The 98,580-nt window shown below is 72.1% G+C and carries 94 protein-coding genes, 8 tRNA genes and 1 other RNA gene (1 of these 103 running past the window's edge); 52 read left to right on the forward strand and 51 right to left on the reverse strand.

The annotated features are described in order from the left end of the window. The 5 genes from ACIRVH_RS15525 to ACIRVH_RS15545 all read right to left on the reverse strand — a co-directional run. Nucleotides 1-1,527: the 5' portion of a copper resistance CopC/CopD family protein gene (locus tag ACIRVH_RS15525; protein WP_403952815.1), read on the reverse strand. The gene continues 435 nt to the left of window position 1, outside the view; 1,527 of the gene's 1,962 nt are visible here — the first part of the coding sequence; the start codon lies at nucleotides 1,525-1,527; its stop codon lies beyond the left edge, outside the window. A 13-nt stretch (nucleotides 1,528-1,540) separates the two neighbouring features. Further along, nucleotides 1,541-1,996 (reverse strand): copper chaperone PCu(A)C, encoded by a 456-nt coding sequence (locus ACIRVH_RS15530; protein WP_403952818.1) that lies wholly within the window; start codon nucleotides 1,994-1,996, stop codon nucleotides 1,541-1,543. Then, on the reverse strand, nucleotides 1,993-2,646 hold the full coding sequence (locus ACIRVH_RS15535; RefSeq protein WP_403952820.1) for an SCO family protein: 654 nt from the start codon (nucleotides 2,644-2,646) through the stop codon (nucleotides 1,993-1,995). Before ACIRVH_RS15535 ends, ACIRVH_RS15530 begins: the two co-directional genes overlap by 4 nt. Before the next feature lie 89 nt (nucleotides 2,647-2,735). Further along, nucleotides 2,736-3,479 carry a YcnI family protein gene (locus ACIRVH_RS15540; protein WP_403952822.1) on the reverse strand — a complete coding sequence of 248 codons (744 nt, stop codon included), beginning with the start codon at nucleotides 3,477-3,479 and terminating at the stop codon, nucleotides 2,736-2,738. A gap of 175 nt (nucleotides 3,480-3,654) precedes the next feature. Beyond that, complete coding sequence (locus tag ACIRVH_RS15545) at nucleotides 3,655-4,482, reverse strand: hypothetical protein (RefSeq protein WP_403952824.1); 828 nt, start codon at nucleotides 4,480-4,482, stop codon at nucleotides 3,655-3,657. 243 nt (nucleotides 4,483-4,725) lie between these two features. On the opposite strand from ACIRVH_RS15545, the gene ACIRVH_RS15550 reads away from it, so the two are divergent. The 4 genes from ACIRVH_RS15550 (at nucleotide 4,726) to ACIRVH_RS15565 (ending at nucleotide 7,905) form a co-directional block, all read left to right on the forward strand. After that, nucleotides 4,726-5,169 (forward strand): ATP-binding protein, encoded by a 444-nt coding sequence (locus tag ACIRVH_RS15550; protein WP_403952827.1) that lies wholly within the window; start codon nucleotides 4,726-4,728, stop codon nucleotides 5,167-5,169. A 53-nt stretch (nucleotides 5,170-5,222) separates the two neighbouring features. Further along, entirely contained in the window at nucleotides 5,223-5,786 is a 564-nt protein-coding gene (locus tag ACIRVH_RS15555) for a GNAT family N-acetyltransferase (protein WP_403952829.1), read from the forward strand. Nucleotides 5,787-5,905: 119 nt separating this feature from the next. Then, nucleotides 5,906-6,829, forward strand: a complete 924-nt coding sequence (locus tag ACIRVH_RS15560) for an intradiol ring-cleavage dioxygenase (protein WP_403952831.1) — start codon at nucleotides 5,906-5,908, stop codon at nucleotides 6,827-6,829. Nucleotides 6,830-6,846: 17 nt separating this feature from the next. Further along, entirely contained in the window at nucleotides 6,847-7,905 is a 1,059-nt protein-coding gene (locus tag ACIRVH_RS15565; protein WP_403952833.1) for a triphosphoribosyl-dephospho-CoA synthase, read from the forward strand. Here the strand turns inward: ACIRVH_RS15565 and ACIRVH_RS15570 are convergent. The 4 genes from ACIRVH_RS15570 to ACIRVH_RS15585 form a co-directional block, all read right to left on the reverse strand. Continuing rightward, nucleotides 7,880-8,056 (reverse strand): hypothetical protein, encoded by a 177-nt coding sequence (locus ACIRVH_RS15570; protein WP_403952835.1) that lies wholly within the window; start codon nucleotides 8,054-8,056, stop codon nucleotides 7,880-7,882. The two genes, ACIRVH_RS15565 and ACIRVH_RS15570, sit on opposite strands and share 26 nt — an antisense overlap. 94 nt (nucleotides 8,057-8,150) lie before the next feature. Further along, nucleotides 8,151-9,518, reverse strand: coding sequence for a PLP-dependent aminotransferase family protein (locus tag ACIRVH_RS15575; protein WP_403952837.1), 1,368 nt, complete (start codon nucleotides 9,516-9,518; stop codon nucleotides 8,151-8,153). A gap of 93 nt (nucleotides 9,519-9,611) precedes the next feature. Beyond that, nucleotides 9,612-11,099: an aminopeptidase P family protein gene (locus ACIRVH_RS15580; RefSeq protein WP_403952840.1), complete on the reverse strand. Its 1,488-nt coding sequence runs from the start codon at nucleotides 11,097-11,099 to the stop codon at nucleotides 9,612-9,614. Nucleotides 11,100-11,255: 156 nt separating this feature from the next. After that, entirely contained in the window at nucleotides 11,256-12,674 is a 1,419-nt protein-coding gene (locus ACIRVH_RS15585) for a SpoIIE family protein phosphatase (protein ID WP_403952843.1), read from the reverse strand. 605 nt (nucleotides 12,675-13,279) lie between these two features. On the opposite strand from ACIRVH_RS15585, the gene ACIRVH_RS15590 reads away from it, so the two are divergent. Both ACIRVH_RS15590 and ACIRVH_RS15595 read left to right on the forward strand, forming a co-directional pair. Next, a complete protein-coding gene (locus tag ACIRVH_RS15590; RefSeq protein WP_403952846.1) occupies nucleotides 13,280-13,945 on the forward strand; it encodes a bifunctional DNA primase/polymerase in 666 nt (221 codons plus the stop codon). Between the two features lie 56 nt (nucleotides 13,946-14,001). Then, on the forward strand, nucleotides 14,002-14,643 hold the full coding sequence (locus ACIRVH_RS15595) for a hypothetical protein (protein ID WP_403952848.1): 642 nt from the start codon (nucleotides 14,002-14,004) through the stop codon (nucleotides 14,641-14,643). A 261-nt stretch (nucleotides 14,644-14,904) separates the two neighbouring features. On the opposite strand, the gene ACIRVH_RS15600 is transcribed toward ACIRVH_RS15595, so the two are convergent. The 3 genes from ACIRVH_RS15600 to ACIRVH_RS15610 form a co-directional block, all read right to left on the reverse strand. Further along, entirely contained in the window at nucleotides 14,905-15,867 is a 963-nt protein-coding gene (locus ACIRVH_RS15600; protein ID WP_403952850.1) for a DUF5926 family protein, read from the reverse strand. 176 nt (nucleotides 15,868-16,043) lie between these two features. Further along, nucleotides 16,044-16,682 carry an ATP-binding protein gene (locus tag ACIRVH_RS15605; protein WP_403952853.1) on the reverse strand — a complete coding sequence of 213 codons (639 nt, stop codon included), beginning with the start codon at nucleotides 16,680-16,682 and terminating at the stop codon, nucleotides 16,044-16,046. Nucleotides 16,683-16,855: 173 nt separating this feature from the next. Then, a complete protein-coding gene (locus ACIRVH_RS15610; protein WP_403952855.1) occupies nucleotides 16,856-17,683 on the reverse strand; it encodes a glycerophosphodiester phosphodiesterase in 828 nt (275 codons plus the stop codon). 295 nt (nucleotides 17,684-17,978) lie between these two features. On the opposite strand from ACIRVH_RS15610, the gene ACIRVH_RS15615 reads away from it, so the two are divergent. From ACIRVH_RS15615 to ACIRVH_RS15625, 3 genes are all read left to right on the forward strand, one after another. Next, nucleotides 17,979-19,478 (forward strand): S1C family serine protease, encoded by a 1,500-nt coding sequence (locus ACIRVH_RS15615; RefSeq protein WP_403952856.1) that lies wholly within the window; start codon nucleotides 17,979-17,981, stop codon nucleotides 19,476-19,478. Between the two features lie 154 nt (nucleotides 19,479-19,632). Continuing rightward, nucleotides 19,633-19,719: transfer RNA gene (locus ACIRVH_RS15620), tRNA-Ser, on the forward strand. A 234-nt stretch (nucleotides 19,720-19,953) separates the two neighbouring features. Continuing rightward, a complete protein-coding gene (locus tag ACIRVH_RS15625) occupies nucleotides 19,954-20,643 on the forward strand; it encodes a hypothetical protein (RefSeq protein ID WP_403952859.1) in 690 nt (229 codons plus the stop codon). A 31-nt stretch (nucleotides 20,644-20,674) separates the two neighbouring features. On the opposite strand, the gene ACIRVH_RS15630 is transcribed toward ACIRVH_RS15625, so the two are convergent. After that, nucleotides 20,675-21,547: a bifunctional DNA primase/polymerase gene (locus ACIRVH_RS15630; RefSeq protein WP_403952860.1), complete on the reverse strand. Its 873-nt coding sequence runs from the start codon at nucleotides 21,545-21,547 to the stop codon at nucleotides 20,675-20,677. 369 nt (nucleotides 21,548-21,916) lie between these two features. On the opposite strand from ACIRVH_RS15630, the gene ACIRVH_RS15635 reads away from it, so the two are divergent. From ACIRVH_RS15635 to ACIRVH_RS15670, 8 genes are all read left to right on the forward strand, one after another. After that, the gene (locus ACIRVH_RS15635; RefSeq protein WP_403952863.1) at nucleotides 21,917-22,228 is read left to right on the forward strand and encodes a hypothetical protein; all 312 of its coding nucleotides are present in this window, start codon (nucleotides 21,917-21,919) and stop codon (nucleotides 22,226-22,228) included. Between the two features lie 201 nt (nucleotides 22,229-22,429). Further along, a complete protein-coding gene (locus ACIRVH_RS15640) occupies nucleotides 22,430-23,581 on the forward strand; it encodes an acyl-CoA dehydrogenase family protein (RefSeq protein WP_403952866.1) in 1,152 nt (383 codons plus the stop codon). 8 nt (nucleotides 23,582-23,589) lie between these two features. After that, nucleotides 23,590-24,501, forward strand: a complete 912-nt coding sequence (locus tag ACIRVH_RS15645; protein WP_403953052.1) for a bifunctional MaoC family dehydratase N-terminal/OB-fold nucleic acid binding domain-containing protein — start codon at nucleotides 23,590-23,592, stop codon at nucleotides 24,499-24,501. A gap of 1 nt (nucleotide 24,502) precedes the next feature. Beyond that, entirely contained in the window at nucleotides 24,503-25,534 is a 1,032-nt protein-coding gene (locus ACIRVH_RS15650) for an acyl-CoA dehydrogenase family protein (RefSeq protein ID WP_403952869.1), read from the forward strand. After that, a complete protein-coding gene (locus tag ACIRVH_RS15655; protein ID WP_403952872.1) occupies nucleotides 25,524-25,967 on the forward strand; it encodes a MaoC family dehydratase in 444 nt (147 codons plus the stop codon). Before ACIRVH_RS15650 ends, ACIRVH_RS15655 begins: the two co-directional genes overlap by 11 nt. Continuing rightward, a complete protein-coding gene (locus ACIRVH_RS15660; protein ID WP_403952875.1) occupies nucleotides 25,964-27,130 on the forward strand; it encodes a lipid-transfer protein in 1,167 nt (388 codons plus the stop codon). Before ACIRVH_RS15655 ends, ACIRVH_RS15660 begins: the two co-directional genes overlap by 4 nt. Nucleotides 27,131-27,279: 149 nt before the next feature. Continuing rightward, nucleotides 27,280-27,837: a SigE family RNA polymerase sigma factor gene (locus tag ACIRVH_RS15665; RefSeq protein ID WP_403952877.1), complete on the forward strand. Its 558-nt coding sequence runs from the start codon at nucleotides 27,280-27,282 to the stop codon at nucleotides 27,835-27,837. Nucleotides 27,838-27,936: 99 nt separating this feature from the next. Then, on the forward strand, nucleotides 27,937-29,592 hold the full coding sequence (locus ACIRVH_RS15670) for a long-chain fatty acid--CoA ligase (protein WP_403953055.1): 1,656 nt from the start codon (nucleotides 27,937-27,939) through the stop codon (nucleotides 29,590-29,592). A 62-nt stretch (nucleotides 29,593-29,654) separates the two neighbouring features. Here ACIRVH_RS15670 and ACIRVH_RS15675 read toward each other — a convergent pair whose 3' ends face one another. Then, a complete protein-coding gene (locus tag ACIRVH_RS15675) occupies nucleotides 29,655-30,863 on the reverse strand; it encodes an MFS transporter (RefSeq protein WP_403952879.1) in 1,209 nt (402 codons plus the stop codon). 126 nt (nucleotides 30,864-30,989) lie between these two features. Here ACIRVH_RS15675 and ACIRVH_RS15680 point away from each other — a divergent pair, with 126 nt between their 5' ends. Beyond that, entirely contained in the window at nucleotides 30,990-31,574 is a 585-nt protein-coding gene (locus ACIRVH_RS15680) for a TetR family transcriptional regulator (RefSeq protein ID WP_403952882.1), read from the forward strand. A gap of 22 nt (nucleotides 31,575-31,596) precedes the next feature. Here ACIRVH_RS15680 and ACIRVH_RS15685 read toward each other — a convergent pair whose 3' ends face one another. Further along, complete coding sequence (locus ACIRVH_RS15685; RefSeq protein WP_403952885.1) at nucleotides 31,597-36,066, reverse strand: PAS domain-containing protein; 4,470 nt, start codon at nucleotides 36,064-36,066, stop codon at nucleotides 31,597-31,599. A gap of 265 nt (nucleotides 36,067-36,331) precedes the next feature. Then, nucleotides 36,332-36,862, reverse strand: coding sequence for an SSI family serine proteinase inhibitor (locus ACIRVH_RS15690; protein WP_403952888.1), 531 nt, complete (start codon nucleotides 36,860-36,862; stop codon nucleotides 36,332-36,334). Nucleotides 36,863-37,044: 182 nt separating this feature from the next. Here ACIRVH_RS15690 and ACIRVH_RS15695 point away from each other — a divergent pair. The 3 genes from ACIRVH_RS15695 (at nucleotide 37,045) to ACIRVH_RS15705 (ending at nucleotide 37,888) form a co-directional block, all read left to right on the forward strand. Continuing rightward, nucleotides 37,045-37,135 (forward strand) — tRNA-Ser (locus ACIRVH_RS15695). 227 nt (nucleotides 37,136-37,362) lie between these two features. Then, nucleotides 37,363-37,435, forward strand: a tRNA-Arg gene (locus ACIRVH_RS15700). A gap of 99 nt (nucleotides 37,436-37,534) precedes the next feature. Beyond that, nucleotides 37,535-37,888: a VOC family protein gene (locus ACIRVH_RS15705; RefSeq protein ID WP_403952889.1), complete on the forward strand. Its 354-nt coding sequence runs from the start codon at nucleotides 37,535-37,537 to the stop codon at nucleotides 37,886-37,888. 104 nt (nucleotides 37,889-37,992) lie between these two features. Here the strand turns inward: ACIRVH_RS15705 and ACIRVH_RS15710 are convergent, their stop codons facing one another. Beyond that, the gene (locus ACIRVH_RS15710) at nucleotides 37,993-38,997 is read right to left on the reverse strand and encodes a helix-turn-helix domain-containing protein (RefSeq protein ID WP_403952891.1); all 1,005 of its coding nucleotides are present in this window, start codon (nucleotides 38,995-38,997) and stop codon (nucleotides 37,993-37,995) included. Nucleotides 38,998-39,416: 419 nt separating this feature from the next. Here ACIRVH_RS15710 and ACIRVH_RS15715 point away from each other — a divergent pair, with 419 nt between their 5' ends. After that, on the forward strand, nucleotides 39,417-41,300 hold the full coding sequence (locus ACIRVH_RS15715; RefSeq protein WP_403952893.1) for a PhoX family protein: 1,884 nt from the start codon (nucleotides 39,417-39,419) through the stop codon (nucleotides 41,298-41,300). Between the two features lie 54 nt (nucleotides 41,301-41,354). Continuing rightward, nucleotides 41,355-43,205 carry a peptidoglycan-binding protein gene (locus ACIRVH_RS15720; protein WP_403952895.1) on the forward strand — a complete coding sequence of 617 codons (1,851 nt, stop codon included), beginning with the start codon at nucleotides 41,355-41,357 and terminating at the stop codon, nucleotides 43,203-43,205. 22 nt (nucleotides 43,206-43,227) lie between these two features. Here the strand turns inward: ACIRVH_RS15720 and ACIRVH_RS15725 are convergent, their stop codons facing one another. Then, nucleotides 43,228-43,779 carry a hypothetical protein gene (locus ACIRVH_RS15725; protein ID WP_403952897.1) on the reverse strand — a complete coding sequence of 184 codons (552 nt, stop codon included), beginning with the start codon at nucleotides 43,777-43,779 and terminating at the stop codon, nucleotides 43,228-43,230. 116 nt (nucleotides 43,780-43,895) lie between these two features. Then, complete coding sequence (locus ACIRVH_RS15730; RefSeq protein WP_403952900.1) at nucleotides 43,896-44,387, reverse strand: MarR family transcriptional regulator; 492 nt, start codon at nucleotides 44,385-44,387, stop codon at nucleotides 43,896-43,898. Nucleotides 44,388-44,468: 81 nt separating this feature from the next. Between ACIRVH_RS15730 and ACIRVH_RS15735 the strand changes: the two genes are divergently transcribed. From ACIRVH_RS15735 to ACIRVH_RS15770, 8 genes are all read left to right on the forward strand, one after another. Next, nucleotides 44,469-44,822, forward strand: a complete 354-nt coding sequence (locus ACIRVH_RS15735; protein ID WP_403952903.1) for an HGxxPAAW family protein — start codon at nucleotides 44,469-44,471, stop codon at nucleotides 44,820-44,822. Between the two features lie 57 nt (nucleotides 44,823-44,879). Beyond that, nucleotides 44,880-45,752 carry a DUF2797 domain-containing protein gene (locus ACIRVH_RS15740; protein WP_403952905.1) on the forward strand — a complete coding sequence of 291 codons (873 nt, stop codon included), beginning with the start codon at nucleotides 44,880-44,882 and terminating at the stop codon, nucleotides 45,750-45,752. A 93-nt stretch (nucleotides 45,753-45,845) separates the two neighbouring features. Further along, nucleotides 45,846-46,220 carry an antibiotic biosynthesis monooxygenase family protein gene (locus ACIRVH_RS15745; RefSeq protein ID WP_403952906.1) on the forward strand — a complete coding sequence of 125 codons (375 nt, stop codon included), beginning with the start codon at nucleotides 45,846-45,848 and terminating at the stop codon, nucleotides 46,218-46,220. Nucleotides 46,221-46,320: 100 nt separating this feature from the next. Continuing rightward, entirely contained in the window at nucleotides 46,321-47,061 is a 741-nt protein-coding gene (locus tag ACIRVH_RS15750) for a response regulator transcription factor (protein WP_186581467.1), read from the forward strand. Further along, nucleotides 47,058-48,686 carry an ATP-binding protein gene (locus ACIRVH_RS15755; RefSeq protein WP_403952908.1) on the forward strand — a complete coding sequence of 543 codons (1,629 nt, stop codon included), beginning with the start codon at nucleotides 47,058-47,060 and terminating at the stop codon, nucleotides 48,684-48,686. Before ACIRVH_RS15750 ends, ACIRVH_RS15755 begins: the two co-directional genes overlap by 4 nt. A gap of 14 nt (nucleotides 48,687-48,700) precedes the next feature. After that, nucleotides 48,701-50,167: a glycosyltransferase gene (locus ACIRVH_RS15760; RefSeq protein ID WP_403952911.1), complete on the forward strand. Its 1,467-nt coding sequence runs from the start codon at nucleotides 48,701-48,703 to the stop codon at nucleotides 50,165-50,167. Next, nucleotides 50,164-52,380 (forward strand): ArnT family glycosyltransferase, encoded by a 2,217-nt coding sequence (locus tag ACIRVH_RS15765; RefSeq protein WP_403952913.1) that lies wholly within the window; start codon nucleotides 50,164-50,166, stop codon nucleotides 52,378-52,380. The genes ACIRVH_RS15760 and ACIRVH_RS15765 overlap by 4 nt, the downstream gene beginning before the upstream one ends. Nucleotides 52,381-52,542: 162 nt before the next feature. Next, nucleotides 52,543-53,298: a TetR/AcrR family transcriptional regulator gene (locus tag ACIRVH_RS15770; RefSeq protein ID WP_403952916.1), complete on the forward strand. Its 756-nt coding sequence runs from the start codon at nucleotides 52,543-52,545 to the stop codon at nucleotides 53,296-53,298. Here the strand turns inward: ACIRVH_RS15770 and ACIRVH_RS15775 are convergent, their stop codons facing one another. The 4 genes from ACIRVH_RS15775 to ACIRVH_RS15790 all read right to left on the reverse strand — a co-directional run bounded on the left by ACIRVH_RS15775 (nucleotide 53,299) and on the right by ACIRVH_RS15790 (nucleotide 57,800). Then, nucleotides 53,299-53,766: a PPOX class F420-dependent oxidoreductase gene (locus ACIRVH_RS15775; RefSeq protein ID WP_403952918.1), complete on the reverse strand. Its 468-nt coding sequence runs from the start codon at nucleotides 53,764-53,766 to the stop codon at nucleotides 53,299-53,301. Between the two features lie 68 nt (nucleotides 53,767-53,834). Continuing rightward, a complete protein-coding gene (locus ACIRVH_RS15780) occupies nucleotides 53,835-54,656 on the reverse strand; it encodes a YceI family protein (protein WP_403952921.1) in 822 nt (273 codons plus the stop codon). 104 nt (nucleotides 54,657-54,760) lie between these two features. Beyond that, nucleotides 54,761-57,292: an MFS transporter gene (locus tag ACIRVH_RS15785; protein ID WP_403952924.1), complete on the reverse strand. Its 2,532-nt coding sequence runs from the start codon at nucleotides 57,290-57,292 to the stop codon at nucleotides 54,761-54,763. Between the two features lie 13 nt (nucleotides 57,293-57,305). Next, nucleotides 57,306-57,800: a MarR family winged helix-turn-helix transcriptional regulator gene (locus ACIRVH_RS15790; RefSeq protein WP_403952927.1), complete on the reverse strand. Its 495-nt coding sequence runs from the start codon at nucleotides 57,798-57,800 to the stop codon at nucleotides 57,306-57,308. A gap of 204 nt (nucleotides 57,801-58,004) precedes the next feature. Here ACIRVH_RS15790 and ACIRVH_RS15795 point away from each other — a divergent pair, with 204 nt between their 5' ends. Beyond that, complete coding sequence (locus tag ACIRVH_RS15795; RefSeq protein WP_403952929.1) at nucleotides 58,005-58,202, forward strand: hypothetical protein; 198 nt, start codon at nucleotides 58,005-58,007, stop codon at nucleotides 58,200-58,202. A gap of 21 nt (nucleotides 58,203-58,223) precedes the next feature. Here the strand turns inward: ACIRVH_RS15795 and ACIRVH_RS15800 are convergent, their stop codons facing one another. The 9 genes from ACIRVH_RS15800 to ACIRVH_RS15840 form a co-directional block, all read right to left on the reverse strand. Continuing rightward, complete coding sequence (locus tag ACIRVH_RS15800; RefSeq protein WP_403952931.1) at nucleotides 58,224-58,952, reverse strand: hypothetical protein; 729 nt, start codon at nucleotides 58,950-58,952, stop codon at nucleotides 58,224-58,226. 38 nt (nucleotides 58,953-58,990) lie between these two features. After that, the gene (locus ACIRVH_RS15805) at nucleotides 58,991-59,917 is read right to left on the reverse strand and encodes an RNA polymerase sigma factor SigF (protein ID WP_403952933.1); all 927 of its coding nucleotides are present in this window, start codon (nucleotides 59,915-59,917) and stop codon (nucleotides 58,991-58,993) included. Between the two features lie 312 nt (nucleotides 59,918-60,229). After that, complete coding sequence (locus ACIRVH_RS15810; RefSeq protein ID WP_403953058.1) at nucleotides 60,230-61,120, reverse strand: RNA polymerase sigma factor SigF; 891 nt, start codon at nucleotides 61,118-61,120, stop codon at nucleotides 60,230-60,232. 175 nt (nucleotides 61,121-61,295) lie between these two features. After that, the gene (locus ACIRVH_RS15815) at nucleotides 61,296-61,589 is read right to left on the reverse strand and encodes a Dabb family protein (RefSeq protein ID WP_403952935.1); all 294 of its coding nucleotides are present in this window, start codon (nucleotides 61,587-61,589) and stop codon (nucleotides 61,296-61,298) included. Nucleotides 61,590-61,620: 31 nt separating this feature from the next. Beyond that, a complete protein-coding gene (locus ACIRVH_RS15820; RefSeq protein ID WP_403952938.1) occupies nucleotides 61,621-61,800 on the reverse strand; it encodes a hypothetical protein in 180 nt (59 codons plus the stop codon). A 167-nt stretch (nucleotides 61,801-61,967) separates the two neighbouring features. After that, nucleotides 61,968-62,052, reverse strand: a tRNA-Ser gene (locus ACIRVH_RS15825). Between the two features lie 45 nt (nucleotides 62,053-62,097). Further along, entirely contained in the window at nucleotides 62,098-62,583 is a 486-nt protein-coding gene (locus ACIRVH_RS15830) for a nucleoside deaminase (protein WP_403952939.1), read from the reverse strand. Nucleotides 62,584-62,639: 56 nt separating this feature from the next. Continuing rightward, nucleotides 62,640-63,176 carry a hypothetical protein gene (locus tag ACIRVH_RS15835; RefSeq protein WP_403952942.1) on the reverse strand — a complete coding sequence of 179 codons (537 nt, stop codon included), beginning with the start codon at nucleotides 63,174-63,176 and terminating at the stop codon, nucleotides 62,640-62,642. A 333-nt stretch (nucleotides 63,177-63,509) separates the two neighbouring features. Further along, nucleotides 63,510-63,719, reverse strand: a complete 210-nt coding sequence (locus ACIRVH_RS15840) for a hypothetical protein (protein WP_403952944.1) — start codon at nucleotides 63,717-63,719, stop codon at nucleotides 63,510-63,512. A 96-nt stretch (nucleotides 63,720-63,815) separates the two neighbouring features. Here ACIRVH_RS15840 and upp point away from each other — a divergent pair, with 96 nt between their 5' ends. Then, nucleotides 63,816-64,451 carry a uracil phosphoribosyltransferase gene (gene upp / locus ACIRVH_RS15845; protein WP_403952946.1) on the forward strand — a complete coding sequence of 212 codons (636 nt, stop codon included), beginning with the start codon at nucleotides 63,816-63,818 and terminating at the stop codon, nucleotides 64,449-64,451. A 123-nt stretch (nucleotides 64,452-64,574) separates the two neighbouring features. Here upp and ACIRVH_RS15850 read toward each other — a convergent pair whose 3' ends face one another. The 7 genes from ACIRVH_RS15850 to ACIRVH_RS15880 form a co-directional block, all read right to left on the reverse strand. Further along, nucleotides 64,575-65,213: a LytR C-terminal domain-containing protein gene (locus ACIRVH_RS15850; protein ID WP_403952949.1), complete on the reverse strand. Its 639-nt coding sequence runs from the start codon at nucleotides 65,211-65,213 to the stop codon at nucleotides 64,575-64,577. A gap of 97 nt (nucleotides 65,214-65,310) precedes the next feature. Further along, complete coding sequence (locus ACIRVH_RS15855; protein ID WP_003999914.1) at nucleotides 65,311-65,607, reverse strand: type II toxin-antitoxin system VapB family antitoxin; 297 nt, start codon at nucleotides 65,605-65,607, stop codon at nucleotides 65,311-65,313. Between the two features lie 288 nt (nucleotides 65,608-65,895). Continuing rightward, nucleotides 65,896-66,021, reverse strand: a complete 126-nt coding sequence (locus ACIRVH_RS15860) for a hypothetical protein (RefSeq protein ID WP_403952951.1) — start codon at nucleotides 66,019-66,021, stop codon at nucleotides 65,896-65,898. 47 nt (nucleotides 66,022-66,068) lie between these two features. Further along, nucleotides 66,069-66,392 carry a hypothetical protein gene (locus tag ACIRVH_RS15865; RefSeq protein WP_403952954.1) on the reverse strand — a complete coding sequence of 108 codons (324 nt, stop codon included), beginning with the start codon at nucleotides 66,390-66,392 and terminating at the stop codon, nucleotides 66,069-66,071. A gap of 101 nt (nucleotides 66,393-66,493) precedes the next feature. Further along, nucleotides 66,494-67,162 (reverse strand): HdeD family acid-resistance protein, encoded by a 669-nt coding sequence (locus ACIRVH_RS15870; RefSeq protein WP_403952957.1) that lies wholly within the window; start codon nucleotides 67,160-67,162, stop codon nucleotides 66,494-66,496. Nucleotides 67,163-67,238: 76 nt separating this feature from the next. Next, nucleotides 67,239-67,832: an HhH-GPD-type base excision DNA repair protein gene (locus tag ACIRVH_RS15875; RefSeq protein ID WP_403952959.1), complete on the reverse strand. Its 594-nt coding sequence runs from the start codon at nucleotides 67,830-67,832 to the stop codon at nucleotides 67,239-67,241. A gap of 24 nt (nucleotides 67,833-67,856) precedes the next feature. Further along, complete coding sequence (locus ACIRVH_RS15880; protein WP_403952962.1) at nucleotides 67,857-68,579, reverse strand: siderophore-interacting protein; 723 nt, start codon at nucleotides 68,577-68,579, stop codon at nucleotides 67,857-67,859. 78 nt (nucleotides 68,580-68,657) lie between these two features. On the opposite strand from ACIRVH_RS15880, the gene ACIRVH_RS15885 reads away from it, so the two are divergent. From ACIRVH_RS15885 to ACIRVH_RS15910, 6 genes are read left to right on the forward strand one after another with little or no spacing between them, the layout of a single operon-like run. Next, a complete protein-coding gene (locus tag ACIRVH_RS15885; protein ID WP_403952965.1) occupies nucleotides 68,658-70,787 on the forward strand; it encodes a penicillin acylase family protein in 2,130 nt (709 codons plus the stop codon). Then, a complete protein-coding gene (locus tag ACIRVH_RS15890; protein ID WP_403952967.1) occupies nucleotides 70,780-71,382 on the forward strand; it encodes a GNAT family N-acetyltransferase in 603 nt (200 codons plus the stop codon). Before ACIRVH_RS15885 ends, ACIRVH_RS15890 begins: the two co-directional genes overlap by 8 nt. Further along, the gene (locus tag ACIRVH_RS15895; protein ID WP_403952969.1) at nucleotides 71,369-71,845 is read left to right on the forward strand and encodes a cupin domain-containing protein; all 477 of its coding nucleotides are present in this window, start codon (nucleotides 71,369-71,371) and stop codon (nucleotides 71,843-71,845) included. Before ACIRVH_RS15890 ends, ACIRVH_RS15895 begins: the two co-directional genes overlap by 14 nt. After that, nucleotides 71,842-72,603: an SDR family NAD(P)-dependent oxidoreductase gene (locus ACIRVH_RS15900; RefSeq protein ID WP_403952971.1), complete on the forward strand. Its 762-nt coding sequence runs from the start codon at nucleotides 71,842-71,844 to the stop codon at nucleotides 72,601-72,603. The genes ACIRVH_RS15895 and ACIRVH_RS15900 overlap by 4 nt, the downstream gene beginning before the upstream one ends. Before the next feature lie 57 nt (nucleotides 72,604-72,660). After that, nucleotides 72,661-74,451 carry a copper resistance protein CopC gene (locus ACIRVH_RS15905; RefSeq protein WP_403952974.1) on the forward strand — a complete coding sequence of 597 codons (1,791 nt, stop codon included), beginning with the start codon at nucleotides 72,661-72,663 and terminating at the stop codon, nucleotides 74,449-74,451. A 2-nt stretch (nucleotides 74,452-74,453) separates the two neighbouring features. Then, nucleotides 74,454-75,074, forward strand: coding sequence for a poly-gamma-glutamate hydrolase family protein (locus ACIRVH_RS15910; protein WP_403952977.1), 621 nt, complete (start codon nucleotides 74,454-74,456; stop codon nucleotides 75,072-75,074). On the opposite strand, the gene ACIRVH_RS15915 is transcribed toward ACIRVH_RS15910, so the two are convergent. Beyond that, entirely contained in the window at nucleotides 75,013-76,311 is a 1,299-nt protein-coding gene (locus ACIRVH_RS15915) for an MFS transporter (RefSeq protein WP_403952980.1), read from the reverse strand. The two genes, ACIRVH_RS15910 and ACIRVH_RS15915, sit on opposite strands and share 62 nt — an antisense overlap. After that, entirely contained in the window at nucleotides 76,308-77,678 is a 1,371-nt protein-coding gene (locus ACIRVH_RS15920; protein WP_403952982.1) for a rhodanese-like domain-containing protein, read from the reverse strand. Before ACIRVH_RS15920 ends, ACIRVH_RS15915 begins: the two co-directional genes overlap by 4 nt. Nucleotides 77,679-77,781: 103 nt before the next feature. On the opposite strand from ACIRVH_RS15920, the gene ACIRVH_RS15925 reads away from it, so the two are divergent. The 4 genes from ACIRVH_RS15925 (at nucleotide 77,782) to gcvH (ending at nucleotide 80,811) form a co-directional block, all read left to right on the forward strand. After that, the gene (locus ACIRVH_RS15925; RefSeq protein ID WP_403952983.1) at nucleotides 77,782-78,456 is read left to right on the forward strand and encodes an ArsR/SmtB family transcription factor; all 675 of its coding nucleotides are present in this window, start codon (nucleotides 77,782-77,784) and stop codon (nucleotides 78,454-78,456) included. A 261-nt stretch (nucleotides 78,457-78,717) separates the two neighbouring features. Beyond that, nucleotides 78,718-80,151 carry an MFS transporter gene (locus ACIRVH_RS15930; protein WP_403952986.1) on the forward strand — a complete coding sequence of 478 codons (1,434 nt, stop codon included), beginning with the start codon at nucleotides 78,718-78,720 and terminating at the stop codon, nucleotides 80,149-80,151. Beyond that, complete coding sequence (locus ACIRVH_RS15935) at nucleotides 80,064-80,282, forward strand: sulfurtransferase TusA family protein (protein ID WP_403953060.1); 219 nt, start codon at nucleotides 80,064-80,066, stop codon at nucleotides 80,280-80,282. The genes ACIRVH_RS15930 and ACIRVH_RS15935 overlap by 88 nt, the downstream gene beginning before the upstream one ends. 145 nt (nucleotides 80,283-80,427) lie before the next feature. After that, nucleotides 80,428-80,811: a glycine cleavage system protein GcvH gene (gene gcvH, locus ACIRVH_RS15940; protein ID WP_403952988.1), complete on the forward strand. Its 384-nt coding sequence runs from the start codon at nucleotides 80,428-80,430 to the stop codon at nucleotides 80,809-80,811. Nucleotides 80,812-81,082: 271 nt separating this feature from the next. On the opposite strand, the gene ACIRVH_RS15945 is transcribed toward gcvH, so the two are convergent. Beyond that, entirely contained in the window at nucleotides 81,083-81,304 is a 222-nt protein-coding gene (locus ACIRVH_RS15945; protein ID WP_403952991.1) for a hypothetical protein, read from the reverse strand. A 157-nt stretch (nucleotides 81,305-81,461) separates the two neighbouring features. After that, a tRNA-Ser gene (locus ACIRVH_RS15950) sits at nucleotides 81,462-81,549 on the reverse strand. 97 nt (nucleotides 81,550-81,646) lie between these two features. On the opposite strand from ACIRVH_RS15950, the gene ffs reads away from it, so the two are divergent. From ffs to ACIRVH_RS15980, 6 genes are all read left to right on the forward strand, one after another. Next, nucleotides 81,647-81,745: signal recognition particle sRNA small type (ffs, locus tag ACIRVH_RS15955), an RNA gene on the forward strand. 59 nt (nucleotides 81,746-81,804) lie between these two features. Further along, entirely contained in the window at nucleotides 81,805-84,102 is a 2,298-nt protein-coding gene (locus ACIRVH_RS15960; protein ID WP_403952994.1) for a DNA polymerase III subunit gamma and tau, read from the forward strand. Nucleotides 84,103-84,226: 124 nt separating this feature from the next. Further along, nucleotides 84,227-85,513, forward strand: a complete 1,287-nt coding sequence (purD, locus tag ACIRVH_RS15965) for a phosphoribosylamine--glycine ligase (protein ID WP_403952995.1) — start codon at nucleotides 84,227-84,229, stop codon at nucleotides 85,511-85,513. Nucleotides 85,514-85,789: 276 nt separating this feature from the next. Then, a complete protein-coding gene (locus ACIRVH_RS15970) occupies nucleotides 85,790-87,640 on the forward strand; it encodes a hypothetical protein (protein WP_403952997.1) in 1,851 nt (616 codons plus the stop codon). 232 nt (nucleotides 87,641-87,872) lie between these two features. Next, on the forward strand, nucleotides 87,873-89,369 hold the full coding sequence (locus ACIRVH_RS15975) for a N,N-dimethylformamidase beta subunit family domain-containing protein (RefSeq protein WP_403953000.1): 1,497 nt from the start codon (nucleotides 87,873-87,875) through the stop codon (nucleotides 89,367-89,369). Between the two features lie 91 nt (nucleotides 89,370-89,460). Then, nucleotides 89,461-90,360 carry a phosphoribosylaminoimidazolesuccinocarboxamide synthase gene (locus tag ACIRVH_RS15980; RefSeq protein ID WP_403953002.1) on the forward strand — a complete coding sequence of 300 codons (900 nt, stop codon included), beginning with the start codon at nucleotides 89,461-89,463 and terminating at the stop codon, nucleotides 90,358-90,360. A gap of 45 nt (nucleotides 90,361-90,405) precedes the next feature. Here ACIRVH_RS15980 and ACIRVH_RS15985 read toward each other — a convergent pair. The 8 genes from ACIRVH_RS15985 to ACIRVH_RS16020 all read right to left on the reverse strand — a co-directional run bounded on the left by ACIRVH_RS15985 (nucleotide 90,406) and on the right by ACIRVH_RS16020 (nucleotide 94,925). Further along, nucleotides 90,406-90,481, reverse strand: a tRNA-Gly gene (locus tag ACIRVH_RS15985). Between the two features lie 23 nt (nucleotides 90,482-90,504). Further along, entirely contained in the window at nucleotides 90,505-91,119 is a 615-nt protein-coding gene (locus ACIRVH_RS15990) for a response regulator (RefSeq protein WP_403953004.1), read from the reverse strand. Continuing rightward, nucleotides 91,116-92,360: a sensor histidine kinase gene (locus ACIRVH_RS15995; RefSeq protein ID WP_403953006.1), complete on the reverse strand. Its 1,245-nt coding sequence runs from the start codon at nucleotides 92,358-92,360 to the stop codon at nucleotides 91,116-91,118. The genes ACIRVH_RS15990 and ACIRVH_RS15995 overlap by 4 nt, the downstream gene beginning before the upstream one ends. Nucleotides 92,361-92,374: 14 nt before the next feature. Further along, nucleotides 92,375-93,154, reverse strand: coding sequence for an ABC transporter permease (locus ACIRVH_RS16000; RefSeq protein ID WP_403953007.1), 780 nt, complete (start codon nucleotides 93,152-93,154; stop codon nucleotides 92,375-92,377). Beyond that, nucleotides 93,151-94,098, reverse strand: a complete 948-nt coding sequence (locus tag ACIRVH_RS16005) for an ABC transporter ATP-binding protein (protein ID WP_403953009.1) — start codon at nucleotides 94,096-94,098, stop codon at nucleotides 93,151-93,153. Before ACIRVH_RS16005 ends, ACIRVH_RS16000 begins: the two co-directional genes overlap by 4 nt. Before the next feature lie 126 nt (nucleotides 94,099-94,224). After that, nucleotides 94,225-94,297 (reverse strand) — tRNA-Gly (locus tag ACIRVH_RS16010). Nucleotides 94,298-94,379: 82 nt separating this feature from the next. After that, nucleotides 94,380-94,451, reverse strand: a tRNA-Gly gene (locus ACIRVH_RS16015). Nucleotides 94,452-94,607: 156 nt separating this feature from the next. After that, on the reverse strand, nucleotides 94,608-94,925 hold the full coding sequence (locus ACIRVH_RS16020) for an Lsr2 family protein (RefSeq protein WP_403953011.1): 318 nt from the start codon (nucleotides 94,923-94,925) through the stop codon (nucleotides 94,608-94,610). Nucleotides 94,926-95,236: 311 nt separating this feature from the next. On the opposite strand from ACIRVH_RS16020, the gene purS reads away from it, so the two are divergent. Genes purS through purL form a run of 3 tightly spaced genes read left to right on the forward strand, consistent with a single transcriptional unit; the run spans nucleotide 95,237 to nucleotide 98,450 of the window. Continuing rightward, nucleotides 95,237-95,500 carry a phosphoribosylformylglycinamidine synthase subunit PurS gene (gene purS, locus ACIRVH_RS16025; protein ID WP_015659417.1) on the forward strand — a complete coding sequence of 88 codons (264 nt, stop codon included), beginning with the start codon at nucleotides 95,237-95,239 and terminating at the stop codon, nucleotides 95,498-95,500. Next, nucleotides 95,497-96,177 (forward strand): phosphoribosylformylglycinamidine synthase subunit PurQ, encoded by a 681-nt coding sequence (purQ, locus tag ACIRVH_RS16030; protein ID WP_403953013.1) that lies wholly within the window; start codon nucleotides 95,497-95,499, stop codon nucleotides 96,175-96,177. Before purS ends, purQ begins: the two co-directional genes overlap by 4 nt. Beyond that, on the forward strand, nucleotides 96,174-98,450 hold the full coding sequence (purL, locus tag ACIRVH_RS16035; protein ID WP_403953016.1) for a phosphoribosylformylglycinamidine synthase subunit PurL: 2,277 nt from the start codon (nucleotides 96,174-96,176) through the stop codon (nucleotides 98,448-98,450). The genes purQ and purL overlap by 4 nt, the downstream gene beginning before the upstream one ends. Nucleotides 98,451-98,580: the final 130 nt, after the last annotated feature.

Raw genomic sequence — 98,580 nt, forward strand, 5'->3', positions numbered from 1 at the left:
GACGGCGAGCAGCACGACCGCGACGCCCGTCTCGGCGAGCACCGAGCGGCGCAGACCGAAGCGGTTCGCGTCGGCGTCCCGCAGCCGCTTCTGTCGGGCGGTGTCCACCGCGGCCCGCTGCCGGGCGAGCTGGGCGGCGCGCTTGTCGTCACCGGAGACGGCATCCTTGCCGGTGTTCTTCTCGCTGCCCTTGCCGGTGGCCTTCGACGCGGGGACGTGCTCCTTCTCGCGCTCCTTGCCGTGTTCCTTCTCGGCCTGCCTCGCCTTCTCGGCGGCGGTGACCGTGTTCGTGACGTCCGCCAGTCGTCCCGTCCAGCGCCGCGAGATCCACGCGATGCCCACCAGCAGCACCACGAGTCCGATCTTGACCAGCAGCAGCTGCCCGTACCGGGTCTCGGTGAACGCGGACCAGGAGCCGAGCTGGCGCCAGGACTGGTAGGTGCCGGTGGCGACCAGGGCGAGGACGGAGCCGAACGCGAGGCGGGAGAACCGGTGGACGGCGGCCGCCTCGACCGGTGTGTCCGCGGGTGCCCGGTACAGGGCGACGAGCAGGGCGGTCAGGCCGCCCAGCCAGGCGGCGACGGCCAGCAGGTGGAGGACGTCGACGGGCATGGCGATGCCCGGCTGGAGCCCGGTGGAGGCGTGCTCGGCCATGGCCCAGCTCGCCGCGAGCCCGGCGGCCACGACCACACCGCCGATGGCGAGCCCGAAGGTCAGGTCGCGCTTCTCCTCGCCCTCCTCCCGGCGGTTGTAGGCGCCGAAGAGGACGGCGATGAACAGTGCGGCGGCGGCGGCGAGCAGCAGCAGCCGGGAGACCAGCGCGGCGCCGGTCTTGGTCTGCAGCACCTGGCCGAGCAGGTCGAGATCGAAGACGTCCCCGAACTTCCCGGACGAGGTGTAGGAGCCGCGCAGGACCAGCAGCCACAGGGTGGCCGCGGTGAGCGTGAGCCAGCCGCCGACCACGAGTCGCTGCAGGGCCCGTACGCCCGAGCCGCGCTGCCAGCAGGCCAGCACGAAGGCGGCACCGCCCGCCAGCACGATGAAGCCGGCGTACGAGACGTACCGTCCGAACGCGTAGAGCCAGCCGACGGCCGTGTCGTTCGCCGCGGTCCCGACCCCGGAGACGACGGTCTGCGAGGGCGCCCCGATGGAGAAGGTGAAGGCGCCGGAGACGGGGTGGCTGTCCGCCGAGACGACCTGGTAGGCGACCGTGTAGGTGCCCTTGGCCAGGCCGCTCTTCAGCTGCACGGCGTACGTCGTCCCGCTCACGTTGGCGGGGGATCCCACCTCGACCTTCTTGCCCTTGGGGTCGAGGACCTGCAGCGAGTCGTCGTTCATCGCCACCTTCTCGGAGAAGGTGAGCGACACCTGGGTGGGCGCCTTGTCGACCACCACCCCCTGGGCGGGGTCGCTGCCGGTCAGCGCGGCATGTGCGGAGGCCGGTCCGGCGCCTGCGAGCAGCGCGCCGGCGACGGCGAGAAGCAGCAGCACCAGGGTCCGCAGGCGGGGGGTGATGGTCCGCGTCAAGGTGGTCCCTCCCTCAGTGGCCGGTCGACGGGTTGTACGTGGCGGACTCCACCGGCATCTCGACGGTGAGGGGTCCGGACTTGGCGAAGGTGAGCTTCAGGGTGACCTTCTGCCCCTGCTCCGGCCTGCGCTTCAGCTTCTCGAACATCAGGTGGTTGCCACCGCTTTTGAACACGAGTTGACCATGCGCCGGGACGGCGAAGGAGGTCTTCTCCTCCATGGCCCCGCCGACGGTGCTGTGCATGGTGACCTGGCCGGCGACGTCGCTGGTGACCGAGGTCAGCTCGTCCTTCGCATCGCCCTTGTTGGTGATCGTCAGGAACCCGGCGGCCATGTCGGCGGAGACCGGCTGGGGCATGTAGGACGAACGCACCGACAGCTCGGCCCCGGCGGAGCCGGTGCCGGTGCCGCAGCCGGCGAGTGCGAGGGCGCCCGCGAGCGCGGCCGCGGTCAGGACGGCACGCCTCACGGCTTGGCTCCCTCGACGAGCTTCGGCAGGTCCTTGGTGTAGTCGTCGACCGTGGCGTCCTCGCCGTAGAGGACGTAACCCCCGTCGGTCTTCGGCGAGAACGCGATGACCTGGGTGCCGTGCACCGAGACGACCTTGCCGTTCTTGTCCTTCTTCGTCGGCTCGATGGAGATGCCGAGGGAGCGGGCGCCGGCCTGGATGGTGGCGAAGTCGCCGGTCAGGCCGATGAACTGGGTGTCGATGCCCTTGAGCCACTTGCCCAGTTCGGCGGGGGTGTCGCGGTCGGGGTCGGTGGTGACGAAGACGACCCTGAGGTCGTTCTGCTCGGCCTTGGGCAGCGCCTTCTTGGCGACGGCGATGTTGCTCATCGTCGTCGGGCAGATGTCGGGGCAGTGCGTGTAGCCGAAGTAGACCAGGGTCGGGTGGCCCTTGGTCTCGGCACGCAGGTCGTACTTCTTGCCGTGCGTGTCCGTGAGGACCAGGTCGGGCTTCTCGAACGGCTGGTCGAGGACGGTCGCGGCCTTGCCCGAGTCGGTCTCCTCGGAGACCACGGCGACGGGCGACTTTCCGTCGTCACCGCTGCCGCAGGCGGAGAGGGTCAGGGTGGCGGCGGCGAGCAGCGCGGCCGCGGCGAAGGTCTTCTTGCGCATAGAAAAATGTCCCAGATGTGAGAACTCCGGTGCGCACCGGGGTCGTACGAAAGCCTCGCACGACCCCTGGCGCGCCTGCGAACGGTGGGTCAGGCGGTCCGGCGGCGGCCGGCGAGGACGCCGTAGGCCACGCCCGCGGCACCGATGACGATGCCGACCACGCCGAGCACGCGCGCGGTGGTGTCGCTGCCGCCCTTCGCGTCCTCGTCGGCGGCCGTCGTCTCGTTCTTGGCGTCGGCCTTGCCCTCGGACTTGTCGGAGGCGTCCTCGGCGGTCGAGGTGCCGTGGTGGTCGCCGGTGGCGGCGGACAGCTCCAGCACCGGTGCCGGGTTCTCCGGCTCGGCCCGGCCCTCCTGCGGCACTTCGATCCAGCGCACGACCTCCTTGTCGGAGTACGTCTGGATCGCCTTGAACACGAGCTGGTCGGCGTCCTCGGGCAGGGCGCCGACGGAGAGCGGGAACTTCTGGAAGTAGCCGGGCTCGATGCCCTTGCCGTCGGCGGTCCAGGTGACCTTGGTGACGGCCTCGTCGATCTTCTCGCCGTGCAGGGTCAGCGGCTTGTCGAGCTTGGACTTGGTGACCTCGACGTTCCAGCCGGCCAGGGGCTCGGGCATGACGGAGGCCAGCGGGTGGTCGGTGGGGAAGGACACCTCGAGCTTGGTGGTCGAGGCGTCGTCCCGCTCGTTGGGGACCTTGAAGTCGACGACCGCGTAGCCGCCCTTGGCCGCGGTGCCTTCGGGCTGCACGCTGACGTGCGCGAAGGCGGGGGCGGACAGCGTGAGAACGGCCGTGCCCGCGACGGCAGCGGCGGCGGCGATACGAGAAGCCTTCATGGCGGGGAGCACTCCACTCCGAGTGAGTTCCGGTGGTGATCAGGAGTACGCGTGCGCGTGGCGGTACCACTCGTGGTGCCACATGCCGATGTGCGCACGCGCGCGTGCCGCGCGACGGCGGCCCTCCTGTCCGGTTCTCCGTTTCCGGCTCCGGTGGAGTGATGGTCGCGTCGCGTCAGGCGGCGAGGAGGAACGCGGCGGCGGGCGGGCCGCGCCGGATCACCGTGTGCTGGAGTGCGGTGGTGTGCGGGGCGGGTTCCTCGTCCCGGTCGGTACGACGGCCCCGCGGGCCGGGCTCGGCCGCGGGCAGCAGCCCGGCGCACACGGCGTGTGCCAGCGCAAGCGCCCCGCGCAGGGATCGTATGAGCGCCCCCTCCGCGACTCCGTGCGCCGACAGCTCGATCAGCCGCAGCACGGCCAGGTCGCCGCGGCGCAGCAGCCATCCGGCGACGAGGGCCGCGAGGACGTGGCCGAGCAGCATCGGCAGGGAGGGCAGCAGCGACGCCGAGGAACCGGTGGCGTCGGCCATGTGGTGCATGGCCGGCGTGGCGCCCACGGCCCGGCCCGAGGGGTCGATGAGGTGTGCGTCGAGCAGCAGCCGGTAGGAGTGCCCCGGGGTGAGCGCCGAGGGGCTGGACCCGCACACGAGCCGGGCGGCCCGTTCGACGAGCGCGCCGCTGCTCGGCGATCCGTCCGTCGAGCTCATCGACATCGCACCGGTCGTCCCGTGCTGCCCCAGCCCGAACAGCGTGTGCAGCACGGTCTGGCCGAGCGCGAGGAGCGCGGCGATGCCGGGCAGCGAGCGCTGCCGTCCGGCGAGCGGTGCCACCAGCAGCAGGGAGCCCAGGAATCCCGCGCCGAGCGTCCACAGCGGCACGCGCGCGCAGGAGGCCAGTGTGTGCCCGGCCGCGGCCAGCGCGACACAGACCGCGGCGAACACCGCGGCCCGCAGGAACCGGAGTCCGGCTCCGGGGCGCGCCGTGCGCGGGTGGGGGGCAGTCATGGCGGCCTCATCATCGCACCGGCCTTACCCGGTTCCTACGGCAGGGCACGGGATCCGGCCTCGGCGAAAAAGATCACCACAAAGAATGGAAGATCATCCTCCGCCCGGTGACCTGCCCTCATACACCGATTCCTCCCGGGATGCATCGACCGTATGGGCGGAGTCACGTCAACGGTGTGCTTACAGCCGTGCACGGGCGGCAATAGGTAACGGTATGTCGAGCCGCGGCCAGGAGGCTGGAGCATGAGCATCTGGTGGTCACTCCATTTGCGGCGCGAGGCTGCGAGCGTCCCGCTCGCCCGGCGGCTGCTGATCGGCACGATGGAGACGGCGGGCGTCGACCCGGACGTCTCCTACGACCTGTCCGTCGCCCTCAGCGAGGCCTGCGCCAACGCGGTCGAGCACGGTGGAGGCTCGCGGGAGGGCTCCTCGGAGGCCTACCGGGTGACCGCCTACCTCGACGGCGAGAAGTGCCGGATCGAGGTGGCCGATTCCGGGCCCGGGTTCACCCGCACCCAGGACATCAGACCCGCCCGCGTGGACGCCGAGCACGGCCGCGGGCTCTGTCTGATCCGGGAACTCGCCGATCACGTGCACATCGGCGCCAAGCCGGGCCGGGGCGGGACGGTGGTGAGCTTCGACAAGATGCTCAAGTGGAAGAAAGATCCTTCCCTGCTTACGGCATGACGGTCCCTCTCAAGAGTCGGCGCCGCTATGGTGCGCGCATGCATGGCAGACACATGGAATTGCAGCACGAGAAAATAGCGGGCGGAGTGATCCTGCGCCCGCTCGCCGCGGCCGACGCTTTCGCGCTCGCCTCCGCCTATACGGAGAACCGTAAGCACCTGGAACCGTGGGAGCCGGTCAGACCGGAATCCTTCTTCACCACCGAGGGCCAGGCGGAGCGGATCGACGGGCTGCTGCGGCAGTTCGCCGAGGGCACCTTGGTGCCTTGGCTGTTCGAGGCTCCGGACGGCCGGATCGTCGGGGCGATCACCTTGTCCGGTATTTCGCACGGCCCTTTCTGCAGTTCCTATCTCGGGTACTGGGTGGCCGCCGACCAGCAGAACAAGGGGCTGGCCAGCTCCGCGGTGGAGCAGGTCTGCCGGATCGCCCGGGACACGGTCGGACTGCACCGGATCGAGGCGTCCACGCTGACCGATAACACCGGTTCGCAGCGGGTTCTGACGAAATGCGGATTCGAGGCGATCGGACTTGCACCCGATTACCTGCACATCAACGGGGAATGGCGGGACTGCCGGCTCTTCCAGCGCGTGCTGCACGACCACGCTCCGGTCCCCTGAGGGCGCGTTCTCGCCCAAGCATGCTTTTTCGGCCTTGTTCTCGAACTTCCCTTCCTTCACAGCGCTTTCCCAGGTCATGCCCATCGGACTGACAAGCGGCGTTCCTAACTTCCTCGGCCATGACGGGAAAACACAGAAACACCTCGATCACCCGGCGCCGGGCCCTCGCGGTCACCGGCGGCACGGTGGCGGCCGGCGGCCTCGCGGTCGCCGGCTACCAGTCGGCGTTCGCCGACACGGCCACGGACGCCGAGGCGAGCGCGACGGCCTCGCCGACCTCGACCAGCGGCACCTGCATGCAGCTGATGTCGAGCGTCACGGAGGGGCCGTACTACCTCGATGGTGCCTTGGTGCGCAAGGACATCACCGAGGGCAAGAGCGGTGTCCCGCTGACCCTGCGGCTCACGGTCGTGGACGCCACCGACGGCTGTACGCCGGTCTCCGGCGCGGCCGTCGAGATCTGGCACTGCGACGCCTGGGGTTACTACTCCGGCTACACCACCGCCAACCCGGGCGGCTCGGCCCCGGCCGAGAGCGCGGAGGGCGACAGCGCGAACGACAACACGTATCTGCGCGGCTATCAGATCGCCAACGCCAACGGGGTCGTGAAGTTCGAGACGATCTTCCCCGGCTGGTACACCCCGCGCACCTGCCACATCCACGTCAAGGTGCACACCGGCGGCGAGAAGGCGGACGGCACCTACGAGGGCGGCAAGGTCAACCACACCGGCCAGCTGTTCTTCGACGACGACATCGCCGAGGAGATCTTCGCCCTGGAGCCGTACTCCAAGCACACGGGCAGCTACACCACCCTGGCCGACGACATGGTCTACGACGGCGGAGGCGCCTCCAGCGGCCTGCTCACCCTCAAACCCGTGCACAAGAGCGACCCGTCCAAGGGCTACAAGGGCTTCCTGACGCTGGGCGTCGACCCGGACGCGGAGAACACCGGCGCGGGCAGCGGCGGCGGGGGCACCCCACCGAGCGGCGCCCCCACGGGCGCTCCGCCGACCGACACCCCCTCCCCCTCGGCGTCCTCCTGACGGCTCCGGGGAGGGCGATGAACACCCGTGAGGACGAGGCGCTGGCGCGGGCCGCCGTGGCCGCGCTCACCGGTCAGCTGGCGCTGACCCCCAAGCCGGGGCTGCCCGACCCGCGCGACCTGAACGCCCGGACCGTCCACGCGGACCACCGCACCCTGCGCTGGTCCGCCATGGCACTCACCCCCGGCCTCGCGGCCATGGCCGCCGCCGCCCGCCGCACCGCCGAACCCACACCGGCACTCCGCGCGGAACTCGGCGCGATCGGCCGCTGCACCGAACACACCGTGACCCTGGCGGGCGGCGGCCACCGGGGCGCCCTGTGGGTCCTGGGCCTGCTGGTCGCTGCGGTGGCGGTGGAGTCGGGGAGGGGTGGGGACGGTCGCGGGACCGGCGTCGGGGGTTCGGCGCCGGGTGCGGGCGGTCGCGCATCCGGGGCCGGTGGATCGGTGCCGGGCGGGCCCGGCCGTGGGGCCGGCGGTGCCGCCCGCGCGTCCGGGGTCGCCCGCCGGTCCGGGACCGCCGGTGTCTCCGGGGCCGTCGGCGCGTCGGGGACTGTCCGCGAGCCCGGCAGGGCCGCCCGAGACCCCCGCGCCCACGCCCACCGCATCACCGCGCTCGCCCGGCAGATCGCCGCTCACTCCGACCGCGGGGCGCCGGCCCGGCCCACCAGGGGCTCTGCCGTCTCCGTCACGTTCGGGGCCGCGGGTGCGCGGGGTGAGGCGCGGGCCGGGTTTCCGCATGTGCGGCGGGCGTGGGACGCGTTGGGCGTGGCGCGGGCGGGCGGTGCCGACGAGGCGCGGGCCCGGCTGGACGCCCTGCTCACCGTGATGTCCACCCTGCAGGACACCGAACTGCTGCACACCGCGGGCCCGATCGGCCTGCGGCAGGTGCAGGCGGGTGCCCGCGCCGTCCTGGAGGCGGGCGGTACGGCGACGGCGGCCGGCGCCGAGGCACTGGCCGCGCTCGACGCCGACCTGCACGCGCGCGCGTGGAGCCCCCGGGGCAGCGCGGGTCTGCTCGCGGGGGCGTTGTTCCTGGACGCGTTGCCGGTCAGCCCGCGAGGGCCGGCTCGGTGACCGTCCGCTCGGCACGGCCGGCGGCCCGGCGGGCCGCCGGCCCCATCGCACAGGCCGCCGCCGGCATCAGCGCGCCCAGCAGCAGCCAGCCCGGGGTGCCCCAGCCCAGCAGCAGCGAGGTCACCACCAGCGGCCCCAGGGTGCGGGCCACCGTGACACCCGTGCCGAAGAGGCCCTGCTACGTGCCGTCGCCCACCGCGCTGGTCAACCGGGCCAGCGCGGGCAGGCGTTGCGGACCGCCCTGCTCAGGCCCCGTCCAGGACCTTCGCCAGCACCTCCAGCGCCTCCGGGTACGCCCGCTCCCGGGGGGTGCCGTAGCCGACGACCAGGCCCTGTGGCCGGCCCTCGGCGGGGGTCTGCCAGTGGCTGCCCAGATGGCCGACGGCGAGTCCCTCCGCCTCGGCGCGGGCCAGCGCCTCGGCCTCGTCGGGGACGTCGATCAGCGCGTGCAGCCCGGCCGCGATGCCGCGTACGTTCCGCCGCGCCCCCAACCGGTCCAGCAGCTGGTCCCGGCGGCGCCGGTAGCGCAGCCGGCACGCGCGTACGTGCCGGTCGTAGGCGTGGCTGTCGATCAGCTCGGCGAGCGCCAGCTGCCCGATGGTCTCGGTGTGGTGGTCGCTGTGCAGCTTGGCGTCGGCGACCGCGTCGACCAGCTGTGGCGGCAGCACCATCCAGCCGAGCCGCAGCGCGGGGCCGAGGGTCTTGGACGCGGTGCCCAGGTAGACGACCTGGCCCGGGGCCATGCCCTGCAGCGCGCCCACCGGCTGGCGGTCGTAGCGGAACTCGCCGTCGTAGTCGTCCTCGACGATGAGCCCACCGCGCGCGCGTGCCCAGTCGGTGAGCGCGCGGCGCCGCTCGGGGTGCAGGGTCACACCGGTCGGGTACTGGTGGGCCGGGGTGACCACCACGGCGGCCGCCTCGCCCAGTTCCGCGGGACGGACCCCGCGCTCGTCCACCCGCACCGGCAGCACGGTCCCGCCGTTGCGCCGCACCACCTCCCGGTGGAAGGGCAGCCCCGGGTCCTCCATCGCGATCGAGGCGCCGTCCAGCACGCGCGTGAGGAGCGCGAGTCCCTGGACGTACCCGGAGGTGATCACGATCCGCTCCGGCGGTGCGAGCACCCCGCGCGCCCGCCCCAGATAGCCCGAGAGCGCGGTGCGCAGTTCGATCCGGCCGCGCGGGTCGCCGTAGTCGTACGCCAGTGAGGGCGCCGTCGCTATGGCCCGGCGCAGCGCGCGCAGCCAGGCCGCGGCCGGGAACGCGCCCACGTCGGGACTGCCCGGCCGGAGGTCGAAACGCGGCGCACGCGCGTGTGGCGCCGTTCCCGGCGCCTCCTCCCGCAGGGCCGGCAGCTCGGCGACCCGGGTGCCGGAGCCCTGCCGGGCCGTGAGATAGCCCTCGGCGACCAGCTGGTCGTACGCCGACTTCGCCGTGCCGCGCGAGATGCCGAGGTCCGTCGCGAGTCGCCGGGTGGCCGGCAGCCGGGTGCCGGGTGCGAGCCGCCCGTCGCGTACGGCGTCCCTGAGCGCCCGTTCCAGACCGACCCGGCGGCCGTCGGCCGCGTCGGGTTCCAGATGCAGGTCCACGCCCACACCGGACCAGAAGTCGTCCACGAAAACCCTCCCCCTAGGCACGTGAATCCTGCGCACGCGTACGGACACGCCGATGGCCGGGCACCTTCCGGGTGCCCGGCCATCAGTGTCATATCAGCCCTTGAGGGACGCCATCCAGGCTTCCACCTCGTCGGAGCGGCGCGGCAGGCCGTCCGAGAGGTTCCGGTTGCCGTCCTCGGTGACGAGGATGTCGTCCTCGATGCGGACGCCGATGCCCCGGTACTCCTCGGGGACCGTCAGGTCGTCGGCCTGGAAGTACAGGCCCGGCTCGACGGTGAGCACCATGCCCGGCTCCAGCGTGCCGTCGACGTACGTCTCGGTCCGTGCGGCCGCGCAGTCGTGGACGTCCATGCCGAGCATGTGGCCGGTGCCGTGCAGGGTCCAGCGGCGCTGCAGGCCCAGCTCCAGGACGCGCTCGACCGGGCCCTCGACCAGACCCCACTCGACGAGCTTCTCGGCGAGCACGCGCTGGGCGGCGTCGTGGAAGTCGCGGTACTTGGCGCCCGGCTTCACGGCCGCGATACCGGCCTCCTGGGACTCGTACACCGCGTCGTAGATCTTCTTCTGGATCTCGCTGTACGTGCCGTTGATCGGCAGCGTGCGCGTGACGTCGGCGGTGTACAGCGTGTGCGTCTCCACGCCCGCGTCCAGCAGGAGCAGGTCGCCGGAGCGGACCGGGCCGTCGTTGCGGACCCAGTGCAGCGTGCAGGCGTGCGGGCCGGCCGCGCAGATGGAGCCGTAGCCGACGTCGTTGCCCTCCACGCGCGCGCGGAGGAAGAACGTGCCCTCGATGTAGCGCTCGCTGGTCGCCTCGGCCTTGTCGAGGACCTTCACGACGTCCTCGAAGCCGCGCACGGTGGAGTCGACGGCCTTCTGCAGCTCGCCGATCTCGAACTCGTCCTTGACCAGTCGGGCCTCGGAGAGGAAGACCCGCAGCTCCTCGTCGCGCTCGCCGGTGACCTTGTCGGTCAGGGCGGCCTCGACACCGGCGTCGTGGCCGCGGACGACCCGCACCGGGCCGGTGGCCTCGCGCAGCTTGTCGGCCAGCTCGCGCACGTCGGAGGCCGGGATGCCGTAGAGCGCCTCGGACTCGGTCAGGGAGTGGCGGCGGCCGACCCACAGCTCGCCCTGGCCGGAGAGCCAGAACTCGCCGTTCTCGCGGTCGGAGCGGGGCAGGAGGTAGATCGTCTCCTTGTGGCCCTCGGCGGTGGGCTCCAGGACGAGGACGCCGTCCTCGGTCTGGTTGCCGGTGAGGTACGCGTACTCGACCGAGGCGCGGAAGGCGTACTCGGTGTCGTTCGAGCGGGTCTTCAGGTTGCCCGCGGGGATGACGAGGCGCTCGCCCGGGAAGCGCGCGGAGAGCGCGGCACGGCGACGGGCGGTCTCGGCGGCCTGCGGGATCGGCTGCAGGTCGTGCAGCTCGGTGTCGGCCCACCCGGACTTCATGTTCTCGGCCAGCTCGTCGCAGACGCCCGGGTACAGGCCGTTCTTCCGCTGCTTGATGGGCTCCTCGGACTCAGCTTCCGGGCCCGCTGCGGTAGCAGCTTCATCGGGCACAGCCGGGTTGAGCTCGTCGGACACGTGATCCTCCTCGGTACGCATGTGATCTCCCCCCGGGCCCGCGACGCTCATGCTTGTGGCCGAGCGGGGACCTCCATCATCGTACGGTCGTACACAAAGCGGCCTGGGCCGGAAGACCTGTTATGCCCACCCATGCCAGGCGGTACGGGAGCGCTCTCAGTCGAAGCGGGCCGCCAGCAGGACCACGTCCTCCTCGCTGTCCGCCGTGTCCAGGCCGTCGGGCAGGACGGTGCGCAGCACATGGTCGGCGACCGCTCCCGGGTCCCGGCGCAGGGTGCGCGGGATGCTGGCGGCGGCCGTGTGCAGCCGGGCGAAGGCGCGGTCCATGGGGTCGCCGGTGCGGTGCAGCAGCCCGTCGGTGTAGAGCAGGACGGTTTCTCCTGCTTCGGCCTGGATCTCCACGCTCGGCGCCTCCCAGCAGGCGAGCATGCCGAGCGGCGCGGAGACGGAGGTCTCGGCGAACTCGGTGCGGCGCTCGCCGATCAGCAGGGGCGGGCTGTGCCCGGCGCCGGCCAGGGTGATCTTGCGTAGGGCCGGCTCGCAGTAGGCGAACAGGGCGGTGGCCGAGCGGGCGGGCTCGGTCAGGCGCAGCAGCAGCTCCAGGTCGGACAGGACGGCGACCGGGTCCTCGCCCTCCATCACGGCGTACGCCCGCAGGGAGGCGCGCAGTCGGCCCATGGCGGCCACCGCGCTGGGTCCGGAGCCGGTGACCGAGCCGACGGAGAGGCCGAGGGCGGCGTCGGGCAGGGGCAGCGCGTCGTACCAGTCGCCGCCGCCGCGCGGGCCGGTGCGGTGCCGGGCGGCGAGCTGGACGCCGGCCACCCGCGGCAGCCGGGAGGGGAGCAGTTCCTCGGCGAGGGTCGCCGCGCACGCGCGCGTGCGCTCCACTTCCACCAGCAGGGCGAGGTGTTCGGCGGCGTGGCGGACGTACAGGCCGATCAGGTGGCGGTGGTGCTCGTCCGGCTCGGCGGGCTCGTCGTACAGCCACACGGCGGCGCCGAGGCGGCCGGCGGACTCGGCGGTCAGGGGCAGCGCGTAGCTGGCGGCGTAGCCGAGGCGGGCGGCCACCTCGCGGTGGCGGGGGTCGAGGCCGTCCTCGGCGAACAGGTCTGCGTGCACGATCTCGGCGGTGCCGGTGCCGGTGCCGGGGAGGGGGTCGTAGGGCTGCGAGCCGCGCGGCACGGTCTCCAGGTGGCCGAGGTCGGCGCGCCCGAGGCCGAGGCCGAGGGTGGTGCGGGGGCCGAGTCCGTCGGCGGGTTCCATGACGACCAGGCCGCGGCGGGCGCCGACGAGGGCGGCTCCGGCGCGCAGCAGCTCCTCGAGGGCGGGCTCGAGTGCGTCCGTGCGGGACAGGCGTTCGGTGAGTTCGTGGAGGGTCGTGAGGTCCGAGACCCAGCCGGCCAGCCGGTCCTGGAGCAGGGTGCCGGGGGCGGCGGCGGGGGTGTTCTTGACCGGAAGTGCGGCGTCCGGGGAGGCGCCGGCGCCCGGGGCGGCGGGTGTGGGCGCGACAGTGTGTGGGGGTGGGGGAACCGCTGAATCGATTCCAGCCACTTTCGGAGGATGCGGGGCGCTCATGGCGTCCGGCTTTCAGACCGGTGCGTATTGCTCAGAAGCATCGCAAACCCCCATGTCATTCTGCGCCGCTGGCGGTGTCTCCACATGTACACGCACTCGTGAGGGGATGTCCAGCATTGTCCTGCAGGGATTCCTGGTGTCCATGGGTCTGATGTGGGTTTCTTCCGAAACCCTTGCCTTACTGCCAAGTTGGCTTAAAACTGCCTTAGGTATCGGTCCATTGCGGTCGACTGGCCTTGCTCCACTGAGCGTCACAGCGGTCGTGATGGGTACGTACTCGGTGAAGGCCAGGGGTGGTTGGGGGCCACCCGGAACCTGGCGACGGACCCGGGCGTCATAGCCACCGACGGCCGAGCCCCATCCTCCCTGGCGGAGGCGGAGAGAAATACGCGCGACGGCAAAACGCCAGACTTCGCCACCCCTACGCCGCACTCGTGCTTTTGATAGACGCACTACGGACGCGGCCAACGCTCGACCTCTTGGGGTTCCCCTTGCCATGCGCAGGGGTGTGATGCGCCAACAGGTACGCACAGTGCAGTGATCGACACATGGTGTGATGTGGTCCACGGTGTTGCCAGCGGTGCAACGGAAAGGAACGAGCGCTCATGCGCGAGATCCTCGGAAGGCGACGCAGGCTCCTGTCCAGGCGGAAAGACGGGAGGCCTGAGCTGATCAGCGCGGCCCTGACCTTCGCGACGGAATGGCAGTGGCCCGTGCTCCCGGGCGTGGCCCCGGACCCGCAGGGACGGGCCCGTTGCGCCTGCCCCGACCCGGAGTGCACGGTGCCCGGTGCGCACCCCTTCGACCCCGGCCTGCTCGCCGCCACCACCGACGCGCGCATGGTGCGCTGGTGGTGGACCAACCGGCCGGGCGCGCCGATCATCCTCGCCACCGGCGGCAACGCGCCCTGCGCGGTCAGTCTGCCGGCGCCGGCGGCGGCCCGCGCCCTCGACCTGCTCGACCGGTGGGGCATGCGCCTCGGCCCGGTGATCGCCGCACCGACCCGCTGGTCGGTGCTCGTCAAGCCGTACTCCATGGAGCAGCTCGGCGAGCTGCTCTACGCCAAGGACTTCGTGCCCGGCTCGCTGCGCTTCCACGGCGAGGGCGGCTACCTCGCCCTGCCCCCCTCCGAGACCGGCCACGGCGCCGTCCGCTGGGAGCGTGCGCCGCTGCCGGGCTCGGCCTCGCCCTGGGTGCCCGACGTGGAGGCCGTGGTGGACGCGGTGGTCGACGCCCTCACTCGTACGGGTGTGAGCGCACCCGAGTTGTAGGGGTGTCGGGCGCGGGGGCCGCCCGATGTCCGCCCGTGGTCGTTATCTTCCGCTACATGCTGCGCATTTCTGGGGGCCCGGGCACTCGTTCGCCGCACCGCGGCGGGCCGGACCCCCGAAGGCTTCGTCTGCTCGCCCTCGCGGGCGTCGTGGTGGCCGCCGTCGTGCTGCCACTGGCCGTGGCGTCCGCGGGGCAGGTGGGCGACGCCGCGGGGCCTCCGGCGCCGGGTGGCCGGTCCGGCGTACACGCGCCGTCGTCCAAGGCGTCGAAGTCGTCGAAGTCGTCCAAGTCCGCGTCCTCGGACGAGGACGCGAAGATGCCCTCCATCGATCCCACGCGCTCCCCGCTGCTGCTCGGCCTGGGCCTGGCCACCGCCGCCCGCTGCGGACCGGAGCTCTCCTCCCCCGAGGGCGTCGAGGCGCAGACCTGTGTGCTGACCCAGGGCGAGGACACCTGGGCGCGTACCTACTACCGCAACACCACCGGCAAGGCCGTGAACGCCGTGCTGAGCCTGATGGAGCCGGGCGGCCGGACCGTGCAGACGCACTGCGCCACGGACGCCGACGACGAGCCCGCCACCTGTGAGACACCCCGCGAACGCACTCGGGGCTCGCTGGACGGCTACACCGCCGTCGCCGAGTTCTCCGCGCACGGTGCCGACGGGCCGCTGTTGCTGCACTCGGGCAGCAACTCCTAGGAGACGAACGGGAGTTGACGCTCCCCGACGCGCTGTACACCGGACGCGGACATGAAAAGGCCCGGTTGCTGGCGACGGGGGATGCACCAGCAACCGGGCTACTGGAACGGTAACAAGAGATCGGCGGTTCGCAAATTCGATCTCGGCTATTCGGACAACGATTTCCCTGTCACGACGGGGAGTTGTGACAGGAGTCACCTGTTCCGGGCACCGCTGTCACGGCTGACCGACCGTTCAGCTGTGACACGTGCCCCGGGGCGGTCAGCTGAGCGTGACCTGCCGGTTGGTCAGGCCGCCGCGCGCGCGGCGCTCGTCGGCCGTGAGCGGCTCGGTGGCCGCGAGGGCGGCCGCGAGCCGCTCGGCGAACTCGGCGGCCGGCTTCTCGATGTCCTCGGCCGTGACCCCGCTCGGCAGGTCCCAGACCGGCACCGTGATGCCGTGAGCACGGAAGGAGCCCACCAGCCGGGTGCCCTCGCCGAGGCTGGAGCGGCCCGCCGCATGCAGCCGGGCGAGAGCGTCCAGAAGCTGCTCCTCCGGGTGCGGCATGACCCAGCGCAGGTGGTTCTTCTCCGGGGTCTCGCACCAGTAGGCGGCGTCCACGCCGGACAGCTTCACGGTCGGGATGGCCGCGGCGTTGGCCCGCTCCAGGGAAGCGGCCACGTCCGGGGTGGCGTTCTCGGCGTCCGGCACCCAGAACTCGAAGCCGCTGTGCACAACTGGCTCGAACGCGCCTTCCGGGTCGAGCAGGTCCTGCAGCCGCGGACCCCCGGCGGGGGCGCGGCGGCCCTCCACCGGCGTGCCGGGCGCGGCCTCCAGCGCACGCTGGAGCGTGTCGGCGAGGTCGCGGCTGATGTCGCCGGAGGGCGTGTCGTTCTGCAGGCCGAGCAGGACCGAGCCGTCGTCGCGGCGCAGCGCGGGCCAGGCCATCGGCAGCACCGTGGCGAGCGTGACCGACGGGACGCCCTCGGGCAGGCCGCTCATGAGGGTCAGCTCCACCGTGGCGGCCGGCACCAGCTCGCGCAGCGCCACCCAGTCGCACTCGCCCGGGAGTCCCTCGAACGGACGCTGCACCAGCTCGGTCGCGGCGTGCGCGGCGGCCCGGCCGTGGCACGCCTTGTAGCGCCGGCCGCTGCCGCAGGGGCAGGGCTCGCGGGCGCCGACAACCGGGATCTCTCCGTCCGTGATCTGCGGCTTGGCCTTCGTCTGGGGTCGCTTCTTGGCCATCGTGGGGTCTCCCGGTTACGGCGCGTCTGGTACGGGCGGGAGCCTAGCCGTTCGCGCCACGGCCGACGGGAACCTGTGGACAACGGACACTTGGGCGACTCCGACGGGGTGAACCCGTGGACAACTCCCGTGCCTCCACCCGGCTCGGGCGGTCCCGGTCCGCGGGTCCCCGACGCTCAGTCCAGGTCGTCGAACGCGTCCGCGAAGTCCAGTTCCGCCATGGCCGGAACCGCGGGGGAGGTGACGCGCGTAGCGAAACCGTCCGGGCGGCACCCGGCATCCGGATCATGGACGTCCTCGTTGACCACGACCCAGACCGTCACCTCGCCGTGGATGTCGTCCCGGACACCCCAGTCGTCGGCCAGAGCAGTGATGATGTTCAGCCCGCGGCCGCCGTGCGCGGTGACCGACGGAGTGGCCGGAGCCGGGCGGGTCGGGCCGCCGCCGTCCGTCACCTCCACGGTGAGCCGCCCGCGCGTGTCCACCCGCCAGGCGGCACGTACGTCGCCGTCCCCGGGTGGAGCGTCGTCGAGGGGCCGCCCGTGTTTGCAGGCGTTGCTCAACAGCTCCGAAAGGATCAGTACGGCGTCGTCGATGACCGATTCCGACACCCCGCCGCTGCGCAGCTGCGCACGCATCCGGTGTCGTGCCTTCCCCACGCCCGCAGGACCATGGGGTACGGCCATGCTCGACGACGTGGGCACCTCCTGTGCCACCACCAACGCCACCCCCGAGACCTCCTTTGCCCCACGCCACGGTGTGGATGCCCCATTGGCCTGTACCGGAAACCGGCCAATCCTCTTCCGGTGACGCACTCGCAACGACCGCATACGGAGCGAATGCGCCGGAGCACTCCCTGTGACGGGCCTGTCATCGTGGTGGCTGGAAGTCAGTGGTGTGGCCGAGAATGGAGGATGGTCGAGCCGGGCCGGCCGGGTCAAGGGGTGTGCACCGGTCCTTACCCGGCTCTTGAGGCCCGCTTTCCCGCTCAGCGACCCAGTCGCCGCAACACCGCGCGCGGGCGGTTGGTGATGATGGCGTCGATGCCCAGCTCGACACAGAGGTCGACGTCCTCGGGCTCGTTCACGGTCCAGACGTGGACCTGGTGGCCGGCGCGCTTCAGCCGCTCCACGTACGCCGGGTGGTTGCGCACGATACGGATCGAGGGGCCCGCGATCCCCACGCCCGCCGGCAGCCGTCCGTCGCGCAGCCGGGGCGAGAGGAACTGGACCAGGTAGACCGTCGGCAGGGTCGGCGCCGCGGACCGCACGCGGTGCAGCGAGCGCGCCGAGAAGCTCATGATCCGCACCTGCGACTCGGCGGCCGAGGCCGGCGCGTCCAGCCCGAACCGCTTCAGCAGGTGCAGCAGCCGCTCCTCCACCTGTCCGGCCCAGCGCGTGGGGTGCTTGGTCTCGATGGCCAGTTCCACCCGCCGCCCGGCGTCCGAGACCAGCTCCAGCAGTCGCTCCAGGGTGAGTACGGAGGTGTCCGCCGGGTCCTCCGGACGGTGCTCCCAGTCGGGCTCCTCGTCGCGTCCGCGCCAGGCCTCGCGCGTCTTCCAGGAGCCGAAGTCCAGAGCGGCGAGATCGGCCAGCTCCAGGGCGGAGACGGCCCCGCGGCCGTTGGAGGTGCGATTCACCCGACGGTCGTGGACGCAGACCAGATGGCCGTCGGCGGTCAGCCGTACGTCGCACTCCAGGGCGTCCGCGCCGTCCTCGATCGCCTTCTTGTAGGCGGCCAGGGTGTGTTCGGGCGCGTCCTCGGAGGCCCCCCGGTGGGCGACGACCTGGATGGGGTGCTGTGGTGCGTGGGTCACCGCGTCATGGTGCCACCCGCGCGGGCTACACGGGGCGGCGCGGGGGCGTCCGTGCGGCTGACGGGGGCACCCGCCATGCCCTTTTATGTAACTTTTGCCGGATAGGTCCTATGTAAAGGATGACCCTGGACCCACAGCCACCGCTTATGGTGCTCTGACGGCCCGTGGGAAAAGCTGACTGCATACAAGCACGACGCAGGACCATGCACAGCTGTTCGCAACGGACCGACGACAGCATGAACGAGCGTGACCGAGTGCGACCTATGTCAACAGCCGTGGATCGAGGAGAAGAGCTGTGAGCACCGAGAACGAGGGCAACGCGGTACCCCCGGCGCCGTCCGTACCTCCCGTGCCGGTGGCATCTCCTGCAGCCTCCCCGCAGGGCCCCGTGCCCGACGGGGCGCCGACGGCCCAGCTCCCGCCGGTGCCTCCGGGCGCGCCCGAGCAGGGTACGGCGCAGGCCGCACCGGCACACGAGAATCCGGCCGACGGACACCAGCCGCCCGCCGGCTACCCCGGCCCGGCGCCCGACGGACACCAGCCCCCGGCCGGCTACCCCGGCCCCGCCCCCGACGGCACCTGGCCGCCTCCGGCCACGCCCGCCTACGGCGACGCCGGCTCCGGTGGCTCCGGCACCGTGTGGGGTGCCTCGTACCAGCAGCCCGCCCCCAAGCCCCGCAGCGGGCGCGGTGGACTGGTCGCCGCGGTCCTGGTGGCCGCGCTGGTCGCGGGCGGTCTGGGCGGCGGCCTCGGCTACACCCTGGCCAAGGACAACGACAACGGCTCCACCACCGTCTCCGCGTCCGACAGCAGCGCCTCCCAGGTCAAGCGCGCGCCCGGCACGATCGCCAACGTGGCCGCCAGGGCGCTGCCGAGCACGGTCACCATCGAGGCGGAGAGCACCAGCGGCGAGGGCGGCACGGGCACCGGGTTCGTCTTCGACAAGCAGGGTCACATCGTCACCAACAACCACGTGGTGGCGGAAGCGGTGGACGGCGGCAAGCTCACGGCCACCTTCCCGAACGGCAAGAAGTACGACGCGGAGATCGTCGGCCACGCGCAGGGCTACGACGTCGCCGTCATCAAGCTCAAGAACGCCCCCTCCGACCTCAATCCCCTCACCCTCGGCGACTCGGACAGGGTGGCCGTCGGCGACGAGACCATCGCCATCGGCGCCCCCTTCGGGCTGTCCAACACGGTCACCACGGGCATCATCAGCGCCAAGAACCGCCCCGTGGCCTCCAGCGACGGCAGCTCGTCCAGCAAGGCGTCCTACATGAGCGCCCTGCAGACCGACGCGTCGATCAACCCCGGCAACTCTGGTGGCCCGCTGCTGGACGCCTCCGGCTCGGTCATCGGCATCAACTCGGCGATCCAGTCCACCGGCAGCGGCGGATTCGGCTCCGGCCAGTCCGGTTCGATCGGCCTCGGCTTTGCGATCCCGATCAACCAGGCCAAGTACGTCGCCCAGCAGCTGATCAAGAACGGCAAGCCGGTGTACGCCAAGATCGGCGCCTCCGTCTCCCTGGAGGAGTCCACCAACGGCGCGAAGATCACCGACCAGGGCGCGGGCGGCGCCGCCGCGGTCGAGTCGGGCGGCCCGGCCGACAAGGCCGGCCTCAAGCCCGGGGACGTCATCACCAAGCTCGACGACAACGTGATCGACAGCGGCCCGACCCTGATCGGCGAGATCTGGACCCACAAGCCCGGCGACAAGGTCACGGTCACCTACACGCGGGGCGGCCAGGAGCACACGGTGGACCTCACCCTCGGCTCCCGGGCGGGCGACAGCTGACCCGCACGCGCGCGCAGGGGCGCGGCCTCTCGGGAAAGTCCCGCCGGTCCGGCACACGATCGGCCGACGGCGTCTCCTGGGCGGACCACGCCCCACGGCCCGCTCCGCTCCCGGTACGCTGTACCCGCTCCGACCCCGGGTGGGCGGAGGCTGAGGTGGGTTGCCCGAGCGGCCTAAGGGAACGGTCTTGAAAACCGTCGTGGCAGCGATGCCACCGTGGGTTCAAATCCCACACCCACCGCGTGGTTGAACGGCCCTGGACCGGGCGAACCGGTCCGGGGCCGTTGCTGTTGCCCCAGGGACGGGGCATTCCGGTCCTGGCCTGTGCACGTCACATGATTCGTGCGTGGTGACGACACTGTCCCGAGTTCGTGACACGGGCTGTTCCGGTGGTGCGGTGAGCACGGGCAGGGCATTACGGTCCCGATCCGGGAGCGGCCGGTCGGGCCGCCCGTGCACAGGGGGGACGTCCCAGATGAATGCCCATCGCCTCAGACCCGTCGTCGTCGCGCTCACGGCCGTCGCGCTGGCCGCCGTACTCACCGGATGCCAGGGGGACGACACCGCTGCGGGGGCCTCCGACTCGCCGAAGGCCGGGGCCACGGCCGGTTCGGCGACGTCCGGCACGGCAGGTGGCACCGGCAAGGGCAGCGGTACCGGCACCGGCACGGGAAGCGGCAAGGGCACCGGCACCGGCAAGAGCGGTGGGAGCACGGCGGGTTCGGGCGCCACCGCGGCCGCGACGCCCGCCGGCAAGGGCAGCGGAGCGGGCAAGACCGCGGCACCGGCCGCCGACTGCGTCACCAAGGCGCCGGACCCGGACCACTACGACCCCGACGAGTTCGCCCTGTACCGCATCGAGGAACTCCCGGGCAGCACCGGCAAGGTGAACCTCGTCATCCAGCACGGCGCCTGGGGATGCGCCGGCAAGGACAGCGACGGCAAGCCGTTCGTCGTCAGCGGCGAGGAGGCCCGCTGGGCGATGGACCAGGCCGCGTACGTCACCGCCACCAACCCCATCACCGGTAGCAGCACGAACCAGCGCATCGGCGTGGGGGAGCTGCAGGACTGGGTCAAGGCGCACCCCGACTCCGGCCTGGTGTTCAAGTACGAGACCGGCGCCGACGGTTCCATCGACCGGTTGGACCAGGTCTACACGCCGTAGGCGCCGCGGCCCCCGCCCCGGTGCCCCTGCCTCACGCCCGATGCCCCGTCATCCGGGCCGCCGACGCGATCGTCGCGCGGGCCTCGCGTTCGGACAGGCCGGTGTGGACGGCCGCCTCGACCAGGGCGTCGAGCAGGGCGGGGCCGAGGCCGTTCTCGTGGGCGCGGCAGGCCGCCCAGAACAGGCGGGTGTTGCGCTGGCCCGCGTGTGCGGTCAGGACGAACTGGACCAGGCCGCGGCCGTGGTCGTTGGTGGCCGTGGTCGCCGGGTGGATGGCGCGGGGCGGGGGCAGCAGCAGTCGTAGCAGGGCCGGCGGGCAGGCGGCGGGGGCCAGGTGCGCGGTGCCGGGCGCGGCGGCGTACACGCCGTGGGCGGTGCGGGAGCCGGGGCCCACGAGATAGCCGCCGGCGCCCCGGATGTCGATGCCGGGGGCCAGCCGACTGGCCGAATTGGGGACGACGGTGCCCGGCGGGCCGGTCAGCCACAGGTGGCGGCCGCCGCTCGGGGTGAGGACGACGACCGTCTCGGGGATCGTGAACAGGTGTCGCAGGGCCAGTTCGCGCAGTGCGGCCGAGGAGTCCGTGCCGGACTTGGTGTCGAGGTCGACGCCGATGAGGTGGTGCGGGGGCAGCCCGCAGGCGATGCCGTAGCCGGTGGCCCAGGGCGCGGCGGCGAACAGCTCGCGGATGCGGACCGGGTCGGTGGAGGCGTCGTACACGCCGTGACCGAAGCGGCCGCACTCGCCGTGACAGGGCGGCTCCACCGGTTCCGGGGCGTCGCGGTGCGGGGAGCGCAGGGCCGGGAGTTTCGTCCGGGACAGGGGGATGACGGCCAGTCCGCGTTCGGCGGCTGACAGGGCGTGTGCGAGGGCCAGCGTCGTGGCCTGCCGGTCGGTGGTGGCCATACCTCCATGTTCGTACTCGTGTTCGAAAAAGGGAAGAGGGGGCTGCGGCGACGCGCCGGGCCGAGAAGGTTGGCCGGAAACGTGCCGGAACGATTCCCCTCTTGTGGTCCTTGATGGGTGAAGGTCTTGTCTGTGCCGTTTTGTGACGTGAGATGACCAAAGATGGCGATAGGGGTTTATCGACTTGTCATCACGCTTGCGTGCGAATCAGGTCTTCAGAGGTGGTTCGCCGGGGATTCGGTGGGCAACTCTGGATGCGCGACGTCGTTCACGAAAACCCGAGGCGGTCGGCCAACTGCCTTGGTGCAAGCCTTAAATGACGCATCCTCGGCCTCGGCGCCGAGAGTGTTCTGTTCTGGAGGAACAAACATGGCAAGCATCCGTACCGCCCGCGTTCTCGCCGCCGTCTCCGCACTTCCGCTCGCAGCCGCCCTCTTCACCGGTGTCGCTGCCGCGGACAACGGCGCCTTCGCGGACAACGGATCGAACGCCGGCGTGGCGAGCGTCATCGGCAGCGGTGTCGGCCACGACAACCACGGAAACTCGTCCACCACCCAGCAGAACGCGGTCGGCTCCGGCGCGTCGAACCAGAGCAACACCGCACAGGTCAACGGCTCTGCCTGGACGGCTCTCCAGCAGGGCAACGAGAACGTCGCCGTCCACTTCACCAACCTGTGGTGAGCCGGGGGCGGGGCCCCTCTCGCTGAGGGTCCTCGCGGGGTGTGCTTCGGGGTCGTAACGCGTCTGCGCGGCGGTGCTTCGGTGCCGCCGCGCAGGCGTTTTTTGGTGCGTGGTTCCGGGTGGACGACCTTGACAGGGCGGAGTATCTGACGGACAGTCAGAAACCGTCCCGTCAGGCAAGCGAGGCCGGGAGGGCCCGCCGTGCACCTCGCCCCCACCGAGCGGCAGCGGCGGCTGCGCGCCGAACTCCGTGCCTACTTCCGGACCGTGATGCCCGAGGCGGGCGAACGGGTCGACGGGCGCGCCCTGTTGCGCCGCATCGGCGCCGACGGCCGGCTGGGACTCGGCTGGCCGGTCGAGTACGGCGGTCAGGGGCGGGGCGCGGACGAGCAGTTCGTGTTCTTCGACGAGGCCTACCGGGCCGGCGCCCCCGTCTCCATGGTCACGCTCAACACGGTCGGGCCCACGCTGATGAAGTACGGCAGCGAGCGCCAGAAGGCCCACTTCCTGCCCCGGATCCTCGCCGGTGACCTGGTCTTCGCGATCGGCTACACCGAGCCCTCCGCCGGTACCGACCTCGCCTCGCTGCGGACCCGGGCCGTTCGGGAGGGCGACGGCTGGCGGATCGACGGGCAGAAGATCTTCACCTCGGGCGCCCAGCACGCCGACTGGATCTGGCTCGCCTGCCGCACCGACCCGGACGCGCCCAAGCACCGCGGCATCTCCATCCTCCTCGTCCCGACGGACGCCCCGGGCTTCTCCTGGACGCCGATCGAGACCGTGGGCGGGCAGACGACGACGGCCACGTACTACGACGGTGTCCGCGTCCCCGCCCGGAACCTGGTCGGCGCCGAGAACGAGGGCTGGTCGCTGATCACCAGCCAGCTCAACCACGAACGGGTCGCCCTCGCCGCGATCGGCATGCAGGCCGAGGAGTTCTACGCGGCGGCGCTCGCCGCCGCACGTACCCCCGATCAGGTGACCGGCAGGCGCCGGATCGACGAGCCGTGGGTGCGTTCCCGACTGGCCGAGGTGCACGCCCGGCTGTCGGCATCGCGCCTGCTCAACTGGCGTTTGGTGGGGGACGTGGGGGCGGGCCGACTGGCCCCGGGCGACGCCAGCGCGGTGAAGGTCGCGGGAACGGAATCGGCTGTCGCGACGTATCGCATGTGTCAGGAGATCGTCGGCGATGCGGGACTCGTCCGCTCGGGATCGCCGGGGGCGTTCGAGGGCGGCGAACTGGAGCGGCTGAACAGGGCGGCACAGATCAACACGTTCGGGGGCGGGGTGAGCGAGGTGCAGCGGGAGATCGTCGCGACGATGCGGCTCGGGATGACGCGGGGGCGGAGGTGAGCGAGCGGATGGACGAGGTGGCCAGGCGGCTCAAGGCCTACGAGGGCCGGCCCGCCGCCGTCGCCGGGGTGGGCAGGGACCCGGTGAACGCGCCGATGATCCGGCACTGGTGCGAGGCGATGGGCGACACCGGCCCGGCGTACCGCGGACCCGACGCCGTGGCCCCGCCCACCATGCTCCAGGCATGGACGATGGGCGGCCTCTCCGGCCACCGGGGCCGCGCCGGTGCCTACGACGAACTCCTCGCCCTGCTGGACGAGTCGGGCTGTACGTCGGTGGTGGCCACCGACTGCGAGCAGGAGTATCTACGGCCCCTGCGCCCGGGCGACGAGGTCACCTTCGACGCGGTGATCGAGTCGGTCTCCGACCGCAAGACGACGAAGCTGGGCACGGGGTACTTCGTCACGACCCGCATGGACGTACGGGTGGACGGCGAACTCGCCGGCACCCACCGCTTCCGCATCCTCAAGTACGCCCCGGCCCGCCGCACACCCCCGGCCGAGCGTCCCCGGCGCCCCCGCCCGGTGGTCAACCGGGACAACGCCGGCTTCTGGGAGGGCGTGGCCGGGCACCGGCTCCTGATCCAGCGCTGCACGGGCTGCGGCACCCTGCGCCACCCCTGGCTGCCGGGCTGCAACGCCTGCGGCTGCCCGGACTGGGACACGGTCGAGGCGAGCGGCGAGGGCACGGTCTACTCGTACGTGGTGATGCACCACCCGCCCTTCCCGGCCTTCGAGCCCCCTTACGCGGTCGGCCTGATCGAACTCGCCGAGGGTGTGCGGATGGTGAGCAACGTGGTGGGGGCGCCGTACGACAAGGTGCGCATCGGCCTGCCGGTCCGGGTGGAGTACATGCCCTACGAAGATGCGGAGGGCGTACTGGTCCTGCCCGTCTTCCGGGTCGTCGAAGGCGAGGGGTGACATGGACTTCACGCCCACCGAGGCCCAGGCCGAGGCCCGTGACCTGGCCGCGCGGATCTTCGGCGACCTCGCCGGCCACGAGTGGCTGAAGGCCGCAGGCACCGGCAGCGACCCCGAGCTGTTCAAGGCCCTGTGCACGGCGGGCCTGGTCGGCGCCGTGACGGAACTGGGCCTGCTCGGGCTCGTGCTGCTCCTGGAGGAACAGGGGCGCACGACGGCCCAGGTGCCCTATGCGGCGACATGCGTGTACGGCCTCCTGGCGGTCGCCTCCCACGGCACGCCCGAGCAGCGGGAGCGGCTGCTGCCGGGCATCGAGGACGGCTCGGTGGTGGTCGCCGGCGCGCTTCCCGCACAGGGAGGTGTACGGGCCGCCGCGCGAGGCGACCTGACCGGCTCCGTCCCCGTCGTCCCCTGGCTCCGGGACGCCACCCACGTCCTGGTCGCCGACGCCGACCGGCACCTGTGGCTGGCCCCGCTCGGCGAGGGCACCGGGATCACGCCGGTGGAGCTGACGGCGCCCTGGTCCGCGGCCCGTCTCACCCTCGACCGCGCCCCGGCGGAACCTCTCGGCGGCCCGGGCACCGACGCCTGTGCCGACGTCCTCGCCACCGCCCGTACCGCCTTCGCCGGCCTTCAGGCCGGGGTGTGCGCCGGGTCGCTGGCGCGGGCGGTGGCGCACACGAACACCAGAGAACAGTTCGGGCGCCCGCTCGCCACCCGGCAGGCGGTCCAACTCCGCGCCGCCGACGCCCACATGGACACCGAGGCGATCCGGGTGACGGCGTACGAGGCAGCCTGGCGGCGGGACGCGGGGCTGCCGTACGCCACGCACGCGCTGACCGCCGCCTGGTGGGCCTCCGAGGCGGGCCAGCGGGTCGTCCACATCGGCCAGCATCTGCACGGCGGGGCCGGGGCCGACCTGGACCATCCGGTGCACCGGCACTTCCTGTGGGGGCGGCAGCTGGACGCCCACCTGGGATGCGGGGCCGAAGTGCTGCAGGAACTGGGGGAGTTGATCGCGCATGGGGAGTGAGACGCGGGCGCAGCGGCCGGTGGCGGGTGCCGAGCTGCCGCCGCTGGAGATCCCGATCACCCGCACGCTGATCGTCGCCGGGGCGATCGCCTCCCGGGACTACCAGGACGTGCACCACGACGCGGAGCTGGCCCGGCAGAAGGGCTCCCCCGACGTCTTCATGAACATCCTGACGACGAACGGGCTGGTCGGCAGGTACATCACGGACCACTTCGGCCCCTTGGCGGTGCTCCGCAAGGTCGCCATCAGGCTGGGGGCGCCCAACTATCCGGGGGACACGATGGTGCTGACGGGCCGGGTCGAGGAGGTCGACGGCGACACGGCGACGGTGCGCGTGGTCGGGGCCAACGCCATCGGCCGGCATGTGACCGGCACGGTCACGGTCAGCGTCCCCGCATCGTCCTTCGTGCCGGACGGGGAGGCCGCGTCATGAGCGTGCGCACCCGGGACTCCCTCGGCGGCCGGGCGGCGATCGTCGGCATCGGGGCCACCGAGTTCTCCAAGGACTCCGGCCGCAGTGAGCTGCGGCTGGCGGTGGAGGCGGTGGGGGCCGCGCTGGACGACGCGGGGCTCACCCCGGCGGACGTGGACGGTCTGGTGACGTTCACGATGGACACCAGCCCGGAGATCACCGTGGCCCAGGCCTGCGGGATGGGGGAGCTGTCCTTCTTCTCCCGGGTCCACTACGGCGGCGGGGCGGCCTGCGCGACCGTCCAGCAGGCGGCGCTCGCGGTGGCGACCGGCGTGGCCGAGGTGGTGGTCTGCTACCGGGCCTTCAACGAGCGCTCGGGCCGCAGATTCGGCGCGGGCGTGCAGCACCGGGAGCCGTCGGCGGAGGGCGTCGCGCTCGGCTGGGCGCTGCCGTTCGGGCTGCTCACCCCGGCCTCCTGGGTGGCGATGGCGGCCCAGCGGTATCTGCACGCCTACGGGCTGACCCCCGAGGTGTTCGGGCACGTGGCCGTGGTGGACCGGAAGTACGCGGCGACGAACCCGGCGGCCTACTTCCACGGCCGCCCCATCACCCTCGCCGACCACACCGCCTCCCGCTGGATCGTGGAGCCGCTCAGGCTGCTGGACTGCTGTCAGGAGACCGACGGCGGCCAGGCCCTGGTGGTGACCTCCCTCGAACGGGCCCGGGACCTGCCGCATCCGCCCGCCGTGATCGCGGCGGCCGCGCAGGGCGCCGGCCGGGCACAGGAGCAGATGACCAGCTTCTACCGGGACGACCTGACCGGCCTGCCGGAGATGGGCGTGGTGGCCCGCCAGCTGTGGCGGACGTCGGGACTGCGCCCGGCCGACATCGACGTGGGGATCCTGTACGACCACTTCACACCGTTCGTGCTGATGCAGCTGGAGGAGTTCGGGTTCTGCGGGAAGGGCGAGGCGGCTGATCTCGTGGCGGAGGAGCGGCTGCCGGTCAACACGCACGGGGGCCAGCTCGGGGAGGCCTACCTGCACGGGATGAACGGCGTGGCGGAAGCGGTGCGCCAGCTGCGGGGCACGGCGGTGAACCAGATACCGGGGGCGGCCCGGACCCTGGTGACGGCCGGTACGGGGGTGCCGACGTCGGGGCTGGTCCTGGCGGCCGACGGGTGAGCGTCCTCAGGGGTGAACCCGCAGACGCGGTCACCCCGCAGTCCACCTTCAGGAGGTGTAGGCAACCCCACCCGTACAACCTGAGGGGGACGCTGCTTCGGGACCTGGGGCCGATCCGCCGGAGTGCGGTCCGCTCCTAGCGTGGAGCCATGACCACACTCGTCTGCACCAGCGCCTCGGCCGCCGCCGCACCAGCGCGGCAGACCCACGCATACCCGTCGTTCTCCTCGTACGTGAGGGCCCGCCAGCCGGTCCTGCTGCGTACCGCGCGCTCGCTGACCGCGAACCCGAGCGACGCCGAGGACCTGCTGCAGACCGCGCTCACCAAGACCTACGTGGCGTGGGAGCGGATCGAGGACCACCGGGCGCTGGACGGCTATGTGCGCCGGGCCCTGCTGAACACGCGGACCTCGCAGTGGCGCAAGCGCAGAGTGGACGAGTACGTCTGCGACGAGCTGCCCGAGCCGGAGCCCGTACCCGGCGAGGACGACCCGGCCGAACGGCAGGCGCTGCACGACGCCATGTGGCGGGCGATCACCAAGCTGCCCGCGCGGCAGCGGGCGATGGTCGTCCTCAGGTACTACGAGGATCTCAGCGAGGCCCAGACGGCCGAGGTGCTCGGGGTCTCAGTGGGCACGGTGAAGTCGGCGGTCTCCCGGGCCCTGAGCAAGCTGCGCGAGGATCCCGAGCTCGGACTGGTGCGCTAGGCCTCAGTTTCGCTTCCCCTAGTGACATACCGCGCGGTATGTGCGCAGAATCAGCGCAACCTCTACTCCCGCGTAGGCAATGTCGCCATGGAGGACGCCGTGCTGAGCACCATGCAGGACGTACCGCTGCTGATCTCGAGGATCCTGACCCACGGAGCGACGGTCCACGGAAGGTCGCGGGTGAGCACCTGGACCGGCGAGGGCGAGCCGCAGCGCCGCACCTACGCCGAGGTCGGCGCTCGTGCGGCCCAGCTGGCGCACGCCCTGCGGGACGAACTCGGCGTCCGGGGCGACGACCGGGTCGCGACGCTGATGTGGAACAACGCCGAGCATGTCGAGGCCTACTTCGCGATCCCTTCCATGGGCGCGGTCCTGCACACCCTCAACCTCCGCCTCCCGGCCGAGCAGCTGACGTGGATCGTCAACCACGCCGCCGACCGCGTGATCATCGTCAACGGCTCGCTGATCCCGCTGATCGCGCCGCTGCTGGCCGGGCTGCCGACGGTGGAGCACATCGTCGTCTCGGGCCCCGGTGACCGTTCCCCGCTCCGGGGCGCCGCCGCGCGGGTGCACGAGTACGAGGAGCTGATCGCCGGCCGGCCCACCGCCTACGACTGGCCCGAGCTGGACGAACGCCAGGCCGCCGCGATGTGCTACACCTCCGGCACGACCGGCGACCCCAAGGGCGTGGTGTACAGCCACCGTTCGATCTACCTGCACTCCATGCAGGTCAACATGACCGAGTCGATGGGCCTGACCGACCAGGACACCTCGCTGGTCGTGGTCCCCCAGTTCCACGTCAACGCCTGGGGCCTGCCGCACGCCACCTTCATGAGCGGCGTCAACCTGCTGATGCCCGACCGCTTCCTGCAGCCCGCTCCGCTCGCCGAGATGATCGAGGGGGAGCGCCCGACGCACGCGGCCGCCGTCCCCACCATCTGGCAGGGCCTGCTCGCCGAACTCACCGCCCGCCCCCGGGACGTCTCCACCCTCGGCCAGGTCACCATCGGCGGCGCCGCCTGTCCGCCCGCCCTGATGAGGGCCTTCGACAAGCTCGGCATGCGGGTCTGCCACGCCTGGGGCATGACGGAGACCTCCCCGCTCGGCACGGTGGCCCGCCCGCCGGCCCACGCGGTCGGCACCGAGGAGGAGTTCGCCTACCGCGTCACCCAGGGCCGCTTCCCGGCGAGCGTCGAGGGCCGCCTCACCGGCCCCGGCGGCGAACGCCTGCCCTGGGACGGCGAGTCGGCGGGCGAGCTGGAGGTGCGCGGCCCCTGGATCGCGGGCGCCTACTACAACGGCCCCGACGCCGAACCGCTGCGCCCCGCCGACAAGTTCAGCGAGGACGGCTGGCTGAAGACCGGCGACGTCGGCACCATCTCCCCCGAGGGGTTCCTGACGCTCACCGACCGCGCCAAGGACGTCATCAAGTCCGGCGGCGAGTGGATCTCCTCGGTCGAGCTGGAGAACGCGCTGATGGCCCACCCGGATGTCACCGAGGCCGCTGTGGTCGCCGTACCCGACGAGAAGTGGGGCGAGCGCCCGCTGGCCACGGTCGTCCTCAAGGAGGGCTCCAGCGTCGGCTTCGAGGCCCTCCGCACCTTCCTCGCCGAGGAGGGGAAGATCGCCAGGTGGCAGCTCCCCGAGCGCTGGACGATCGTCGAGGCGGTGCCGAAGACGAGCGTGGGCAAGTTCGACAAGAAGGTGCTGCGCCGGCGGTACGCGGAGGGGGAGCTGGACGTCACCAGCCTCTGACCGAGGACGTCACCGGCCTCTGGCCGGACGAGGGGTGGGCGGCCGTACTGCAGGCGTGCGGGTCAGCGCCGTACCGCCGTGGTCGCCCACCCCAGCGCCAGCCACACCCCCGCCACCGCGCTGACCCCGCCCCAGCCCCAGTGGCTGAAGGCCAGGCCCGCCAGGGTCGAGGCGAGGGCGCCTCCGGTGAAGCCGGCGACGACGTAGGCGGTGTTCGCGGTGGCCGGGGCGGAGGTGGTCGTCAGGGCCAGCGTCTGGTTGGCGACATGGGAGGCGACCAGGGCGGCGTGGATCGCGACGGCGGCCACGAACAGCGCGGCCAGGACGTGCCCGCCGAGCCAGAACAGCGGCACGGACACGGCCGCGAGCAGATACGCGGACCGTACGACCTTCGCGGCGCCGAAGCGGTCGACCAGGCCGCCCGCGAGCGGGGCCACCGCGGTGGCCGTGAGGCCGAAGAGGCCGAACAGACCGGCGGTCGCGGTGGACAGGCCGTACGCCGGGCCGGTCAGCAGCAGGGCGAGCGAGGTCCACAGGGCGCTCCAGGCGCCGAACATGCCGGCCTGGCGTATGCACGCCCGCCACAGGTCGGGCGAGCGGCGGACGAGCCCGGGCAGCTCGGCGATGCCCGCGAACAGCGCTCCCGTGCGGGGGCGCCGCTCCGACGGCAGGGCCAGTGCCGTGGCCAGACCCAGGACGAGGGTCAGCGCGCCGGACCCGGCGAACACCCAGCGCCAGCCGAAGGCCTGCCCGGCGAGTCCGCCGACCACCCGGGCGCCGACGATGCCGGTGAACAGTCCGGCGATGACCGCCGCGACATGGCGGGCACGGTGGTGGGCGGGGGCGCGCTCGGCGACCAGCGGGACGAGCAGCTGGGGGATGACGGTCGCCGCCGCGGCGACGAAGACGGCGACCGCGAGGGCGGCGGTGCCGGGCGCTGCCGCGCCGAGCCCCAGCGCGGCGGCCGTGGCCACCGAGAGCAGGGCGACCAGCGGGCGCCGGTTGACGCGGTCGCCGAGCGGGGCGAAGAAGAGCAGGCCGGCCGCATAGCCGAACTGGGCGACCGAGGCGATCCAGGTGACGGCCGAGGGGACCGTGCCGAAGTCGTGGGCGATCAGGGGGAACAGCGGGGCCGCGAGGTAGATGTTGGCGGCCGTGACGGCGGTGCAGACGGCGATGAGCAGGAGGAAGAGCCGCCCGGAGGCGGGCTGTTCCCGGGCGGGGACCCGGACCTCGGGTGCCCGGTGGGTGGTGCTGGTTGCTGACGGCATGGGCGGAGCTACTCCTTCGAGCCGACTCTCACAACTAACTGGTTGGTTGGATGCCTCAACAGAGTGCGCCTTCTCGCAATTCCCTGTCAACCAAACGGTTGGTTACTTGCCGGGTACGCTGGCCGCATGGCAGCAGTCAGGGACCCCGAGGCCACCAGGGCCCGCATCTTCGACGCGGCGGTCGCCGAGTTCGCCCGGCACGGCATCGCGGGCGCCCGCATCGACCGCATCGCCGCCGAGGCCAAGGCCAACAAGCAGCTGATCTACGCCTACTTCGGCAACAAGGCGGAGCTGTTCACGCAGGTCCTGGGGAAGTCGATGCTCGATCTGGCCGTCGCCGTCCCCATCGACCCCGATGACATCGAGGGCTGGGTCGACCGCGTGATCGACTATCACTCCGCCCATCCCGAGGTGCTCCGCCTGCTCTTCTGGGAGGGCCTGGAGTACGGCGGGAACGCCGAACTGCCCGACGAGAGCGAGCGCCGGGAGCACTACCGCAAGAAGATCGACGCACTGCGCGACGGCCAGGACCGGGGCGTGATCACCGACGCGATCCCGGCCCGCGACCTGCTCTTCCTGCTCATCGCCCTGGCCAACTGGGCCGCCGTCGTCCCCCAGATGCGCCGCATCGTGGCGGGCGCCGAGGACACCGACCGGGACCGCCTGCGCGCCTCGATCAGAGAGGCGGCCCGGCGGCTGGTCGCACGCTGACCCCGGCGCCCGAGGAGACGGGCTAGTTGGTCCCGATCCGCGCGAGCAGGTCCACGATCCGGCTCTGCACCTCGTTGCTGGTGGACCGCTCCGCGAGGAACAGCACCGTCTCGCCCGAGGCCAGCCGCGGCAGGTCGGCCGGGTCGACGGCGGCGGTGTAGACGACCAGCGGGGTGCGGTTGAGCTGCCCGTTCGCACGCAGCCAGTCGACGATCCCGGACTGCCGCCGGTGCACCTGCATCAGGTCCATCACCACGAGGTTCGGCCTGAGCTGCCCGGCCAGCGTCACCGCGTCGTTGTCGTTCGCGGCCCGCGCCACCTGCATCCCACGCCGCTCCAGCGTCGACGTCAGCGCGAGCGCGATCTCCGCGTGCTCCTCGATCAACAGCACCCGCGGCGGATGCTGCTCGCTGTCGCGCGGCGCCAGCGCCTTCAGGAGCACGGCGGGATCGGCGCCGTACGCCGCCTCGCGCGTCGCCTGCCCGAGCCCGGCCGTGACCAGCACCGGCACCTCGGCCGCGACCGCCGCCTGGCGCAGCGACTGCAGCGCGGTACGGGTGATCGGCCCGGTCAGCGGGTCCACGAACAGCGCGGCCGGGAAAGCCGCGATCTGCGCGTCGACCTCCTCGCGGGAGTGCACGATGACCGGCCGGTAGCCGCGGTCGCTCAGCGCCTGCTGGGTCGTCACGTCCGGCGCGGGCCAGACCAGCAGCCGGCGTGGGTTGTCCAGCGGCTCGGGGGGAAGCTCGTCGTCCATCGGCTGCGGCCGCGGCATGTCCGCGATCTCGACCGCCCCGCCGGGGCCGTCCAGCGGCTCGGGCCCCTCGGCCGCGTTCGCGTCCGGGGCGCCTATGGCGTACGACCGACCGGCACCCTCGGTGGCCGGGGCGAGCCGGGACTGCCCCGCGAGCGAGGGCTGCGCGGGCACCGGTTCGGCCGGCGGATGCGGGCGGGCCGCCTGCTCCGGCTGCGGTTCCTGGCGCGCGGCCGGGTCGGGCGGCGTGCCCAGCTTCCGCCGGCGGCCGGAACCGCCCGGCGCGTGCGGGGGCGGGGTCGCCGTCGGCTGCTGCACCTGCGCGGCCTGCCGCGAGAACGGCACGCCCTGGCCCAGTGTGCGGACACTGATCGCCCGGCCCTGGGTGGAGTTGGGGTCGACCGCGGGCCCCGCGGCCTCGGCGGGCAGCGGCTGAGCCGCCGCCCGCTGGACACCGGCGTGCTCCGGCGGGAGCGGGGTGCCGGGTGCCGGGGTGGCGGTCTGCTGTGCCGGGACGCCCGCACCGGAGGTGCCGTCGGCGCCGGGCCACTGCTGGGGGACGGCGCCCGCGGGGGTGCCTGCGGCCGGCGTCGGCGCACCCTGGCCTGCCGGCACCTGAACGGGAGCCGCCTCCGCCGGGAGCGGCTGACCGGGCTGGGGCGCGGCCGGGGTACCGGCGGGCGGGGTGGTCTGCGCCGCCGGGGCGGGGGCGGCGGGGGTCTGCGCCTGCGCCTTCGCCGGTACGGGCTGAGCGGGCACGGGCTGGCCCGGCACCACCTGCGCCGGAACCGGCCGGCCCGGCGGAACCGGTACGCCCTGACCGACGGTGCCCTGCGCGGGCACGGCGGCGTTGGGCACGGCAACCGGCTGCGCGGGGGCGGCCTGGACTGCCACACCGGGCTGAGCTACGACACCGGGCTGAGCCATGACACCGGCCGGCGCCGTGACACCGGCCGGCGCGACGACGCCGGACTGACCCGCAGCCCCCGTCGGCGCGCCCGTGCCCTGCGCCGGAATCCCGTGCCCCGGGGTCGGGTGGCCCGCGGCGACCTGAGCAGCCTGCGGAACCTGGCCGGGCTGCACCGGCTGCCCGGGAGCGGCCGGTACGGGAGTCGCCTGAGCCGGGAGCGCCGGAACGGCCTGGCCAGGGGCGCCGGGATCAGCAGCGGCCACCGGGGCCGTCGTCTCCGTGGGCTCGCCCGGATGGGCCACGGCCCGTCGGCGGCGGCCGGTCGGTGCGGTCGTGGGGTGCGGCTGGGGCGGGGTGTGGTCCTCGGCCTGGTCGAGCGGTACGGCGTCATGCCGGCCGTCCTCGCCGGGACCTCCCTGAGCGGCCCCCCGCACCTGACCCGGGACCTGGGCATCCGGGCCCGGTGCCACGGCCGTCCCCACACCGGCCGCCGCGTCGGCGGACTCGGGTGAGCGGTCGGCCTCGGCCGGGGGCAGCGCGAAGACCGTACGGGCCCCCGCTTCCTGCGCGGCGGCCCGCTCCGCGGCGGCGGCCAGCGCACGCCGACGCCGCCCGGTGGGCTGCTCGTCCGCGGCCGCCTCGGCCGGAACGGGCTGCGCGGGCTCGGTACCGGCCGCGGGCAGCGCGGGCGGCAGGGCGGCCTGCGGTGCGCCGGAGTCCCGCCTGGCCCGGCGGCCCGTGGGCGCGGGCACGCCCTGCGGCGGCACGGTGCCGCCGAGTCCGTTGCCCGTCGCGGCGGTGCCTGCGGCATGCTCGGCCGCGGTCACCACGGCACCCTCGGACACGGCGTCCTGTTCATCACCGGCGTCGGTTTCGGCGGACCGTCCGCGCCGCCGCCCGGTCCCGCCGGACGCGGTCTCCGCAGCCTCGACGGCGACCGGAGGAGCCGCCTCGACGGCGGCCGCCGCACGCCTTCGGCGCCGCCCGGTCGGCACGGACGCCTCCGCCTCGCCGTCACCGGACTCAGCGGGGGTGTCGCTCTCCAGGAAGGCGTCCGTGGAGGCCCGCCGGGCCCGCCGCCGACCGCCGCCGGTGGTCTGCTCGGCGGTTGCGGCAACGTCGGCAGCGGTGTCCTCGGGGGCCGTGGCCTGCGCGGCGACCGCCCCGGCGCCACCGCCGAGCGGCACTTCGAGGACGTACGCGCTGCCGCTCATGCCCGGCACCTCGTGCGTCTGCAGCACACCGCCGTGCGCCCGGACGATCCCGCGCACCATCGGCTCGTGCACCGGGTCTCCCCCGGCGTAGGGTCCGCGCACCTCGATACGCGCGACCTCACCGCGCTGCGCGGCCGCGACCACCACGGTGTTGTCCAGGTAACCGCCCGCGGACACGGGTGTGTTGCCGGTGGCGTCGACGCCCGCCACGTCCGCGACGAGATGCGCGAGCGCGGTGGCGAGCCGCTGCGGGTCGACCTCGGCCTCGATGGGCGGCGCGTGCACGGCGAACTGGACGCGGCCCGGCCCGATCAGCTCGACGGCCCCGTCCACACCGGCGGCGACGACGGCGTCGAGCATCACCTTCGTACGGGTGATGTCCTCGGTGCCCGCGTCCAGCCGCTGGTAGCCGAGGACGTTGTCGATGAGGGCGGTGATGCGGGAGTAGCCGGCCGAGAGGTGGTGCAGCACCTGGTTGGCCTCGGGCCACAGCTGCCCGGCGTCGTCCGCGGCCAGGGCGGCCAGCTCGCGCCGCAGCTCGTCCAGCGGTCCGCGCAGGGACTGCCCGAGCAGTGTCAGCAGCTGCTCGTGCCGCCCGGAGAGGGCCTCGTACCGGTCCTTCTCCCGCTCGGCGAGCGCGGCGTACCGATCCTCGCCGGCCGCCAGCTCCTCCTGGTGCTGCTCGCGCAGTCCGTCGACCTCGGTGACGTGCTTCTGGCGCAGCGCGGTCAGGTCGGAGGCGTGCTCCTCGGAGAGCCGCTCCAGCTCCTCGGTGTGCGCCTTCTCCTGCGCGTCCTTCTCCTCGGCGAGGGCGTCGTACGGCCGCCGGTCCGTGAAGGTCATGACGGCGCCGACGAGCTGGTCGCCATCGCGCACGGGGGCGGTGGTCAGGTCGACGGCTACCTTCTTTTCGCCCTTGGACCACAGCACCTGCCCGCGCACCCGGTGCTTGCGCCCGGAGCGCAGGGTGTCGGCGAGCGGCGACTCCTCGTACGGGAAGGGGGAGCCGTCGGGACGGGAGTGCAGCACGAGGGTGTGCAGCTCCTTGCCGCCCAGCTCACCGGCCCGGTAGCCCAGTATCTGGGCGGCGGCCGGGTTGACCAGCACGATCCGCCCGTCGGTGTCGGTGCCCACGACACCCTCGGCCGCGGCCCGCAGGATCATCTCGGTCTGCCGCTGCGAGCGGGCCAGCTCGGCCTCGGTGTCCACGGTCCCGGACAGGTCCCGCACGACGATCATGAGCAGCTCGTCGCCGGTGTAGCCGTAACCGTCGTACGCCTGCTGCCCGTTCTCCAGGTTCGCGCTCGTGACCTCGACCGGGAACTCGGATCCGTCGGTCCGCCGCGCGATCATCCGCGTGGGCTTGGTCCGCCCCTGCGGATCCATGTGATCGGGGCGCCGCATGGAGCCGGGGATGAGCCGGGAGTCGAACTGCGGCAGCAGATCGAGCAGCCCGCGCCCGACCAGGGCGGTGCCCGGGGCCTCGAAGGCCTCCAGGGCGATGGTGTTGGCGTTGACGACGGTTCCGTTGGCGTTGACCAGCACCAACGCGTCGGGCAGCGCGTCGAGTATGGCTGCGAGGCGAGCAGCGCCTCGGGATGGCCTGCTGCTCACGAGACGCTTCCTCCCTGTTACCGCTTTCCGACCGCTCGGGCCATCTTGCCAACCGGCCCGCAGCGTGTCACGCGAGGGAGTCTAAGGGCACGGGTTGCGCTCGCGACGCCGGATGAGAGGGAGGTCGCACGAGGAAGTGACGGCGAACATGTGACCGTATGCCCGATGGGCGCCCCGGTTCCGGCCCCGGCTCCCCAGGACCTTCGCGGGACCTTTACGAGGCCGGTGATTCCGCCAAGAAACACCATGAGAAGCACCGAAGCCCCTACTGAAGCGAATCCGAGGGCGAACCCGAGGCCGAACCGACGCTCGGCAGCAGGGGCACCATCCGGTCCCACCGCCCGATCTCGCACCCGTTGCTGCGGTCGTACGAGGCGTCGACCGGGCGGCCGGCCCAGGTGCCGGTCACGTGGGCGGTGGTCGGGCCGCCGTAGAGCATGGTGCAGCTGCTGCCGGAGGCCACCGGGGCGAAGGTGTCGCGCCCCCAGCGAGTGTTCGAGTCGAGCACCCGGCAGGCCCCCGCCACGTCCGGGTGATTCCCGGCCCCGGGATGACAGGACACCTCGTACGTCCCGTCCCGCTCCGCGCCGGCGTGCTCCACGACGACGGTGAGGTGATCACCGCCCCGGTCCTCGGGCCGCACGGGCGGGGGCAGGGCGGGAGCGGCGGGCGCGGCAGCGGCGGCGGGTACGGCGTCGAGGCCGACCAGTGACAGGACCGAGAACGAGAGCGAGGCGGCGGCGGTGCGGGACACCGCCAGTGCGCCCCGCGGGGCGATCGACAAGACAGAGACCATGCCCTGCCCAACGCGCGCGCCCCCCGGACGTTGCGCCGGGCCCCGGACCTGCCGCCCCGCCGGGGAAGCCCTTTGCCCTGCGGCCCCCGCGCCTAGTACCGTGGGAGCCGATTGGTGACACCACGCTCGACTGTGTCATCATCTGCACGCACCGATCGCGCGCTCGCGCGAATGGTTGTGCTGGAGGCGTCGCCTAGTCCGGTCTATGGCGCCGCACTGCTAATGCGGTTTGGGCCTTAAAGCCCATCGAGGGTTCAAATCCCTCCGCCTCCGCACCGATCCCGAAGCCCCGGTCCCCAGGACCGGGGCTTCGGTGTTCCCGGGGTGTTCCGCGGACGAACCCGGACCGTCCGCGGATCTTCCTCATACCCGCCAGATCAGTGTTTTCGCAGGTCACAAGGGGTGCGTGAATCGGATTTCACATGACGGCGGCAGTCATGTAATGTTCTTCCTGTCGCCGCGAGCGGGCTGAAAGGGCCGGGAGCGAAGACGAAAAACAAGCACTCGTAGCTTAACGGATAGAGCATCTGACTACGGATCAGAAGGTTGCAGGTTCGAATCCTGCCGAGTGCACACAGGTTGAAGGCCCCGGAGAGATCCGGGGCCTTCGGCGTTCCAGAGGCATGCGGCAGCTCTACAGCAACCGCGCCTCGGCAGACGTAGGCTCGGCTGATGACCTTGAAATGGCACCATGTCATCGTCCACGCGGCAGATCCGGCGGCCCTGGGGCAGTGGTGGGCCGAGGCTCTTGGTTGGGTGGTGGTCCACACCTCTGATGTGGAGTTCGCGATCCGCCCGGAGCCGGACAGCTCGCCGGGGTTGGAGTTCGTCCTCCTCGACGAGCCCAAGAAGGGCAAGAGCCGACTGCATCTCGACTTCGTGCCCGATGATCAGGACGCCGAGGTGGCTCGCCTCGAAGCCCTTGGCGCACAGCGTGTCGATATCGGTCAGGGCGACCAGTCGTGGGTTGTCATGGCAGACCCCGAAGGCAACGAGTTCTGCCTCCTCGGCCGACGACCTCAGTGAAGCCGAGCCGGTGTCCCAATGGCCTGACGTGGTGATCGAACGCCGGCCAAGGAAGGGCCCGGGGACTTCGCTCCGGGCCCTTCGCTGTCCCCAGGACGGCTCGATCAGGGCTGGATCGAGCCCTCGGGTGAGCACTCCATCGCGTGGTACTTCGGGATCGTGCCGCAGATGGTGATCGTGGTCGGCGGCGCTCCGTCGGCCACGGCGAGCATGCTCGTGTACGTGTCGCGGTCCACCCGGATCGTGGCGGACTGCTGAAGGTCGTACTTGTCCTTGATGGTGACGGAGTCGCCCACCGCGCCGTTCTCGATGCGCCCCCAGACCGAACCGCAGGCCCGGCTGTAGCGCAGCTCTATGTGCATGCCGCGCAGCCAGGTCTCCCGGGCGGTCGTCGCATCCCACTGGCAGTCCATGGCCTGGGGGTCGCGCCGCAGGCAGGTGTCGTGGGAGCAGCCGGCGCTCGGGGGCTTCGGGCTGTGCCGGGCGAGGTTCTCCCCGCGGGAGGCGGAGTCCGTGCCGTCCGAGCGGGAGGTGGCCTGCGCTCCGGTGAACACGGCCACCGTGACCAGGCTGCCCGCGAGGGCCCCGGTGGCGACCAGCCCGGCCCGGCGCAGGTTGGTCCGCCAGGTCCGGGTGGTGGTTTTCCCGTCCCGGTCGGCGGACGCGGACTCGGACGCGGAGACCGGTTCCGGTGGCGGACCGTCCACCGTGGTGTCGTCCACCGGGGCCTTGTCGGCGGAGGTCCCGGCGGGCGAGGTCTCGTTGTCCGTGGTGGTGGCGGTCGCCGGTGTCCCGGCCGGCGGGATCCCCTCGGGGGGACTCTCGTCCACCGTGGTCTCGTCGCCGAAGTCTCCCGCTCCCGTGGCTTGTTCCAGCAGCCCCGTCAGGTACTCCGCGTCCGCCTCCATGACGGCCGCGAACTCCTGCAGGGCGACCGGGGTCGGCAACTGCTTCCCGTTCAGGAAGCGTTCCCAGGACGAACGGCTGTAGTGGGTCCTGTCCGCCAGCCGACCGAAGCTGAGCCCGGACTCCTGCTTCAGCCGCCGCATCTCGGCGGCGAGCCGTTCTCTGCCGGACGGCTCGCCGCCACCCCCCTGATCACCAGACATCTACTGTCCCCCCTGTTTCGGTCACGATCAGTTTTCGGTCACTATCAGTGCAGTTGAGCGGGGAGATTATCGCGCGTAGGTAAAGGGGACTGTCCGCCGCGCGGGCGTGACTCTCCCCTCTTCCGGTGTCCCTCCTCACCCCCTCCCCGGCCGTCTCAGGGGCGTCCCGCCCAGATGCGGGACGTCGTCGGCCGTCTCGGGACGCCTCGCGGCCGGGCAACTCCCCTCCGCTGACCTACATTCGAGGCCGCGAGCCCCCGCGCAGCCGTTCGACCAGGCTGCCCGCCCGCCGCGTTCGTGCGACGCGGGCCGCTCGTTCCTCACTCCTGGCCGGCCCCTGGCCTCAGCGGGCCAACTCCCCTTTGGCGGCGAACATGTCAGTGCAAGGTCCTTCGTTCGACGAGGTCGTGGCGGCCTCCGTGTCACGTCGCCACGTCATGGTCGGCGGCACCGCGGCCCTCGCCGCCTTCCTCGGCCTCTCCGCCTCCGCTCCCGCCTCCGCCGCCCCACAGCCGGAGCCGCCGGCCGGAGCGAGAGGGCGCCTGGGCTTCGCCGCTGTCCGGGCGAGCACGGCGGACACGGTGACCGTGCCGGGGGGCTACTCGGTGCAGACGCTCGCGCCCTGGGGGCAGCCGGTGCGCGGACACCGCCCGCGCTGGCGCGCCGACGGCGGCAACAGCGCCGCCGAGCAGGCCCTGCAGATCGGTACGCACCACAGTGGGGTGCACTTCTTCCCGTACGACAACGGCCCCCGCGGCAACCGGCGTGGGACGCTCGTGATCGGGCACGAGGCCACCGACGCCGCGCTGCTGCACCGCGACGGCGGTGCCGAGACGACGCGGGAGAAGGTCGCCAAGTCCCTCGCCGCGCAGGGCCTCAGCGTGCTGGAGGTGCGCGAGAGCGGCGACACCTGGACCGTCGTCGACTCCGCGCACAACACACGTGTCACGGGCACCACCCCGGTCACCTTCTCGGGTCCGGTACGCGCCGACCATCCCGCGCTGCGCACCGGTGCGGCCCCGGTGGGGACGCTGGGCAACAGCTCGTACGGCGTGACCCCTTGGGGCACGTACCTGAGCTGTGAAGAGAACGTCAGCGGCTACTTCGGCACCGACGACCGCGGCTGGCGGCCCACCCGGGCGCAGAAGCGGTACGGCATCGGCGCGGCCGGCCACGGCCACCGCTGGCACCGGGCCGACCCGCGCTTCGATCTCGCGGTCAACCCGGGCGAGGTGAACCGGTTCGGCTGGGTCGTGGAGATCGACCCGCGCGCACCCCGTGCCACCCCGGTCAAGCGCACCGCACTGGGCCGTTTCCAGCACGTCGGCGCGACCGTCACCGAGGCCGCCGGCCGGGTCGTCGTCTACAGCGGCGACGACGAGAACGGCGGCTACCTCTACAAGTTCGTCAGCCGGGACACCTGGCGCCGGCTGCGCGCGCGTGGCCTCAGCCCGCTGGACCACGGCACCCTGTACGTGGCCCGGTTCGAGGACGACGGCACGGGCCGCTGGCTGCCGCTGACGCACGGCACGGGCCCGCTCACCCCGGACAACGGCTGGCAGGACCAGGCCGATGTCGTGCTGCGGGCCCGGCAGGCCGCGGACACGCTCGGGGCGACCCCGCTGGACCGGCCCCAGCAGACCTCGATCGTTCCGGCCGACGGAACCGTCTACCTCGCCCTCGCCAACAGCCCCGGCGGCCGGCACTGCGGCTCCGCCTCGGGTACCGCGTGCCGCCCCGCGGTCGGTCCGCGCGACTCCAACCCGTACGGGCACATCGTCCGTTGGCGGGAGGAGGCTGTCGACGGCGGTAGCGGCGACGGCACGGTGTCCGGGTTCCGCTGGGACGTCTTCGTGCTCGCCGGGGACCCGGCCCACGACGAGAGCGTCGGACTCGACGACACGAGCGTGTTCGGCTCGCCCAAGGGCCTGTGGTTCGACGCCGACGGGCGGCTCTGGATCCAGACCGGCGTCTCGTCGTACGCCCTGAACCGTGCCGAGACCGGTCACGAGCGCCTCGGGAACAATGCGGTGCTCGTCGCCGACCCGGCCACCGGCGAGATCCGCCGCTTCCTGACCGGCCCGCGCGGAGCGGAGATCACCGGCGTCACCGCGACCCCCGACCGGCGCACCCTCTTCGTCACCGTCCAGCACCCCGGCTCACGTACGGCCGCGTGGGGTGCCCCCACCCCCGACGACCCGTGCGCGGTCAGCGACTGGCCCGACCGCGATCCGCAGGGCCGGCCGCGCTCGGCGACGGTCGTGGTCCGGCGGGTGGACGGGGGCGTGATCGGCGGGGTGTGACCGCCGATCACGAGAACTCACCGCAGCACGAGTCCAGGAGCCCAGGAGAACGACATGGTTGACATCATTTACCGCGACGAATGGGGTGCGCTGCCCCCGAAGAAGATCGACCCGGATTCCTTCATGCCGTGGCTGGGCGGAGTCGTCGTCCATCACGAGGGGGCGGGCAATGTCGCCACTGACCCGCACGACCGATGCGCCGGACAGGTCAGGGACATCCAGAAGAACTCGATGTACTACGACCTCATCGACGAGCTCGAGCTGGATCTCAGCAAGACGGGGATCATCCGGAAGGAACCGGCGTACGACGACATCCCGTACAACTTCGTCATCTGCCAGCACGGCGTCGTTTTCGAGGGACGCGGGTTCGACCGGCGGTCCGCGGCGAACGACAAGGAGGTCCCGGGCTCCAATCAGAACTACTACGCCATCCTGGGCCTGATCGGCGCGGACGACCCGGTCACTCCCGAAATGGCCCGGGCGTTCAAGGAAATGATCAAATTCCTGCAGGACCGTGACGCGGGCTTCCAGATCAAGGGCCACAAGGACGTGCGCACCACCTACACGGCCTGCCCCGGAAACCTCTATCCCTACGTCCAGCGCGGCGACTTCATCACCCCGGGATCGGGTACCGGTGCCGGACCCGACGACACGCTTTACCTCTATTCCCGCAGCCAGTGGGGCGCACGGCCGCCGAAGGACATCACCCCCGTGGATCTGAGCGCCAGAACGGGATTCACCGTCCACTACTCGGACGGCCCGACGACCCAGACGGTCCGGCAGATCCAGAACTACCACATGGATTCCAACGGTTGGTCCGACATCGGCTACAACTTCCTGGTGGACACGGAAGGCCGGATATTCGAAGGCCGGGGCTGGTACGTGCAAGGTGCGCACGCCTACGGACACAACACCAGCCATATCGGGGTCTGCTTCATCGGTGAGAGCGGCGACGCGACGGACCACGCGCTGTCCGCCATCCGCGCCCTCTACGAGGAAGCGAATCTGATGACCGGCCGTACGTTGGAGAAGACCTATCACGGCGGCCTGCCCGGCAATTCCACCGACTGCCCCGGCGCCCAGCTGCGCGCGTGGGTGCAAGGTGGCATGGTGGCGACGGTCCGCTCCATCGAGTACGGGACGGCGGGGGTCACCGGTGACTCCAGCGGCGCCTCCGGCGGCGGCATGACCCAGGTCCGCTCGGTGGCCGCCCAGCAGCAGGCCGTCAACGGCCTCGGCTACAGCCCGGCGTTGGACGTCGACGGCCTGTGGGGGCCGAAGACGGACGCGGGTGTGCGCTGGCTCCAGGACAAGGTCGGCACGGGCGCCGACGGTCTGTGGGGTCCGGGGACCGAGGCGGCGTACAAGGCCTACACGGGCGGGGGCTCGGGCGGCGGGGGCGGCGGTATGACGTCGGTGCGCTCGGTGAAGTCCCAGCAGTGGGCGGTCAACGGCCTCGGCTACAGCCCGGCGTTGGACGAGGACGGCCTGTGGGGGCCGAAGACGGACGCGGGTGTGCGCTGGCTCCAGGACAAGGTGGGCACATCCGGTGACGGCCTGTGGGGTCCTGCCACCGAGTCCGCCTACTTCGCGTACATCGACGACGGCGCCGGTCTGACCGTGGACGGAAGCTTCGGGCCCGCGACCATCAGGGCCACGCAGCGCGCGATCGGCGTCACCGTGGACGGCCAGTGGGGCACGGAGTCCAAGCGCGCGCTCCAGCACCACCTGAACGTGTGGGCGGGAGCGAGTCTGACCGAGGACGGCATCACCGGGCCGGCCACGTACAAGGCCCTGCAGAGCCATCTGAACAAGATGACCGGCGCCGGTCTGACCGTGGACGGGGCCTGGGGCCCCGCGACGGTGAAGGCGCTGCAGACCGCGCTGAACCAGGGCAGGTTCTAGGTCCTGCGCGGTTCGGGGCGCGTCAGTGGCTGTTGCGGAAGCCGATGAGCACGGCGCCCCACCAGCAGGCCTGGGAGACCAGGGCCGTCGCGGCTCCCCGAGCCAGGAGGCGCGTGGTGAGGGCGGTGGTGCTCCGCTGTGCCATGCGTCTGTCGAGGAGCCCGGCCTGCAGGCCGTTGAGGGTGAGGGCGAGCACCAGCCCCAGCTTGATACGGGTGGGGGTGGAGCCGAGGTCCGGCTGGAGCATCACGCCGCTGACCACGAGCCCCGCCAGGCCGGTCCAGATCGGGACGTGGAGGCGGGCCGTGCTGGTGAGGGCGTCGTGCAGGGTGCACCGGCCGGTCAGCCACAGCAGTGCCCAGTAGTCGGCCATCAGGACGGCTCCGAAGCCGAGGGCGAGCGAGGCCAGGTGGGCGAAGAGCGCCACGGTGCGCAGGGCGGCGTCCACGTGCAGGTGCGCGGATATCCACGCACAGGCCGAGAGGCCGAGGCAGGCGGCGAGTGCGGCGGCCGCGACCGTCCACCAGGTGTCGTAGAAGCCCAGTCGCCGCAGGGGCGCTGCCTGAGAGGACACGGAGGGCTCCGAGGGCAGCACGGACACAGACGACTCCTTGGACATTCCCAGCTTGACTTAGGTAAGGCTCACCTAAAGATGATTTTGAGTCAAGGCCGGAATATGGAGGGAGGGTCTCAGCACTCCTCTGCCGGGTCGTTCCGGTTCAGCTTCTCCAGGTAGTCGTGGGCCAGCGCCGTCGCCCGGGTGAACCAGTCCGTGATGACCGCCAGTTCCCCGGGGGAGTAGTCGGCGAACAGGCTCGTCAGGCGCTTGTAGTGGCCCGCGTACACGGCCTCGACGCGGGTCACGGCGGCCGGTACGGCGGCGACGCGCACCCGGCGGCGGTCCGCGGGGTCGGGGCGGCGGGTGACGTAGCCGGCGCGTTCGAGGCGGTTGAGGATGCCGGTCACCGCGCCCGTGGTCACGTGGGCGCGGGCCGCGAGGTCGCCGGCCGTGAGCAGGTCCTCGCCGGCCTCCAGGACGAAGGCGAAGCAGGTCAGGTCGGTGACGTTCAGTCCCAGCCGCCGGGCCAGCTCCTGTTGTCCGATCAGGTGGGCGGCGATGAGGTGGTCCATCGCCGACAGCGCCTGGCCCGGGGTGGCAGGCGGTCGGGGTGTGCCGTCCATCTTTCGTAATCCCTTAGCTCGTGAGATATTCGGGTCGTAAATGTCTTAGCCCGTGAGGGATCTTGCCCTGGAGGCGGTTCCATGAGTCTGTACGACGAGGGTCACACGATCGCCGGTTGGACCGGCGTCGCCATCGCTGCCGTCGGAAGCGGCGGGGTGGGGTTGGGGGTGTGCACGGCCTCCGTGCCGGCCGTCGTGGGCGGACTGGTGATCGTGGCCGTGAGCGCCCTGGTCACCTGGCTCCTCCACCTGTCCGGCTGGGGCAAGCCGCCGGGTGTGCGGCCACGCGACCAGTGGGGGATGCGGGTCCGCGACACCCGGGCCCGGGAGGGACACACCGGATGCGTGGCGTGCCGGTTGGCGGGGCGGGGGCGGAGCGCGGCGAACGCGGCGCCGGTGCCCGTGGCGCAGGGCGAGGTTCGCGCCGAATCGTAGTACCCCTCCGGGCCGCCCGCAGGGCGCTGTCAGTGCTCTCTTCTAGGCTCGGGAGCGATGGCACACGTGTGGAAATGCTCCGGACTGCGCTGGACGCCGGACGGCCCCGTGCTGGTGTGGGACGGCGGGCGGCGCAGTGCGCTGCCGTGGGGGAAGCGGGTCGCGTTCGGTGTCGCCGAGGGCGCGGCGCGGCGGTGCGTGGGGGCGCGGGGGCATGTGTGTCCGGTGGGGGCCGTGGTGCCGGGGCGGAGCACGGGGGCCCGGTGCGAGGGGTGTGCCCGGCTGGACCGGGCGCACTCCGTGGCCGCCGACACCATGGCCGATGATCCGCGGCCGTACCACGTCTATCTGGCCTGGTTCGGGCCCGGCATGGTCAAGGTCGGCATCACCGCCGTCGAGCGCGGTTCGGCGCGGCTGCTGGAGCAGGGTGCCGTCTGCTTCAGCTGGCTGGGCTCCGGTCCGCTGATGGCGGCCCGGCGCACCGAGGAGCTGCTGCGCGCCGCCCTCCAGGTCCCGGACCGGATTCCGTACGCCGAGAAGCGTGCGGTGCGGGCGGTGCTGCCGGAGACCGAGGGTGAGAGGGCCGCCGAAGTGCGGGAGTTGCACGCGCGTGCCGTCGTACTCGGCGGGTGGCCCGAGTCGTTGACCCGCGAGCCGTGTCGACCCGTCGATCACGTCAGGCACTTCGGTCTCTCCCGCCCGGAGACCGCCGTCGGTGACGTCGTCGAGCTGGTTGCGGGCGGGGCCGTCAGCGGTGAGCTGGTCGCCGCCGCCGGGCCCGATCTGCATCTGGCGGTCGGCGACCGTGGGGTCGTCGTCCTCGACACGCGGCTCATGACCGGGTGGGAGCTCATGCCACTGCCGAGGGAGGTCAGTGCTTTCACGGTCCCCACAAGGGAGTTCAGGACGGAGCAGGACGGGCTCTTCTGACCACGGCTCGAAGGTCAAGACTTGGATCCCGTACGGATCCCTTTGGGCAAGGTCCATGGACCACCGCCGTCGCCCGCGGGCATCGTGGCCGACATGAGCGAAAACCCTCTTGCCCCTGTCAGTCCCGTCCCCGCCCCCGCCCCGACCCCTCCCGTCGAACCCCCTTACTACGTAGTCGTTTTCACCTCCGCCCGCACCGACCTCGACCCCGACGGCTACACCGACACCGCCCACCACCTCTCCGGCCTCGTCCGCAGCATCCCCGGCTTCCTCGGTGAGGACTTCGCCCACACCCCCGGCGGACTCGCGATCTCCGTCGCCTACTTCCGGGACCTCGCCGGGATCGAGGAGTGGCGCCGGCACCCCGAGCACCTGGACGCCAAGCGGCTTGGGCGGGAACGGTGGTACGAGCGGTACGTGATCCACATCGCCCGGGTCGAGAGCAGCCACGGGTTCGCGCGTGCGTGAGTGGTTCCCAGGCATTCCCTGAGAGGCGCCTGTGCGTTTCTTAGGGAAATCACAGATTCGTGAAAGCGTGTTCTCAGAGGACCCCGACATGGTGTCCACCATGACCACGACCTCGCCCCAGGGGCGCACCGAACTGCTGAGGCCGGACGGGAGCCCCGTCCGAGTGCTTGTGGTGGACGACGAGCTGTCGATCACCGAACTGCTGAGCATGGCCCTTCGATACGAGGGCTGGCAGATCAGGAGTGCGGGGGACGGCCAGGGGGCCGTCCAGACGGCCCGTGAGTTCCGGCCCGACGCCGTCGTGCTGGACATGATGCTGCCGGACATGGACGGGCTGACCGTCCTCGGGCGGCTGCGCCGCGAACTGCCCGACGTGCCCGTCCTCTTCCTCACCGCCAAGGACGCCGTCGAGGACCGTATCGCCGGCCTCACCGCCGGCGGCGACGACTACGTCACCAAGCCGTTCAGCCTGGAAGAGGTCGTGGCGCGGCTGCGGGGGCTCATCCGCCGGTCCGGGGCCGCCGACCGGCGGTCCGACTCCGTGCTCGTCGTGGGGGACCTGACCCTCGACGAGGACAGCCACGAGGTCTCGCGGGCCGGGGACTCCATCCACCTCACCGCCACCGAGTTCGAGCTGCTCCGCTTCCTCATGCGCAATCCGCGGCGCGTGCTCAGCAAGGCGCAGATCCTGGACCGCGTGTGGTCGTACGACTTCGGCGGGCAGGCCAACGTGGTCGAGCTGTACATATCGTATCTGCGACGGAAGATCGACGCCGGGCGGGAGCCCATGATCCACACCCGGCGTGGGGCCGGTTACCTGATCAAGCCCGCCGCGTCATGAGCGGGCGACGACGGCCGCGTCCGCAGAAGAGAAGAGCGGGACAACCGCGCACCCTGCGGACGCGGCTCGTCGTCGCGTCCGTGGTGCTGATCGCCGTGGTCTGCGCGGTGATCGGCACCGTGACCACGCTCGCGCTGCGCACCCATCTGTACGACCAGCTGAACCACAAGGTCGACGAGATCGCCGGGCGTGCGGCGGGCGGCCGGCTGCCGGACGGTACGGAACCGGGCGCCCCGACGGCACCCGAATCACCGTCCAAGACCGGCACCACGCCGAGCGAACGGATCGAGCACCTCCTGACCTTCGGCCCGACGCAGCCCAACACCGTCGCGGCGTACGTACAGAACGGTTCGATCGCCAGCGCCGGCAAGGCCGTGCAGCTGAACGACAGTTACAACCGGTTCCGCAAGATGAGCGTCGTCGGTCTCACCGCCGCGCAGAAGCGGGCGCTGGCCACGGTGCCGAAGGACAGCAAGGCGCACACGGTGGAGCTCCCCGGTCTCGGGGACTACCAGGCCGAGTTCAAGGTGAGCCCCGACGGCAGCGACGCCTACTACGTCGCGCTGCCCACCAAGGACGTCGACGACAACATCGACACCCTGATCGTCGTCGAGGTCTGCGTCACCGTGGCGGGACTGATCGCCGCCTCCCTGGCCGGTTTCGTCATCGTCGGCGTGGCCACCCGCCCCCTGCGCAAGGTCGCCGCCACCGCCACCCGCGTCTCCGAACTCCCCCTGCACACCGGCGAGGTGAACCTCAGCGAGCGGGTCCCGGAGTCGGAGTGCGACCCGCACACCGAGGTCGGCCAGGTCGGCGCCGCGCTCAACCGGATGCTCGACCATGTGCACGGCGCCCTGCACTCCCGCCAGCAGAGCGAGACGCGGGTACGGCAGTTCGTCGCCGACGCCAGTCACGAGCTGCGGACTCCGCTCGCCTCCATCCGCGGCTACGCCGAGCTGACCCGGCGCGGACGGGAGCAGGTCGGGCCCGACACCCGGCACGCGCTGGGGCGGATCGAGTCCGAGGCCGGACGGATGACCCTCCTGGTGGAGGATCTGCTGCTGCTCGCCCGGCTGGACGCCGGCCGGCCGCTGCAGTTCGAGCAGAGCGACCTCATCCCGCTCGTCGTGGACACCATCAGCGACGCCCGCGCGGCCGGCATGGACCACAACTGGCGGCTCGACCTGCCCGACGAGCCCGCGCTCGTGTCCGCGGACGCGGCCCGGCTGCAGCAGGTGCTCGTCAACCTGCTCGGCAACGCCCGCAACCACACCCCGCCGGGTACGACCGTCACCGCGCGCGTGCAGCGGCGCGGTCCCTGGATGTGCATCGACGTCGAGGACAACGGGCAGGGGATTCCGCCCGAACTGCTCCCGCACGTCTTCGAGCGGTTCGCACGCGGGGACTCCGCGCGCTCCCGCACCACCGGCTCCACCGGGCTCGGCCTCGCCATCGTGCAGGCCGTCGCGGCCGCGCACGGCGGCGCCGTGACCGTGGACAGCGGGCCCGGACGCACCGTGTTCACGGTGCATCTGCCGGCGCTCGCCCCGCAGCCGGAAATGAGCTGGCAACAGCACTCACAGGCACAGCACAGTGCCACCACATGGGTGCAACAGGGCGCCTGACGAAAGTCGGTTCCATGCGAACCGACTCTTCTCCCGGCACCCTGCCGGCGCGGGAGCACCTCCCGGCCGGAAACGCCGGTACGCCTGTCCTGGACGTAGTGATCCCCGTCTACAACGAGGAGAAGGACCTCCAGCCGTGCGTGCTCAGACTGCACGATCACCTCAGGCGCACCTTCCCGTACGCCTTCCGCATCACGATCGCGGACAACGCGTCCACGGACGGCACCCCGCTGGTGGCGGCGCGGCTGGAGGCGGAGATCCGCGAGGTCGCCAACTTCCGGCTGGAGCAGAAGGGCCGCGGACGCGCCCTGCGGACCGTGTGGTCGGCGTCCGAGGCGCCGATCCTCGCGTACATGGACGTCGACCTGTCCACCGACCTCAACGCCCTGCTGCCGCTGGTGGCACCCCTGATCTCGGGCCACTCGGACCTCGCGATCGGCTCCCGGCTCGCCCGTACCTCCCGGGTCGTGCGCGGCCCCAAGCGTGAGTTCATCAGCCGGGCCTACAACATGATCCTGCGCGGCTCGCTGCAGGCCCGCTTCTCGGACGCGCAGTGCGGCTTCAAGGCCATCCGGCGCGATGTCGCCCAAGTGCTGCTGCCGCTTGTGGAGGACACCGGCTGGTTCTTCGACACCGAGATGCTGGTGCTCGCCGAGCGGGCGGGGCTCAGGATCCACGAGGTGCCGGTCGACTGGGTCGACGACCCCGACTCCACCGTGCACATCGTCAAGACGGCCACCGACGACCTCAAGGGCGTGTGGCGCATCGGCAAGGCACTGGCTGGTGGTTCGCTGCCGCTGGACCGGCTCACCCGGCCCTTCGGCGACGACCCGCGCGATCGCGACATCCAGGACGTGCCGGGGGGCCTGGCCCGCCAGCTCGTCGGGTTCTGTGTGGTCGGCGGCCTGTCGACGCTCTTCTACCTCGTGCTCTACAGCGTCTTCCGGCAGTTCTCCGGCTCGCAGGTCGCCAACGCGCTCGCCCTGCTGGTCTCGGCGATCGCCAACACGGCCGCCAACCGCCGGCTGACCTTCGGGGTGCGTGGCCGGGGCGGCGCCGTCCGGCACCAGGCGCAGGGCCTGGTCGTCTTCGGTATCGGACTCGCCCTGACCAGTGGCTCCCTGGCCGCCCTGAACGCGGCCACCGGCGACCCGGCGCACTCCACCGAGCTGGCGGTGCTCATCGCCGCCAACCTCGCGGCGACCGTCCTGCGCTTCCTGCTCTTCCGCGCCTGGGTGTTCCCGGACCGCCGGGAGTCCGGCCGGGAATCGACGGTGGTGGCGGCACACCACCCGTCCTCGCCCACCTACAGCACGACGGCTCCGTACGCACCGCTCCCGCAGCGCCCGGTGCCGTACCAGCAGCCGTACCAGACCACCCAGGTCCGCGCCGGTGAAGCCGCGGACGGCAGCTGGAGGGACGTCACCATGCGGCTGCAGCCGGTGCGCCCTCACGACACCGACCCGGGGGAGCCCCGATGACCACCCACTACGACCGGCCGGCCACCCAGCAGGACAGCCCCGGCGACTGGGGCCCGCCGCCGACCGCTCCCCCGCAGGCCGGTGAGCCGCGGCAGCCCGTCGTACGGAGACTGTGGCGCGGCCGCCCCGAGGACCCGCGCTGGGCACGCCCGGCTTTCCTCGGCCTGCTCGCCCTCACCCTGGTCACCTACCTGTACAACCTGAGCGCCTCCGGCTACGCCAACTCCTTCTACTCGGCGGCCGTCCAGGCGGGCAGCAAGTCCTGGAAGGCGTTCTTCTTCGGCTCGCTGGACGCGGGCAACGCCATCACCGTCGACAAGCCCTCGGCCTTCATGTGGCCGATGGAGCTGTCGGTGCGGATCTTCGGCCTGAACTCGTGGGCGATCCTCACCCCCGAGGTCCTCATGGGCGTCGGCACGGTGGCGGTCGTGTACGCGGGTGTACGGCGCCGGTTCAGCCCCGCGGCCGGACTGATCGCGGGCGCGGTGCTCGCGCTCACCCCCGTCGCGGCGCTGATGTTCCGGTTCAACAACCCGGACGCGCTGCTGGCCCTGCTGATGGCGCTGGCCTGCTACTTCGTCGTGCGTGCCGTCGAGGACGGGCGGACCGGGTGGCTGGTGTGGGCGGGTGCCGCGATCGGCTTCGCGTTCCTCGCCAAGACCCTGCAGGCCTTCCTGATCCTGCCGCCGCTGGCCGTCGTGTACGCGGTCTGCGGTCCGGTGAGGCTGCGCAAGCGGCTGGTGCAGCTGGGCCTGGCGACCGTCGCGCTCGTCGTGGCCGGCGGCTGGTGGGTCGCGATCGTCGAGCTGTGGCCGGCCTCCTCCCGCCCCTACATCGGCGGTTCGCAGAACGACAGCTTCCTGGAGCTGACCTTCGGCTACAACGGCCTCGGCCGGATCAACGGCGACGAGACCGGCAGCGTCGGCGGCGGCAACGGCTCCGGCCGCTGGGGCGCCACCGGCTGGGACCGGATGTTCAGCTCCGAGATCGGCAGCCAGATCTCCTGGCTGCTCCCGGCCGCGCTCATCCTGCTGGCCGCGGGTCTGTGGGCGACCCGCAGGGCACGCCGTACGTCCGCCACGCGCGCCTCGTTCCTGGTGTGGGGCGGCTCGCTGCTGATCACCATGGTGGTCTTCAGCTACATGGCGGGCATCTTCCACCAGTACTACACGGTGGCCCTCGCCCCCTACATCGCGGCCGTCACCGGCATGGGCGCCGGGCTGCTGTGGGAGAAGCGGAAGGAGACCTGGGCGTCGCTCACGCTCGCCGCCGCCGTGGTGGCCGCGGCCGCCTGGGGCTACGTCCTGCTCAACCGCACCTCCGGTTACCTGCCCTGGCTGAAGTGGCTGGTCCTGATCGGCGGGCTCGCGGCCGCGCTCGGACTGGTCTTCGCCGGCCGGATCTCGCGCCGGCTCGCCCTCGGTGCGGCGGCGGTGGGCCTGGTGGCCGCGCTGGCCGGTCCGACGGCGTACACCCTCAGCACGGTGAACTCCGCGCACACCGGCTCCATCCCGACGGCCGGCCCGGCGGGCGCGAGCATGATGGGCTTCGGCGGCGGACGTCCGGGCGGCGGCAACGGCGGCGGGACGGGCGGCGGCTTCGGCGGCGGAATGCCGGGCCGGCAGGGCCAGCAGGGCCAGCAGGGCCAGCAGAACGGCAACGGGAGCATGCCGGGCGGCCAGGGCCAGGGCTTCCCCGGCGGTGGCATGCCCGGCCGGAACGGCAACAGCCAGGGGCAGGGCCAGAGTCAGGGCCAGGGCCGGCAGAACGGCAACGGCTTCCCGGGCGGCGGCCTGCTGGGCGAAGGCGGCCGTATGGGCGCCGGCGGTGGCGCCGGCGGCCTGCTGAACGGCGCGAACGTCAGCTCCGCGGCCAAGAAGGTGCTGGAGAAGGACGCGGACCAGTACACCTGGGTCGCCGCCTCCATCGGCTCCCAGAACGCCGCGAGCTACCAGTTGGCCACCGGTGACCCGGTGATGGCGATCGGCGGCTTCAACGGCACCGACCCGTCCCCGACGCCGGCCCAGTTCAAGAAGTACGTGGCGGACGGAAAGATCCACTACTTCATCGCCGGCGGCGGTATGGGCGGTGCCATGGGCGGCAGCAACAGCGGTACCTCGTCCCGGATCACCTCGTGGGTCGAGAGCAACTTCAAGAAGGTGACGGTCGGTTCGGCCACCTTCTACGACCTCACCCAGAAGGCCGGTGACTGAGCGGGCCGGTAGCGGACGGAAACGTGCTGTGCACCGTATGGCGACGCCCATACGGTGCACAGCACGTCCGTTTCCCAAGGATGCTGGTCGCGGGGCTCGCCCCTCGGGCCGGCCGCACATCTAGCATCTTGAAGGGGGCCGCAGTGCGAGAAAGGTGCGTCGATGGCGAAGGGCGATGCGCGGTCGGCGCGGGCCAGCGTGTGGTTGGAGGGGAAGGCGCGGCGTGGTGGGCGCAGCGCGCAGCCCTCGGGGCTCGACCGGGAGCGGATCACCGCCGTGAGCGTGCGGCTGCTGGACGCCGAGGGGCTGGCGAAGTTCTCCATGCGGCGGCTCGCCGGTGAGCTGAACGTCACCGCGATGTCCCTGTACTGGTACGTCGACACCAAGGACGATCTGCTCGAACTCGCCCTGGACGCGGCCTACGGCGAGCTGCTGCTGCCCGTGTCGGAGGACACCGCCGGCTGGCGGGAGCAGCTGCGGGCGCTGGCCGCCGAGTACCGGGCGCTGCTGGTGCGCCATCCCTGGATGTCGCCGCTGGCCGGCCGGTACCTCAACATCGGCCCCGAGTCGCTCGCCTTCTCGCGCAGTGTGCAGCGGGTCGTCCGGCGCACGGGGCTGCCCGCGCACCGGGTGACGAGCGCCATCTCGGCCGTGTTCCAGTTCGTGTACGGCTACGGCACGCTGGAGGGCCACTTCCTGTCCCGGATCGCCGACTCCGGCCTGCCCCCGGACGACTACTTCCAGCAGGCCATGAGCTCGGCCCGGCAGGACCCCGAGGCCGCGGACTACCTCCAGGAGACCAAGGAGATCATGGACGCCCGCGGCGGCGACACGGTCGCCGAGATGATGGACCGTGACTTCACCTTCGCCCTGGACCTGCTGGTGGCCGGGATCGAGGCGATGGTCGAGCGCGGCTGACTACTCCGAGACCAGCCGCGCAGGGAACCCACCGGTCGCCACCGGCCCCCACCGCTCCGGGGTGACCCGGATGATCGACTTGCCCTGCTTGATCATGGCCGTTCGGTACTCGTCCCAGTCGGGGTGCTCGCCGGCGATGTTGCGGTAGTACTCGACCAGGGGTTCCACCGAGTCGGGGGCGTCGACGACCTCGGCGGTGCCGTCGATCTGGACCCAGGGGCCGTTCCACTCGTCGCTCAGGACGATCAGGCTGACCCGAGGGTCGCGCCTGGCGTTACGGGTCTTGGCGCGCTCGGGGTAGGTGGAGACGACGATCCGGCCCGAGTCGTCCACCCCGCAGGTCAGCGGGGAGCCCTGGGGGCTGCCGTCGGTGCGGCGGGTGAGCAGGATGGCGCGGTGGCGGGGGCGTACGAAGTCCAGCAGTTCGGCCTGCGAGACCTGGGTGTTCGTCGCGATGTCGGGTGCCATGGGCGCAGCCTAGAGCGACCGGGGCCCGGTGAGCCTGACCCTGCCGGGCTCAGGCTCACCGGCGCGCCTCAGACGGCGGGCAGTGCGTCGCCCTGCACCGCCTGGATGTCCAGCTCGACCTTGAGGGTCGTGCCGATGGCGGCGATGCCCGCCTGGAGGACCTGGTTGTAGTTCATCGCGAAGTCCTCGCGGTGGAGTTCGGTGGTGGCGCGGAAGGCGGCGCGGGTGCCGCCCCACGGGTCGGCGCCGGTGCCGAGGTAGGCCAGGTCCAGATCGACCGGCCGTACGACTCCGTGCATCGCCAGCTCGCCGTGGACCGTCCAGCGGTCCGGGCCGGCCTGGGCCAGTGCGGTGGAGCGGAAGGCGATCTCCGGGTGCCGCTCGACGTCGAGGAAGTCGGCGGACCGCAGGTGCGTGTCGCGCATCCCGTTGCCCGTGTCGACGGAGGCCGCCCGGATCACCGCTTCCACGCGGGACCTGGTGACGTCGTCGGGGGCGATCTCGATGGATCCGCCGAACTCCGTGAACCGGCCGTGCACGCTGGAGATGCCCAGGTGCTGGGCGACGGCGGCGACGGAGGAGTGCACCGGGTCGATGGTCCAGAGGCCGGGCGGGGGCAGTTCGGTGCCGCCCTGCCGGGCCAGGGTCACCGTGCCGACCTCGGCCCGGCCGCTCGCGGTGACGATCGCGCTGGAGGCGGCGGGCGCGTACCCGACGGCGGTCACGATCACCGTGTACGCCCCCGGCGCCAGCCCGTTGGCGTCCCGTACGGCACCCTCGGCGTCCGCCTCGGCCCGCAGCACCTGCGTACCGGTCATGTCGGTCACCGTGACGACCGCGTGCGACACGGCCCATCCGTCCCGGGTGCGGATCCTCGCGGTCAGTCCCATCCCGTTTTCTCCCTGCAAGGAATGACAAAGGCTTACAAATTGGTCGCATGAAACCGGCCCGTGGCGCGCGCATGGCGGTGCGCGCACCACGGGCCGGGGTCGAACTACTCGCCGAGGTGGGCGAGTTCGATGTCGTGGCCGTCGACTCCGGTGCCGGAGACGGTCAGGGCGGTGGCCGCCGGCGGGTAGCCCGTCGCGATGACGGTGTACTCGCCGTTGTCCAGGTCGGCGAAGGCGTACGCCCCGTCCGTCCCGGTGGTGGCGGTGCCGACCACGTTGCCCGCCGCGTCCACGAGGGTGACCCGGGCGTCGGCCAGCGGGCCGTGCGGGGCCCGCACGACACCCTGCAGCTGGGCGCCGGCGTCCAGGGCGAGCTCGATCCGGGTGACGCCGGCGGCGCCGATCTCGACCGGCAGGGCGCGCGGACGGAACCCGGCCGCGTTCACCGCGACGGTCACCACGCCCGGCACCAGCTCGGTGAAGGCGAACTCGCCCTGCTCACCGCTGGCCGCGGTGGCCAGCAGGTCCCCGCGCACATCGGTGACGATCACCATCGCGTCCTTGACCGGCAGCGCGCTCCCGGCCGCCCGGACCACACCGCTCAGCCCGCTGGTGCCGCTGAGCAGGATGTCGTACGACAGCGGCTCCTCGCCCACCACGATCGTGGAGGCCTGCGGCTGGTAGCCGTCGGCGGAGGCGATCAGCACGTACGAGCCCGTGCCCGGTGCGCTCAGCCCGTACGAACCGTCGGGCCGGGCGACCGCGCGGCCCAGCTGGCGGCCGCCGAGAGAGATCAGGGTGACCGCGGCCTGCGGGACCGGGGCGCTCTCGGCGCCGCGGACGAAGCCGTGGACCGGGGTGCCGCCGGAGGCCGGCTCGTCGGGGGCGGGCAGGGTGGCGACGGCGGTGAACTGATCGGTGGGGGCGGCTTCCGTACCGTCCTGCGGGTGCACGACCGGGGCGGCCCAGCTGGGCACCTTCTCCTCGGCGGGGGCGGTCTGCGCGACGGCGGCGGCGGGGGTCTCGGCCTTGGCCTCGGCGGCCTGGGCCAGGGCGCCCGTCGTGCGCAGCGGGACCTCCTTGATGAACAGGGTGACCAGGAAGGCGAGGAAGGCGATCGGCGCGACGTACAGGAAGATGTCGGCGATGCCGTGCCCGTAGGCACCCTCCAGCCAGGCGCGGATGTGCGCGGGCAGCAGGTCCATGTCCGGCAGCTGACCGGAGCCGCTGGCCTTGGCGGCCGCCAGCTGCTCCTTGGGGCTCAGCCGGCCGATCGTGTCCTTGGCGTAGTGGGTGATCCGGGTCGACATCACGGAGCCGAGCGCCGAGACACCCACCGCGCCGCCGAGGGAGCGGAAGAAGGTGACGACCGAGCTGGCGGCGCCGAGTTCGTGCGGGGCGACCTGGTTCTGGGTGGACAGGACCAGGTTCTGCATCATCATGCCGATGCCGAGGCCCATGACCGCCATGAAGATCGCGATCTTCCAGTAGTCGGTGTCGTACCGCATGGTGCCGAGCAGACCCAGACCGGCCGTCAGCAGCACACCGCCGGTGACCAGCCAGGCCTTCCACTTGCCGGTCTTGGTGATGACCTGGCCGGAGACGGTGGAGGAGACGAACAGACCGGCGATCATCGGGATCGTCATGACACCGGACATCGTCGGGGACTTGTCGCGGGCCAGCTGGAAGTACTGGCTGAAGAACACCGTGCCGGCGAACATCGCGATGCCGACGAAGAGGGAGGCGACCGAGGCCAGCGCGATGGTGCGGTTCTTGAAGAGGCGCAGCGGGATGATCGGCTCGCTGGCCTTCGTCTCGACGAAGAGGAAGATCAGCGCGAGCAGGAGCGCGCCGCCGACCATCGTGTAGGTCTGCCAGGACAGCCAGTCGTACTTGTCGTCGGCGAAGGTGACCCAGACCAGCAGCAGGCTGACGGCGGCGGTGATGAAGAAGGCGCCGGTCCAGTCGACCTTGACCTTGCGCTTGGTCTCCGGCAGGTGCAGCGTCTTCTGCAGCACGAGCAGCGCGATCAGCGCGAAGGGGATACCGACGAACAGGCAGTAGCGCCAGCCGAGCCAGTCGGCGTCGGTGATGACACCGCCGACGAGCGGGCCGCCGACGGTGGCGACGGCGAAGGTCGCGCCGAGGTAGCCGGAGTACCGGCCGCGCTCACGCGGGGAGATCATCGCGGCCATGATGATCTGGGCCAGCGCGGTCAGACCGCCGGCACCGAGGCCCTGGATGACCCGGGCGCCGATCAGCATGCCCGGGTTCTGTGCCAGACCGGCGACGATCGAGCCCGCGATGTAGATGACCAGGGCTATCTGGACGAGCGCCTTCTTGCTGACCAGGTCGGCGAGCTTGCCCCAGAGCGGGGTCGAGGCGGTCATCGCCAGCAGCGCGGCCGTGACGACCCAGGTGTAGGCGCTCTGTCCGCCGCCGAGGTCCTGGATGATCTCGGGCAGGGCGTTGGAGACGATGGTGGAGGACAGGATGGCGGCGAACATGCCGAGCAGCAGCCCGGAGAGCGCCTCCATGATCTGCCGGTGGGACATCGGGGCGTGCCCGGAGGCGCCTTGGGAGCCTCCCCCGTGCTTGGCGTGAGCCCGCACACCGGCTGGTGTGGTCGTTGCCATGGGCTTCCTTCTCTTACGTGCTTGCGGGTGTACGGGTGATCTCTTCGACTACGGGTGCGGGCAGCCGTGGCGGGGCGGACCGGCAGTCGCCGAAGCTGGCGCGCAGGCGCGTCATCAGCCGGATGAGCTGGCCGACCTCCTCGTCGGTCCAGTCGCTCAGCCGGTCGGCGAGCAGATGGGTGGTCCGCCGGGACAGCTCGTCGAGCTGCTCCAGGCCCGTGGGCGTCAGGCGCAGGATGCGCGAGCGCTTGTCCGCGGGGTCCGGTGACCGCTCGATCCAGCCGCGTGCGGCGACGTGCGCGACATGGCGGCTGGTGACCGACATGTCCACGGCGAGCAGCTCGGCGAGCTTGCTCATGCGCATGTCGCCGTGGCGACCGAGCAGGGTCAGCACGGCGGCCGAGCCGGCCGGGCACTCGGGCGGCAGGATCCGCCCCATGTCCCGTTTCACGGCTCCGACGGCACTGAGCTGACGCGCCAGCTCTTCGTACTGCGCCTGCCCGGCCATCACACCTCCCGTATTCGTTGCTTGGGGCAACCATAGATCTGTTGGTTGCTGCAGGCAAGCAAATCGGGGTGGGTTGGCGCAAAAACTTGGCAAAGACAAGTATTGCAACCGTAAATACGCAGGTGGGGGCGGGTGGCCTGCCCCCCTCTGTCCTGGTGGCCCCGCACTTGGGCCGGCCACCTGGATTCGCTAGTGTCTCGGGCCATGGCTAACACCCAGGGCCCCCAGGGCAACTACGACCCCGCCGGCAGCACCCAGATGTTCCGCGCGTTCGTCGACGAGGCTCCCCAGGGAGGCCGGCAGCAGGCGGCCACCTCCTCCGGCCCGCGCATCGGCCTGATCATCGGCGTCGTCGTCGCCGTGGCGGTCGTCGCCGCGGTGGCCTGGCTGGCGATCAAGTAAGGGCGCGACCCCGGGCAGGGGTCACTCGTGCCACTGGACGGACACGTCCCGCGTCTCGATGTGCATGCCCAGCGGGACGCGCCACGCGTCGACGCACACCGTCCAGGTGTGGTCCGTGCGCGCCCTCGGTCCGATCGGTACGGGGAGGTCCACGGTCGACTCGACCGTCCCCCAGTCGATGCCGAGTGCGCCGATGATGTGCGTCCCGAACGTCACCGTGCCCGAACGCACCGCCGTCCCGCCGGAGTTGTGAAAGCCGACGGTCACCTTCTCGCACCAGCGCTGGTCCGTGTCCTTGCGCGAGGGGTCGCCCCAGCTGAGGTCGGCGGGCGCGGGAGGCTCGGTGCGGCTGGGGGCCGGGGTGAGGGACGACGGCTGCTCCGGGGCGGTCGTGCCCCTGCCGGTGGTGCCGGGTGAGGTGTCCGCGGGGTCGGGTGTGGCGCTCTCGTCGGCCGACGGGGTGCTCGGCAGGGCCGCATCGGAGGGCGGATCCGAAGGGACCGCGTTCGATGGTGAGTTGGGGGGTGCGTCCGGCCCGTCCAGCGGGACCATCCGTACCGCTCCCGTCGGCGCCCCCGGCGAACCTGCCGGGCTCGGTACGCCGCCCACTGCCACGTATCCGTCCCGGCTGCCGCCCCCGCACGCGGCCAGGGCCACGCCCAGGCACACGACGGCCGCCGACGCTGCCGTGACGGCGCCTCGGCGGCCCTGTGTCCATGTCGTCGTACGAAGCGTCCGGGTGCGAAGCATCCGGCCATGGTGGCTGACGCTCCGTCAGATAGGAAGCCTCAGTCGGAGATGAGCCCCTCGCGCAGCTGGGCCAGGGTCCGGGTCAGCAGGCGGGAGACGTGCATCTGGGAGATGCCGACCTCCTCGCCGATCTGGGACTGGGTCATGTTGGCGAAGAAGCGCAGCATGATGATCCGGCGCTCCCGGGGCGGCAGCTTGGCCAGCAGGGGCTTGAGGGACTCGCGGTACTCCACGCCCTCCAGCGCGGTGTCCTCGTACCCGAGCCGGTCGGCCAGGGAGCCCTCGCCGCCGTCGTCCTCGGGGGCCGGGGAGTCGAGCGAGGAGGCGGTGTAGGCGTTGCCGACCGCGAGGCCGTCGACCACGTCCTCCTCGGAGACGCCGAGGACCGCGGCCAGTTCGGTCACCGTCGGGGAGCGGTCCAGCTTCTGGGACAGCTCGTCGCTGGCCTTGGTGAGGGCCAGCCGCAGCTCCTGGAGCCGGCGCGGGACCCGCACCGACCACGAGGTGTCGCGGAAGAAGCGCTTGATCTCGCCCACGACCGTCGGCATCGCGAACGTCGGGAACTCCACGCCCCGTTCGCAGTCGAAGCGGTCGATCGCCTTGATCAGGCCGATGGTGCCGACCTGGACGATGTCCTCCATCGGTTCGTTGCGCGAGCGGAAGCGGGCCGCCGCGTAGCGCACGAGCGGGAGGTTCAGCTCGATCAGGGTGTCCCGGACGTAGGCGCGCTCGGGGCTGTTCTCGTCGAGTGCGGCGAGCCGCAGGAACAGGGAGCGGGACAGGGTGCGGGTATCGATGTCCGCCGTGGCCGGGACGGCCGGAGCGGCATCGGGGGCCTGGACGGGCGGGGCCGGCACGGTCTCGAGTGACGTGGCGTCGTCGAGCACGTCGATGGCGTCGAGCTGCTTGGGCGCTGCCTCGCTCGTGGGCGTGAGCACCTTCGAGCTGCCCTGGTCTGCGGACATGCCACCCCCTTTGGGTCGCGGGACGGTCGCGGCGGCGATGCCTTTCGAGCAACGCAGCCTTCACCTGAATACCGGAGCCGGAGGTCCGGCAAACGCGCTTCCCGCAGAATGTCACATGTCGGCAACACGCTGTAGTGACATGTCGACATGTGAGTTGTGAATCGGCCCTGGAAAGAAGGGGTCTGACGGATTTTCGGCGCACAACTGTCGGGAACCGCCCTGGTGAGCGATTCGCTCTCGCCGGTTACCTGTCGATCCTGCTTGCGAACCGGTGCGAGCTGGTGTGTTCCGGTCCGTGCGCCCGTGCGCCGGTTATGCCTCGATCCGATTCGCGGAACGCAGCCGCTGGAAGCTACGCGCGAGTAGCCGGGAGACGTGCATCTGGGACACACCGAGTTCCGCGCTGATCTGAGACTGAGTGAGATTGCTGTAGTAGCGCAGAAGAAGGATTCTCTGTTCGCGTTCGGGGAGTTGGACGAGGAGATGGCGGACCAGGTCGCGGTGTTCCACGCCGTCCAGGGCCGGGTCCTCGTAGCCGATGCGGTCCAGCAGGCCTGGCATCCCGTCGCCCTCCTGTGCGGCCTCCAGAGAGGTCGCGTGGTACGACCGCCCGGCCTCGATGCAGGAGAGCACCTCGTCCTCGGTGATCCGCAGGCGCTCGGCGATCTCGGCGGTCGACGGCTGTCGTCCGAAGGCCGTGGTGAGGTCCTCGGTGGCGCTGTTGACCTGCACCCACAGCTCGTGCAGCCGGCGCGGTACGTGGACCGTGCGGACGTTGTCCCGGAAGTACCGCTTGATCTCGCCGACGACGGTCGGCATCGCGAAGGTCGGGAACTGCACGCCCCGGTCGGGGTCGAAGCGGTCGATGGCGTTGATCAGGCCGATGGTGCCGACCTGGATGACGTCCTCCATCGGCTCGTTGCGCGAGCGGAAGCGGGCGGCCGCGTAGCGCACGAGCGGGAGGTTCGCCTCGATGAGCGCTCCGCGTACGCGGTTGTGCTCCGGGGTGCCCGGCGTGAGGTCCTTCAGCTCGCCGAAGAGCACCTGGGTCAGGGCGCGGGTGTCGGCGCCGCGGCGTTTCTCGGGGGCGGGAGGGGCTGTGGCGGGGCCGGGAGGGGCTGTGGCGGGGCCGGGGGGAGCGGCGGCGGGGGCTGGGGCGGGCGCCTCGTCCTGGGGCGGCGCAGTACTGGCCGACACGGTCAACGCCACCTCTTCATCGGTCAATCATCCGTCAAAAGCGGTCATAGCATCACAAGACATGTGCACTGTGTGCAAGCACCGGATAACACCGTGTTGTGGTCAGACAGCGCCAAGTTGGGTCACAAGACGCACGAAAGCCCCCCGCCGTTCCCGGCGGAGGGCTCCCGGAGCGAGGGGCTCAGAACTCGTAGTCGGCGATCACCCACGTGGCGAACTCCCGCCACAGTGCGACACCCGCCTGATGGGCCGGGTGCTCCAGGTAGCGCTTGAGTGCGTCCGTGTCCTCGACCGCCGAGTTGATCGCGAAGTCGTAGGCGATCGGCCGGTCGCTGATGCTCCAGGCGCACTCCCAGAAGCGCAGCTCCTCGATCCGGCCGCCGAGCGCCCGGAAGGCGGCGACGCCCTCGACGACCCGCGGATCGTCGCGCTCGACGCCCTCGTTGAGCTTGAAGAGGACCAGGTGGCGGATCATGGGGTGTACCTCAGCTCTCTCGGCTTTCCGCTCAGCTCTTTGCTCCGTTGGCGATCCAGGTCATGAAGTCGCCTATGGCCTTGGCCGCGTCCGATATGCCCTCGAAGGCTATCTGGACGTAGTCGGCCGCCCTGGCCGGATCCGTGATGATCACGTACAGCGCGAAGACCACGAGCACGTACACGGCGATCTTCTTGGCGTTCACCGTCACCGCGGCCTCCCCTGTGCCTGTGTGCCCCGTGGGACCCCTGTTGCCGGCGGCGAGTGTAACCTTCACGCCCCGGTCGGGGACCAACGGCCCGCCCGCCGAGGTTCATTGCCGGGCCCCTGCCCGGTCATGCACGAAGGGCCCCGTCTCGCGACGGGGCCCTTCTACAGCGGTAGCGGAGGGATTTGAACCCTCGGTGACTTGCGCCACACTCGCTTTCGAGGCGAGCTCCTTCGGCCGCTCGGACACGCTACCGAGGGAGACCTTACAGCAAGGTGGGGCATGGTTTGAAATCGGTATTCAGCGGCCCCGGAAAAACTCCGTGAGCATCCGGGCACAGTCCTCGGCCAGGACGCCCTCGATCACCTCGGGCCGGTGATTGAGCCGCCGGTCGCGTACGACGTCCCAGAGGGAGCCGGCCGCCCCGGCCTTGTCGTCGCGGGCGCCGTAGACCACCCGGTCCACGCGGGACTGCACGAGCGCGCCCGCGCACATCGTGCAGGGTTCCAGGGTGACCACCAGCGTGCAGCCGGTCAGCCGCCAGTCGCCCGCCCGTCGCCCACCACCACCCTTGCCGGAGGCGCTTCGCGCCGCAGAATCTCTCAAACTCGCGGCAGCCTGCCGGATCGCAAGGACCTCCGCGTGGGCCGTGGGGTCGCCGGTGGCCTCGCGCTCGTTGTGCCCGGCCCCGAGCACCGTCGTACCGTCCGGGGACAGCACGACGGCGCCGACGGGGACGTCCCCGCCCCGGACGGCCAGCTCGGCCTCGTCCAGGGCGAGCCGCATCGCGGCCCGCCAGCGGTCGCGTACCGGGTCCGGCGCGCCTTCCGTGTGCGAAGCGGTCAGCGGACGGTCTCCAGCACCTCCGAGGCGCCCAGGGCCTCGGCGATCTCGGCCAGCGCCTCGTTCGGGTCCAGGCCGCGCAGTTCCTTCTCGCTGACGCCCAGGTCGTCGAGGATGCTGCCGTCGCCCACCGGGCCGTGCGGCACCGCGCCGGCGGCGGCGGTCTCCTCGTCGTCGTCCTCGTCCTCGGACTCGCCGTCCTCGGTGCCGTCGAGGTCCAGGGAGTCCAGGTCGGTGCCGTCGTCGGCGCCGGGCTCCCGGCCGAGCAGCTCGTCGGTGAGCAGCAGCTCACCGTAGGCGCTGCGGGCGGCGGCGGCCGCGTCGGAGACGAAGATGCGAGGGTCCTCCTCGCCGTCCACGCGGACGAGACCGAACCAGGAGTCCTCCTGTTCGATCAGGACGAACACCGTGTCCTCGTCGGGAGTGGCTTCCCGGGCCAGGTCGGCCAGATCCGACAGGGTCTCCACATCGTCGAGCTCTGTGTCGCTCGCTTCCCACCCGTCTTCGGTGCGCGCGAGCAGTGCGGCGAAGTACACCGTGACTCTCCCACTGGTCTTAGGCGTGCCGGTTGGGGGTCCCCCCGGCGGAGGTTCTGGGCGGAGAGAGCTGTGCTCCGAGCCCCGCCCACTCGGAATCGTGGCAGAAACAAGGCGTTCAGGGGACGTCTTCGGCTCCCTGTGTCTGGCTGTTTTGATCGTGTGTCCGCATCCCGGGGGAAAAGGACTCACCAGCGCACTCGTTGCCGCCACCTGCGGATCGTACGCGGCTTTTCCGAGCGCCCACGCACGCCCACCGCCCAATCGCCGGAGCGGGCACGGATCTTCCTCACCCGGATCTCACCTTGACGTCGCCCGTTCACCGGGATCCGCCTACCAGCGGAAGGTCCGCATGCGCATGGCGTGGCGCAGTCGGGCGGCCTTGGCGCGTCGGGGCTGGACGCGTTCGCGCAGCGCGCGGGCCTCGGCGAGTTCGCGCAGGAACTGGGCGCGGCGACGCCGGCGCTCGGTGTCGGTCTCGGGCTGATCCGGCCCGACGGCGTCCTTGGCGGCGTCGGTCTTGCGGTCAGGCAGGTCAGGCACAGTCACACCACCCCCGGTCCGTCCCTCCCACTTTCCCTCGGACGGGCGGTTTGATGCCAGAGCGAGGGGCCACCGAGCGCGGTTACTGTTAGGGACATGCGTCTCCACGTCGTCGACCACCCCCTGGTCGCCCACAAGCTCACCACGCTGCGCGACCAGCGCACCGACTCCGCGACCTTCCGGCGACTCGCCGACGAACTGGTCACCCTGCTCGCCTACGAGGCCACGCGGGACGTGCGCACCGAGCAGGTCGACCTCCAGACGCCGGTCGCCCGGACCAGCGGCGTCAAGCTCGCCCGCCCGCGTCCGCTGGTCGTGCCGATCCTGCGCGCCGGTCTCGGCATGCTGGACGGCATGGTCCGGCTGCTGCCGACCGCCGAGGTGGGCTTCCTGGGCATGATCCGCAACGAGGAGACGCTGCAGGCCTCCACGTACGCCTCGCGCATGCCTGAGGACCTCTCGGGCCGCCAGGTGTACGTGCTGGACCCGATGCTGGCCACCGGCGGCACGCTGGTCGCGGCCATCCAGGAGCTGATCAAGCGCGGTGCGGACGATGTGACCGCGGTGGTCCTGCTCGCCGCGCCCGAGGGCGTCGAGGTCATGGAGCGCGAGCTGGCGGGGACGCCGGTGACGGTCGTCACGGCGGCCGTCGACGACCACCTCAACGAGCACGGGTACATCGTGCCCGGGCTCGGGGACGCGGGGGACCGGCTCTACGGCGCGGCCGAGTAGGCGCTCCGCACGGGGCGCCGTAGGGGTGCGGTCGTGCCGGCGGCCGCTCGTCCGTCCGGCCGGTCGCGCCCACGTGGCGGGGCCGCATGTCGAAACGCGGCCCCGCGCCCCTCAGGGCGTTCCTCAGCAGCTCTTCTTCGTCGCGGCCGCCGGCTCGGGGCTGGTCAGTGCGGCCAGGGCCTGGTCGGCGGCCGTTCGCTGGGTGAGGGTCTTGAAGCCGTCACCGATGATCAGGTCGAGGTCGGTGCCCTTGCGGGCCGCGTCGGTGCGGTGCTCGGCGGCGGGCAGCTGGGTGGCGAGCACCGGCAGTGAGGTGTTCAGCGCGGAGGCGGGGCCGAGGAGTATCCCGGCGCCCTTGACCTTCTTGTCGAACTCCTTGGACGCGTTGCCCACGTCACCGATCTTGAAGCCCCGCTTCTTCAGCTCGTCCGCGGTGCTCTTGGCGAGCCCGGTGCGCGCGGTGGCGTTGTAGACGTTCACGGTGATCTCACCGGGCTTGGGCAGCGCCTTCACCTGGGCGGCGGCGGTACTCGCCTTCGTGCGGCAGTGCGACGTGGCGCCGGACGCCTCGGTCTTCTTGTCGCCGCCGGTGAAGACATCGATGAGCTGCAGCGTGCCCCAGCCGACCAGGCCGAGCACGGCGACGGACGCCACTACGGCGAACACGAGCCTGCCGCGTCGCCGGGGAGGGCGCATCCGAGGGTATTTGTCCCCCGTGATCCGGTACTGGCCGCCCATGCCGGGGGGAGTCAGCATGCTCATGAGCGCAGCGTAGTGCGCCTGAGCGGCGATGCCTATTAGATGATCAAAGACGCCGCTCAGCGGAACCCGAAAGGGTCAACGCCGTGTCGTGCCGCGGTCAGTCGAGTTCGAGCACGCGCGCGTGCAGCACCTGGCGCTGCTGGAGAGCGGCGCGGACCGCGCGGTGGAGGCCGTCCTCCAGGTACAGGTCGCCCTGCCACTTCACGACGTGCGCGAAGAGGTCGCCGTAGAACGTCGAGTCCTCGGCCAGCAGGGTCTCGAGGTCGAGTTGCCCCTTGGTCGTCACGAGCTGATCGAGGCGGACCGGGCGCGGCGCGACGTCCGCCCACTGCCGGGTGCTTTCCCGGCCGTGGTCGGGGTACGGCCGGCCGTTTCCGATGCGCTTGAAGATCACACGGAAAGCCTACCGGTCAAGACGTTCCGGGCGCAGCCTTCCGGCTCGGCTCGCGAGACCAAGTACGTGCGGACTGTAGCCAATATCGGTCAAAGGGGGTGGGTGTGATCTGGTTGCTGGCACATTCCCCCGATGAATGATCGAAAGACGGCTGTCGGGTGATCGTGCCGGAGGCGGCTGCGGTCGTCCGTGATGTGGTGCGCAGGATTCTCACCCGGAAGGGGGAAGAGGGACGCGGACATGAGGCGCCCAGGGGCGGAGGCGGTGGGCCGCCTCCGCCGACGCGCTTCAGCTGTCCCGCCGCTCCCGCGTGGGCTGCTGTGGTTTCTGTTCCTGGGTCTGGGGCTTGGGCGCACTGCGAGCCGCCTCCGCGCGCAGCAGGGCGCGCAGGACCGCGTACGGGTCTGTGGGCATGGTCGGTTCCTTGCGTCGAGCTGACTGTCCTGGGGGGCAGGGCACGGTCAGCAGCGCAGGACCACCGTCCGGAGCAGCGGCACGGCGTACGGGGGCCGGGGAACGGCGGGGCACGGGCGCAGCGCCGGGCGGACGGGCGCCGGCGGGTCGGGCAGCGGTGCGGTGCGCTCGGGCGCGTCGGTCTGGTGGAGGGCACGCGCGGGCGGCCGTAGCAGCGTGTCGAGGACGTCGTGCTCGGCGGTCTCGGCCGACACGGCCGGGGCGGGCGCCGCCTGCGCCTGCAGATGGGCGCAGGGCACCCACAGGGCGAGGAGCAGCACGAGCACCCGCAGCCAGGCACGGCTCCGGGTGGGGCTCGGGGTCCTGCTCACGGGGGTTCTCTGCCCGCCGGGCACCCGTACCGCAGCACCCGGCCCGCGAGATTCACCCGCTCGGCGTACCGAGGGGGTCACACCGTGCCGCACCACGGGGATCACACCGTGTGCGGAACCTGCCGGGCGCGGCCGCGGACGCGGAACGCGGTGACAGTCTCCACGACGCCGACGACCACCAGCCACCAGCCGCCGACCAGGGTCAGCACGGCGACCGACCTGAACGGCGAGTCGATCAGCACGATCCCGGCGACGAACGTGACGATCCCGAGGAAGATCTGCCAGCCCCGGGCGGGCATGCGCTTGTCGGAGGCGGCGGCCACGGTCTGGGTGATCCCGCGGATCACCCAGCTGATGCCGATCCACAGGGCGAGCAGCAGGATCGACTGCATGGGCCCGCGGAAGCAGAACAGGCCCAGCACGATCGACAGGGCGCCGCTGATGAAGGCGAGCACGCGCAGCGAGGTCGTCTTGTGGGTGCCGAAGGCGGAGACCAGCTGGAAGATGCCGCTGACGAGGAGGTAGACGCCGAACAGGACACCCACGACGACCAGGGAGGGGCCCGGCCAGATCAGTACCAGGATGCCCAGGACCAGCGAGACGATGCCGGCGAGCAGGACGACCTGCCAGGCGGCCCGGGACAGGGCGTGCAGGGGCCCCTCGAGGGGCGGCTCGGGCTCGTGGTGCGCCTGCGGGGCCCCACCCGCGTGGATGTTGCGGTCGTCGTACTCGCGACCCCAGGAGGGGTCACCGCTGGGTGCCTCGGTCATGCTCCATGCTTGGACCGCCCGCGCTCGTCCAGCCACCCGGGTGGGCCAGGTGGCTGAGCCGCCGCCCGGCCGAGCTCTACTTCCCGGCGGCCTTCGCGGTCTTGGCCGCGGCCTTCATCTCCTGCTTGTGGGCGCGCACCTTGGCCAGCGACTCGGGCCCGGTGATGTCGGCGACGGACCGGAAGGACTTCACCTCGCCGTAGGCCCCGGCGGCCTCCCGCCACCCCGTGGGTGCGACGCCCAGCTGCTTGCCGAGCAGCGCGAGGAAGATCTGCGCCTTCTGCTTGCCGAACCCGGGCAGGTCCTGGAGCCGCTTCAGCAGCTCCTTGGCGTCCGCGACGCCCTTCCAGACCTGCTCGGCGTCTCCGTCGTAGTGCTCGACGAGGTACTGGCACAGCTGCTGGATCCGCTTGGCCATCGAGCCCGGGTAGCGGTGCACCGCGGGCTTCCCGGAGAGCAGCGCGGCGAAGGCCTCCGGGTCCATGACGGCGATCTCGTGCGCGTCCAGGTCCTCGGCGCCCATCCGCCGGGCGATGGTCGCCGGCCCCTTGAACGCCCACTCCATCGGAACCTGCTGGTCGAGCAGCATGCCGGTCAGCGCGGCGAGCGGACTGCGCCCGAGCAGCGCGTCGGCCTCGGGGTCCTGGGCGAGATGCAGAGTGACGTCCATGGGTCGATGATCGCGCCTGCCGCGTCAGGACGCGCGCCAGTACCCCAGGGCGTGCACCCGGGTCTTCGGCAGGCCCAGTTCCTTGCGCACGTAGCCGGCCAGCGTGCGGGTGGTGGCCGTGTCGCAGGCGATCCAGACGTACGGGTCGGGGGTGCCGTCGAGTACGACGGGCAGCTCGGCGCGGACCCGGTCGGCGAGGTGGGCGCCCGCGTCGCGGCGGGGCACCTCGCGGATCTCGTGACGGGCCGGGTCGGCGTGGCGGGGTAGGCCGTCCAGGGTGCCCTCGAACCAGATCGTCGCCGGGGCGGAAGGCAGGGCGCCGAGCAGGGAGTTGATCGCGGGCAGCGAGGCCGGGTCGCCGATGGCGACGACGTGCGAGGGAGCGGGATCGGGACGTTGGAACCCGGTGCCCTGGACGGTCGCCTCGATGGTGTCCCCGGGCCGTGCGGCTCGCGCCCAGTCGGCGGCGCATCCGTCATGAAGGGCGAACTCCAGGCCGAAGGTGCCGGTCGCGGGGTCCGGGTCGACCAGGGTGTAGGCCCGCTGGTGCGGCCGGCCGGCGTCGGAGAACCACAGGCGTATCCACATCGTGGGGTGGACGCCGGTCGCGGCGAGCAGCCCGCCGTCGGTCAGCCGCAGCCGCCGGTAGTGCGGGGTGACGTCCTCGGCTTCGGTGACCGTGCACACGAAGTCCTTGGCGCGCAGCAGTCGTAGGACCGCTCCCTCCCAGCCCCGCCCCTGCCTCATCGCGTCTCCACCCCTCGCGTACGATTCCTGCACCGCAGACTTAGGCAAGGCTAACCTAAAGCGAAGGGCTGTCCCAGGGTGACCACCGAGACCTACCGCGACGCCTGGGGCATCCCCCACCTACGCGCTTCCGACGTCCGTGCCCTCGCCCACGCCCAGGGCCGTGTCACCGCCCTGGACCGCGCCTGGCAGCTGGAGGTCGAACGGCGCCGCTCCCAGGGCACGTCGGCCGCCTTCCTCGGCGCGGCCGCCCTTCCCTGGGACGTCTTCGCCCGCCGCGCCCGCCTCGACGACACCGCGAGACGCTGCTTCACCGCGCTGGAGAGCCGGGACCCGGAGACGGCGGACTGGGTCCGGGCCTACGTGGCCGGCGTCGACGAGGGCCTGGCGGAAGGGGCCCGCCGCGCCCCCGAGTTCACCCGGACCGGCCTCACCCCCACCCCCTGGCAGCCGTGGACCCCGCTGGGCATCTGGCTCGGCACGCACATCCTCTTCGCGGGCTTCCCGGCCAAGCTGTGGCGCGAGGAGGCGATACGGCACCTCGGCCCGGAGGCGGTCGGCCTGTTCGCCACCGACGGCCCCGGCACGGCGGGCAGCAACGGCTGGCTCCTCTCGGGCGACCGCACCGTCACCGGCCTGCCTCTCCTCGCCGGCGACCCCCACCGCTTCATCGAGGACCCTGGCGTCTACCAGCAGATCCGGCTCTCCTGCCCCGAGTTCGACGTCATCGGCCTGGCCGTCCCCGGAGTCCCGGGCATCGCCCACTTCGGCCACACCGGCACGGTCGCCTGGTCCATCACCAACGCCATGGCCGACTACCAGGACGTCTACCGCGAACGCCTCCGCCGCACGGGTGCAGGAGTCGAGGCCCTCGGCCCCGACGGCACCTGGCACCGCGCCCGACGCCACACGGAGACCGTGGAGATCGCGGGGGAGACCCCCCTGGAGATCGAGATCATCGAGACGGACCGGGGCCCGGTGATCGCCGGGGGCCCGGAGGGCTTGGAAACCACGGAACCACGACGAGCCGCCGAAGGCGAAGCCGGGGCGGACTTGCAGCAGCAGCCGGAGGCGACCGCGGCTCTGGCCCTCCGCCATCCACCCCGCGTCATGGAAGACCTCGGCTTCAGCGCCCTCCTCCCCCTCCTCCGAGCCCGCCGAGTCGCCGACATCGACGCCGCCTTCGACACCTGGGCCGAGCCCGTCAACGTCGTACAGGCAGCCGACACCGAGGGCGCCACCCTGCACCGGGTCGCGGGCCGCGTACCCGTCCGCTCGGAGGCCAACCGCACCCGCCTGGTCCCCGCCTGGCAGCCCGGCCACGAGTGGCTCGGCTGGCACGAGATGCCCCGGGCCGGCCTCACCGACGGCATCGCGGTGATGGCCAACCAGCGCGGCCCGGCCGCCCACCTCGGCACGGAGTTCGCCCCACCGCACCGCGCCACCCGCATCCGCACCCTCCTCGACGAGCGCCCCGCCTGGTCCGCCGCCGACCTGCCCGCGATCCACACGGACACCCACCTCGCCTCCGCCGCGCCTCTCCTGGACCACCTGGCCGGGCTCGACGACCTCACCCCGGAGGCCGCCCGGCTCAGAGACCGCCTCCTGTCCTGGGACCGCCGCATGGACGCGGACAGCGCCGACGCGGCGGCGTACGCGGCGGTGCGCGGCGCGGTCGTACGACAGCTCGCCGCACACCCGGCGTTCGCCGCGCTGACCGAGGTGCCCGCCTACCCGGAGGTCCTCCTCCCCTGGCTCGCCCTCCTGCCGCGCATCGGATTCGCCCTCGAACACCTGCTGAGCGCCGAGGAGTTGTACGCCGTCGACCGGCCCGCCGCCGTACGCGCCGCCGTCGAGGAGGTCGCCGCAGGGACGCCGACGGGCCTGTGGGGCGCCACCCACCGCCTCGCCCCCTGGCGGGCGCTGCCCGACGAGTCGTACGACGAGCCAGGCCTGTCCGGCGACCACGACTGCGTGCTGTGCACCTCCGCCGTGCCCGGCGTGACCGACCTCGCCGCCCGCTGCCCGGCGGCCCGTTACGTCTGGGACCTGGCCCGTCGTGAGGACAGCCGGTGGGTGGTGCCGTTCGGTGCGTCCGGAGTCCCCGGCTCACCGCACCACCGTGACCAACTCCCCCTGTGGCTCGGGGGAGAGCTCGTTCCCGTCGTCACCGACTGGGACCGCCTCGAGAAGGAGACCGATGTCTGACCCGCGCGTCCATGAACAGGTGATCGACGGCTACGGCACCGTCCGCATCCGCCCCCTCGACCCGGCGGCCGACGCGGAGGTGGTCCACGCCTGGGTGAGCGACGAGCGCGCCGTGTTCTGGGGCATGACCGGCCTCACCCGGGACCAAGTGGTCGAGATCTACGCCCACCTGGCCGGCCTCGACACCCACCACGCCCTTCTCGTCTCCAAGGACGGCGAACCGGCCGCCCTGCTCCAGACCTACGAGCCCGAGGCCGACCGGGTCGGCGAGTGCTACGAGGTCCGCCCCGGCGACATCGGCGTCCACCTCCTCCTCGCGCCCGCCGCAGCCGGCGGCCCGCGCCCCGGCTGGACCGCGGCCCTGCTGACCGCGATGACGTCGTACGTCCTGCTGGACCTGGACCGCCGCCGGGTCGTGGTCGACCCGGACGTGCGCAACACCAAGGCGATCGCCCGCTTCGAACGCCAGGGATTCAGGCGCGGCCCCGAGGTGGTCCTCCCCGAGATCGACGTCCCGGACGTGTACCTGCCCGAGAAGCGCGCCCAACTGGCCTTTCTGGAGCGGGAGGTAGCCTTCCCGGGTGACCACGCCTGACGAGCTGATCGCCCACTACGGCCTGGAGCCGATCCCCCGCGAGGGTGGCCTGTTCCGGCGCACCTGGGCCGGGCCCGACCGTCCGGACGGCCGCCCCGAGGGCTCCGCCATAGTGGCCCTGCTCACCGCGGACGACTTCTGCGCCCTGCACCGCCTCCCCAGCGACGAGGTCTGGCACCACTACCTGGGCGACCCGCTCCACCTGCTGCTCCTCGCCCCCGACGGCACGACCCGTACCACCGTCCTGGGCCCCGGACTGCGGGACGGCCAGCACCTCCAGCTCACCGTGCCCGCCGGCACCTGGATGGGCGCCCGGGTGGCCCCCGGCGGCACCTGGACCTTCTTCGGCTGCACGATGGCACCCGGATTCACCTACGAGGGGTACGAACACGGCGACCCGGAGGACCTCACGGCGCGTTACCCGGCCCAGGCCGCCCGGATCGCGGAACTGTGCCGCCCATGAGCCTTCTCGACGGACAGACCGCCCTGGTGACCGGCGCGGGCGGCGGTATCGGCTCCGCCCTCGCCCTGCGCTTCGCGGAGGAGGGCGCGGCGGTGGCCCTGCACTGCCGTACGTCGGTGCGGGCGGCCGGTGAAGTCGCCGCACGCATCCGGGAGCTGGGCGGCGAGGCGGTCGTCCTGCGGGCGGACCTGACGGACGAGGCGGCGTGCCACCGGCTGGTCCGCGAGACGACCGACTGGTCCGGCGGCCGCCTCACGGCCCTCGTCAACAACGCGGCCGTCCAGCCCGTGCAGCCCCTGGCCGGGATGACGGCGGCGCAGTGGCGCACGGTGGTCGACACCAACCTCGGCAGCGTCTTCGCCTGCAGCCAGGCCGCCGTCGCCCACATGGGCGAGCACGGCGGCGGCACCATCACCCACATCGCCTCCGTCGAGGCCGACCGGCCCGCCCCCGGCCACGCCCACTACAGCGCCGCCAAGGCCGCCGTCGTCATGCACGCCCGCTCCGCCGCACTGGAGTACGGTTCGCACGGCGTCCGCGTCAACTCGGTCTCGCCGGGTCTCATCGACCGGGAGGGCCTGGCCCAGGCCTGGCCGGACGGCGTACGCCGCTGGCTCGACGCCGTCCCCACCGGCCGCCTGGGCCGCGCGCGGGACGTGGCCGACGCCTGCGTGTTCCTCGCCTCGCCCCTCGCCTCCTGGATCACCGGCCACGATCTGGTGGTGGACGGCGGGGTGTCGGCGCGGCCCACGTGGTGAGTGCGGCGGCCGATCCTTCCGTACCTGTACGGAGGGCCAGTGGGACGGAGGGGTGAGGTGCGCGACGAACACCGGTGGCTGCGACGGCTGACCGTCCTCGGCGCGGGCCTGCTCCTGCTCCTCCTCGGCGCGACCGCCCCCGCCTCGGCCCACGCGGCCCTGCGCGGGACGGACCCCGCCGACGGGACCGTCCTCAAGTCGGCGCCCCGTGAGGTCACCCTGGCCTTCACGGAGTCGGTCGGCCTGCTGACCGACTCCCTGCGCGTCTACGACCCCGAGAACCATCGCGTCCGCACCGGCGAGGCGGACCACGCGGCCGGCCGCTCCGACACCGTCCGGGTCTCGCTGCCCGCCGAGCTGGGCACCGGCACGTACACGGTGGCCTGGCGGGTGGTGTCGGCGGACAGCCACCCGGTGTCCGGCGCGCTCACCTTCTCGGTCGGCAAACGCTCGGCGACGGCGACGAGCGTGCTCCCGGACCGTGCGGAGAACCCGGCGACGACCAGCCTCTACAACATCGCGCGCTACGTCGCCTACCTCGCCGTGGCGCTCCTGCTGGGCCCGGCGGCGTTCGTCGCGTACTGCCGCCCGCCGCGGCCGGCCCATCTGCGCACACCGGTGGCGGCCGCCTGGGGCACCCTGTTCGTCTCGACGATCGCCCTCTTCCTCCTGAGGGCCCCGTACGAGGAGGGCACCGCCCCGACGACGGCGTTCGCCCTCTCCTCCCTCACCCGTACGGCCTCGACCCGCCCCGGCGAACTCCTCCTCACCCGCCTGGCCCTGCTGCTCCTCGCCGGAGCCTGTGCACTGGCCCTGCGCAGATGGCGCCGCCGGATCCCGCGCCGAGCCGCCCTCGCGACCGCCGCGGCCCTCTCCGTCGCCCTAGTCCTGACCTGGGCGGCCTCGGAGCACGCCTCGGCGGGCCTCCAGGTCCCCCTGGCGATCACCTCCGCCACGCTCCACCTGCTGGCGACGGCGGCCTGGCTGGGCGGCCTGACGGCCCTGGCGCTGACGCTGCGCCGCGCCTCGCCGGACCCGGCCGCACCACTGGTCCGGGCCGTCACCCGCTTCTCCCGCCTGGCCTTCGCCTCGGTGACGGTCCTGGTGGCGACCGGTGTCTACCAATCCTGGCGCGGCCTCGGCTCCTGGCAGGCGCTCACCGACACGACGTACGGCCGCCTGCTGCTGGCGAAGCTGGCAGCGGTCACCCTCCTGCTCGCGGCGGCGTCCCGCTCCCGCCGCTGGACGACCCGCCTGGCGACCCGGCCTGCGGCACGTGAACAGGCCCGGGTCCCGCAACCGGCCGGCGGCCCCCCGCTCCCCCCGGAGCCGAACCCCGCCCCCGCCCCCTCCCCGCACCACCCCCACAACCTCCGCCGCTGGGTGCTGACCGAGATGGCGGTGGGCACCCTGGTCCTCGTCCTGACGACCCTCCTCACGAGCACACTGCCGGGCCGGGCGGCGGCCGAGGCGGCGGAGTCGGCACCGGCGCCGGCCGGCATCCGGGCGGCCTCGGTCACCACGATCCCCTTCGACGTCGGCACCCCCGGTGGCCACGGCAGGGTGCAGATCACCCTGGACCCCGGCCGGGTCGGCACGAGCTCCGTCCAGGCGGTGGTCTACGGCCCCGACGGCGGTCTCTCCGCGGTCCCCGAACTGCGCATCACCTTCACCCTCCCGGCCCAGCGGATCGGCCCCCTGGACACCCAGGTCACCGACCGGGGCGGCTACTGGGCCGCCGACGCCTTCAGCCTGCCGATCCCGGGAACGTGGACGATGAAGGTGACGGTGCGGGTGTCGGAGGTGGACCAGGTGACGGTGTCGAAGGCCGTGCGGGTGGTGCGCTAGCGGTGGCGACCGAGCGTGTGCTGATCGAGGGCGTGGAGTTCGCCGCCGCCCTGACCGTCCGGTCGGACATCGGCCTGCTGGCCCTGCACGGCAGCAGGGAGGGCGGCACGGCGGAACTGGCCCACGAGGTCGCGGCCCGCACGGGCGCCACCTGCCTGGTCTTCACCCAGCCCGCCGGTGACCCGGTGCACATCCCCTCGCACCGCATGTCCGTCCCCACCTGCGCGGCCCTGCAGCAGTTCCTGTCCCACGTGACCCTGACGGTCTCCCTGCACGGCCACCTGAGGCCCGAGACCCCCCGCGCGATCTTCCTGGGCGGCGCCAACCGCGCAGCGGCCGACACCCTGGCCCACAGCCTCACCCTCCTCGCCCCGGCCTTCGAGCCCGTCACCGACCTGAACCACATCCCACCCGGCCTGCGCGGCCTGGGCCCCCACAACCCGGTGAACCTGACCCCGTCCGGCGGAGTCCAGGTCGAACTCCCCCTGAGCGCCCGGACCCAGGGGCCCCGGAGGACCCTCGGAGCCTCGGACGTGCCGCCGCCGACGGTGACGGCGGCGCTCACGGCCGGGGTGCAGCGGCTGAGGGAGACTTCGGCCGGTCCTCGGCGGGGTGTTCGGTGATCCAGCGGGCCGCGAGCAATCCGGACGCCGCGGTGAGGACGGCGGCCGCGATGACCGTGGCGTTCAGGCCGAGGGCGTCGGCGAGGACGCCGGCCACCAGGGCGCCGGCCGCGTAGCCGATGTCGCGCCAGAAGCGGTAGGCGCCGAGGGCGCCCACCCGCCAGGCGGGGTGGGCGTGGTCGGAGACCGAGGCGATCAGGGCCGGGTAGACCATGGCCGTGCCGAGGCCGAGGAACACCGCGGAGAGGAGCCCGGCCAGCAGCGGGCGGTCGAGCAGGGCGAGGGCGAGGACGAAACCGGCGGACTGGACGAGCATGCCGTGGACGATGAGGGGTTTGCGGCCGATGCGGTCGGAGAGGTGGCCGGTGGGGATCTGGCCGAGGCCCCACAGGATCGGGTAGAGGCCCTTGATCAGGCCGACGGCGGCCAGGCCGAGTCCGTGGTCGGTGAAGAGCAGGGGGAAGACGCCCCAGGTCAGGCCGTCGTTGAGGTTGTTGACCAGGCCGGCCTGGCTGGCGCCGCGCAGGGAGCGGTCGTGCCAGGAGGTGCGGGCGAAGGTGGCGGCCAGGGTCGTGTCCGCGCCGGAGGGCAACGGCCTGGGGTGCTGGGCGAGTTCGAGGGCGACGTGGTCGGCGGTGTCGTGGACGACGAGGGACAGCGCGAGGCCGGCGGCGACGAAGACGACCCCGATGAGCTCGGGTACGGGGCGCAGGCCGTGGGTGGTGGCGAGGTAGCCGGTGAGCAGGGCGGTGGCGCCGACGGCGGTGTAACCGGCGGCTTCGTTGAGGCCGGTGGCCAGACCGCGGCGGGCCGGGCCGACCAGGTCGATCTTCATGTTGACGGTCATCGACCAGGTCAGACCCTGGTTGAGGCCGAGCAGGACGTTCGCGGCGACGATCCAGCCCCAGGACGGCGCCCAGGCCAGTGCGAAGGGCACGGGCACGCCGATCAGCCAGCCGGCGACGAGGAGGTGCTTGCGGCGGAAGCGGGCGGTCAGCGCGCCCGCGGCGAGGTTGGTCAGCGCCTTCGTGACGCCGAAGGCGATGATGAAGGCGAAGACGGCCAGGTCGTCGGTCAGGCCGAAGACGTGGGTGCCGATGAGCGGGACCGTGGTGCGTTCCAGGCCGACCAGGCCGCCGACACAGACGTTGACGATCACCAGCAGGGTGAACTGCAGCCAGTTCTCCCGCAGGCCCAGGCGGACGGGCCGGGCCGCGGCCCCGGTTGCGACGCTCACCTGGTGCCGCCTTCGGTGAGCTGCCGGCCGTGGGCCGCCGCGTACTCGGCCGGTCCGCCGTCGAGGACGGCGATGTCGGTGCGGCCCGCGCGTTCGAGCAGGCTCGCGGCGGTCATGGCGCGCTCGCCGTGGCCGCAGGCCACGACCGGTCCCTCGGGGGCGTCCCCGGTGTGGGCGGCGAGGCCGCCCAGCTCGATGTGCACGGCTCCGGGCACGTGCCCGGCGGCGAACTCCGCTTCCTGCCGTACGTCGACGTAGGGGCGGTCGCCCGCGCGGTCGGCGGTGACGAACGCGGTGGTGGCCTGCCGGTGGCCGGCGGCAGGCCAGGCGGGCATGCCACCGTCGAGGCGTCCGGCGAGGCGCTCGTAACCGATCTTGGCCGCCTGCCAGACGATCTCGTCCAGATCCTGGTCGTCGCCCGTGACGAAGACGAGCGGGGCGGTGTCGGGCAGCAGCCAGCCCAGCCAGGTCGCGAACTGGCCGCGCAACGGGATGGACAGCGCGCCGGGGATGTGACCGGCCGCGTAGTCGGCGGCCGGGCGCACGTCGACCACCTGACCGCCCTCCGCGAGCAGGGACCTGACCTGTCCGGCGTCGAGGGCGGGCAGCGGCGGTGCGGAGGGGAGGACGGCGGGGCCGCGCCGGTTGGCCTCGGCGAGCCGGTCGAAGTAGGCCGGGTAGCTGCCCAGGCCGGCCACGAGCCGTCGTACGAAGGTGTCCTCGTCCGGGGCCGTCAGCAGCGGGTTGGTCCGCTTCTGCGCGCCGATGGTGGAGGTGCGTTCGGCGCCGGGCGGGGCCGAGCAGAAGGACCCGGCGCCGTGCGTGGGCCAGACCGCGACCTCGTCCGGCAGCGTGGCGAGGCGCCCGAGCGAGCGGTACTGGGCGCGGGCGAGTTCCTCGGTGCGCTCGGCGCCGAGGAGGTCGGTGCGGGCGGCGGAGTCCACGATCAGCGAGCCGCCGGTGAAGACACCGAGCGCACGGTCGCCGTCCAGGAGCAGGAAGGACAGGTGCTCGTCCGTGTGGCCGGGGGTGGCCAGGGCCCGCAGGGTCAGGCCGCCCAGGCCGACCTCGTCGCCGTCGGCCAGGCCGCGGTGCGCGAACGCGCGGTGTCCGGCGGCGGAGGCCAGCACGGTGGCCCCGGCGTCGTGACCGAGCTGGACGGCACCGGACAGGAAGTCCGCGTGCAGGTGCGTGTCCGCCGCGTACGCCACGGCCAGGCCGCGTCGCTCGGCGGCCGCCCGCAGCGCACGCAGGTCGCGGCTCGCGTCCACGGCCAGGGCACGGCCGTCGCCGAGGTCGACGAGGTAGGCGCTGTTGCCGAGCCCGGTGTCGACGAGGGGTATCAGGTGGTCGTCGGCGAAGCCCATCAGGTCCTCCAGGGTGCGGATGCCGGCGGACGTGTGGTCACGCGTGTGGTCACGGCTCCCGGCTTCATCTACACTATTCCATGGATTTATGGAGGATGCTGGGATGGGAAAGACGACGACCGGTGCGAAGGCGCAGCTGTACGACGCGTTCGCAGCCAGCGGCAAGGCGCTGGCCAGCGGAAAGCGACTGGAACTGCTCGACCTGCTCGCCCAGGGCGAGCGCACCGTCGACGCCCTGGCCAAGGCGGCGGGGCTCAACCTGACGACGGCCTCGGCGCACCTGCAGACCCTCAAACAGGCCGGTTTCGTCGCCACCCGCCGCGAAGGCGTGCGCATCCACTACCGGCTCGCCGGCGACGACGTGGCCCAGCTGTTCGCACTGCTGCGCAAGGTCGCCGAGGCCCACCAGGCCGCCGTCCCCGCGGCCCGCGACGCCTACCTCGGCGAGGACGGCGCGGCACAGGTCAGCCGCGAGGAGCTGCGCGCCCGCGTCGCGGCGGGCGACGTGGTGGTGCTGGACGTACGGCCGGTGGAGGAGTACCAGGCCGGACACATCCCCGGCGCGCGCTCCATCCCGGTCGACGAACTGGCCGACCGGATCAACGAGTTGCCCGAGGGGACGGAGATCGTCGTGTACTGCCGCGGCGAGTATTGCGTCCTCGCCTACGACGCGGTACGGCTCCTGACCGACCGCGGCCGCCGCGCAATCCGCCTCGACGACGGGATGTTGGAGTGGCGCCTGGCCGAACTGCCGGTCGATGCCGGGGACTTGGGATGACGGCTGCCGTGCGCCAGGGGCAGGCCCCTCGCTCCTGCCGAATGACGGCTGTCGTGTGCCCGGCACCGGCCCCACGCTCCTGCCGACGCCAGGTACTTGGGATGGCGACGGCCGTGCATCTGCCACCGGCTGCCCCGGCCCGCCGACGCCGGGGACCCGGCATGACCGCCGTACACCCGGGGCCGGCCGGCAGGCCGGTCCACCCGGACTGCAGCGCCACCACGGCCCCCTGACGTCACCCGCTTCCACCGGAAGAGAGACATGACCCGAGCCGAACCCGCCGCCTCTGCCTCCTTGTCCGGCATACCCGACGCCGCCCAGGCACAGCGCCGCATCCTGCGCGTCCTGGTCGCCTCCCAGATCCTCAGCGGTGCCGGTCTCGCCGCCGGTGTCACCGTCGGCGCCCTGCTCGCCCAGGACATGCTCGGCACCACCAGCCTCGCCGGACTGCCCAGCGCCCTGTTCACCGCCGGATCCGCGCTCACCGCCGTCGCCGTGGGCCGTATCTCCCAGGCCCGCGGCCGCCGCCCCGGACTGGCCATCGGCTACCTCACCGGAGCCGTCGGCAGCGCCGGCGTCATCACAGCCGCCGTACTCGACAGTCCCGTCCTGCTGTTCCTCGCACTGTTCGTCTACGGCGCCGGCACCGCCACCAACCTCCAGGCCCGCTACGCCGGAGCCGACCTGGCCGACCCCGCCCACCGCGGCCGCGCCGTCTCCACGGTCCTGGTCGCCACCACCCTCGGCGGCGTCGCCGGCCCCAACCTCGCCGCGCCCACCGGCGACTTCGCCGAAACCCTGGGCATCCCGAACCTGGCCGGCCCCTTCCTGCTGTCCGGAGCGGCCTACGCTCTCGCTGCCGTGGTCCTGGCCACCAGCCTGCGCCCCGACCCGCTGCTCACGGCCCGCGCCCTCGCCGACACCGAGCAGGCCGACCGGTCGAAGGCGTCCGCGGCCTCCGCACATGAGGGCCGCGGCGGTGTGGTCCTGGGCGCACTGGTCATGGTGCTCACCCAGCTCGTCATGGTGGCGATCATGACGATGACGCCCGTCCACATGCACGACCACGGCCACGGCACCGCCGCCTCGGGCCTCGTCATCGCCATCCACATCGGCGCCATGTACCTGCCGTCACCGCTCACGGGACGCCTCGTGGACCGCTACGGCCGCATGAAGATCGCCGCCGCCTCCGGTCTCACACTCCTGGCCGCCGGCATCCTCGCCGCCCTGGCCCCGGCCGACTCCGTCGCGCTGCTGGCCCTCGCGCTGGCCCTCCTGGGACTCGGCTGGAACCTCGGCCTGGTGTCGGGCACGGCGATCATCACCGACACGGTGCCCCTCGCCACCCGCGCCCGGACCCAGGGCATGGTGGACGTCTCCATAGCGATCGCCGGCGCCACCGGCGGCATCAGCTCCGGTGTCATCGCCACCGCGGCCGGCTATCCCACCCTCGCCCTCACCGCGGGCGTCCTGGCCCTGGCAGTCCTGCCCGCCGTCGCGGCGACCGCGTACCGCCGATGGTGGCCGACGTGCAGCCCGCCCCGGCCCTCACGGTCGACGGCACCGGCCTCCTCTGCGTCACCCTGCTGCTCCGCCTCCGCAGGGCGATCGACGGGGCCGGCCCGGGCACCGTGGTCCACGTCGTCGCCACCGACCCGGCAGCCCCGCTCGACCTCCCCGCCTGGTGCCACCTGACCGGCCACACCTACCTCGGCCCGGTCCCCGCCCCCCGGCCGACCTACGCCCTCCGCCTCACCGCCGCCGCCCGGGCCACCCGCCCGGACGCACCGTGGCACAGGACCGACCGGGCCGACCGGGGCGACTGAGTCCGAGCCGAGCCGAGCCGATCCCCTCCGTTCCGCCCTCGGCGCCCGGAGCTTTGTGAGCCATGCGAGGGAAACCAGGTCCCGCACCCTTCGGTCCCGGGCATGGATGGCCGTGTTGATCACCTACGGCTTCAGGGGAGCACGTATGTCGCACATTCCGGCTGAGCTTCGGTACGCCGATACGCACGAGTGGGCGCGCAGGGAATCGGACGGCACGATCACGGTGGGCATCAGCGACCATGCCCAGAAGGCACTCGGCGACGTCGTGTTCGTGGAACTGGTCAACGTCGGCAAGGTCTTCGAGGCGGGCGAGGCGGCCGGTGTCGTGGAATCGGTGAAGGCCGCGACGGACGTCTACACGCCGGTCGGCGGCGAGGTGATCGCGGTCAACGAGGAACTGTCCGAGACCCCAGAGCTCCTCAACGAGGAGCCCTACGACAGCTGGATCTTCAAGCTCAAGCCGTCCGACCGGTCGGAGTTCGAGCGCCTCCTCGACGCCGCCGGCTACAAAGCCGCGATCGGCGAGTGACCAGTCGCAGTCATGCGCGGAGCTAAGTCGCCTTGGGTCGAGCCGCACGTATGCCCGGGGCGGGCTCCTGTGCGTCCTCGAACGACAAGGTCTCTTCTTCCCCGAAGTCGGGGGCCTGGAAGGGGTTGGTCGCCGGAGGCGGCGACGCTGCAGCGGAGCAGCGGGGCTGCCCTTCCAGGGCGGAAAACAGCGAGGTCAGATCGATGAGGGGACTCTCTTTCGCTACAGGTCCCTGAAGGGGCCTGGTGTGCCGTGACCGGGCACAGCGGTCCTACAGCTTGGTCATCTTGGCGTACGGGCTCAAGATCCGCATTTGCGCCGAGCCGAAATCCACGAGCGCCGCGATTCCGTCCTCGATGCCGACTACTCGGCCGAGGCCGTACACGTCGTGTGTGACCTGGTCGCCCACGGCGAAGTGCTTGGGAGCCGGTGTGACCGGGGCCTTGAAGGGGCTGGTGGGCAGATGACGCTTAGGCGCAGCAGGTTTTGTCATGGCTCAGTATGCGCCTACGTGTGTCCCGTTCGCTGTGGCCGTCGGCACAGATCACGTTGCGATCGACGCGATCATGGGCGGTGAGCCCGGGACGGACAACGTCGAAGGGCCCCACTGCGAACAGTGGGGCCCTTCGACATCGTGCCCGGTGAGGCACTGGCGGAGGATACGAGATTCGAACTCGTGAGGGGTTGCCCCCAACACGCTTTCCAAGCGTGCGCCCTAGGCCTCTAGGCGAATCCTCCGCCGGAAACATTACATGACCGAGGGGAGTGCTCGCGAACTCGTTCCCGCAGGCCGTCATCGGGTGCAGCGCCTGGGCCGCGATCGGGTACTGTTGGGCGCAGCCCCTCACGCGGCGCTATCTGACTGAACTCCCCCAGGGCCGGAAGGCAGCAAGGGTAGGTCGGCTCTGGCGGGTGCGTGGGGGGCGCTTGCGTCTGCCGGGCAAGAGCCTTCGGCGGGGTGGGTTGTCAGTGGGCGCCTATAACCTCGTATGCGTGTCGTCTCTCGCGCTGTACCGCCGCTATCGCCCGGAGACCTTTGCCGAGGTCATCGGGCAGGAGCATGTCACCGACCCGCTGCAGCAGGCGCTGCGGAACAACCGGGTCAATCACGCGTACCTGTTCAGCGGACCGCGTGGCTGTGGCAAGACGACCAGCGCGCGGATCCTGGCGCGCTGCCTGAACTGTGAGCAAGGTCCCACGCCCACCCCGTGCGGGGAGTGCCAGTCGTGCCGCGACCTGGCGAGGAACGGGCCCGGGTCCATCGACGTCATCGAGATCGACGCAGCGTCGCACGGAGGTGTGGACGACGCCCGTGAGCTGCGCGAGAAGGCCTTCTTCGGGCCCGCCTCCAGCCGGTACAAGATCTACATCATCGACGAGGCCCACATGGTCACGTCGGCCGGCTTCAACGCGCTGCTGAAGGTCGTCGAGGAGCCGCCGGAGCACCTCAAGTTCATCTTCGCCACCACCGAGCCCGAGAAGGTCATCGGGACGATCCGGTCGCGTACGCATCACTACCCGTTCCGGCTCGTGCCCCCGGGGACGCTGCGGGAGTACCTCGCCGAGGTGTGCCGGCGGGAGAACATCCCCGTCGAGGAGGGGGTGCTGCCGCTCGTCGTGCGGGCCGGCGCCGGCTCCGTGCGTGACTCCATGTCCGTCATGGACCAGCTCCTCGCCGGTGCGCGGGAAGAGGGTGTGACCTATGCCATGGCCACCTCCCTCCTCGGCTACACCGACGGCTCGCTCCTCGACTCCGTCGTCGAGGCCTTCGCCACCGGTGACGGCGCCGCCGCCTTCGAGGTCGTGGACCGGATCATCGAGGGCGGCAACGACCCCCGTCGTTTCGTCGCCGACCTGCTGGAGCGGCTGCGGGACCTGGTGATCCTCGCCGCCGTGCCGGACGCGGTGGAGAAGGGGCTCATCGACGCCCCGGCCGACGTCCTGGAGCGCATGCAGGCCCAGGCCGGCACCTTCGGCGCCGCCGAGCTGAGCCGCGCCGCGGACCTCGTCAACGGGGGCCTCACCGAGATGCGCGGCGCCACCTCGCCCCGCCTCCAGCTCGAACTCATCTGCGCCCGCGTCCTGCTCCCCGCCGCCTATGGGGACGAGCGGTCCGTGATGGCCCGCCTCGACCGACTCGAGCGCGGCGTCAACTTCGTGGGCGCGGGCGCCGCACCCGCCATGGGGTACGTCCCCGGGCCCGAGGCCCACGCGGGCATGGCCCAGGGCGGTGCGCCGGTGCCGCCCGGCGGCGGGCCCGCCGCCGCTCGTGCGGCCGTACGGGCCTCGGGTGCGCAGGGTGGACCAGTCGGCCCGGGTGACTCCGGGGGCCCGGCTGCAGGGGCGCCCACGGCCCCTGCGCCTGCCCAGGCACCGACTCCGGAACCCCCGGCACCCCAGGCGCCCGCTCCGGCGGCCGTTGCCCCGGCCGCCCCTGCCCCGACACCGCCTGCCCCTGCCCCGGCCACCCCTGCCCCGACGGCGGCCCCGGCTCCTCCCGCCGCTCCCGCGCCCGGTGCCTGGCCCACCGCCGCCCAGGCCGGCAGCGGCCGACGCCCCGGCGGCTGGCCCACGGCCGCTCCCGCGGGCGGCGCCCCGCAGAGCCCCGCGCCGGCCCCGCCCCAGTACCAGGCACCCGCTGCCCCGGCGGCACCTCCGGCTGCGGCTCCGTCGGTCGCCCCCACCGGAGGCCTCGACCCCCGCATGCTCTGGCCGAACATCCTGGAGGCCGTCAAGAACCGCCGCCGCTTCACCTGGATCCTGCTCAGCCAGAACGCCCAGGTGGTCGGCTTCGACGGCACCACCCTCCAGCTCGGCTTCGTCAACGCCGGCGCCCGCGACAACTTCGCGAGCAGCGGCAGCGAGGACGTGCTGCGGCAGGCGCTGGCCGAGCAGTTCAACGTGCAGTGGAAGATCGAGGCGGTCGTCGACCCCTCGGGCGGCTCGGCGCCCCCGCCGTCCGGCGGCTCGCCGGGCTTCGGCGGTGGCGGCGGCTACGGCGGCGCGCCCGCCGGTGGTGGCTACGGCGCCCCCGCCGCAACGCGCCCCGCGGCACCCCAGCCGGCGGCCCCCGCGCCCGCCGCACCCCAGGGACCCGGCTCGGCGCAGCCGCAGTACCAGGCACCCGCTGCCCGGCAGCCCGCCCCGGCCCCCGAGCCGCCCCCCGTCGCTCCCGAGGACGACATCCCCGAGGACGACGACCCCGACCTCAACGAGTCGGCCATGTCCGGCCACGAACTGATCGTGCGGGAGCTGGGGGCGACGGTGGTGGAGGAGTTCTCGAACGAGTAGGTGCATGAGGGTCCGGGGGTGACAGCCTCCAGACAGAGGCCCACGCCCTCACCACCCCGTTCGTAGGAACGCACAGGATCCCCGCCCCCCGACCTTCGGCAACCTTGCCATTAGGCTGACCCCCGTGAAGGTCCTCGTCATCGGTACCGGCGCCCGCGAACACGCCCTGTGCCGCTCCCTGTCCCTCGACCCCGACGTCACCGCGCTCCACTGCGCTCCCGGCAACGCCGGCATCGCCGAGGTCGCCGAGCTGCACCAGGTCGACGCGCTCGACGGCAAGGCCGTGGCCGCGCTGGCCGGGCGGCTCGAAGCCGACCTCGTCGTCGTCGGCCCGGAGGCCCCGCTGGTCGCCGGTGTCGCCGACGCCGTGCGCGAGGCGGGCATCCCGGTGTTCGGCCCCTCCGGGGAGGCCGCGCAGCTCGAGGGGTCCAAGGCCTTCGCCAAGGACGTGATGGCGGAGGCCGGGGTGCCCACGGCCCGGTCGTACGTCTGCACCACGGCGGAGGAGGTCGCCGAGGCCCTCGACGCGTTCGGTGCCCCCTACGTCGTCAAGGACGACGGGCTGGCCGCCGGCAAGGGTGTCGTCGTCACGGACGACCTCGAGGCCGCCAAGGCCCACGCCGCCGGGTGCGAGCGCGTCGTCATCGAGGACTTCCTCGACGGGCCCGAGGTGTCCCTGTTCGCCATCACCGACGGCCGTACCGTCGTGCCGCTCCAGCCCGCGCAGGACTTCAAGCGCGCCCTGGACGGCGACGAGGGCCCGAACACCGGTGGCATGGGCGCGTACTCGCCGCTGCCGTGGGCGGACCCGAAGCTGGTCGAAGAGGTGCTGGAGACGGTGCTGCAGCCGACGGTGGACGAACTGCGCCGCCGTGGCACGCCCTTCTCGGGTCTGCTCTACGCCGGGCTCGCGATCACCTCGCGCGGCGTCCGGGTCATCGAGTTCAACGCCCGCTTCGGCGACCCCGAGACCCAGGTCGTGCTGGCCCGCCTCAAGACCCCGCTGGCCGGTGTCCTGCTGGCCGCCGCGAACGGCACCCTCGACGACCTGGAGCCCCTGCGCTGGAACGAGGACGCGGCCGTCACGGTGGTCATCGCCTCGCACAACTACCCCGGCACCCCGCGCACCGGCGACCCGATCACCGGCCTGGACGAGGTGGCCGCCGAGGACGCCCCGCACGCCTACGTCCTGCACGCCGGGACGAAGCGGGACGGTGACGCGATCGTCAGCGCGGGCGGCCGGGTGCTGTCCGTCACGGCGACCGGCGAGGACCTCGCCGAGGCCCGCGAGCGGGCCTACCGGGCGGTGGCCCGCGTCCGCCTGGACGGTTCGCAGCACCGCACGGACATCGCGGCGAAGGCTGCGGGCGCAAAGGAAGCCGAGCCCGCCGGGGAGTCGGCGGAGGCGTAAAGCCGCCGGTCAGACGCATCCCGTACCCACTCAGGCCCCGGACGAAAATCCGGGGCCTGATCTTTGCTGTCTGTCATCCACCTCTGACCAAAGCCATTCCATCGAGTGAGCAATCGCCCATCCGGCTGACGGGGGCCGAGGCCCCAACTAGGGTGCGGCGCAAGCGTTCCGGCACTTGGCCCACCGGCATTGCGATGTCGGTGGCGGGTGCCACAGTGGGGGAGTGAGCAACGCCAGGACAGCGTCGGATCCGCAGGGAGGGGGTGAGGTCCGCTCGTGACCGGAATCGGTGTGGAGGTGGGTGCGCAGGCCGCGCGCTCGCGGGCCCTCGCCGTGCTGCGCATCCGTGGCCGGGCACTGGCCGTGGCCGTGCTGCCGGCGGCCGCCGAGGTGATCCTGCTGACCGGCGGTTCCACCGGCCATTTCGTCGGCCCGGTCTGGTCCGCCGCCCGCTGGGTCGTGGGCGTGCTGGCCGTGGTCGTGCTGCTGGCCGCCGCCGGTATCGCCCTGGTCGTGGCCCGTGCCCGCCCCGCGGTGACTCCCACGGTCCCGATTCCGGAGGACTCCGCCCCGGACCTGTACCGGCTGGTGCGCGACCTCGCCGACCGGCTCGAAGTCCCCGCGCCCTCGGCCATAGCGCTCACCCCGGACTGCGACAGCTGGCTGGAGGACCGCACCCACCCGGCCCACGGCCCGCCGCCGCGACCGGCGCACGACGAGCTGGCGGGCCCCGGCCAGGGATCCGGTTTCGGCGCCCACCGCCGAGCCGTCACCGCCCCGGTCCTCGTCATCGGCTCCCCGTTCCTGTGGTGGATGCGCGTCGGCGAGCTGCGCGCCGTCCTCGCCCCGGTCGTCGCCGGTACGGGTCCCTCCGCGCACCCGGACATAGCCGCCGCCCGCCGCTTCGTGCGCGGTCTGGACGCGGCGGTCGGCGTGGCCTCGACGCCCGGCCGCTGCCCGCTCACCCGGGCCGTGTGCGCGGCCGTCGGCTGGGTCGCCCGGCTGCTGCTGCGCGGCTGCCGCGAGCACGCGGCCCTGATGGAGCGCGGGGTCGCGGCGGCGGCGGCCGAGCGCGCGCAGGCCGTGGACTACGGACTGCGGATCGTCGCCCAGGAACAGGTCGGTCTCGCCTACGCGGGCTGGGACCGGCTGCTGACCCGGGTGGCGCTGCCCGCCTGGCGCATGGGCCGCTGGCCCGCCCGGCTGGACGCGGGCGTCGTGGCCGCGCTCACCGAACTGTCCCGGCGCGACCGGCTGGCCGAGGGCTTCGCCTCCCGTCTCGGCGAGCGTCCCGCCTGCGATCTCCTGGAGGAGCCGGGCGCGGTGGACGAGGCCGCCTCCCTGCTGGCCGCCCGTCTCTTCCACGGTGGCCCGGCCGAGTGCGGCCCGGACTGGGCCCCGGTGGACTGGCAGGCGTACCCGGAGGAGGTCGTCGACCGCACCTGGCGCGCCGACGCTGCCCGCCTGCACCGCGTCCTGGACTCCCTGGGCGTCCGCCCCACCGCCGACCCCGCGGCCCCCGAGCCCGCCGGCCCCACCCTGGCCCGAGTCCTGGACCACCTGACCGAGCCGGGCACCCACGACACCCCGCGGGCCGCCGACGGCGAGCACCCCCCGCAGGGGCCGGCCGCACCCGACGACGAAGGCTGCACGGGTGGCGCGAGCGGGAAGCAGATGCCCGCCGAGAGCGAGGACGAGGCGGACCCGCCCGACGACGCCGACCCCGGCACGGAACGCAGCGCCGCCCTGGCCGCAGTCCTGACCGCCGCGCTGGCCCGCGAGGAGGCCGCCGTGCCGAGAGGCGCGACCGCCGCCGGCCAGGGCCCCGACAGCGCCCTGTGGGACGACGACGCGCTCCCCCTGTTCCCGTTGCAGCCCCCGCGTACCGCCCGTGACCTGCTCGCCGATCACGTCACGGCGATGGTGTGCTGCGCCGCCGTCGACACGGCCGGGGCGGTCCCCGGTCTCGACTGGCTCGACGGCCCGTCCCTGCTGCTGGGCGGTGAGCGGGCCGGTGACCTCGCGCCCAAGGTGCTCAGCCTGATCGAGGAGGGAGACCCGGGCCCGCTGCGCGACTGGCTGGCCGCGTCCGGGATACGCCCGGAGAAGCCGGTGCGGCTCGTCTGAATCCGGCCAGATCCGAATGCCGTCGTCTACCCGGCGGCCTGGGCGTTGTAACGGAGAAGCGCCTTCCACTTCAGGTCAATTCGCAACGAATAGTGACCAGACCCATGCGTTATGTGATGTGCTGGGGACCGACCTCGCACATGGCAAGCGCATGCGACATACGACAGCAGGACCGAGCACCACACCGCACCACCGTCAGAGCGACACGGGGGCATGAGGGAGGGGAGCGACCATGGCCTCGGACCACATCCGCCGCTGGGAGTCCGGAGCACTCGCGCACGCTGTCACGGACCCCTTCGGCCAGGGCCCGGTCCCCTGGCTGCGCGGCAGTGAGACCTACTTCGACGACACGGGACACGTCGTGCCCTGGTACGTCGACCCGAGCCCGCAGCAGCCGGCCGGGGAGCGGCCGCGCGTCCCCGCGCCGCGCACGGCCGGCTCCGGCCCCCGCTCGGCCGACGACGTGCACCGGCAGATCAAGGGCTTCACCTCCACCGGCGCGGTCACGCCCGGTGGTGCGATCGACTTCCACATCACGGTCGACCCGCCCCAGCAGTTCAGCGTGGACATCTACCGCATCGGCCACTACGGCGGCGACGGCGCCGCCAAGATCACCACGAGCCCCCGGCTCTCCGGCATCGTCCAGCCCGCACCACTGGCCGCCGACCGCACGGTCTCCTGCCACCACTGGTGGCTGTCCTGGCGCCTCCAGGTGCCCTCCCACTGGAGCATCGGCGCCTATGTGGCCGTCCTGACCACCGCCGACGGCTACCGCTCCCACGTGCCGTTCACGGTCCGCGACGACCACCCCGCCGACCTGCTCCTGCTGCTGCCGGACATCACGTGGCAGGCGTACAACCTCTACCCGGAGGACGGCCACACCGGTGCCAGCCTCTACCACGCCTGGGACGAGAAGGGCCGTCTGCTCGGCGAGGCGGACGCGGCCACCACGGTCTCCTTCGACCGCCCGTACGCGGGCGCGGGCCTGCCCCTGCACGTCGGCCACGCCTACGACTTCATCCGCTGGGCCGAGCGCTACGGCTACGACCTCGCCTACGCCGACGCCCGCGACCTGCACGCCGGCCGCGTCGACCCCAGCCGGTACCGGGGCCTGGTCTTTCCCGGCCACGACGAGTACTGGTCGGTGCCGATGCGCCGCGCCGTCGAGGGCGCCCGCGACCGCGGCACCTCACTGGTCTTCCTCTCCGCCAACACCATGTACTGGCAGGTGGAGTTGGGCCCCTCCCCGTCCGGCGTCCCCGACCGGCTGCTGACCTGCCGCAAGCGCAAGGGCCCCGGAAAGCCGGTGCTGTGGCGCGAGATCGACCGGCCCGAGCAGCAGCTGGTCGGCATCCAGTACGCGGGCCGGGTTCCCGAGCCGTACCCGCTGATCGTCCGCAACGCGGGCCACTGGCTGTGGGAGGCGACCGGCGCGCACGAGGGCGACGAGATCGAGGGCCTGGTCGCCGGGGAGGCCGACCGCTACTTTCCGCGCACCCCGCTGCCCGAGCACGAGGAGCGCATCCTGCTCGCGCACTCCCCGTACACCGACAACGACGGCGTCCTGCGCCATCAGGAGACCTCCCTCTACCGCGCTCCCTCCGGCGCCTGGGTCTTCGCCGCCGGCACCTTCGCCTGGTCCCCGTCCTTGGACCGGCCGGGCCATGTGGACCCCCGCATCCAGCGGGCCACGGCGAACCTGCTGGACCGCATCTGCAAACGGGACTGACCCCGGCGGACCCCCACCGCCCCCCTGGCCGAAACCGATCACCCTCATAAGGGAGAATCGAGGCACTTGGACAGAACCACGGGGAGGAACCGTGTCCGGATTCGTAGAAAAGCCCGAGCCGATCCAGGTTCCGGGCCTGGTGCACCTGCACACCGGAAAGGTGCGCGAGCTGTACCAGAACGAGGCGGGCGACCTCGTGATGGTCGCCAGCGACCGTATGTCCGCGTACGACTGGGTGCTGCCCACGGAGATCCCCGACAAGGGCCGCGTCCTCACCCAGCTCTCCCTGTGGTGGTTCGACCAGCTGCGCGACCTGGCCCCCAACCACGTGCTGAGCACCGAGCTCCCCGAGGGCGCCCCCGCCGACTGGGCGGGCCGCACGCTGGTCTGCAAGTCCCTGAAGATGGTCCCGGTGGAGTGCGTGGCCCGCGGCTACCTCACCGGCTCGGGCCTGGTCGAGTACGACGAGTCCCGGACCGTCTGCGGCCTCGCCCTCCCCGAAGGCCTGGTCGACGGCTCGGAACTGCCCGGCCCGATCTTCACGCCGGCCACCAAGGCCGAGGTCGGCGAGCACGACGAGAACGTCTCCTACGAGGAGGTCGCCCGCCAGGTCGGCGCCGAGACCGCGGCCCAGCTGCGCCAGGCCACCCTCGCCGTGTACTCCCGCGCCCGGGACATCGCCCGCGACCGGGGGATCATCCTGGCGGACACCAAGTTCGAGTTCGGCTTCGAGGGCGACACGCTCGTCCTCGCCGACGAGGTGCTCACCCCGGACTCGTCCCGTTTCTGGCCGGCCGACCAGTGGCAGCCGGGCCGCGCGCAGCCGTCGTACGACAAGCAGTTCGTCCGTGACTGGCTGACCTCGGCCGAGTCCGGCTGGGACCGCAGGAGCGAGCAGCCCCCGCCGCCGCTGCCGCAGCATGTCGTGGACGCGACCCGGGCGAAGTACGTGGAGGCGTACGAGCGCCTGACGGGTATGAGCTGGGCGTAGGGCCTGACGCGAAAGGCCCCCGGTGAGAACCGGGGGCCTTTGCTATGGAGCGGACGACGAGGCTCGAACTCGCGACCTCAACCTTGGCAAGGTTGCGCTCTACCAACTGAGCTACGTCCGCATTGCGCCGTGGCGCGAGGCCAACTATACCCAACCTCGGTCGCGGGCGAGACGCACTGCCGCATGACGGTTCTCCGCACCGAGCTTCGTGACGGCCGAGGAGAGGTAGTTCCGCACGGTTCCCGGCGACAGCGCGGCCCGCGCGGCGATCTCGGTGACCGGCGCGCCGTCGGCCGCCAGCTCCAGCACCTCGGCCTCCCGCGCGGTCAGCGGGGAGTCCCCGGCGGAGATCGCGTCGGCGGCCAACTCGGGGTCGACGTAACGGTTTCCCGCGTGCACGGTCCGGATGATCTCGGCGAGCCGCTGGGCGCTGACCGTCTTCGGGACGAACCCCCGCACACCGGCCGCGAGCGCCCGCTTCAGATGCCCGGGCCGACCGTGACCGGTGACGATCAGCACCTGGCAGCCGGGCAGTTCGGCGCGCAGAGATGTGGCGACCCTCACACCGTCGGCGCCCGGCATCTGAAGATCGAGCACGGCCACGTCGGGTTCGTGCGCCCGCGCCATCGCCAGCGCCTCCGGCCCGCTCGCCGCCTCCGCGACGACGATCAGGTCGTCCTCCAGGGAGAGCAGGGCGGCCAGCGCGCCCCGGATCAGATGCTCGTCGTCGGCGAGCAACAGCCGTACCGGGCTGCTCATGAGGTGACTCCGCTCACTTCCTGTTTCACCGGCACCTCGGCCACCAGCCGGAACCGGCCCTTGCCGACGAGCCCGGCCTCCAGCGTCCCGTCCACGGCGGCCAGCCGTTCCCGCAGCCCGGCGAGTCCCGAGCCGCCGCTGTCAGTTGGGTCCGCCGCCCCGTCGTTCTCCACCGTCAGCACCACACGCCCCTCCCGCACCCGCAGCCTCAGCGCACACCGCCCCGCGTCCCCGTGCCGCAGCACGTTGGTGGCTGCCTCGCGCACCACCCAGCCGAGCGCGGACTGCACCTCGGGGTCCAGTCCGTCGGCCTCGGCGCGGACCTCGCAGACGATCCCGGCGGCCGTCAACACGCCTTGTGCACCCGCGAGTTCGACCAGGAGATCGGCTTCCCGGTAGCCGCGTACGACGTCCCGCACCTCCCGCTGCGACTCCTGGGCGATGCGCTGCACCTCGATCATCTGCTCCACGGCCTCCGGCCGCCCGCGCCGGGCGAGTTGCACGGCCAGCTCGCTCTTCAGGGAGATGACGGAGAGGTTCCGCCCCAGCACGTCGTGCAGATCGCGGCCGAACCGCAGCCGCTCCTCGGCGACGGCGAGCCGGGCCTCGATCTCGCGGCCGCGCTCCGCCTCCCACAGCACGGCGAGGGTCCAAGCGCCGCAGCGGCCCGCGAGCAGCGCGAAGACCACCTGGCTGACGGTCATCGCGGCGGTCGCCACCAAGCCCACGCCGTCGTGATCGGCGAGCCAGACGACAGCCGTGAGCAGGACCGTCAACACCGCCGACCGGCGCAGGAACACCCCGACCGGGACCGTGAGCCCGTAGAGCAGCGCGAACGGCAGCAGCAGGCCGCCGATCGAGAACCGGACCGCCATCGGGGTGGCCGCGTCCAGCCCGGCGAGCGCCACGAGCAGCGCCAGGGCCAGCCCCAGCAGGACGGCCGGGGTGCGATACGTGCCGGCCGGCAGCTCGGCGCGCCCGAGGTAGTGGTCGAGCGCGGTCCTGGTCAGCTTGTTCGAGAAGGCGCACTGCAGGATCCCCGAGAGGGCGACCAGGGCGCCGAGGACGACCGCCACGGGCCGGTGGGCGAGACCGCTGCCGACCAGCGGCAGCAGCAGCCAGCAGAACATGACGAACCAGACCGTGCAGCACCAGGTGAGGACGCTGAACAGCTCGACCCGCTCGGCCTTGCTGCGCTCCCCCCAGTGCCGCTGGTGCCACCGCTGTATCCGCCCCACCATGTGTGCCCCCGTGCTCAGCGCCGCGGCTCCCACCGGAACCACCGCCGTACAGCAAACACCGCCACGACGGTCCAGGCCAGGGCGGTCGCCACGGCGCCCAGCACCTCGTACGTGCTCAACTGGCCGGTCCAGCCCGCGCGTACCAGCCGGATCGCGGGGGACAGCGGAAGGAGTTCGCAGACGGAGGCGAGCCGGTCGGGCAGGACCTCGGTCGGGATCGCGATGCCGGAGCCGATCATCGAGAAGAACACCAGCGGCAGCGCGGTGATCTGACCGCTCTCCACGCTTCGGGTGAAGGACGCGGTGAGCGCGGCCAGCGCGGCGCTCAGCACGAGCCCCGCCACCAGCCCCAGCAGGGTCAGGTACGGCGCCTTGGGCGCCCCGGTGTGCAGCAGTACCGCGCAGCCCGCGCACAGGAGCAGGGCCTGGGCGAGGCCGAGGCCGACGGCCGGCAGGGCCGTGCCGGTGAGGATCTCGGCGTCGGAGAGTTCGCCCGTGCGCAGCCGTTTGAGGACGAGTTCCTCGCGCCGGGCGACGTAGGCGTTGACCAGGGAGGTGTAGACGGCGAAGAGGAAGGAGAAGCCGATGGCGGCCGTCATCATCACCGCGCCGGCGGAGAGCCCTTCCTTCTTCAGGTCTATCTGGTCGAGGGCCGGCCGCACGCTGAACGGCAGGGCGAGCGGCATGACGAGCGCGGTGAGGACGACGCTGCGGTTGCGGCCGAGGAGGGCGAGTTCGGCGCGGGCCAGTGCGCGCAGCCGTCGGCCCGTCGGTGCCCAGGCGAGAGTGCTCATGCCATGACCTCCTGCTCCCGCGCGATCCCGAGGAAGGCCTCCTCCAGCGAGGCCGAGCGCACATCGAGCCGGCGCAGCTCGACGCCGGTCCGCTCGGCCCAGGCCAGCACCCCGGCGGCGGTCCGCTGCAGCTCCCGGGTGCGCAGCCGTACCAGGCGGCCGTCGCTCTCGTGCCCGCAGACGCCGAGGTCGGCGAGGGGCGGCAGATCGCCGAGGAAGTAGCCGTCGGGCAGCTCGAAGGACATCCGGGAGGGCCGGCCCGCGGTGACCTCGGCCGGGGTTCCGGAGGCGGCGATGCACCCCTCGTGCAGGATGGCGAGCCGGTCGGCGAGGCCTTCCGCCTCCTCCAGGTAGTGCGTGGTGAGCAGCACCGTCGTGCCCGCCGCCCGCAGGCCGCGCACCAACTCCCAGGTGTCCCGGCGGCCTTCGGCGTCGAGCCCGGTCGTCGGCTCGTCCAGGAACAGCACTTCGGGGTCGCCGAGCAGGGCGAGCGCCAGGTCCAGGCGCCGCCGCTCGCCACCGGACAGCTGCTTGACCCGTACGTCGGCCTTCCGGGCCAGCCCGACCAGCTCCAGCACCTCCGCCGCCTTATGGCTCGTTCGGGCGCCGCTGGTGCAGCCCGCCCACATCCGGGCGGTCTCGGCGATCGTCAGGTCGGAGGGGAAGCCGCCCTCCTGGAGCATCACCCCGGTCCGGGGGCGTACGGTGGCCCGCTCGCGGTAGGGGTCGTGGCCGAGGACGCGGACCTGGCCCCCGGCCGGTGCCGCGAGGCCCTCCAGAAGTTCGACCGTGGACGTCTTGCCCGCGCCGTTGGTGCCCAGCAGGGCGAAGATCTCCCCGCGTGTCACGGAGAAGGTGATTCCGCGTACGGCCTCGAACCCGCCCCCGTAGACACGCCTGAGGCCGGTGACCTCGATCACGTGCTCGTGTTCGTTGGTGTTCATGCCTTCAGCGTCCCGGCGCGCGGGCCGGAAGAGCAGTGCGCGGTGTCATCACCCGGCATGACAAATGTCAGACGGTGCAAGACACACGAAAAGACCCCGGTCCATTGGACCGGGGTCTCATTCCCGAGCGGACGACGAGGCTCGAACTCGCGACCTCAACCTTGGCAAGGTTGCGCTCTACCAACTGAGCTACGTCCGCACTGCTCCCGACCGGCTCCCACCGATCGGTGCGAGCACCAGCCTACCTGATCCACAGGAGTGGTCGTGACGACCGGTGCCAGAGCGGGTGACAGGAATCGCACACTGCGCCTTCCCCCTGGAAGGGGGATGTTCTACTACTGAACTACACCCGCACGGTCCGTGGGATCCGGCCTTTCGGCCTCGCCCCTCGGCGTGTCCCAGACATTAGCTGATCAGCAGGGGGGTAGCGCAAGTCGGTTCCCGGCGTGGCCAAGTGCACGGTCCTCAGGGTCCGCTGACGAACCCTGAGGACCGCCCCTTCGCGGGCTTCACTGCGCGGCGCTGAACGCCTCGTAGACCTTCTTCGGGATGCGTCCGCGCGCCGGCACGTCCATCTTGTTCGCCTGGGCCCAGGCCCGGACGGCCGCCGGGTCGGGAGCGACCTCCGTCTGCTTGTACGCCTTGCCGGAGCGCGAGCGCTTGCGGCCGGCGTCCACGTAGGGCGCGAGCGCCTTGCGCAGTTTCTTGGCGTTGGCTTCGTTCAGGTCGATCTCGTACGACTTGCCGTCGAGTCCGAAGGCGATCGTTTCCGCCGCTTCCGAGCCGTCGATGTCGTCAAAGAGAGTGACCACGACCTTTTGCGCCACGAATATCGGTCCCTTCGTGCGGCACGTCGATACAGCTCATCGGCGATGACGTGCCGAGTATCGGCTATTGCCAATTCATTTGTACAGTGCCCGGCAATGCAAAGTGAAGCCCGACTAAATCCGTCAGCGTGTCCCAGTGCAATAGGCGTCGTGGGCGGACCCGTGGAACTTTCCCAGAACTTTTCGTGAGGGTGCCTGCCTGTCACCCGATCGTGATGCGCCTCACGTAGTTTCCTACAACTCTACTCGCGTAGAAATTTTGTGCGGGTAGTCTGAAGGAACCTGCTCAGCACCACACACCGGGAGTGCCAGTGGCACGCGTCGTAGTCGACGTCATGCTCAAGCCGGAGATCCTCGACCCCCAGGGCCAGGCGGTCCAGCGTGCGCTGCCGCGCCTGGGTTTCGAGGGGATCTCGGACGTACGTCAGGGAAAGCGTTTCGAACTGGAAGTTGACGGGCCGGTTGACGAAGCCGCGCTCGCCCGCATCCACGATCTTGCGGAATCCTTCCTCGCCAACACCGTGATCGAGGACTTCACCGTCAAGGTGGAGGAAGTCGCGGAGGCAGCGAAGTGACCGCTCGTATTGGCGTCGTCACTTTCCCGGGGAGTCTCGACGACCGGGACACCCAGCGCGCGATCCGCCTCGCGGGCGCCGAACCGGTTGCTCTCTGGCACAAGGACAAGGACCTCAAGCAGGTCGACGCCGTGGTGCTGCCCGGCGGTTTCTCCTACGGCGACTATCTGCGGGCCGGTGCCATCTCCCGGTTCTCGCCGGTGATGGAGTCCGTCATCGAGCAGGCGAAGGCCGGACTTCCGGTCCTCGGCATCTGCAACGGCTTCCAGGTCCTCACGGAGGCCCACCTTCTTCCGGGCGCGATGCTCGGCAACAACCACCTCCACTTCATCTGCCGCGACCAGAAGCTGCGGGTGGAGAACGCGGGGACGGCCTGGACCGGCGACTACCGCGAGGGCCAGGAGATCCACATCCCGCTGAAGAACATGGACGGCCGGTACGTCGCCGACGAGTACACGCTCGACAAGCTGGAGGCGGAGGGCCGGGTCGTCTTCCGGTACCTCGACTTCAACCCGAACGGCTCGCTGCGGGACATCGCCGGCATCACCAACGAGGCCGGGAATGTCGTCGGCCTCATGCCGCACCCCGAGCACGCCGTCGAGCCGCTGATCGGTACGGGCCGTACCGACGGCCTCCCGTTCTTCACCTCGATCCTCAAGAAGCTGGTCAACGCATGAGCCGGACGCCTCTGGACACGGTCGAGCACGCGGCCGCGACCCCCGACGTCGAGCTGCCCTGGGCCGAACTCGGCCTGAAGAAGGACGAGTACGAGCGGGTCGTGGAGATCCTCGGCCGCCGGCCCACCGGTGCCGAGCTCGCCATGTACTCGGTCATGTGGTCCGAGCACTGCTCGTACAAGTCCTCCAAGGTCCACCTGCGCCAGTTCGGCGAGAAGGCGCCCCAGTCGGACGCGCTGCTCGTCGGCATCGGCGAGAACGCCGGTGTGGTGGACGTCGGCCAGGGCTACGCGGTCACCTTCAAGGTCGAGTCGCACAACCACCCGTCCTACGTCGAGCCCTACCAGGGCGCGGCCACGGGTGTCGGTGGCATCGTGCGCGACATCATCGCGATGGGCGCGCGGCCGGTGGCCGTGGTCGACCCGCTGCGCTTCGGCGCGGCCGACCACCCCGACACCAAGCGTGTCCTGCCGGGCGTCGTCGCCGGCATCGGCGGCTACGGCAACTGCCTGGGCCTGCCCAACATCGGCGGCGAGGTCGTCTTCGACGCCTGCTACCAGGGCAACCCGCTGGTCAACGCCGGTGCCATCGGTGTGATGCGGCACGAGGACATCCACCTCGCCAAGGCTTCCGGCGAGGGCAACAAGGTCATCCTGTACGGGGCCCGGACCGGCGGCGACGGCATCGGCGGCGCCTCGATCCTGGCCTCCGAGACCTTCGACGACGCCAAGCCCTCGAAGCGCCCGGCGGTCCAGGTCGGTGACCCCTTCCAGGAGAAGCTCCTCATCGAGTGCACCCTGGAGGCCTTCCGGGAGAAGCTGGTCGTCGGCATCCAGGACCTCGGTGCGGCGGGCCTGTCCTGCGCCACCTCCGAGCTGGCCTCCAACGGCTCCGGCGGCATGCGCGTGACCCTGGACGACGTACCGCTGCGTGACTCGACTCTCTCGCCCGAGGAGATCCTCATGAGCGAGTCGCAGGAGCGCATGTGCGCGGTGGTCGAGCCGGAGAAGGTCGACCGCTTCCTGGAGATCTGCGCCAAGTGGGACGTCATCGCCACCGTCATCGGTGAGGTGACCGACGGCGACCGTCTTGAGATCTACTGGCACGGCGGCAAGATCGTCGACGTCGACCCGCGGACCGTGGCCCACGAGGGCCCGGTGTACGAGCGCCCGTACGCCCGCCCGTCCTGGCAGGACGAGCTGCAGGCGGACGACGCGAACAAGCTCGCGCGGCCGCAGACCGCCGAGGAGCTGAAGGACCAGGTCCTGAAGCTGGTCGGCTCGCCCAACCAGGCGTCCAAGAAGTGGATCACCTCGCAGTACGACCACTTCGTGCAGGGCAACACGGTGCTGGCCCAGCCCGAGGACTCGGGCATGATCCGCGTCGACGAGGAGACCGGCCTCGGTGTCGCCATCGCGACGGACGGCAACGGCCGCTACGCCAAGCTCGACCCGTACACGGGTGCCCAGCTGGCGCTGGCGGAGGCCTACCGGAACGTGGCGACGACCGGTGCCAAGCCGCTCGCCGTCTCGGACTGCCTGAACTTCGGCTCGCCCGAGGACCCGGCGGTCATGTGGCAGTTCGCGGAGGCCGTGCGCGGTCTCGCCGACGCCTGCCAGCAGCTGGGCACCCCGGTGACCGGCGGCAACGTCTCCCTCTACAACCAGACGGGCGAGGCGGCCATCCACCCGACCCCGGTGGTGGCCGTGCTGGGCGTCATCGACGACGTCGCCCGCCGCACGCCGGTCGCCTTCCAGGAGGAGGGCCAGCTCATCTACCTCCTCGGCGACACCCGGGAGGAGTTCGGCGGCTCGGCCTGGTCCCAGGTGGTCCACGACCACCTCGGCGGACTGCCTCCGAAGGTCGACCTGGAGCGTGAGCGCCTGCTGGCCGAGATCCTGATCTCCGCCTCCCGCGACGGCATGATCGACTCCGCGCACGACCTGTCCGACGGCGGTCTGGTCCAGGCGGTCGTGGAGTCGGCGCTGCTCGGTGGCAAGGGCGCGCGTCTGGTCGTACCGGACGGGCTCGACGCCTTCACCTTCCTGTTCTCCGAGTCGGCCGGGCGTGCGATCGTCGCGGTGCCGCGCTCGGAGGAGGTCCGCTTCAACGACATGTGCGGTGCCCGGGGTCTCCCGGTCGCCCGCATCGGTGTCGTGGACGGCACTGCGTCCGACGCGGATGCGGTGGTCGAGATCCAGGGCGAGTTCGCGCTGACCCTGGCCGAGCTGCGCGAGGCGCACGAGGGCACGATCGAGGCGCTGCTCGCCTAGGCGGTGGCACGACGCGAGGGCCCGCCCGGATCCGTCTTGAGTTCTAGCGGTCGTCGCAACATCCCAGTTCAAGGGGTGCGATGGACTTCGAGGTCCGAGGAGACCGGAAGCCGCAGGGAGCCAGGAAGCT

The sequence above is a fragment of the Streptomyces sp. NPDC101165 genome, assembly GCF_044768135.1.
Lineage (GTDB): Bacteria > Actinomycetota > Actinomycetes > Streptomycetales > Streptomycetaceae > Streptomyces.

Bases quoted from the DNA above. Each gene is read 5' to 3' on its own strand.
- ACIRVH_RS15535 (WP_403952820.1), bottom strand. From the start codon at position 2,646: ATGCGCAAGAAGACCTTCGCCGCGGCCGCGCTGCTCGCCGCCGCCACC.
- ACIRVH_RS15540 (WP_403952822.1), bottom strand. From the start codon at position 3,479: ATGAAGGCTTCTCGTATCGCCGCCGCCGCTGCCGTCGCGGGCACGGCC.
- ACIRVH_RS15545 (WP_403952824.1), bottom strand. From the start codon at position 4,482: ATGACTGCCCCCCACCCGCGCACGGCGCGCCCCGGAGCCGGACTCCGG.
- ACIRVH_RS15550 (WP_403952827.1), top strand. From the start codon at position 4,726: ATGAGCATCTGGTGGTCACTCCATTTGCGGCGCGAGGCTGCGAGCGTC.
- ACIRVH_RS15555 (WP_403952829.1), top strand. From the start codon at position 5,223: ATGGAATTGCAGCACGAGAAAATAGCGGGCGGAGTGATCCTGCGCCCG.
- ACIRVH_RS15560 (WP_403952831.1), top strand. From the start codon at position 5,906: ATGACGGGAAAACACAGAAACACCTCGATCACCCGGCGCCGGGCCCTC.
- ACIRVH_RS15565 (WP_403952833.1), top strand. From the start codon at position 6,847: ATGAACACCCGTGAGGACGAGGCGCTGGCGCGGGCCGCCGTGGCCGCG.
- ACIRVH_RS15585 (WP_403952843.1), bottom strand. From the start codon at position 12,674: ATGAGCGCCCCGCATCCTCCGAAAGTGGCTGGAATCGATTCAGCGGTT.
- ACIRVH_RS15590 (WP_403952846.1), top strand. From the start codon at position 13,280: ATGCGCGAGATCCTCGGAAGGCGACGCAGGCTCCTGTCCAGGCGGAAA.
- ACIRVH_RS15595 (WP_403952848.1), top strand. From the start codon at position 14,002: ATGCTGCGCATTTCTGGGGGCCCGGGCACTCGTTCGCCGCACCGCGGC.
- ACIRVH_RS15600 (WP_403952850.1), bottom strand. From the start codon at position 15,867: ATGGCCAAGAAGCGACCCCAGACGAAGGCCAAGCCGCAGATCACGGAC.
- ACIRVH_RS15625 (WP_403952859.1), top strand. From the start codon at position 19,954: ATGAATGCCCATCGCCTCAGACCCGTCGTCGTCGCGCTCACGGCCGTC.
- ACIRVH_RS15630 (WP_403952860.1), bottom strand. From the start codon at position 21,547: ATGGCCACCACCGACCGGCAGGCCACGACGCTGGCCCTCGCACACGCC.
- ACIRVH_RS15635 (WP_403952863.1), top strand. From the start codon at position 21,917: ATGGCAAGCATCCGTACCGCCCGCGTTCTCGCCGCCGTCTCCGCACTT.
- ACIRVH_RS15645 (WP_403953052.1), top strand. From the start codon at position 23,590: ATGGACGAGGTGGCCAGGCGGCTCAAGGCCTACGAGGGCCGGCCCGCC.
- ACIRVH_RS15650 (WP_403952869.1), top strand. From the start codon at position 24,503: ATGGACTTCACGCCCACCGAGGCCCAGGCCGAGGCCCGTGACCTGGCC.
- ACIRVH_RS15655 (WP_403952872.1), top strand. From the start codon at position 25,524: ATGGGGAGTGAGACGCGGGCGCAGCGGCCGGTGGCGGGTGCCGAGCTG.
- ACIRVH_RS15660 (WP_403952875.1), top strand. From the start codon at position 25,964: ATGAGCGTGCGCACCCGGGACTCCCTCGGCGGCCGGGCGGCGATCGTC.
- ACIRVH_RS15665 (WP_403952877.1), top strand. From the start codon at position 27,280: ATGACCACACTCGTCTGCACCAGCGCCTCGGCCGCCGCCGCACCAGCG.
- ACIRVH_RS15675 (WP_403952879.1), bottom strand. From the start codon at position 30,863: ATGCCGTCAGCAACCAGCACCACCCACCGGGCACCCGAGGTCCGGGTC.
- ACIRVH_RS15680 (WP_403952882.1), top strand. From the start codon at position 30,990: ATGGCAGCAGTCAGGGACCCCGAGGCCACCAGGGCCCGCATCTTCGAC.
- ACIRVH_RS15690 (WP_403952888.1), bottom strand. From the start codon at position 36,862: ATGGTCTCTGTCTTGTCGATCGCCCCGCGGGGCGCACTGGCGGTGTCC.
- ACIRVH_RS15705 (WP_403952889.1), top strand. From the start codon at position 37,535: ATGACCTTGAAATGGCACCATGTCATCGTCCACGCGGCAGATCCGGCG.
- ACIRVH_RS15710 (WP_403952891.1), bottom strand. From the start codon at position 38,997: ATGTCTGGTGATCAGGGGGGTGGCGGCGAGCCGTCCGGCAGAGAACGG.
- ACIRVH_RS15720 (WP_403952895.1), top strand. From the start codon at position 41,355: ATGGTTGACATCATTTACCGCGACGAATGGGGTGCGCTGCCCCCGAAG.
- ACIRVH_RS15730 (WP_403952900.1), bottom strand. From the start codon at position 44,387: ATGGACGGCACACCCCGACCGCCTGCCACCCCGGGCCAGGCGCTGTCG.
- ACIRVH_RS15735 (WP_403952903.1), top strand. From the start codon at position 44,469: ATGAGTCTGTACGACGAGGGTCACACGATCGCCGGTTGGACCGGCGTC.
- ACIRVH_RS15740 (WP_403952905.1), top strand. From the start codon at position 44,880: ATGGCACACGTGTGGAAATGCTCCGGACTGCGCTGGACGCCGGACGGC.
- ACIRVH_RS15745 (WP_403952906.1), top strand. From the start codon at position 45,846: ATGAGCGAAAACCCTCTTGCCCCTGTCAGTCCCGTCCCCGCCCCCGCC.
- ACIRVH_RS15750 (WP_186581467.1), top strand. From the start codon at position 46,321: ATGACCACGACCTCGCCCCAGGGGCGCACCGAACTGCTGAGGCCGGAC.
- ACIRVH_RS15755 (WP_403952908.1), top strand. From the start codon at position 47,058: ATGAGCGGGCGACGACGGCCGCGTCCGCAGAAGAGAAGAGCGGGACAA.
- ACIRVH_RS15760 (WP_403952911.1), top strand. From the start codon at position 48,701: ATGCGAACCGACTCTTCTCCCGGCACCCTGCCGGCGCGGGAGCACCTC.
- ACIRVH_RS15765 (WP_403952913.1), top strand. From the start codon at position 50,164: ATGACCACCCACTACGACCGGCCGGCCACCCAGCAGGACAGCCCCGGC.
- ACIRVH_RS15770 (WP_403952916.1), top strand. From the start codon at position 52,543: ATGGCGAAGGGCGATGCGCGGTCGGCGCGGGCCAGCGTGTGGTTGGAG.
- ACIRVH_RS15775 (WP_403952918.1), bottom strand. From the start codon at position 53,766: ATGGCACCCGACATCGCGACGAACACCCAGGTCTCGCAGGCCGAACTG.
- ACIRVH_RS15780 (WP_403952921.1), bottom strand. From the start codon at position 54,656: ATGGGACTGACCGCGAGGATCCGCACCCGGGACGGATGGGCCGTGTCG.
- ACIRVH_RS15785 (WP_403952924.1), bottom strand. From the start codon at position 57,292: ATGGCAACGACCACACCAGCCGGTGTGCGGGCTCACGCCAAGCACGGG.
- ACIRVH_RS15790 (WP_403952927.1), bottom strand. From the start codon at position 57,800: ATGGCCGGGCAGGCGCAGTACGAAGAGCTGGCGCGTCAGCTCAGTGCC.
- ACIRVH_RS15795 (WP_403952929.1), top strand. From the start codon at position 58,005: ATGGCTAACACCCAGGGCCCCCAGGGCAACTACGACCCCGCCGGCAGC.
- ACIRVH_RS15800 (WP_403952931.1), bottom strand. From the start codon at position 58,952: ATGCTTCGCACCCGGACGCTTCGTACGACGACATGGACACAGGGCCGC.
- ACIRVH_RS15805 (WP_403952933.1), bottom strand. From the start codon at position 59,917: ATGTCCGCAGACCAGGGCAGCTCGAAGGTGCTCACGCCCACGAGCGAG.
- ACIRVH_RS15815 (WP_403952935.1), bottom strand. From the start codon at position 61,589: ATGATCCGCCACCTGGTCCTCTTCAAGCTCAACGAGGGCGTCGAGCGC.
- ACIRVH_RS15830 (WP_403952939.1), bottom strand. From the start codon at position 62,583: ATGCGGCTCGCCCTGGACGAGGCCGAGCTGGCCGTCCGGGGCGGGGAC.
- upp (WP_403952946.1), top strand. From the start codon at position 63,816: ATGCGTCTCCACGTCGTCGACCACCCCCTGGTCGCCCACAAGCTCACC.
- ACIRVH_RS15850 (WP_403952949.1), bottom strand. From the start codon at position 65,213: ATGAGCATGCTGACTCCCCCCGGCATGGGCGGCCAGTACCGGATCACG.
- ACIRVH_RS15860 (WP_403952951.1), bottom strand. From the start codon at position 66,021: ATGCCCACAGACCCGTACGCGGTCCTGCGCGCCCTGCTGCGCGCGGAG.
- ACIRVH_RS15870 (WP_403952957.1), bottom strand. From the start codon at position 67,162: ATGACCGAGGCACCCAGCGGTGACCCCTCCTGGGGTCGCGAGTACGAC.
- ACIRVH_RS15875 (WP_403952959.1), bottom strand. From the start codon at position 67,832: ATGGACGTCACTCTGCATCTCGCCCAGGACCCCGAGGCCGACGCGCTG.
- ACIRVH_RS15880 (WP_403952962.1), bottom strand. From the start codon at position 68,579: ATGAGGCAGGGGCGGGGCTGGGAGGGAGCGGTCCTACGACTGCTGCGC.
- ACIRVH_RS15890 (WP_403952967.1), top strand. From the start codon at position 70,780: ATGTCTGACCCGCGCGTCCATGAACAGGTGATCGACGGCTACGGCACC.
- ACIRVH_RS15900 (WP_403952971.1), top strand. From the start codon at position 71,842: ATGAGCCTTCTCGACGGACAGACCGCCCTGGTGACCGGCGCGGGCGGC.
- ACIRVH_RS15920 (WP_403952982.1), bottom strand. From the start codon at position 77,678: ATGGGCTTCGCCGACGACCACCTGATACCCCTCGTCGACACCGGGCTC.
- ACIRVH_RS15925 (WP_403952983.1), top strand. From the start codon at position 77,782: ATGGGAAAGACGACGACCGGTGCGAAGGCGCAGCTGTACGACGCGTTC.
- ACIRVH_RS15930 (WP_403952986.1), top strand. From the start codon at position 78,718: ATGACCCGAGCCGAACCCGCCGCCTCTGCCTCCTTGTCCGGCATACCC.
- gcvH (WP_403952988.1), top strand. From the start codon at position 80,428: ATGTCGCACATTCCGGCTGAGCTTCGGTACGCCGATACGCACGAGTGG.
- ACIRVH_RS15945 (WP_403952991.1), bottom strand. From the start codon at position 81,304: ATGACAAAACCTGCTGCGCCTAAGCGTCATCTGCCCACCAGCCCCTTC.
- ACIRVH_RS15975 (WP_403953000.1), top strand. From the start codon at position 87,873: ATGGCCTCGGACCACATCCGCCGCTGGGAGTCCGGAGCACTCGCGCAC.
- ACIRVH_RS15990 (WP_403953004.1), bottom strand. From the start codon at position 91,119: ATGAGCAGCCCGGTACGGCTGTTGCTCGCCGACGACGAGCATCTGATC.
- ACIRVH_RS15995 (WP_403953006.1), bottom strand. From the start codon at position 92,360: ATGGTGGGGCGGATACAGCGGTGGCACCAGCGGCACTGGGGGGAGCGC.
- ACIRVH_RS16000 (WP_403953007.1), bottom strand. From the start codon at position 93,154: ATGAGCACTCTCGCCTGGGCACCGACGGGCCGACGGCTGCGCGCACTG.
- ACIRVH_RS16005 (WP_403953009.1), bottom strand. From the start codon at position 94,098: ATGAACACCAACGAACACGAGCACGTGATCGAGGTCACCGGCCTCAGG.
- purL (WP_403953016.1), top strand. From the start codon at position 96,174: ATGAGCCGGACGCCTCTGGACACGGTCGAGCACGCGGCCGCGACCCCC.